The organism is Corynebacterium jeddahense, from assembly GCF_028609865.1.
Lineage (GTDB): Bacteria > Actinomycetota > Actinomycetes > Mycobacteriales > Mycobacteriaceae > Corynebacterium > Corynebacterium jeddahense.
Genome location: NZ_CP063194.1, coordinates 2,207,392 through 2,322,734, shown reverse-complemented (window position 1 = coordinate 2,322,734; position 115,343 = coordinate 2,207,392). Strand labels below are relative to the sequence as shown.

The window sequence follows — 115,343 nt, the reverse complement described above, 5'->3', positions numbered from 1 at the left end:
CACTTCTTCTCCCAGAGGTACTCGCGAATGACGTGGTCCTTGTCCAGACCTTTGCCCTCGAATTTAGTGATCACCTGCCGGTCCGTGAGCAACGGCGCGTCCGGCCACGGCCACCCCTTGTATTCCATCATCGGCTCGACGTCCACGAGCTCGTCGATCCACTCCGCGTAGCCGGCGTGGTCGGTGGCCACGTGGAGCACCCCGCCGGGCTTGAGGCGGGTAGCGATGAGGTTGAGCGTGCCGGACTGGATGATGCGGCGCTTGTGGTGGCGCGCCTTCGGCCACGGGTCGGGGAAGAAGATGCGTACGCCGTCGAGGGACTCCTCGCCGAACATGCGGGCCAGGACCTCGACGCCGTCGCCGCGCACCATGCGGACGTTGTCGATGCCGCCGCGCACCAACGCGCCGAGCAGCTTGGCAAGGCCCGGCTTGTAGAGCTCGACGGCGACGATGTTCGTGTCCGCCTCGAGCGGCGCCATCGCGGCGGTGGAGGTGCCGGTGCCGGAGCCGATCTCCACGATCGTGGGGTGTCCGGAGCGCCCGAACCAGGCGTCGATGTCGATCGGGTCGTCCGCGCCCTCGGCGAGCACGCGGCCGAGGCGCGGCCAGTGCTCGTTGAACAGGGCCTCCTGGTTGTCGGTGAGCGTGCCGCGACGGAAGGTCACCGAGCCGAGGCGCGGGTAGTCGAGGCCCGTGCCGAAGTCGGTCTGGAGGGGGCGCCCGGCCGGCAGTTCGCCGGTGCCCGGGCGGGAGTTTTCAGTATTATCCATCGTGTTCATTCTCCATAACCACAGGTCAAACGCAAGTTTCGCCGCGGCTTGGCGGCGGCGGCGTGTGTCACCCCCGGCGCGTCGAGAAGCATGTGCATCCCGGTTACGGAAAGGGGGTAGGCGTTTACCCCCGCTGGGCGCAAACGCCATGCTCGCGCGCGCTGGTTATATCCGGCCTACGAATGAACGGGCCCAACTTTTAGCCAGATGGGCGCCCGTTTCGATACGCTTGGAACACCGTATCGAGTAGTGGGCGCACGCACACTGGCTATAACCAGTCACCAAAGGAGAGCACATGACCGCGGCAGTTAAACGCCTGGAGGGGGATACCCCCACGGACAACGAGCAGCTCATCGCCTGGATCAACGAGGCGGTCGACCTGTTCGAGCCGGAGAAGGTGGTTTTCGCGGACGGCTCAGACGACGAATGGAACCGCCTCGCCGCCGAGCTGGTCGAGGCCGGCACCCTGATCAAGCTCAACGAGGAAAAGCGCCCAAATTCGTACCTCGCCCGCTCCAACCCCTCCGACGTGGCACGCGTGGAGTCGCGCACCTTCATTTCCACGGAGCACGAGGAAGACGCCGGCCCGACGAACAACTGGATGAAGCCGGCCGCCCTCAAAGAGGAGATGCTCGAGCACTTCAAGGGCTCCATGCGCGGGCGCACGATGTACGTCGTGCCGTTCTGCATGGGCCCGATCGGCGACCCGGACCCGAAGCTCGGCGTCCAGCTGACGGACTCGGCCTACGTCGTGCTCTCCATGCGCATCATGACCCGAATGGGCGCTCAGGCGCTGGAGAAGATCGAGGGCGAGAATTTCGTGCACTGCCTCCACTCCGTCGGTGCCCCGCTCGAGCCGGGCCAGGAAGACGTGGCGTGGCCGTGCAACGAGACGAAGTACATCTCCCAGTTCCCCGAGACCAAGGAGATCTGGTCCTACGGCTCCGGCTACGGCGGCAACGCCATCCTGGCCAAGAAGTGCTACGCGCTGCGCATCGCGTCCGTGATGGCGCGCGAGGAGGGCTGGATGGCTGAGCACATGCTCATCCTCAAGCTCACCTCCCCGGAGGGCAAGGCCTACCACATCGCCGCCGCCTTCCCGTCCGCCTGCGGCAAGACCAACCTGGCCATGCTCACCCCGACGCTCGACGGCTGGACGGCCGAGGTCGTCGGCGACGACATCGCCTGGATGAAACTGCGCGAGGACGGGCTGTACGCCGTCAACCCGGAAAACGGTTTCTTCGGCGTCGCGCCGGGTACCAACTACGCCTCCAACCCGATCGCCATGAAGAGCATGGAGCCGGGCAACATCCTGTTCACCAACGTCGCGCTCACCGACGACGGCGACGTCTGGTGGGAAGGCATGGACGGCGAGGCGCCCGCGCACCTCATCGACTGGCGCGGCGAGGACTGGACGCCTGAATCCTCCTCCAAGGCCGCCCACCCGAACTCCCGCTACTGCGTGGCCATCGAGCAGTGCCCGGCTGCCGCACCGGAGTTCAACGACTGGCAGGGCGTGAAGATTGACGCCATCCTCTTCGGCGGCCGCCGCCCGGACACCGTGCCGCTGGTTACCCAGGCGCACAACTGGGAGCACGGCACCATGATCGGCGCGATGCTCTCCTCCGGCCAGACCGCCGCCTCCGCGGAAGCCAAGGTTGGCTCTCTGCGCCACGACCCGATGGCCATGCTGCCGTTCATGGGCTACAACGTGGGCGACTACTTCCAGCACTGGCTTGACATGGGCCGCACCGGCGGGGATCGCATGCCGGCGATCTTCCTGGTCAACTGGTTCCGCCGCGGCGAGGACGGCCGCTTCCTGTGGCCGGGCTTCGGTGACAACTCGCGCGTGCTCAAGTGGATCGTCGACCGCCTCGAGGGCAAGGTGGATGCGGACGAGACCGTCGTCGGCCACACCGCCCGCGCCGAGGACTTGGACCTCACCGGCCTGGACACCCCGATCGAGGATGTGCGCGAGGCGCTCACCGCCGACCCGGAGCTGTGGAAGGAAGACGTCGCCGACGCGCGCCGGTACCTCGAGGGCCTCGGCTCCCGCGTGCCGGAGGAGATCTTCGACCAGCTGAAGCAGCTCGACGGGCGCATTCACGCCGCGCGTTAGGCCTGCCCCCACCTAGGAACCGGCTACCTAGAACCGGCTACCGGCCGTTTTTCGGCGGGGTAGCCGGTTCTAGGTAGCCGGTTTTGGGTTGTTCGCGGGGGCGGCCGCGGGGGCGGCCTTGCGCAGCACGAGCACCAGGTTCGACACCGCGAACTCCCGCAGCACCGGCACGCGCGTGACCCACCACGCCCACCGCGGGTGGTAGCGCGGGAACGCGGCGGCGAGCTGGCCGGTGCACTCCGCCCACGCGAGCCCCTCGCCCGCGGAGACGGCGAAGAGGGATTCGCCGAAGATGTTCTTCGGCTCGCGGCCGTGGGCTTTCGCGTATCGACGCCGCGCGTACTCCCCGCCCACGTAGTGCTGCCACAGCCCTGTCTCGTGCCCGCCGAACGGGCCGAGCCACACCGTGTAGCTCAGCACCACCAGCCCGCCGGGCTTGGCCACGCGCAGCATCTCCTCGCCCATGGCGCGCCAGTCGGGGATGTGCTCGGCGACGTTGGAGGAGTACACGACGTCGAAAGAGCCGCCCGCGAAGGGCAGGGCCGCGCCGTCGCCGCGCACCGCGCCGAAGCCCGAGAGCCCCGCGGCGGAGAGCTCCGTGACGTTGGGCTCGAGGCCGACGTAGAAGCAGTCCGCGAAGGCGTCGGCGAAGTAGCCGGGGCCGCCGCCGACGTCCAAGACGGACGCGCCGGCGAGGGGGTGGTTGGTGAGGTCGGCCGTGAGGGCGTCGAGAAGCAAGCGCGTATCGCGGGCGAGCGCCGAGTAGAACACGCGCGGGCGGAACTGCTCGTAGGGGAACGTGCGCAGCAGCCGGAGCGAGCGGCGAAGCGTGGCCATCCGGCGGGTACGGTGCATAGCGATGAAGATACTGCTCATGTGTTGGCGCGATTCCACCCACCCGCAAGGCGGCGGCTCGGAGCGCTACCTCGAGCGCGTGGGCGAGTACCTCGCCGCGCGGGGCCACGAGGTGATCTACCGCACGTCGATGCACACGGACGCGCCGCGCCGCTCGAGACGCGACGGGGTGCGCTACGAGCGCGTCGGCGGGAAGTTCAGCGTCTACCTCGCCGCGCCGCTGGCCATCTGGCGCCACCGGCCGGACGTGGTGGTGGACACGCAAAACGGCATCCCGTTCTTCGCGCGCCTGTGCACCCGCAGGCCGGTGGTGCTGCTCACGCACCACTGCCACAAGGAGCAGTGGCCTGTGGCGGGGCCGTTCATCGGGCGGCTGGGCTGGTTCCTCGAGTCGAAGGTTGCCCCGCGCGTGCACCGGGGCGCACCATACGTGACGGTCTCGGAGGCGTCGAAGCGCGACCTCGTGGCGCTCGGCGTGCGCGAGGGCGACATCGCGATCGTGGAAAACGGCGTGGACCCCGTGCCGGCCGAGACGCCCGTGCTTCCCGACGACGGTCGCACCCACCTGGTCACCCTCTCCCGCCTCGTGCCACACAAGCGCATCGAGGAGGCGATCGACGTGGTCGCGGGCATGGAGGGGGCGGTGCTCGACGTCGTCGGCTCCGGCTGGTGGGAGGACGAGCTGCGCGAGTACGCCGCGCCGCACGGGGCGAAGGTGGTGTTCCACGGCCACGTCTCCGAGGCGTACAAGCACGCGCTGCTCGAACGGGCCGCGCGCACCGGCGGCGTGCACCTGCTGCCCTCGCGGAAGGAGGGGTGGGGCATCGCCGTCATCGAGGCGGCGCAGCACGGCCTGCCCACGGTGGCGTACGCGAGCGCGGGCGGGGTGGCCGACTCCATTCGCGACGGCGAGACGGGGCGGCTAGTGCGGCCGGGCGAGGACTTCGCGGAGGCGGTCGCGGAGACCCTCGGGCGCGGTGCGGCGATGGCGCAGTCCGCGGGCAAGTGGGCCGCGCGGTTCTCGTGGGAGGCCACCGGCGCGAAGTTCGAGCGCGTTATTGCAGCTGCGTCGACCAGTTGAGCTGCTGGATCTTCGTGTCCAGCTCCCGGTAGGCCTTGGACGCGGAATCCGCCATGTCCCGCAGCGCCTTGACGTCCACGGTGGGCACGAAGCGCACCTCGGAGCGGGAGTAGCGGTGGCTGGTCACCGTCGCGGCGTCCGCCACCGCGGCGTAGAGCCGGCGCGAGCGCAGCAGGGCGTCGCGGCGCGCGATCGCGTCTGTGAGCGTTGCTCCCTCGAACGGCGTCTGCGCGTTTGTGTGGTTGATGCGGCGCACGAGCGTCTCGATCTCCTGGAGCAGCGCCGCGGCTTCCTCGAGCAGCGCCGCCGGGTCCTCGGCAGGGGCGTCGCCCTCCTGGACCACGGCGCCCTGCACCAGGCGTTCCTGCAGCTTGTTCAGCCGATCCTGCGCCTCCGCGCGCCGCGCCAGCGCCTCCGCGAGCAGCATGTGTGCCTCCTTTATCCGTTCTGTCCCCGTGCCCGACCCTCACGCGCGCGTTGCGTCTCGACGTCCACCTCCGGCCCCCAACGCCCCGGTAGTAATCGGTGCCCGGTGCGACCCTGTGGTGGGGGCCGTGCCCGTGTGCTCCGTGCCGGCCGCGTGCTCCGTGCGTGCGAGCGGATTCGAACCGCTCTTGCCCTGATGCGGCCGCAGGGCGCCATGCGTGTTGCCCTTTGCCCCGGGCAACGTGGGGTTGGCGTTCGCTGGGCGGGGTGACGTCGATACGCGTGCGCACGCTACCGACAGTTCTTGGCCGAACATAGCAAAGCGCCCAGCCCTGCGGAAGGGCTGGGCGCGCGGGACGGGCGTTACGCCGCGGTGGGGAACAGCTCGCCGTCGCGCAGGCGGTCACGCATCTCTGCCTCGACGAGGACGGGGATGAAGTCCTCGACCGTGGCGGAGCGCTTGTGGGCGCGCAGGACGGCGTCGAAGGCGTCGTTGATCTCGAGCGCGTCGAACTGGCCAGTGTACTCCGTGAGCAGGTCCTCGCGGATGTTTCGCAGGGCACGCTCGCGGATGATGCTGAAATCGATGTTGTTCGCCATTGTTCCTCCTTGCAGAAGCTGTATCTGCTCCTTCGGTCAGATCGTGGTTACGCGATTACGTAACCTGTTGTTCATGTGCTGTTCACTTTAGGAAGCGCCCGGAAGTGATGCAAGGGGGCCAACGGTGGGCGACCGCCATTAATGGGCGTACGCCCACTAATCCGCGTAACGATGCAGGTGAGGACGGTTTATTTTGAGGGTGTGACCTTGGACACATGCGAGGAGGGGGACGGCGCACCAGAGCGCGAAGAGCGCCACGCCAACCGGCGGCAGGCCCCGCGCCGGGGCACCCGCGTCCACGACGCTGCCATCAGCGCGGACGGCCAGCCCGATGCCGAGCCCGCGCAGCCGGCCCAGGCTGTCGGGCCCATCCAGTGCCACCTGCGCGGCGGACCAGCGCGCCGACGGCGGGTCCACCACCACGCCGTCAACGGCGAGCGCGCCGGACTCGACGACGTTCATGGCCTTCGGGGCGGGGTCGACGGCGACGCGGCCCGCGACGCGCGTAAGCGCCGGGCGGGACTCGAAGACGACGTCGCGGCCGCGGTCATCGACGGCCGGGATCTCAACCGCGGCGGCGGGCACGGGGGTGAGCGCGGCGAGCGCGACCGGCGCGTCCGGGACCTGGAGCAGCGCGAACGCGCAGGCGGCGAGCGCACGACGCCCGTCCAGCGCGCCCGCGGCCGCGACGTAGGCGGGGACGGCGAGGATGAGCCACTTCTGCCCGTCGCGGAGCAGCCCCGCGCCGGGGACGTGGGCGACGAGCGGGCCCGTCAGCCCCGCCCAGGAGGCGAGCGCGAGAGCGAACCCGGCCGCGGCGAGGGCGAGCCAGCGGCGGGGGACGTCGCGCCAGGCCAGGGCGAGCAGCGCGAGCAGCGCGACGCCGGCGAGGGCGAACCCCGCCGAGCGCGACGGGGGCACGGCCTCGCCGTTCCAGATCCCGCCGAGTCCGGCAAGTGCCCCGAGGGTGCCGGCGAGCGCCTCCGCGCGCGGGGCGAACACGCCCGCCGACGCCGCCGACGCGGTCCCGCCCGCGCCCGCAAACACGCCGGCGACGACCCACGGCAGGCAGGTGAGCGCGCTCACGGCGAGCCCAGCCCGCCCGCGAGCGGCGCACGCCGCGGCGAGCGCGCCGGTGGGGGTGAGCGAGGCGAGCCAGTGCGCGAGCGTCGCCGCCGGGCCCCGGCCCAGCGCCACGAGCGGCAGCAGCCACGCGGCGACGGCGAGGGACCACTGCCCCTGGAGAAGTCGCTCCACCACAAACGGGTTCCACACCGCCACCGTCATCGCCGCCGCCCGGCCGAACGTGCCGCGCCCGAGCAGGTAGCCCGCCCGCGCCGCGCAGGCCGCGGCGCCGACGACGGCGAAACGCAGGAACAACACGGGGTGGGGGAGGATGCCCAGCAGCGCGTCCTGCGGCACGTTGCGGGCGGGCAGGTCGCCCCAGCCGAGCGACGCCCGGGTGAGCGCCATCGCGTCGAAGACCATCATGTCGCGCAGCGCGAACGCCCCGCCGGGCACGAGAAACGGCCACGTCACGGCCACAACCAGCAGCGCGCCGTAGCCGGCCAGCCAGCGTGCGCTACCGCCGGCGCGCATAACTCACCAGGCCGACGATGAACGCGGCCGCCGCGGTGAAGCGGGTGAGCACCGCCATCACCTGCAGCCCGCGCAGCCACGCGACGTCGCGCCGGGCGGCGTCGACCGCGGCCGCCTTCGACTCCTCGGCGAGCACCCACTGCTCGGGCGGGCAGTCCCACACCTCGTCGACGATGCGCCCGGTGCGCCGCTCCGCGTCGACGGTGCGGGTGCAGCCGTCCGAGAGTGTGGCGGCGTACTTCGAGGTCTCCAGCCCCCGCACGGAGCCGGGGCCGACGTAATCCAGCGCGACGTCGCGGCCCGCGGCGGTGTCGAACAGCGGGTAGGAGCGCCGCTCCGGGCGGTACGGCAGGAACGGGCCGAGCCCGGCGCGCCCCTTCGCGGGGAAGGCGGTGGAGGGATCGATGGGGAAGTGGTCCACTTCCTCGCCGTCCACGGTCACCACGGCGTTGAGCTGCTTCGGGGCCTTGGTGAGGGTGACGGTGCGGGTGTGGGTCTGGGTCTGAGTCTGGGTGGTGGCGCGGTCGCCGGGCGAAGCGGCGTCGAAACGCATGGTGTAGTCGCCGGGCCGCAGCGTGCGCTGGTGCGCGATGACGGCCGGGGAGATGAGGTTGAGCGCGGCGCACACGACGATGACGCCGAGGCAGGCGGCGAGGCGGCGGCGCAGGTTCACCCGTGCCACCCTACCGGGCCTGCCGGGCGGTTAAACTTGCGCCATCGTGAACAGACCGCCCCTTCTGCCAGAGCTCGACGGCCTGCGCGCCGTCGCCGCGTACGGCATCGTGGCCACGCACGTCGCGTTCCAGACCGCGACGGGTTCGGCGGTACTCGAGCGCTTCGACTACTTCGTGGCGGTGTTCTTCGCGCTGTCGGCGTTCCTGCTCGCCCGCGGCGGGATGCGCCCGGGCTACGCGGCGCGGCGGGTGGCGCGGCTCGCGCCGGCGTACGTGGTGTGCGTCGCCGTCGTGCTGCTCGCGCTCCCGCCGCTCGCGGGGGTGTCGTGGGCGCAGGCGGCGGCGAACCTGCTGTTGCTGCAGCTTTACGTGCCGCATTCGCTTATCGACGGGCTCACGCAGATGTGGTCGCTGTGCGTCGAGGCCGCGTTCTACGTCGTCCTGCCCGCGTACCTGCGCCTCGGCGGGCGGGGCCGGCGCGTGGCGCTCGCCGCCGCGGTGGCGGCGGGGCTGGCGTGGCCGTGGGCCGTGGCGGGCATCGAGGACTCCGCGGTGCTCAACCTGCAGATCTGGCCGCCCTCGTACGCGCTGTGGTTCGCCGTCGGGCTTGCGCTCGCCGAGCTGGAGCGCGCCGGGGTGGCCTACCGGGGGCCGCGCTGGCCGTTCCCGCTCTCCGCGCTGCCCGTGGCGTGGTTCGCGGGCGTGATCGGCCCGCGTGGGCTCACCCACCCGTCACCTGCCGAGTTCAACGCGCGGGTCCTGCTGGGCGCGCTGTTCGCCGCGCTCGTCGTTGCGCCCTACGCGCTGGGGCCGCGGGAGCGCGGCACCGTGCTGTCCTCGGCCACGATGCGCACGCTGGGGCGCTGGTCCTACTCGGTGTTCCTCTGGCACATGGCGGTGCTGTACTTCGTCTTCCCGGTGCTCGGGGTGCCGGTCTTCGGCGGCCACTTCCTGCTCGTGTACGCGGCGACGGCGCTGGCGACGACGGCCGTGGCGTACGTCTCCTACGAGCTCGTGGAGGTGCCCGGCGCGCGGCTGGTGAGGCAGGCCACCGCGAAGCACCCGGCGGCGACGAGGAAGGTGGACGAGCCGGCGTAGTGCGCCGTGGGCCACGGGGCGCGGGCGAGGACGAGCCCGCACACGGCCATGGCGGCGGCCGCGACCCGGGAGGTGTCCAGCACTGTGAAGCGGCGCACCACCCACGCGAGCGCCACCGCAGCGAGGCCCGGGAGCGGGAAGGCGGCGACCGCGGCTGCGGCGGGCACCCAGCCGACGGCGTCGGGCGGCGCGTACGGCCCGTCCTCGCGCAGCCGGGTCAGCAACACGCACGCGGCGACGGCGAGCAGGCTGAACGCGCCGCCGAAGATGAGGGAGTAGCGGTACGCGTCCTCGCCCGCGAACGTCATGGCGAACTCGCCGCTGGCCCCGGCGGGGACGCGGAAGGCCTGGGCGCCAGCGTCGAGACGCACCGGCTCGAGCGGCGTGCCCCCGAGGGTGGCGCGCAGGCCCGAGTTGAACGCACGGGTGGTGAGCACGAGCGTGTCCCCGGTGCGCTCCGGCAGGGGCGCGCACGAGAGCATCACCGTCTCTGCCCGGGTGAACAGCTCGTGCGTGCCCGCGGGCAAGGTGACGCTGCCGACGCGGCGCTCGCCGTCGATGGTGGCGGGGGCGGAGAGCTGCCACGTCGCGTCCTCGGCGGTGGTGAAGCGGCGCTGGATGACGGTGTTGTCCGGGAAGTGGCGCTGGAAGAAGTAGCGGTCTGCGGTGCCCTCGACCTCGACGATGCGGCGCACGCCGACGTCGAGCTCGCGGATGCCGACGCGCCCCGTGAGTTCGAGGATGGTCGCGCCGCGGCGGCTGAGCTGCCGGGGTTGGTCCTTCACCAGGGAGACGCTGCGGCAGGCGCGCTGCCCGTCGCACAGTCGCACGGTGGTGTCCGCGGTGGCGGTGACGGAGATGGTCTCCTGCTGCGACACGAACTCGATCCACGGGTGCGCGTCCCCGGGGGCTGGCCACCAGGCGGTTTCCGCGAGACCGTCGAACGCGGCGGTGAGCGACTTCGACGGGTCGGGCCCGCCGAACGCGCCCGCGTCCGCGGCGGAAGAGGACGCGCGCGCCATACCGTCCTCGGCGACGCCGGTGCGCGTGCCGTCCGAGGGGTAGTCCTTCAGCCGGTTCGCCACCGTCGAGTCCTCCCACCCGCCGGCGAGGTACCCGCCCTGCCCGCGGATCGCGCCGTAGTTGCGCGCCGCGAGCGCCGGGGTATCGGTGACGATGTCGGGGTGCTCGCCGGTAAGACGCGCCGGGAAGTAGCCCAGCTCGCGCCACAGCAGCGGCAGCACCTCGCCGCCGCCGTCGACCGCCACCGGCGCGCGGTCGGTGACCATGACGTCGCGGTCTGGGTCGAGCAGGAAAATGTCGAGGTCCCCGAAGCTCGCGGCCGGCTCGCCGAGGTTCGGCGTCGGCGGCTGCCGCTCGAGGTCGCGACGCACCACCACCGCGCCCACCCCGATCGAGCGCAGCGCCTGCGTATCGACGAGCTCCGCCTGCCCATCGAGCCCCCGAATCGCCTCCGGGTCCACGAGCGGCACCGCGTCCCGAAACGCGAAGCGGCTGGCGGTGAGCGCCTGGATCGGCTCGTCGCGCGTCCACCCCCACGTCTGGCGGGCGAACTGCGCGGGCGGGACTACCAGGGTGCGGGTGCCTGCCGCGTGCTCGTCGAGCCACTGCCCGGCCGCGACCCAGTCCTGGGACACCTCCCGCCACGTGCCCTCCGGCAGCAGGCGCAGTGACCACGCGGGGGCGAGCGCCACCGCGGCGGCGAGCGCGACGGCCACGGCCCGCGGCCGGTCCACCCGAGACGCGAGGTGCGCCGCGCCGAGGGCGAGCGGGAGACGCACGAGCGGGTCGAACTTGTGCAGGTTGCGGAAGGGGGCCAGGGCCCCGTCGTACAGCGTGGTGCACATGTGGGCGGACCCGAGGACGACGAACCCGACGGCGAAGACGGTGATGAGCGGGCCGCGCCACGGCATGTCGCGGCGCGCCAGCCCCGCGAGCCCCGCTGCGGCGACGAGACAGGTGGCGATGATGAACGCGGGCTCGGCGACGAGGAGGTGGCCTGCGGCGCGCTCCGTGTCGACGAAGGGCGTCCAGCTCGTCGTGCCGCGCAGGATCTCCACGGGGTTGAGCCAGGCCGTGGTCACGTGCGCGGACTCGATGAACTCCGTAAACGGGGGTGAGTAGCGCCCGAGGACGATGAGCGGGCCGATCCACCACGCGGACACGGCAGCGGCGCCGAGCGCGAACCCCGCCGCCTGCTTCGGCGCGCGCCGGGCGAGCAGCAGGACGAACGCGGGCAGGCAGGCCGCCATCGTCGCCGCGGCGTTGACCGCGCCCATGCAGGCCACGGCGATAAGGGCGGGCGCGACGCGGGGTTTGCGCCCGGTGAGCGGGAGGAGCGTCCACGGCACGAGGGCGACGGGCCAGGCCTCCGACGAGATCGCCGTGAGGGTGGTGAGGATGCGCGGGCTCAGCGCGTAGCACGCCGCGCCGAGCACCTGGGGGAGGGTGCCGCGCACACCGACGCGCCGAGCGAGGGCGAGCGTGCCGGAGTACGCGAGGCACAGCAGCAGCGCCCACCACGCGCGCTGGATCAGCCAGTCGGGCACGCGTAGCAGGTGGCCGAGGAGGAAGAAGGGCCCGTGGGGGAAGAGGTAGCCGTAGGCCTGGTTTTGCACCTGACCCAGCGGGAACCCGTCGGTGTAGGCGTGCGTGGCGCGCGCGAGGAAGCGGGCCGGATCCGCGACGAGATCGAACTTCGTGTCCGCCGCCACCCGCCCGGGCGGCTGGGCGAGCACGAGCAGAACCAGCGCGAGCCAGCCCGCGAGGTGTGCGCGCATCCCCCGCACGGCGCCTACTTCCGGGAGCCGTACTCCGGCCCGCCGAGGACAGCGTTGTCCGCTGGGACCGCGTTGCTCTCCGGCACCGTCGACTGGCCCGAGGCGGCCGCGATGCCGAGCACGCCCACGACGCCCAAGACCGCGCCGACTGCCGCGCTGGCGAGCACCGGCGAGACCCGGGAGGTTCGCTCCGCCCGCGACGCCGAGGGATCCTGCGGCTGCTGGGGAAGGAAGACTCGGTGGGACATGTCGGCTGAGCCTACCAGCGCGGGTACAGTGGCGGTGGTTTTGTGGCAGGTGTCGGGTGCGAAGGGGCGAGACGATGAGGGCTCGGGTCGTCGCTGCGGCGCTCCTCGCGCCGGCGCTCGCCTGCGTCGCCGCCTTGGGCCTGGCCGGGTGCGGCGAGGAGGACGCGGTTGAGACGGCGGCACCGGACGAGTCTGCGCAGCCGGCGTTGTCGACGCAGGCGGCGCCGGAGGGCGTCGATACGCAACACGCCCCGACCCCTGCGCAGCTGCGGGTACCGGAGGATCTGCGCGCGCGGGTGGCCACCCTCATGGTGGTGGGGGTGGCCGATTACGACCAGGCGCGATTCGCGCTCGATCAGGGGGTCGGCGGGGTGATCATCCCGAGCTGGGCGGACCCGGCGCTGCTCACCGAGCCGGGGCGCAACATCAACGCCCTGCGCGAGGAGTACCAGCGCCCCTTCTCGGTGGCCATCGACTTCGAGGGCGGGCGCGTGCAGCGGCACACGCAGGTGTTCGGCGATTTCATGCCGCCGCGCGCGCTCGCCGGCACGCCGCCCGAGGTGATCCGCGGCACCGGCTGGGACATCGGGCGCTCGCTGCGGGCCTACGGGGTGAACGTGGACTACGCGCCGCTGCTCGACCTCGACGTCGCGGGCCTCGACATCGTCGGGGACCGCTCGTTTAACGGGAACCCGGACGAGGTCGCGCGCGTGGCGGGCCTGTTTTCGCAGGGGCTTATCGACGCTGGCGTCACCCCGACGTTCAAGCACTTCCCCGGCCACGGGCGCGCGTCCGGCGACACCCACCTGCAGCTCGCCGTCACCCCGCCGATCGACGACCTGCGCGGCAGCGACCTGCGCCCCTACGGCCCGCTCCTGGCCGCGTTCCCGCAGGCAAGTGTGATGATGGGCCACATGATCGTGCCCGGGCTCGGCCCCGAGGGGGTCCCCAGCTCGATGAACCCGGAGGCATACAGACTGCTGCGCACCGGCGACTACCCGGGCGGGGTGCCGTTCGACGGCGTCGTGGTCACCGACGACCTGTCCGGCATGCGCGGCATCCTCGACTACGCGCCGACGATGGACGCGGTGGCCCGCGCGATCGGCTCCGGCGCCGACCAAGCGCTGTGGTCCTCCGGCGCGGACCTGCCGCGGATCATCGACCACATCGTCTGGTGCGTGCAGAACGGCTACATCCCGGAGGCGCGCATCGACGAAGCCGCGACGCGCGTGCAGCAGCAACTCATCAGCGTCGGGCTGTGATCGTGTCGCCGCGCGGGCTACCCTTAATCGGGTGACTACCGTACAGCCAACCTCGCATAGTGTCGGCAGGAGCTCCGGCCGGGCCGGGAAGATCGCGCTCTGGACGCTTCTCGGCGTGCTCGTAGTGCTGCTCGCGCTGTACCTCGCGGATCTGGCCATGAACCGCGGCAACGTGCCCCGCGGCACCACCGTCGGCGGCGTCGCCATCGGCGGCATGGCACCCGAGGAGGCCGAGCGCAGCCTCGAACAGGAGCTTGGCGGGGTGGCCGCGAAGCCGGTGACCGTCCGCGCCGCCTCGCAGGAGGCGACGGTGGTGCCGGAACAAGCCGGGCTGGGCATCGATTGGCCCGCAACCGTCGCCGCCGCAGGCGTGCAGTCCGCCAACCCGGTTACGCGTCTGACCGGCCTGTTTCGCACACACGAGGTGGACGCGGTGACCGTGGTCGACGACGCCGCCCTGAACCCCCAGCTGGACAGGCTGGTCAAGGAGCTGCACGTCGAACCTGTCGACGGCGCCATCAACGTCGAGGCCGGCCAGGGCAAGGTCACCGACCCAAAGCTGGGCCAGGACGTCCCGCGCCCGATGCTTCGTGATGAGCTGACGACAAGCTGGCTCAACCCCCAGGGCGTGACGGTGCAGCCAGAGGAAGTCCAGCCGGCGGTGAATAACTCAGTGATCCAGGCGGCGATGTCCGGCCCGGTGAAGTCCGCGCTCGCCGGGCCGCTCACGCTGGGGGCAAGGACGCGGTCCAGGCGACGATCCCGCAGGACCGTCTCGGTGAGGTTGTGCAGTTCCCCAACGTGGAGGGCCGCATCGACCCGGTCGTGAACACTGACGCCGCCCGCACCATCTTCGGCGAGCAGCTCGCAGGCACGGAAACGGAGATGCAAAACGCCCGCGTCCTCGCAGGCGGCGGGGTCGAACCCTCCGTTGACGGTTCGGTGGTGGACTGGGACGTCACGCTCCGAGACTTCGACGCCAGGCTGCTTGCCGATCAACCCCGCGACTGGGAGGCCGCGTACAAGGCGGTGCCGGCCGACTTCACCACTGAGGCCGCGAATAACGCCACGTTCGACCAGGTCGTTGGCTCGTTCACCACCGGCGGGTATTCGGGTGCGTCCGGCACGAACATCGCGCTGGTCGCCTCCACTGTCAACGGGGCCATCGTGAACCCGGGCGAGACCTTCTCCCTAAACGGCTACACCGGCCCCCGCGGCACCGCCCAGGGCTACGTGAACTCCGGGATCATCTTGAACGGGCGCGCCGACAACGCCGTCGGCGGCGGCATTTCCCAGTTCGCCACCACCTTGTACAACGCCGCCTACTTCGCCGGCATGACCGACGTGGCGCACACCCCGCACTCCTACTACATCTCCCGCTACCCGGCCGGGCGCGAGGCCACCGTCTACGAAGGCGCGATTGACCTGCAGTTCCGCAACGACAGCCTGCACCCCGTGCGCATCGCCACCAGCGTCGGCGGGGGAGAAGTGACCGTCTCCCTCATGGGTGTGAAAACGGTGAACGTCGAATCCGTCAACGGCGGCCGCTGGGCCTACACCTCCCCGTCCCCGGTGTCGGTGTCCGGCGCCAGTTGCGTGCCCTCCGGTGGCGCGCAGGGCTTCACCACCTCCGACACCCGCTACATCTACGACCTCGCCGGCAACCTCCTCGACAGCGAAACCCAGACCACGGTCTACGACCCGCAGCCGATTGTGAATTGCGGGTAGCTCCGACCGTGTCGGCGCGGCCGATAAGGTACCCACCATGGACATGGATACCTGGGAGCCGGTACTCGGAGCCGGCCCGCTGCTGGGAATCGCGGCAGCGGCGATTGCGCTCATTTTGTTCCTGGTGATGCGGCTGAAGCTGCACGCGTTTGTGGCGCTGATCATCGCGTCGATCTTCACAGCGCTCGCCGCAGGCATCCCGATCGACGGCGTGATGCCGACGCTGATGAAGGGCTTCTCCTCCACACTGGGCAACATCGCGCTGCTCGTCGGCCTGGGCGCGATGATCGGCCGCCTCGTCGAAGCGTCCGGAGGAGCGCAGTCGCTTGCCGACGCCCTCGTGAAACGCTTCGGCGAAGACAAGGCTCCGTTCGCTCTCGGGTTGGCGTCGCTGATCATGGGCTTCCCCATCTTCTTCGACGCGGGCCTGATTGTGATGCTGCCCGTGATCTTCGCGGTGGCGCGGCGCCTCGACGGCCCGATCCTGGCCTACGGCATCCCGGCTGCGGGTGCGTTCTCGGTGATGCACGTGTTCGTGCCGCCGCACCCGGGCCCGGTCGCCGCCTCGGACTTCTACGGCGCGGACATGGGCCTGGTGCTGCTGTTCGGCCTGTTGGTGGCGCTGCCGACCTGGTACGTCTCCGGCTACCACTGGGGCAAGTACGTGGGCAAGAAGTACCCGAACCGCGTGGCCGACACCCTGCTGAGCGACCAGCAGCAGCTGACCCACAAGGCGGCGGGGCCGGGCACCGTGATCGCGGTGATGCTCATCCCGATGCTGCTCATCTTCGGCAACACGGGTGTCAACGCGTTGTCTACCTCGGGGCGCATCGATGGCGGCGCTACCTGGGCCCGCACCCTGACCTTCCTCGGCCAGACGCCGATCGCGCTGCTAGTGACGGTGCTGGTGGCCATGGTGGCGGTCGGCTTCAACCTGGGTGTGCCGCGCGAGGAGGTGCAGGCGCGCATGGAGTCGGCGCTCGGCCCGGTGTGCTCCGTCATCTTGATCACCGGCGCGGGCGGCATGTTCGGCGGGGTGCTGCGGACCTCCGGCATCGGCGACGCACTGGCGGATTCGATGTCGAACCTCGGCATCCCCGTCCTGCTCGCGGCCTGGCTGATCGCCGCGGCGCTGCGTATCGCCCAGGGCTCGGCAACCGTCGCGCTGACCACTGCGGCGGCGCTCATGGTGCCGGCGGTGGAGGCCGGCGCCTACTCCGGCGTCCAGCTGGCGCTGATCGTGCTGGCGACGGCGGCCGGTTCCGTGATCGCTTCCCACGTCAACGACTCCGGCTTCTGGCTCGTCGGCCGCCTCATGGGCCTCGACGTGGCCACCACGCTGAAGACGTGGACCGTGAACCAGACCCTCATTGCCGTGATCGGCCTGCTGCTGACGTCGGTGTTCTACGGAATCACTCTCGCGTTCTAGCGCGTTACACCAGCCAATCCACTTCCGGGGGTGTGTGCTCGCCCACGTCGCGCGTGAGTCCCCACAACGTCAGCTCCGCGTACAGCGGGTCCCGCGGCATGAGCATGTGCAGGGGCGCGTACCCGCCGTAGAAGCGCGCCGAATCCACGTTGGCCACGTCCGCGCCTCCCACAGATTCGAGCTCGGATGCAGAGTTCGGGGTGACCACCGTGTCCGCCGGCGAATACAGCGAGGTGTACACCACGCGCGGGTCGGTGTCCGGCACCTTTGCAAAGTCCCGAAGCCACGCCGACCCCACCAGCTGCTGCGCCGCACCCGGCGCCACCAAAGAAGTCAGCCGGGGCAGCCGGGACGCCACCTTGCCCAGGTCGCCGGCCCACCCGCGGAAATCGGTGCCGTGAAAGTTGCCGCCCATCGCCACCACGCGCCGGACCTTCCCGGCGCCGCCGCGGGCGATGAACAGCTTCGTCATCAGCGCACCCTGTGAGTGCGCCACGATGTCCACCTGCTTTGCGCCCGTCGCCTTAAGTACGCGCTCAACGTTGTTCGCGACGTCGCCCACGATGGCGTTTAAGTCCCCCACGCCGAAGAACCCGGGCGCGATCATGTCCCCGTAGTCGTATCCCCACACCCAGAACCCGTGGTCTTTCAGGTGCTGGGCGTTGTGGCGGAACGCCGCCGCCCGCGAATTGATTCCGTGGACGTACATCACCGGTGTTGCGTGCTTGGCGCCAAACGACGGGTCGTTGAACGGCAGACGCGGCCGGTTCTCGCGGCCCTGCAGCGCGCCGTAGCCTGCGGCCAGTCCCATGAGTGCGCGAGTGAGCTGCATGGAGGAAGAGTGTATCCAAGCTTGCGCTAGACAAAGCTGTCTACTACTGTGCCCGATGGATCAAGAAATTGACGGCTACGTCTCCCGGCGATCGTCGATTAGCAACCGCGCAAGATCGCGCACGGTGCTTCCGGGAGAAGATCCGCCGGCGCGGCAACCGCCCGCCGGAAGTGCGATTGCTCTGAGGAGAAACCCCCATGTCCCGGGTTGAAACAGCCCCGTCCATCGGCCACCGCGAGTGCGACTTGGTGGCGCGCGGCCACAAACCCCACTGGATCCCGGCGCTCAAGGCCGCGAACGGGCCGGAGGAGCTGTGGTTGGAGATCCTGTCCGTGCAGGTCGACGGCACGCAGCTTGTCATTGAGACCGCCCGCGGCACGTTCACCCGCTACAACCACGACCCCGCGGGCGCCGCCCAAGCCGTCGACTTCAACCGCGAGTGGGGCGTGCTGCGCGGTCCGGAGGTGACCGGCGAGGACGGTCATACCAGGCGAAGCGTCCACCTGGTGTCGATGTCGCCGATCGGCCCCTGCGAGGTGTCCGTTGCGTGAGCTTGCCGTCCAAGACTGGGTGCCCGCCACCAAGTACCGTCGCTTCGGCACCTGTCTCACCGTGAACATGTCCTTCTACCAGTTCACGTTCAGGCTGCGCACGAGCAGGGGAGTGGATGTGTTGTGGCGGCGCATGGGGCAGGTGTTCGAGATCTCGTCGGCGCTCAACGCGTTCCGCAGCTGCGGAAAGATCTACCCGCTGCCTCATCTGCGCAGCGCCTGCCGGTTCGTCGACCTGGAACAATGTACCCACTTCGCCCGCGGGCACCACCTACCGAAGCGCCGCCTCATGGCTCTTGAATCGTCGGAACCCATTCACTGGGAACCTATCGAGATCGTGGAACACACCGGCATCCGGCTGGTCTTTGTGGAAATCAACACCATGATCATGCGGGAGGTCTTCCACCACGATCCCCAGGCCCTGTCCCGCGCGGTGGCCTACGCGCCGAGGTACACCATGCTCGTGACCGGAGGGGCGCGCCCCAAGTACCTGTCGGCCACGGGTCTCCCCGGTATCCCGTGCACGACCCCCGCGTAAGCCCCATCTAGGAGAGCCGGCGACGAGAATCGAACTCGCACTCTCAGCTTGGGAAGCTGATGTTCTACCACTAAACTACGCCGGCACTGCCACACCTGAAATGCAGCAGAGGTAAGAGTAGCACCGCCCCCGCCCAGCCCAAAAAGCGCCCAACTACACTGGCCGGCGTGCTGCTTTCTGATCGTGATATCCGTGAGTCCGTCGATAAGCAAAGGCTCCTCATTGAGCCTTTCGACGCAGGGCTGATTCAACCGAGCTCGATCGACGTGCGCCTGGACAGCCTGTTCCGGGTGTTCAATAACCAGCGCTACACGCACATCGATCCGAAGCTGGAGCAGCCCGACCTGACCACGCTCGTCGAGGTGCCCGAGGGCGAGCCGTTCGTGCTGCACCCCGGCGAGTTTGTCCTGGGTGCGACGCTGGAGCGCTTCACGCTTCCCGACGACCTCGCCGGCCGCCTCGAAGGCAAATCCTCCCTCGGCCGCCTCGGTCTGCTCACGCACTCGACCGCCGGCTTCATCGACCCGGGCTTCACCGGCCACATCACGCTGGAGCTTTCCAACGTGGCCAACCTGCCGATCACGCTGTGGCCGGGCATGAAGGTCGGCCAGCTCGCGCTGTTCGCCATGACCTCGCCGGCCGAGATCCCCTACGGATCGTCCGCGCTCGGCTCCAAGTACCAGGGCCAGCGCGGGCCGACGCCGTCGAAGGCGTACCTCAACTTCCAGTAGGTGTTCGGCGTTTGAGTTTGGGGGGTGCGGCTGCGGTTATAGGAGCTGCTGCAGCTGCGGTGCGAGGCCCGCGGCGGAAACGAGCAGGCTGAGCACGGACAGTACGATCGCCACGATGGCCAGCGTGTTCTTCCCCTGAGGCGCGGCGGGCTCCTTCACGACGGTCGTCCGCTCCACCGTCGTCCTCTCAACCGTCGTTTTCTGCGGCGTAGCCTCTGGTTTGGCTTCGGGTTTTGCCTCGGGTTTTGCGCAGTCCCTCAGCGCTTGCACCTGGGCGTCGGCCATGGCGACCTCTGTCTTATCCAGCTCGGTGAGGGGAATGTAGCGCTGCTCGTCGTTGCTCCAAACCCCTTTTCTTCGCGCTTCTTCCCGAGCCTCTTCGATGATCGGCAGATAGGTTTCTGCCTCGAGTGAGGTCCAGGAAGTCTTGCTGTAGAAGCGCTCATAAAGGTCCTCCATCGGGTTCCCGGCACCATCCGGGATATCGATGAAACAAACCTCACCGCGTTTGCGCAGCTTAATATCTTCCGGGCCGAAACCAAGCTCTGAAAGTTTCGGTTTGGGCGCAGGCTTCGGCTCCTGCCGGCCGAACGTCTCCGACGTGCTCGTCGGGGTGGGCTCCGGTGATCCACTGAACGTCACTTCCTGGGCGGCGGCCGGAGCTGCGCCCACCAGGAGCGCAGTGGACACGAAGCCGGCAATAAACTTCTTCATCTGGGGTCTTTCTCGGGTCGGAAAACGATGACTAGAAGCAAGGTACCTCCTGACAGCGCCCGCTTGCCTCAAGATGCAGCTACCAAGATCGAGCTACCTGCACAAAAATCGGCGGGAAGCTCGATTTGTCTGACGGCCCACCTCCACCTCGGAGCAGCCTGCTTATCGACGACCTCCGGTCCCACCGCACCACCACCCACTAATGAAACTGGTTGCCAATAATGAAGGGGCATTGACCGGCGGAAATCCGTGGTCACTCGGCGAAACTCCTTGTTCGCAACCCAACCGTAAGTACCGTTGAGCTGTACTTATACCTGGCGAGAGGAGCGACCCATGTCCAACAACACCTGCGGCTGCGGCAACCACGACAAGCCGGTCAACCCCGCGAACGCTGAAGTGCGTGAGGAAATCAAGATCGTTCCGGCCGAAGGTTCCGTCGATAAGGTAGTTGCTCCGGCAAACGGCGAGGCCTGCGGCTGCGGCCATGAGGCGGGCCAGTGCTCGTGCGGCCACCAGACCTGCGACTGCCCTCCCGGCGAGTGCAAGTGCGAGGGCCACAACCACGGCCACGACCACGGCGAAGGCAGGCACGACGACGAGATCGGCCGCGACAACGTCAACGCTGACACCGACGGCGCCGTGACCACTGTCGAAACCGCAGAGACCCACCGCCCCGGCACCGACTGGAACGGCGGCAACCTGGGTGCGACCACGGGCGAAGCCACTGAGTCCGGCGCCGGTGAGGCTGAGAAGGGGAACTTGAATTAGACGGAAACGTCGATAAGCGAAGGGCCCTTACTTACCGCAGTTTGAGAAGCTCACGTCCTTCCGTCGTGAGCTGGTAGGCGAGGGGCCTCTTAGTTGCGGCGGCGAGAAGGCCTTCGCGTTCCAGCTCTTCCGCGACAGGACGGATCGTGTTCCAAGACCGCTTCATTGCGGCCACAGCCTCGTTCAGCGGGATGGGGCGGTGGGGGCCGAACAGATATGTCTGTCCTGCGAGGAAGAGCAGATCACGTTCGTATTCACCGCGTTTGAGGCTCGACAATGTGACATCCAAGTCCTCCAAGTGGGCGTGCTTTTGGTCAAGTGAGCTCTCCAAATCGTCTTGGGCGTTGACCAGCATTTCCAGCATGGCTTTGAGGAAGAAGGTGCCCTCTCCATAGTTCATCTGGGTCTCGGCATTGGTAAAGGCGGCGTAGTACTTCTTGCGCTGTAAGGAGAATTGGTGCGACAGTGACATCGAAGTCGGCGGAGAAAGAATCTCCAGCGCTTTGAAAGCTAGGAGGAACCTACCCATGCGGCCGTTTCCGTCGTAAAAGGGGTGGGTGTACTCAAACATGAAATGACCGATGAGGGCGTTCACCAGCAAGTGGGATTCGGTGCGCTGGGATGCGAGAAAGGTCTCGATCCTCTCCTCGATGTTGCGCTCACCGACGGGAGCCTGATGGATTTCCTTCATGCCGTCGTGGATGCCCACGGATCCCGCCCGAAAATGTTGGCCATCGGGAAGATCCTTTTCGTCGATCTCGCCGTCCAGGAGTTTGTCGTACTCGTTTCGCAGCTCCGCCGGTGACGACGGAAAATGCGGCCGGTCCGCAGTGCTGAGTAGGGATTGATAAAGCGCAGCCATCTCCCGGAAGCGTTTATGTGGGCCGGTCGAAGGGTTTTCCAAGGCCTCTGCAATTTCTTTCCGCGTCGAATGGACACCCTCGATTTGGTTCGTCGCCTGAATCTCTTCAATGAGGAGTCCCGTGAGATAGTGTCCGCCCGCTACGCCCGGAAGTGTTGTCCACTTATGAGCGATGCGTAGCTCCGTCTTCCAAACTCGCTCGAGGAGACCTTGAATCTCCTCGGTGAGCAGGACGAACAACGGGTAATTTCCGACGGAAAAGTCCCAATGTAAGGAGGACGGGGAGGTGAAGCGAGACTCGTACGTTTGATCCGCGACCCGCTTCCCGTCACGCGATTGGTGGAAAACCGTCTTGAGCGGTTTGTAGTCTCCAGCCATATCTCCCCCTCGGTTAATTGCAATACTGCAATTATAAGCGCCCCAGCGCCCCCCTATTTTGCAAAATCGGCGGTTTTTGCAATTAAGGTCTCGCAGCAGCGCCTCTTGATTGCAACATTGCAAATTCGCCCAGCTCATTTCCCGCGCTGCCGAACCGTCCATCCCCAGGCATAATGGCCTGTTATGCGGATGACTGTGATTGGTACTGGTTACCTGGGTGCGACGCACGCGGCGTGCATGGCGGAGCTCCGCCACGAGGTGCTGGGCGTGGACGTGGACGAGGCGAAGATCGAGGCCCTGCAAAACGGCCGGGTCCCGTTCTACGAGCCGGGCCTGCCCGAGGTGCTCGAGCGCAATATCGCTTCTCGACGGCTCCGTTTCACCACCAACTACGAAGAAGCCGCCCAGTTCGCCAACGTTCACTTCATCGGCGTGGGTACCCCGCAGCAGCGCGGCTCGTACGCGGCAGATACCCGGTACGTGGAGGCGGTGATCGATTCGCTGGTGCCGCACCTGGAGGGCGAGCACCTGATCCTGGGTAAGTCCACCGTCCCGGTGGGCACCGCGGCGGCGCTGCAGGAGCGCGCCGACAAGCTTGCACAGCCGGGCACCACCGTCGAGATCGCGTGGAACCCCGAGTTCCTCCGCGAGGGCTACGCGGTGAAAGACACCATTGAACCGGACCGCATCGTGCTGGGCGTACAGGCCGGTTCCAACGCCGAAGCGATCGCGCGGGAGGTGTACGCCACCCCGCTCGCGAACAACACCCCGTTCATCGTCACGGATCTGCAGACCGCGGAGCTGGTGAAAGTCTCCGCCAACGCCTTCCTGGCCACCAAGATCTCATTTATCAACGCCGTGTCCGAGGTCTGCGAGATCGTCGGCGCAGATGTCACCCAGCTTGCCGACGCCATCGGCCACGACGACCGCATCGGCCGCAAGTTCCTCGGCGCCGGTCTCGGGTTCGGTGGCGGGTGCCTGCCGAAGGACATCCGCGCGTTCATGGCGCGCGCCGGCGAGGTGGGCGCGGACCAGGCGCTGACGTTTTTGCGCGAGGTCGACGCGATCAACATGCGCCGCCGCCAGCGCGTGATCGATCTGAGCAGGGAGGTGCTGGGCTCGCTGATCGGCAAGCGGATCACGGTGCTGGGTGCGGCGTTCAAGCCGAATTCCGACGACGTGCGCGATTCGCCTGCCCTTGCCGTCGCGGGTCAGCTTTCGCTTGCCGGTGCCGCGGTGCGCGTCTACGACCCGCAAGGCATGGACAACGCCCGGAAGGTGTTCCCCACGCTGGATTACGCCGCCTCCCTCGAGGACGCGCTCACCGGAGCGGAGCTTGTCATCCTGGCCACCGAGTGGGACGAGTTCAAGCAGATGGACCCGGTTCACGCGGCGGAGCTCGTCGAGAAGCAAGTGCTCATCGACGGCCGCAACGTCCTCCCCGTCGAACAGTGGCAGCAGGCCGGGTGGGAGCTGCACGCTCTCGGCCGCAGCCTCGGGTAACCCCAGCCCGACTCGGGTGACCCGGAGCCCGCGAAGAATCCAGCGAAGCGGTTGTAGCGAATCGACCCCAACCGGCGATTCGCTACAACCGTTCCGCTGGAAACTCGGGCCGGGTCCGGCAACTCCGTGCCCTCGCTCGCAGACAGTGTGAATTACATTTTGCCGAGCGATCGCGTTTCAATCTGTCGAGCGATCGCGTTTCAATCTGTTGGGTCGGCGCTATAATCGCATGTCATGTACATTCCGCGGCTCGCAGATTCCCGGCTTGAAAACGCGTTGCAACGCAAAGGTGGCGTCTTAGTTCGCGGACCGAAAGGGTGCGGCAAAACGGAGACGTCGCGGCAGCAGGCGAACAGCGTGCTGAGTGTGGATACTGACCCGCGCGTGCCGTTTCTCATGGGAGCTGACCCGGGGAGTTTGCTCGAGGGAGATGTTCCGAGGCTGATTGACGAGTGGCAGATTCAACCTCACCTATGGGACCTCGCACGACACACGATCGACCGCAGGCAGGTAAAGGGGCAATTCATCTTCACCGGGTCGACGGCGCCGACAGAGGAGCTCACCCGACACTCGGGAGCTGGGCGTTTCGCACATGTAACCATGTCGACGCTGACGATGTTTGAGACGGGTGAGTCCTCTGGGGCGGTGTCGCTCGCTGCACTTGCGGAGGGTGAGACTCCGAACTATTTGGAGAGCGGCCTCAGCTTCGACGAACTTGTTGAGACAATGTGCCGTGGCGGGTGGCCCGACAACGTGGGTCTCACCGTTCAAGATGCTCTCCGCTCAAACCGCGAGTACCTCGAGCAGGTCGCACATGTGGATATCAGGACTCCCGATGGCGTTCAGCGCAGTCCGGAGCGGGTCAACCGGCTCCTGGCTTCACTCGCACGAAATGTTGGAACTGAAGCGGACATTCAAACTCTGGCCAAGGATGTGGGGGTTTCTCGGGACACGGTGGTTGATTATTTGGATGCGCTGTCGCGGATCTTCATTTCGGTGGATCAGCCGGCGTGGTCGACCCACCTCCGCTCCAAAGCCACTTTGCGAAAGTCCCCGAAGCGCCACTTCGTGGACCCCGCGCTGGCGGTCGCAGCGCTCGCCCGCCAGCCGCGAGACATTGCCGACGACCCCGAGTACGCGGGGCAGCTCTTCGAATCCTTCGTCGTACACGAGCTGCGCGCGTACAGTGACGAGCAGGTCTACCACGCCCGTCTGAACACAAACCTTGAGGTCGATGCGGTGGTGCAGCTAAACGGCCGGCCCCTTCTGGTCGAAGTGAAACTTGGACACTACCCGCACGTCGTGGACGAAGCGGCGTCGACGCTCACGCGCTTTGCCAGCCAGTTGGAGGTCGAACCAGTCCTGCTCGTGGTCACCGGGGGCGGGCCCGCCTACACCCGCGCGGACGGCATCGTCGTTGCGCCGGTGTCGCTTCTCGGGCCGTAAGCAGGGATTTTTGCTTATCGGCGCTCTCGCCACAGTTTCGCGGGAAGTTCACGGCAAACTGTGATGTTATGGAGGGGCGTGAAAACTGCGCCTGAGCGTAGTGTTCAGCCAATTATCCACCTTTTTCATAGATCGGAAAATTGCACATCATGTCTACTACCTCCTCGCGGGCTAACTGGGGCTCGCGTTCGCGTGCATCCGTCTCCACCCGTGCGATTGGCGCCGCAACCGTCGCCATCCTCGGCCTGACCACCGTGCAGGTGGCCGCCCCCGATTCGACCTTCCTGCCAACCGCCGATGCCGCGACGCGCACGGTTCAGGGCACCACCGTCACCTACGACGACCAAAACCCGGCCTCCGTGCCGTGGTCGACCACGGTGAAGCAGAACGTCACGCGCTACGGCACGTTGTACCTGAGCCTGGACGCCGTCGAAAAGGACGGCATCGCGAATACCGGCACCTACGACCAGTGGGGAAGCCCCGTTCCGCTGACCATCTGGGATCCCGCCAATCAGACGATCTACCGCAATGGGTTTACGTCTGCTGTGCGCCCAGATCCGTTCAGCAATTCCAACAAGATTACGACTCAGCTTGGCGAATGGACCTACATCTCCCAAAGCTCCATGTTCCAGGTGACCTGGAACCCCGCGCCGGGCTACATCGGCTACGCCCCTCCGCTGCCGATCCAGATCGACCCGTCGAAGCCCGGTGGCCAGCCCGCGCCGCAGTACGACTACGCCACCACCGGACTGCCGGGCAAGACCACCACCCCGCTCACGTCTACGGGTGCGCTCGGCACCGCTCAGACCGTGCAGGCCAGGACCGCGTTCCAAGGTGTCACCGACGGCATCATCTGGGACGGTTACCTGGCCACCTACGCGTTCCAGGTTGACAGGAACGACCCGATCGTGGCGCTGGCCAACCTCACCGACGACCAGTTTGCCACCGACGCAGACGGCAACTACGTCGGCTACGTCACCAACGAGCTGAACACCAGCGAGGGCCGGTACACGATTAACCCGGACTCCGGCGAGGTCACGTTCACCCCGAACAACGACTTCTTCAAAACTGGCGACCCGACCACCAAACAGGCCACCCCGATCCGCGTGATCGTGTCCAACATGACCACGAACACGGACGAGGGCAACGGCCGCGTCATGGCGTACGGCGTCACCCGCCCCGCGCACACGATCAAGGCGAACAACCAGTCCTACTCCGAGGTCAACACCACCTACACCCCGACGGTGACCAAGCCGTCGGTGCAGCTCAAGGACGTCGCAGCGCAGAACCAGGTCGGCCGCGCCGTGACGTTGCGCCCGAACTACGCGCAGGCTGACGGCGCACCGGCGATCAACACGGACACCGTTGAGCTGCTGAACCCGGACGGCACGACCGCCGGCAAAACCCTCACCGTGGAAAACGAGGGCACCTGGCAGGTCAACAGCAACGGCACCGTCACCTTCACCCCGCAGGTCGGCTTTATCGGTGACCCGACCCCGGTGCAGTACACGGCGAAGAACACCGTCGGCATCCAGGCGGACCCGGCCACGCTCACCGTCGACTACTTCGTGCCGGACGGTCGCCCGGCAACGACGTTCGGCACCCAGGGCGTGACGCAGAAGTCCACCGACAGGACCACTTCCGAGGGCGACCGCGGACTGACCGCCCAGCAGATGTTCCCGGGGTATCCCACCAACTGGTACAGCTCGTTCACCTACCAGCTTGTCGACCGGAACGGCAACGCAATCGCGCCGAACACCGCGCTCAAGTACGACAACGTTGGCACCTACACCATCGACGCCGCGTCCGGCGAGGTCACCTTCACCCCGGACCCGTTCTTCGTCGGCCCCGCACCGGAGGTCGGCGTGCGCATCGCCAACCTCACCACCGCGAACGGCCAGGAGCGCGGCGCGGACGGCTCCTACTTACCCGTGGTTACCGCCTCGAACGTGTACCTCCAGCCCGCGTTCGCCAACGGCAACGTCGGCGACACGCTCAAGGCCACACCGGACTACGCGATCGCCGGCCTGCCGAAGATCGACACCGAGAGCATTTCGCTTATCGACGACTCCGGCAACCGCGTCGGCACCACCCTCACCGTCGATGGCCAGGGCACCTGGACCGTCGATCTTGCGACCGGTGAGTTCTCCTTCACCCCGGTTGCGGGCTTCCTTGGCAACCCGGCGCCGGTGAAGTACACCGCGCGGAGTGTCGACGGTATCGCGGCCCGCGAGCCGTCCACCGTCACGGTTACCTACAACCCGCTGGTCACCCGTACCGCCACCACCATCGGCGGCCCGACCGACACCCAGAAATCCACCGACCTGAACTCCCCGGGCGACGCCGGCAAGACCACCGCGGAGCTCTTCCCGGGCCTGCCCGAGGCTTGGTTCAACGCGCCGGTGCAGTTCAAGCTCGTGGACGGCACCAACCTCGTCGACACCCTCCCCGTCGCAGGCGAGGGCATCTACACCATCGATCCCGCCACCGGCGTGGTCTCGTTCACCCCGGACGCCGGGTTCCTTGGCGGCCAGCCCTCGAAACAGGCGGGCGGGGTGAAGATTCAGGCCATCAACACCACTGCCAACGGTACGAAGGTCAACTCGACGCTCATTGCGCAGTACATCCCGACCGTCGAAGACCGCACGTACACGCTGCCGTCCGCCACCAACTCGGCGCCGCTCGGCGAGCCGGGTAAGGCGACGCCCGATTACGGCACCACCATCGACCCGACGAGCGTGCAGCTTCTCGACGCTGCCGGCAACCCCGTCGGCAAGACGCTGGACATCCCGGGACAAGGCACCTGGACCGTCGACCCAACGACGGGCGAATTCACCTTCACGCCGGTGCCGGGCTTCGTCGGCACGCCGGTGAGCGTGCTCTACACCGCCGCGGCCACCAACGGCGGCACGGTGACCGACACCGGTGGTGTGACCATCACCTACCCGGCGGCCATCACGGTCCCCGCCACCACCGTCGGCCCGCAGGGCACCGCCCAGAACAGCTTCGACAAGGACGCGAACGACACCGGCCGCACCCCTGCCGAGATGTTCCCGAACCTGCCCGGAGATTGGTACGGCAAGGCCAACAGCCCGGTGAAGTTCCAGCTCGTAGGTGCAACCGACAATGTTCTTACGGTCGACGGTGTGGGCACCTACACCATCGACCCGGTCAAGGGCACCGTGAAGTTCGAGCCGGAGAAGGGCTTCACAGGCCAGGCCCCGGCAGTGGAGATCCAGACCGTCGGCCTCAGGGACGCCAGCGGCCAGCCGACCGAGATGACCAGCACCTACCAGCCGTTCGTGGTGCCGGTGCGCGTTGAGATCCCGTCCGACTACGCCAAGGCCACCCGCATTGGCCAGCCGGTCACGATCACGCCCGAATACCTCGACAAGACTGTCGACACGAGCACGATCCGGATCATCGCGCCGCAAGGCAGCACGCTCTCCGATGACGGCAAGACGCTGGTTGTGCCAGGCGAGGGCACATGGACCGTCGATGAGCAAGGCAACTTCACCTTCACTCCGCAGGGACCTGACGGTGAGGGCGGCGCGTTTGTGGGCAGCCCGACCCCCATCGACTACACCGCCACCAACCTCGACGGAATCCCTGCACAGGTGCCCGGCCAGATCTCGGCGTTCTACCCCACGCCGGATCCGACGTCGGCTGTCACGACCAATCTGCAGGGCGTGACGCAGCACTCCGACGACAAGAACCGCCAAGACCAGGGTCTCACTGCGAAGGAGATGTTCCCGAACATCGCCCAGGCCACCTGGTGGGACCAGGCAGTCTTCGGGTTGTTTGCCCCGGACGGCACCCCGGCGGAGAACAACACCCTCACCGTCGCGGGCGAGGGCACGTACACCATCAACCCGACAACCGGCCAGGTCACGTTTACCCCGGACCCTGCATTCGTCGGCACGGCGCAGTCGGTGGGCATCGGGATCGTGAACGCGCAGGGCACGCCGACGGCGAAGTACACCGCCGTCGTTGAGCCGGTGGATGTGCACCTTTACGACGCCTCCGTGCTCGGCAACATCGGCAGCCCCCTGAAGGTCACGCCGAGGTACCTGGACACGGTCGATAAGTCCACGGTGGAGTTCGTCGGTGCCGACGGGAAACCCGCAGGCAAGGAACTCAAGGTCGACGGGCAGGGCACCTGGACCGTCGATAACAACGGCACGTTCACCTTCACCCCGGTAGACGGCTACTACGGCACTCCGACCCCGGTGAACTACACCGCGAAGAACACCAACGGTGTGCAGTCCACCGACACCGGCACGGTCTCCGGCGACTACCGCTCGCCGCGGACCTCCCCGTCGGTGACAACTGGCGACCTCAACCAGACCCAGACCTCGAAGACTGGCGCGGAAATGTTCCCGTCCTTCCCGAGCGCCTGGACCGTCACTTACTCGCTGGCGGGCGCGACGGAAAACAAGATTGAGACCGATGAGGGCACGTTCCAGATTGATCCATCGACGGGTGTGGTCACCTTCACCCCGGCGAAGGACTTCAGCGGCACGCCGGACCCGGTGACCGTGCAGGCCACCACCGCGACGGGTGCTACCAAGACCACCACCTACCAGGTGTCCGTGACGGGCAAGACGACGGCGACCACGACGGCAACCACCACGTCGAACGTGCTCACCACCGCGACGCAGACAGAAACTGCGGCACCCGTGACGGTGACGCGCGAGGTACCGACCACCATTGACGGCACCCCGACGACGGTGACTCAGACGCAGTCGGTTCCGACCACGATCACCTCGAACGTGCCCACCACCATCACGGTTGCGGATCTCGCGCTTTCGGACGCAGAGCGCATCGTCCGCACCCCGGGCCCGATTGCCGTGACGCCGAAGTACTCGGGCGAGGTGAACCGAGACACGGTGCGCATCCTCACCAACTCAGGCCAGGAAGTGACTACGCTCGTGGTGCCGGGCCAGGGCACCTGGACGGTGACCAACGGCACCTTCACGTTCACCCCGGAGGACGGTTTCACCGGTGACCCGGCCCCGATCAACTACACCGGCTACAACAGTGACGGTGTGAGGGCGCACGCCTCGGCGACGGTGACCGTGGGTTACAACCTGCCGACCACCGAAACCGCTACCGAAACGGCGACCGCCACCGCCACCGACGTCCTCACCGTGACCAACCCGGTCGAGACGACCACCGTCACACCGGACGCCGTCACGGTCACACAGGAACCGGTCACCGTCACCCCCGAGCCGTTGGTCACCACGGTCACGCAGGTCAACGAGCCGCAGCCGGTCACGGTCACCCCGGCACCGGTGACGGTCACGCACGACCCGATCACGACCGTCGTCACCATCCCGGGCGAGCCCAGCGCGATCACCAGCACGCTGACCATCAGCCCGGAGCCGAAGACGGTCACCCCGAACCCGGTCACCACGACCATCCCGGGCGGCACCGAAACTATCCCGGTTACGGTCACCCCGGCGCCTGTCACGGTGACGCTGCCCGCGGTCACGGTCACCCCGGACCCGGTGACGATCACCAACAACGCCACCGTCACGTCAACTGCGCAATCCGGCACGTCGGTCGAGTTCACGCCCGGCCGCGCGCGCATCGACACCATCCAGGGAACTGTGGTGCAGGTGGTGCTGCAGGACGGCAACGTCGATAAGCAATCGCGCAAGTTCCGCCCCATCGAGGGCACATTGCTTAGCGACGATTCCCGCACCCTCACCATCCCGAACCAGGGCACCTGGACGATCCACGAGGACGGCCACGTCACCTTCGTGCCAGAGCCGAACTTCGTCGGCGAGCTGACGGAGGTGCAAGTCGATTACACCCGCACGGACGGCGCCAAGGTGGACGGCCCGTACCTGATCTCGGGCAGCTACCGCCCGGCGCAGGCGGGGGCGACGGAGACGATCACCGAGCGCGCCACCGAGACGGTGCCGCAGTCCGCGGTCACCGAGACCGCTACTGTGACCCAGCCGGCCGCAACCGCAACAGTTACCCAGCCAGCACCCCCGACAACCTCGGCAACCGCGACCGATGCCACCGGCTCCTCCGGCAGCGAGGTCATTGACCGGTGCGTGGCCAACGCGGTGCGCTCGCCGATCCTGTGGCTGATTCCAATCGGACTGCTGGCGACAGTGGGCGGCGATCTGGTCAAGCCGTACATCGGCCAGTACCAGGCGCAGATCAACCAGATCAACGCGGAAATGAACCGCCGTTGGCAGGAGCAGACCCGCGACTGGGGTGTCGGCGGCCGCGGCGGGCAACGCAACGAGCAGTTCGAGGAACTGCGCCGACGGGCAAATGCCGTCAACGCTCAGTTCCAGCAAGTTGCCGGCCAGCCGGAGGTGCAGCAGTTGGGCAAGGTCGTCGGAGGCATTCTGGGCGTCGTTGCTCTTAGCGCCGTGTTGTACGACTGGTGCACCGCCGACCCGGGCAAAGCCGCGACGTCGATCGACTTCGAGAACGGCTCCAGCCTGCAGGACAAGAGCAGCGTGACCCGCTACGGGGAGGGCAGCTCGGCGTCGTAGAGAGGGCGCTTCGTCGTAGAGAGGGCGCTTCCCAGAACTGTGCCCGCCGGCCCCGGCGCCCACGCGCCGCCCGTGGATAGCTGCGGATGGTCTAGCGGCCGAGCCTGGCTGCTATACCATCCGCTACCTAACGACAACCAATGTCAATATCACCTGGGGGGAACGTGGCCCCGCGCTCTCGATGGTATAGCGGAGACGGATGGTCTACTAGACGATCTGGGGTAGCACGAAGACGAGCGCTCAACGCCCCCGCTCCGCAGGCCCCTAGTGCTGGTGGTAATCCACCAGGAAGTTGCCCAGGCGCTCGATCGCATTCTCCAGCTGCGACGCCCACGGCAGCGTGACCACGCGGAAGTGGTCCGGGGTGGGGTAGTTGAAGCCGGTGCCCTGGACCATGAGAATCTTCTCGCTCTTGAGCAGGTCGAGCATGAACTTCTCGTCGTCGTGGATGTTGTACATCTCGGTGTCGATCTTGGGGAAGCAGTACAGCGCGCCCTTCGGCTCCACGACGGACACGCCCGGAATCTCGCGGAGCTTGCGAACCGCCACGTCGCGCTGCTTGTGCAGGCGTCCGCCCTCGGCGGTGAGCTGGTAGATGGACTGCCGGCCGCCGAGCGCCACCTGGATCGCGTGCTGGCCGGGCACGTTGGCGCACAGGCGCGTGCCGCTGAGCAGGTCGAGGCCTTCGATGAAGCCCTCGGCACGGCGGCGCGGCCCGGTGATTACCATCCAGCCGGCGCGGTAACCGCACACCCGGTACGCCTTGGATAGCCCGTTGAAGGTGATGCACAGCAGGTCCGGGGCGATCTCGGCCATGGAGGTGTGCGTGGCGCCGTCGTAAAGGATGCGGTCGTAGATCTCGTCGGCGAGGATCATGAGCTCGTGCTCGCGGGCGACGTCCGCGATGCCCTCGAGTACCTCGCGCGAGTAGACGGCGCCGGTGGGGTTGTTGGGGTTGATCACCACGATCGCCTTGGTGCGGTCGGTGACTTTCTCGCGGATGTCGTCGAGCGACGGGTTCCAGCCGTCCTCCTCGTCGCACATGTAGTGGACGACCTTGCCGCCGGCGAGCGTGGACGCCGCGGTCCACAGGGGATAGTCGGGGGCGGGGATGAGGATTTCGTCGCCGTCGTTAAGCAAAGCTTGCGTGACCATGGAGATGAGCTCGCTGACGCCGTTGCCCAGGTAGACGTCGTCGATGTCGAACTCCGGGAAGCCCTCGATCATCTCGTAGCGGGTGACCACGGCGCGCCGGGCGGAAGTGATGCCCTTCGAGGTGGTGTAGCCCTGGGAGGTGGGCAGGTTGGCTATCATGTCGCGCATGATCACGTCCGGCGCCTCGAATCCGAAGATGGCGGGGTTGCCGGTGTTCAGCTTCAAAATGGTGTGGCCGTCGCGCTCCATCTTCTCCGCCGTCGCGGTCACCGGGCCGCGGATGTCGTAGAAGACGTTTTTCAGTTTGTCCGCCTGGTCGAAATGGCGGTGCTTCTGCAGTGGCTCACTCATGCCACCCCACTGTAGGCCGGTTTAGTGGTTGCGGAAACGGTTGACAGTGTTTTGTGCGGCGTTGAGGGCGTCGGAGGTCAGCTGGTTGAACTGATCCTGCCGCTGCGCGCGCATGAGCGCCTGCTGCTGCGCCTTCGCGGCCTCGATCTCGAGCTGGCGCGCCTTGAGCTCTTGGCGGCGGCGCGTCTCCAGCTGGCGCAGGCTCGGCGCGTACCAGGAGTCCGGCCCCACCTTCATCACGTACAGCAGGATGTACAGGGTCGGAATGAGCAGGAGGAAGATCGGGTGCAGCGCCGTCAGCCCCAGCGAGGCGAGCGTGCCCAGCCAGAAGATGCCGGCGCGCGTGCGCTTGCCCGCCCGGCGGGCCTCCATGATTTCGGCTTGGGAGTAGAAGACGGCGTCCGCGGGCGCTCGCTTCTCGACGCCACCTCCGGCCCCCACCGTCGGCAAGTCCGCGAACACGGGCTGGAGGTCGGCGTGCGTCTGCGCCTCGGCAACCGCGCGGCATCGCTCGTCGAACTCCGCCATCGTGAGCCGACCTTCGCCGAGCGCGCGGCCGAGCACGTCCATGGCGTCCATGCGCTCCTGGTCGCCGATTCGAAAATTGCCGTAGGGGGTACTCACGCGTCACATGGTAGCCCCGGCGGAGCTACTCGTCGCCGTCGGCGGCCTGGCCGTTGTGCTGGTGCTCCTCACCCTCCGTCTCGCGGGGGAGGTTGCCGTCGTTCCAGTGCTGCATGTCGTGGTGGTGGTCCGCCTCGTCGACGGTGTGCACGCCCTCGCCGACGGGCAGCGTCTCCATGTCGTTGTTCGGGTTGTCGGAGTTGTCGTTCTGCTGCTTCTCGTCGCCGGTCTTGCCGGTGTCGATGCTGGTGTACAGGCCTTCGTTTTCGGTAGTCATGCGCCCGATGGTACGCGGGTTTAGTCCTCGCTGAACTGGGATTGGTGGAGCTGCCAATACGCACCTTGCTTTGCGACGAGCTCCGCGTGCGACCCTTGCTCCACAATCTGCCCGTCCTGCATGACCAGGATGACGTCGGCGTCCCGGATCGTGGAGAGGCGGTGCGCGATGACAAACGAGGTGCGGTTGGAGCGCAGCGCGCTCATCGCCTCCTGCACGAGCACCTCGGTGCGGGTGTCCACCGAGGACGTCGCCTCGTCGAGGATGAGCAGCGCCGGCTGCGAGAGGAACGCGCGGGCGATGGTGATGAGCTGGCGCTCGCCGGCGGAGATCGAGCCGCCGTCCTGGTCCACCACGGTGTCGTAGCCGTCGGGCAGCGAGCGCACGAAGCGGTCCACGTAGGTGGCCTTCGCCGCCTCGATGACCTCCTCGTCGGTGGCGTCGAGGCGGCCGTAGCGGATGTTGTCCATGATCGTGCCCTTGAACAGCACCGCGTCCTGGAGCACCATGCCGATCTGGCCGCGCAGCTCCTCGCGGGAGAGGTCCCGGATGTCCACGCCGTCGAGCGAGATCGCGCCGGAGTCCACGTCGTAGAAGCGCAGGATGAGGTTCACCAGCGTGGTCTTGCCGGCGCCGGTGGGGCCGACGATGGCGGCGGTCTGGCCCCGCTCGACGCGCAGGTTGAGGTCGCGTATGAGCGGCTCGGCGGTGTAGGAGAAGGAGACGTCGCGGAACTCCACCAGGCCGTCCGCGCGCCCGCCGAGGTGGGCGGTGGCCTGGTCGGCGTGCTCGTCTTCAGCGTCGAGAAGCTCGAAGATGCGCTCCGCGGACGCGACGCCCGACTGCAGCATCTGCATCATGCCAGCGATCTCCCCGAGCGGCTGGTTGAACTGGCGCGAGTACTGGATGAACGCGGTGGCGTCGCCGAGCGTGAGCTTGCCCGAGGCCACCTTCACCCCGCCGAGCACCGCGATGAACACGTAGGAGAGGTAGGAGATGAACTGCATGATCGGCTGCATGGAGTTAGAGAGGAACTGCGCTTTCTGCGCGGCGGCGGCGAGCTCGGCGTTGCGCTCGTCGAACTGTGTGCGCAGCTGGTCGGTGCGCCCGAAGAGCACGGCGACGTCATGGCCGGAGAAGGACTCCTCGACGTGCCCGTTGAGGTCGCCGGTGGCCTTCCACTGGGTGACAAACTCCTTCTGGCTGCGCGTGCCCACCACGGCCATGACCAGGCCGGTCAGCGGGATGGCCAGCAGGGCGACGAGGGCGAGCTGCCAGGAGATGGCGAACATCATGATGATGATGCCGATGAGCGTGAGCGCCGCGTTGAACAGCGACGACAGCGACTGCTGCAGCGCCTGCTGCACGTTGTCCACGTCGTTGGTGGTGCGGCTCATCACGTCGCCGCGCTGGCGGGTGTCGAAGTAGCGCAGCGGCAGCCGGTTGATCTTCGCCTCCACCCGCTCGCGCAGGTCGAAGACCGCCCGGATGGACAGCTTGTTCAGGATGGCGCCCTGGGCCCACATGAGCACCGCGGACAGCACGTAGAGCGCGAGCACGGCGAGGATGAGCTCGCGCAGGTGGTCGAAGTCGACGCCGCTGCCCGGGTGCAGGTCCATCGCCTCGGCCATGTCCGCGAAGCGGTCCTGCCCGGCGGCGCGCATCCCCTCGATCGCCTGCTCCTTGCTCACCCCTGCCGGCACCTGCTTGGACACCACGCCGGAGAAGATGACGTCCATCGCCCGGCCCATGACGCGGGGCGCGTAGACGGAGAGGAACACCGACGCCGCGTTCATGATGAACACGAACGTCAGCGCCAGCTTGTACGGCGCGAGGAGGCCGAGCAGGCGCTTCGCGGACGGCCAGAAGTGCTTCGCCTTGCGCGGCGCGTTGTTGGAGTAGTTGTCGCCGGCCATCTTCTCCTCGTAGTCGGCCAGCTGCTCGTCCGTCAGTTCCTTGGTCTGGTCGCTCATGCGTCCACCTCCGCCTGGCTGTGTTCGATCTCGCGGTAGGTCTCCGAGGAGGCCATGAGTTCCTCGTGCGTGCCGCGCGCGACGATGCGCCCGGCCTCCATGACCAGGATCTGGTCCGCGTGCCGGATGCTGCTCACCTTCTGCGCCACCACGATCACCGTCTTGGTGCGCACCGTCTCGTGCATCGCGGCGTTGAGGTTCGCCTCCGTCGTGGCGTCCAGGGCGCTGAAGGAGTCGTCGAAGATGTAGACGTCCGGGTCGGCCACGAGCAGCCGGGCGATGCAGAGGCGTTGGCGCTGCCCGCCGGAGACGTTTGTGCCGCCCTGGGCGATCGGCATGTCCAGGTCCTGGACGAAGCCGGCCTGCGCGGTGCGCAGCGCGGCCCAGAGCTCCTCGTCCGTCGCGTCGGGTTTGCCCATGCGCAGGTTCGACGCCACCGTGCCGGAGAACAGCCACGGCTTCTGCGGCACCATGCCCACCGAGCGCACGAGCTGCTCGCGGGAGGTGTCGGTCACCGGATGGCCGTCGATACGCAACTGCCCCGAGGTGGGCGAGTAGAGCCGCGGGATGAGCCCGACGAGCGTGGTCTTGCCGGCGCCGGTGGAGCCGATGATCGCGGTCGTCGTGCCGGGGCGCGCCGTAAACGAGATGTGCTCGAGCACCGGCTGCTCGGCGCCGGGGTAGGTGTAGGAGACGTCGTCGAACTCGACGAGGCCCTCGCTTCTCGACGGACCTCCGGTACCCCGCCGCGCCCTCGGCTCGTACGCGAGCACCTCGTCGATGCGGTCCGCGCAGACGATCGCGCGCGGCAGCATCATGAGCATGAACACGCCCATCATCACCGTCATGAGGATCTGCAGCAGGTACTGCATGAACGCGGAGAGCGAGCCGACCTCCACGAGGCCGTCGTCGACGCGGTGGCCGCCGAACCAGAGCACGGCGGCGGTGGCGAGGTTCATGATGAGCATGATGACCGGGAACATGGTCACGAACACGCGGCCGATGTTGAGGCTGAGGCGGCTGAGTTCCTCGTTCGCGTCGTGGAAGCGGCGCTCCTCGTAGTCCTCGCGGCTGAACGCGCGCACGACGCGGATGCCGGCGATCTGCTCGCGCAGCAGGCCGTTGATGCCGTCCAGCTTCGCCTGCATTTTCTTGAACATCGGCATGAGCAGCGCGGCGATGATGGCCACCACGACCGTGAGCACGAGCACCGCCGTGACCACCAGCCAGGACAAGCCCGCGTCCTGGCGCAGCGCCATGACGATGCCGCCAATGGCCATGATCGGGGCGGCCACCATAAAGCTGAGGAAGAGCAGGAACGTCATCTGCACCTGCTGGACGTCGTTCGTGCCGCGAGTGATCAGGGAGGGGGTGTCGAAGGCAGCCATGTCTTCGCTGTCGAAGGACGAGACCTGCCCGTACACGGCGGTGCGGATGTCGCGGCCCGTGCCCATCGCGGCCTGCGAGGCGAACCACATCGCGCCGATGGCCGCGGCGACCTGCACGAGCGCGACGACGAGCATCTTCCCGCCGACGCGCCAGATGTAGCCGACATCCGCCTGGGCGACGCCGGTGTTGATGATGTCCGCGTTGAGGTCCGGCAAGTACAGCGTGGCCAGCGTGGTGATGAGCTGCAGCAGCACCACCACCGTGATCTGGCCCGCGTACCGCTTGCCATAGCGCGCGGTGAGGCGGATGAGATCCACGTATTACCCCTCTCGTGTTGGTCGGGGGCAAGTGTAGACCTCTGTCCGACACGCGCACGGTTCCTGCTCTGGCGCTATCCGGGGTAGTGCTCCGGCAGGCCGTCCTTGCCGTAGGACAGGCGGCGGTGCAGCCACTCGAAGGGGCCGGGCTTGCCCGCCTTGTCCAGCGCCCACGCGCCAGCCAGCGTGGCCAGCCAGACGAGCAGCGCCCAGCCGAGCTTGCCGGCGATGGTGGCGTCGCGGGTCGCCCACCAGAACGCGGGCTGCGTGGTCAGGATGAACAGGACCGTCTGCTCGAGGTAGCCGCTCATGGAGCGCTTGCCTAGCGCCACCAGCGGCTGGGCCAGGGTCTGGGCCGGCGGCGGAAGGGTGCCGGAGGCGTCGATACGCGACTGCAACGGCCGGCACGCGAGCGCGATGGCGGCGAGGATGCCGGGGCCGGTGAGCATGCCGGCGACCTCGTTCGCGGCGTTGAAGCCGACCGCCCAACCCGGGCCGAGCGCGCCGACTTCCGCACAGCCCCACGGGATGCCGACGGCCGCGATAACGACGGCTGCAAGAATCGCCCACCCGCGGAGCATCCGGGCGTTGCCGTCGACGTCGCCGAAGACGCCGCGGCGGCCCCAGACGAATCCGACCACGACGAGCGGGAAGAAGGCGAGCATCTCGATCACGCCCATTGCCGGGTACACCCAGAAGTTGGCCAGGCCCGCGGCTATGCGGTCGCTGAGGTCGAAGATGCGCGCGGGGCTGCCGTCTATCGGTTCTGCTGTCGACGAAAACGCGGCGAATACGCCAGGTGCCCGAAGCACCGCGTTCAGGGCGAACGCAGCACCTGCGAGGGCGTAGAGGGCCTTGTCGCTCCACCCGATGAACAAGCACAGGATAAGTGCGGCGATGCCGTAGGCCGTCATGATGTCGTTGGTAAAAAACAGCGTCTTATGCACCAGACCGAACAGGAACAGGAACCCGTAGCGGCGCGCGAGCACCCCGCGCCGGGCGCGCAGCGGGTAGCCGCGCCGTTCGAGGCTGACAAAGATCATGCCGATGCCAACTCCGAGGAGGGTGGCAAACATGGGTAGGCCGCGCACATGCACGAAGAGCGTCTCGAAGAAGACGAGCAGCTTCTCCCACGCGGTGCCGTCGCCGTTGTAGCCGCCGAGGCCCGCCGCGTGGTCGACACCCTCCGCCGGGTCCCAGTCGGTGACCATGTTGGCCATCGCGATGCCGACGAGGGCGAGCCCGCGCGCGAGGTCGGGGGCGACGAACCGCCTGCGGGCCGCGGTGCGCTCACCGGCATGTCTTGTGCTCTCTTTTTGGGTCACTTCACGGCCCTCCGCTGCACGGCGGCGTACGCGGCGGCGGCGAGGGCCGCGACCCATACGACGAGGGTGGCCACGCCGGCCGCGCCGTTCCCGGCCGCGCCGCCCGGCAGGAGCTTCTCCAGGGCTGCAGCCCACGGCTGGTTGACCGCGCCGAGGGCAGTTTCCACGATGAGCGACTCGACGACCCAGACGAAGAAGGACGCGGTGCCCGAACCGAGCAGTACGGCTGTCAGGGCCGCGAGGAGCGGGTACGCGACCCACAGCTCGGCCTGGTTGCGCACCATATCTGCGCTGTTGGCGCCTCCCAGAGCGACGCTGTCAACAAACACGTGCGCGCCGCCGAGCCCGATCGCCGAGGCGGCAAACGCCGTCAGCGTGCAGGCGAGAGCTGCGATTCCGACGCGACATGCGAGCTCCCAACCGCGGTGGTTCGACGCGAGGTATGCGTAGCCGATCGTGCCGCGCGAGTGCGCCCCGCCGGCGGGGAAGGCGGCCGCGGCGAACGCCACGGGGAGCATGAAGCTGGCCGGGATGAGCAGCATCGCGGGATCCGCCGCGCTCGTCCCGTTGGGGCCGAGGAGCATGGCCACGGCCATGGGTCCGAGGATGAGGGCGACCGCGACGAACGCGAGCAGGATGCGCGTCGCGGGGCGGGAGAAGATCTCCCGCAGCGTTGCTTTCAACGTGTGCATGTAAAACCTCCTACGTCCTATTTCGTCGATTCCAGGAACACTTCTTCGAGGCTGCGGCGCGACTCCTGCAGGGAGTAGACCGTTACCCCGGCGCGCTGGGCGGCCTCGCCGACGTCGCGCGCGGTGGCGCCTTCCACGAAAACGGCGTCGCCGACGACCTTGCCGCCGACGGCCTCGGCCAGCCGCGCCGGGTCGCTGCAGGTCGCCTCGACCCGGTTGGAGCCCAGGAAGTCCTCGAGCGGGCCCTCGCCGGCGAGGCGGCCGCGGTTGATGACGACGAGGCGGTCCGCGGTGAGCTGCATCTCGCTCATCAGGTGCGAGGAGACGACCACGGCGCGGCCCTCGGCGGCCATCTCGCGGATGCGCCCGCGCATCCAGGCCACCCCCTGCGGGTCGAGGCCGTTGACCGGCTCATCCAGGATGACGTTGGCCGGGTCCGCGATGAGCGCGCTGGCCACGCCGAGGCGCTGGCGCATGCCGAGGGAGTAGTGCTTCACCTTCCGCTTCGCCGCCTCCGCGAGCCCGAACGCCTCGAGGGACTCGTCGGCGCGGGACTCGGGCACGCCGGCGTAGTCGGCGACCATCTTGAGGTGGCCGCGCCCGGTCATGTGCGGGGCGATCCACTCCGGGTTGAGCAGCGCCCCGACGGCGCGTGCGGGCTGGTCGAGGGAGCGGAACGCGGAGCCGTCGATACGCGCCTCGCCCTCGTCTGGGGTTTCAAGCCCGACGATCATGCGCATGGTGGTGGACTTGCCGGAGCCGTTCGGGCCGAGGAAGCCCGTGACGGCGCCGTCCGGGGCGGTGAACGACAGCGCGTCCACCGCGGTGGAACTCGAATATCGCTTGGTCAGGTTTTCAACTTCGATCATGGTTCCGATGGTCGCGCGCTGCGCGGGTGAAATCGTCGGCCCGCGGGTGTAAATCGGCGCGTACACCCTGGGGTGTACGCGGCTAGTGGCCCAGCAACTCGCCGGTGCCCACCAGGCCGGCGCGGAACGCGAAGAGGACGGCGTGGACGCGGTCGCGGGACTCGGTCTTGAACAGGATGCGGTGCACGTGCGTCTTCACCGTCGCGGGCGAGAGCGTCTCGGCCTCGGCGATCTCCTCGTTGGAGTAGCCGAGCGCCACCAGGCGCAGGATCTCCACCTCACGCGGGGTGAGGTGCTCGAGCATCGCCTCGTTGCGCGTCGCCTCCCGCTGCTCGGGGGCCTGCGCCGCGCCGATGACGTGGCGCGTCACCTTCGGGGCGAGCACCGCGTCGCCGCCGTGGACGGTGCGCAGCGCGTCGAGCAGCTCGTCCGGGTCGGCGTCTTTGAGCAGGAACCCGGAGGCGCCGGCGTCGAGCGCGCCGAGGACGAGGTCGCGCTCGTCGAAGGTGGTCAGCATGATCACGCGGGTCTCCGGGTGCTCGGCGAGCAGCGCGCGGCAGGCCTCGATGCCGTCCGTGCGGGGCATCTGGATGTCCATGAGCACGATGTCCGCCGCCGGCTGCCCCGCCACATCCGCGCCGTCGCCCGCCTGCCAGATAACGTCCATATCGTCCTGGGAGTTAATGAGCATGGAGAAGCCGGCGCGCACGAGCGGCTGGTCATCCACAAGCGCCACGCGGATCATCGCGGCACCTCCGCGGTGAGGACGAACTCGCCGCCGTCGTTGGTCACGCTCACGCGCCCGCCGTGCGCCGCAACGCGCTCGCGGATGCCCACCAGCCCGAAGCCGTCGGGGCCGTGCTTGCTTTTCGACGCAGCGTTGACCGCCTCCACCCGCACCGACTTCGCGTCAGCGGAAAAGGTGATCGCGCCTTGTGGTGTGGACGCGTGGCGCAGCATGTTCGTGATGGCCTCCTGGCAGATGCGGTACAGGGTGAACTGGGTGAGCGCGGGCAGATCCTCCGGCAGCTCGTCGAAGCCGGTGACGGTGAGGTCGAGGCCGCGGTTGCGGGCGTCGTCGAACAGCGCCGCGAAGTCGCGCCGGCCTGGGGTTGCGCCGGTGGGGGCGCCGTCGTCGTCACGCAGCACGCTGAGCAGCCCGCGCATCTGCGTCAGCGCGGTGCGGGATTCCGCGCTGATGGTGGCGAGCGCTTCCTGGGCGACTTGCGGGTCCGCCTTCGACGCGTAGCGCGCGCCGTCGGCGAGCGCCGTGATCCCGGCGAGCGTGTGGGCGACGATGTCGTGCATCTCGCGGGCGATCTGCGTGCGCTCGCGGACGTGGGCGAACTCGATCTGCTGCTCCAGCTCGGAGATCTTCTCCCGCCGGTTGCGCAGCTGCGCGCCGAGGAGGAAGAAGAAGCCGAGGAACACCCACGACAGCACCACCGCGCGGGCCGCGACGGCGGCGGCGCGCCCCACCGACTGCCCGCCGGGCCAGTCCTCGGCGAACAGCCCGTGGGTGAACAGGGCGACCGTGGGGATCGCAAGCAGCCAGACCGTGAGCCAGGCGCGGTCGCGCCGGGGCACCCGCGAGGAGGTGACGACGGCACCGAAGGCGAGCGCGGGCTCCCAGTAGAGGGGGATGCTCAGGGCGTTGAGGCACAGCGCGAGGCTCGCGCACGCGGCGATTCCGGCGACGGCCGCGACCGGGCGTGCGCCGTACGCCAAACAGCACGCGCCGCACGCGACGATGAGCGCGGCGCCGGCGGCGGTGCCGGCCGCGCCGTAGGGGGACTGCACCGTGGCCCAGTCGAAAGCGAAGACCACGGCCAGGATTGCGACGAGGACGAGGACGGTCGCCCGCTGCCAGGTGAGGTTCACGCGTCCGCCCCGTTTTCCGCGAAGAAGCGCTGCATCGTGGCCAGCAGGTTCTGGTTCCACACCCCGTGGGCGCTCAGCGCCGAGGCGTGGTCGGCGTGGCGGCGGACCTGCTCCGTCAGCGCGACGCCGTGCTCGCGGGCCGCGGCGCGGAACGCGTCGTAACTCGCCGGGGGCACGAGCCGGTCGTGGTCGCTGCGCACGATCATCGTCGGTTGGGAGGCGTCGGTGACGTGGTTGGCGGAGGTGACAAAGTTTGCCCGCTCCGGCACATCGTCCGGCGTGCCGCCTAAGTACTTCACCGCCGTGTCCTTCGAGCCCTGCCCGGCGTACGGGTCGCCCGCCGAGTACACGTGGCGGATGTCCAGCGCGGGGGAGTCGACGTACACGGCGCGCGGCACGGCCGGGGTGCCCCCGCAGTCGGAGGGCAGGGTGCCGGCGGCGGCGTCGTAGGAGGCGTTGAGGACGAGCTGGCCGCCGGCCGATTCGCCGTACGCGAAGAGCCTGCCTGGGTCGCCGCCGTAGTCGCGGGCGTGGCTTCCCACCCAGGACAGCGCGCAGCCGACCTCGCGTGCGGCCGTGTCCCACGTCGGGTGCCCGGGGCGCGCGAGCGTGTAGTCGATCGAGGCGACGACGTACCCGGCATCCGCCATGGCCCGCATGTTGTAGGCCTGGGAGCGCCTGTTCATCTGGTTCCACCCGCCGCCGTGGACGTAGAGCAGCACCGGGTGGCTCCCGCCCGCGCCGGGTTCGTAGACGTCCACGTCGAGATCGTCGCCGTCGTGGGTGTCGTAGGCGACGGTGGCGTCGGGCCCGCGGTCGGTCTTCTCCAGCCCGTCCCAGCTCAGGGCGGCGGCGACATCAACGTCGGTGCCCATTTCGCGCGCGCCCGCAACCTGCGTGGCCAGCAGCGCACCACTTGCGACGGCCGCCAGCGCGGCCACCGCCGCCGGCACCACGTTGGCCTTGGACGCGAAGCTCAGCGCCGCCGAGACGGCGAGCACGGCGAGCGAGATCAGCAGCACCGGGCCGATGTACTCCGGGCTGATGAGCGACCCAGCGCCCCAGTACGGGATGCGCGGGGTGAATGGCGCGACCGCCAGCCACGCGGCGGCGAGCGCCAGCAGCGCGAGCGGGAGGGAGCAGATCCGGGCCAGCCATTGCATGCGGACCAGGATAGGTCCTGTCCCGTCGCCCGAACCGCGACCAGGCGCTCCCGCCCGTCATGTCGATTTTGCAACGAAAAATCGACACGTCGTGCGGACGTGTTTATTCTTTCGACATGACCGGAAATAGGGCGGCGTTCGATCCGGCGCTGCCGTACAACGACCTGCCGCCGCTGCCGCCACAGCAGGAGCTGGAGACAGCAAAGGTGCTCAAGGCGGTCATTGAGGCGCGTAGTGAGCTCGCCGCGTTAAACACCGCCTGCAGGCTGATCCCGAACCCGGAGATCATCACCTCCACGATCCCGTTGCGTGAGGCACAGGCGTCGACGGAGATCGAAAACATCGTGACCACGAACGACGAGCTGTTCCGCGCGCACTGGAGCGTCGCCCCCGAGCCGACGCCTGCCACAAAAGAAGCGCTGCGCTACCGCGACGCCCTTCGTAGGGGCGTGGAGCTGATTGCGGATCGCCCGGTGTCGGAGAAAGTCGCTACGGAAGTGTGCTCGATCCTGCAGGGCGGTCAAGCGACGCTCCGCTCCGCCCCAGGTACCTACATTGGCGACCCCGTGCAGGGCACTCGCGCCTACACCCCACCCGAGGGTCTGGACGTGCTTCAGCGGCACCTGTCTGCGTGGGAGCGCTACATCTACTCCGACCACGGCCTCGACCCGTTGGTGTTGATGACAGTGACGCATTACCAGTTCGAAGCGATCCACCCGTTCTACGACGGTAACGGCCGCACCGGACGCATTTTGAATATCCTGCTTCTCCTCCAAGAACAGGTCCTCGCGCTGCCGGTGCTTTACCTCTCCGGCACGATCGTCGACAACAAAGCCGAGTACTACCGCCTGCTCCTTGCTGTGACCGCTGGTGGTAAGTGGGAGGAATGGATTCTCTTTATGGTCAACGCGGTGACCGAGTCGGCGCGGAGCACCAGTTCGCTTATCGACGAGCTTCGCAGCCTCCAAGACGCGACCACATCTCGCGTCCGCGCCGCCGGGGTTTCTCCCGCAGCTGAGCTGGCGGAGTTGTTGTTTGTCCAGCCATACATCCGCATCACGGACGTCATCGACGCGGGTCTGGCGAAGCGTCAAACCGCCTCGATGTGGCTGTCTCAGTTGGCTGACGCCGGCATCCTGGAAGAACAGAAAGCAGGCCGGTCCAAGGTGTTCCTCAACACGGCGGCGCTCGAGGTGCTCACCCGCCGGTAACCCGGTATGCGTCGCCCGAACCGCGACCAGGCGCTCCCGCCCGTCGTGTCGATTTTGCAACGAAAAATCGACACGTCGCGCGGACGTGTCGATTCGGTGTACATGTGCGCGGCGCGCTACCCCTGGAACCGGGAGTGGCCGAGCATGTCCTCCCACTCCACGATCTTCTTGCGCTCGCGCGGGTGCTCGGTGTCGGCGGCGCCGAGGGCGCGCTCCGCCTCGTCGAGCTTGTACCAGCCCTCCCAGGTGGCGTAGTCCACGCCGCGCTCGCGCAGCAGGTCGAAGATCTCGTCCTCGCCGGTATGGGACGGGGCGGCCAGCAGGCCGGCGTCCGCGTCGGCGATGAGCATGTCCGTCGTCTCCTTGGCGTCGGACTTGGTGTTGCCGATCAGGCCGATCGGGCCGCGCTTGATCCAGCCTGTGACGTAGAGCTTGTCTTCGAAGCCGGTCTCGCCGGAGGCGTCGTGAAGCACGTGCCCGCCGTCGTTGGGGATGACGTGGCGGTTGAGGTCGAAGGGCACGCCCTCGATCGGCTCGGAGCGGTAGCCCACGGCGTGGTAGACCTGCTGGACCGGCCAGTCGGTGAACTTGCCGGTGCCGCGGATGCCGCCCTCGCCGTCGAGTTCCTGGCGCTCGGTGCGCAGCCCGGTGATTGCGCCCGAGTCGTCGGTGAGCACCTCCACGGGCTCCTCGAAGAAGTGGATGTAGATCTTGTGCGGCGCGTCGTCCGGCTCGCGCATGGCGTACTGCTCGAGCACCTGGCAGTTGAGGTCGATGGACTTGTCGGCGCGGCGAACCTCCTCGGAGAGCTCGTCGTAGTCGATGTCCTCGGGGTCGACGAGCACCTGGATGGTGTCCGACTCGTCGAGCTCGCGCAGCTCCTTCGGGGTGAACTTCGCCTGGGCGGGGCCGCGGCGGCCGAACATGTGCACGACCTCCGCCTGGTTGTTCTTCAGCGACTCGTAGACGTTGTCCGGGATCTCGGTGACGGTGAGCTCCTCGCCGGTCTTGGCCAGGATGCGGGAGACGTCGAGGGCGACGTTGCCCACGCCGATGACCGCGACCTCCTTCGCGCCGAGGTTCCAGTCGCGCTCAAAGCGGGGGTTGCCGTCGTAGAAGCCGACGAACTCGCCGGCGCCGATGGACTTGTCGCCGCCCGGGATGAGCAGCTCGCGGTCGCGCACGGCGCCGGTGGAGAGGACGACGGCGTCGTAGTAGTCCCGGAGGTCGTCGATAGTGATGTCCCGGCCGACGGTGACGTTGGCGATGAGGCGCAGCTTGTCCTTGTCCAGCACGTTGTGCAGGCTCTTCACGATGCCCTTGATGCGCGGGTGGTCGGGCGCCACGCCGTAGCGGATGAGGCCGAACGGGGCGGGCATCTGCTCGAAGAGGTCGACGTGGATGTCGTGCTCCTCGTTGCGGATGAGCATGTCGGAGGCGTAAATGCCGGCGGGGCCAGCGCCGACGACGGCGACGCGCAGACTCATAAGTCTCAGGTCCTTTCGCGGAAGGGTTCGTTGTCGCAGGACACTATAGCGCATAGACAGAGCGGTCTTAAACTTCCGGGCAATTTCATTCGCTCATGCCGAGTGTGCCCCAAAACCGGCGCTACGAGTTTTCATTCATGCCTCCAACCGGCACTTTCGGTGGATCGGTTGTGTTAGACCGAGCAGTACGGCACACTGGGCCAACAGCACGTCCGGCACTGCTGGATTTGAACCAAGCTGTCTATTCGAGGGAGAGGGAATGAGCGCACCCACGAAACCCCGCGCAAAGAAGCCGGAGGGGCAGTGGCGTATCGACGGCACGGCTCCGCTCAACCACGACGAGGAGATCAAGCAGGCCGCCCCGGTGCTCGAGGTGAAGCAGCGCGTCATCGACACCTACTCCAAGACCGGCTTCGACTCCATCGACCGCGAGGACCTCTACCCGCGGTTCAAGTGGCTCGGCCTGTACACCCAGCGCAAGCAGAACCTCGGCGGCGAGTTCACCGGCGAGGACAACAGCGTGCTCGAGGACAAGTACTTCATGATGCGCGTGCGCTTCGACGGCGGCATCTGCTCCACCGCGCAGGCCCGCGCCGTCGGCGAACTCTCCCGCGACTACGCCCGCTCCACCGTGGACCTCACCGACCGCCAGAACATCCAGCTGCACTGGGTGCGCATCGAAGACGTTCCCACGATCTGGGAGACGCTCGAACAGCACGGCCTGAACACCTGGGACGCCTGCGGCGACGTGCCGCGCGTCATCCTCGGCTCGCCCGTGGCCGGCATTGCCAAGGACGAGATCATCGACGCGACGCCGGCGATCCGGGAGATCCAGAAGATCGTCACCAACGAGGAGTTCCAGAACCTGCCCCGCAAGTTCAAGACGGCGATCTCCGGCAACGCCCGCCAGGACGTCGTCCACGAGATCAACGACCTCGCCTTCATCGGCGTCGAGCACCCCGAGCTCGGCCCGGGCTTCGAGTGCTACGTCGGCGGCGGCCTGTCCACCAACCCGATGCTCGCGCAGTCCCTCGGCGCATTCGTCACCCTCGAGCAGGTGCCCGAGGTGTGGGCCGGCGTCGTGCGCATCTTCCGCGACTACGGCTACCGCCGACTGCGCAACCGCGCGCGCCTGAAGTTCCTCGTCGCCGAGTGGGGCATTGAGAAGTTCCGCCGGGTCCTCGAAGAGGAGTACCTGGGCTATTCGCTTCCCGACGGCCCAAAGGCGCCCGACAACCTCGTCGACCGCGACCACATCGGCGTGCACGAGCAGAAAGACGGCAACGTCTACATCGGCGTCAAGCCCACGCTCGGCCACATGTCGGGCGAACAGCTCATCGCGCTCGCTGGCCTCGCCGAACGCTACGGCGTCACCGACCTGCGCTTCACCCCGTTCAAGGAGGTGCTCCTGCTCGGGGTGAAACCGGAGGACGTCGAAACGCTGCAAGCCGAGCTCGAGGAGATGGGGTTGTACTCGAACCCGAGCGAGTTCCGGCGCGGGCTGCTTTCGTGCACCGGCCTCGAGTACTGCAAGCTCGCGCACGTGACCACGAAGTCGCGCGCGATCGAGCTGGCGGACGAGCTGGAGGAGCGCTTCGGCGACCTCGACAGCCCGATCACCATCTCGCTCAACGGCTGCCCGAACGCCTGCGCGCGCCACCAGGTCTCCGACATCGGGCTCAAGGGCCAGATGGTGGACAACGGCGCCGGCGAGAAGGTCGAGGGCTTCCAGGTCCACCTCGGCGGCACGATCGGCGAGGGCGCGAACTTCGGGCGCAAGCTGCGCGGCCACAAGGTGCTCTCCACCGAGCTGACGGACTACGTCACCCGGGTGGTGCAGCACTACGTGGACCAGCGCGAAGACGGAGAGACGTTCCGCACCTGGGTCGCCCGCGCCGACGAGGAGGCCCTGCGATGAGCTTTCGCCGCGAGCCGAACCCCAACCGCAACTTCCCCTCGTACTGCCCGTACTGCGGCGGCGAGGAGCTGTGGCCGAACGAGGAGACGGACTTCGCCTGGAAGTGCGGGGAGTGCCTGCGCGTCTTCGAGGTGAAGTACCACGGCCAGGACGACCCGGCCACCCCGCACGCGGCGGCGCCGTCGACGGAGGAGGCGCTCCAGGCCTCGCTCGCGCGCCACGGTCACACCGCAGTTTTGAAGGAGGCGACCCGATGATCAACCTGCTTAACCAGCCGGGCGGCTACCGCGACCCGGAGGTCAGCCCCGAGGGGCCGAAGGAAACGGCGGCGCTGCCGGAGGGCGTCGCAACGCAAAATGCGCAGCTCGTGGAGGAGTGGGCGGACAAGCTTTACAGCGCCACCGCCGGCGAGATCCTCGACTGGGCCCACACCCACGCGCCGGGCAAGCTCGTGGTCACCCTGTCGATGGAGAACACCGTGCTCGCGGAGCTGGCCGAGCGGCACCTGCCCGACGCGGACTTCCTGTTTCTGGACACCGAGTACCACTTCCCGGAGACCCTCGAGGTGGCCGACGAGGTGGAGGCGCGCTACCCGACGCACCGGCTCGTGCGCGCGAAGGCGCAGCTCACGCGCGAGGAGCAAAACGAGGTGTACGGGCCGAACCTGTACCTGCGCGCGCCGAGCGCGTGCTGCCGCATGCGCAAGGTGGAGCCGCTCGCGGTGCACATGAGCCCGTACGCCGGGTGGGTGACGGGCCTGCGCCGCGCCGACGGACCGACCCGCGCCGAGGCGCCCGCGCTCAGCCTGGACAAGACGGGCCGGCTGAAGATCTCGCCGCTGGTGACGTGGTCGCTGGAGGGCACGGCCGAGTTCGAGCGCGCGGAAGACCTCATCATCCACCCCCTGACCCGCCAGGGCTACCCCTCCATCGGCTGCGCCACCTGCACGCTGCCGGTGGCCGAAGGAGAGGATCCGCGCGCCGGGCGCTGGGCGTTCGCGGCCAAGACCGAGTGCGGCCTGCACGAGTAAGAGGAGAAGGAACCATGACTGAAACAGTGACGCCGGAGCTTTCTCCGCACCTGAAGGACCTGGAAAACGAGTCAATCCACATCATCCGGGAGGTCGCCGGGCAGTTCGACAAGATCGGCCTGCTGTTCTCCGGCGGCAAGGACTCCTGCGTCGTGCTCGAGCTCGCGCGCCGCGCCTTCCACCCGGCGGCGATGCCGATCGAGCTGCTGCACGTGGACACCGGCCACAACTTCCCCGAGGTGATCGAGTTCCGCGACGAGGTCGTGGAGCGCCACGGACTGCGCCTGCGCGTCGCAAAGGTGCAGGACTGGATCGACCGCGGCGACCTGCAGGAGCGCCCCGACGGCACCCGCAACCCGCTGCAGACGGTCCCGCTCGTGGAGACCATCGCCGAGGTCGGCTACAACGCCGTGCTCGGCGGCGCCCGCCGCGACGAGGAGCGGGCGCGCGCGAAGGAGCGGGTCTTCTCCGTGCGCGACTCGTTCGGCGGCTGGGACCCGCGCCGCCAGCGCCCCGAGCTGTGGGACCTCTACAACGGCGCGACCCTGCCGGGGGAGAACGTGCGCGTGTTCCCCATCTCCAACTGGACCGAGGCGGACGTGTGGGAGTACATCGGCGCGCGCGGCATCGCGCTGCCGCCGATCTACTTCGCCCACGAGCGGGAGGTGTTCAACCGCGGTGGCATGTGGCTCACCGCCGGCGAGTGGGGCGGCCCGAAGGACGGCGAGCAGCTTGAGACCCGCCGCGTGCGCTACCGCACCGTCGGCGACATGTCCTGCACCGGCGCCGTCGATTCGGACGCGACCACGATCGACGAGGTGCTCGTCGAGATCGCCAACTCCACCCTCACCGAGCGTGGCGCCACGCGCGCCGACGACCGCCTCAGCGAATCCGCCATGGAAGACCGCAAGAAGGAAGGCTACTTCTGATGACCGCCCCCACCACCACGTCCGGCGCGCCCGCCGCGACCGCCTCCGACGCGCTCGCCGCGCGCGAGACCCTGCGCCTGTGCACCGCGGGCTCCGTCGACGACGGCAAGTCCACCTTCGTCGGCCGCCTCCTGCACGACACGAAGTCCGTGCTCGCGGACCAGCTCGCCGCCGTCGAGCGCACCTCCGCCGACCGCGGCTTCGAGGGCCTCGATTTGAGCCTGCTTGTCGACGGCCTCCGGGCCGAACGCGAGCAGGGCATCACCATCGACGTGGCCTACCGCTACTTCGCCACCGACAAGCGCACGTTCATCCTCGCCGACACGCCCGGCCACGTGCAGTACACCCGCAACACCGTCACCGGCATGTCCACCTCGCAGGTTGTCGTGCTCCTCGTCGACGCCCGCAACGGCGTCGTCGAGCAGACGGTGCGCCACCTCACCGTGGCCAAGCTCCTCGGCGTGCGCACCGTCATCCTCGCGGTGAACAAGATCGACCTCGTCGGCTACTCCGAGGAGACCTTCAACGAGATCAAGGCGGAGTTCGACGCCAAGGCCGCGGAGCTGGGCATCGAGGACCCGCACGTCGTGCCCATCTCGGCGCTCAAGGGCGACAACGTCGCCGAGCCGTCCGCCGAGACGCCCTGGTACGCCGGCCCGACCGTGCTCGAGCTCCTCGAGACCATCCCGGTCAACCACGGCCGCGCCGACGACCTCGACTTCCGCTTCAACATCCAGGTCGTGCTCCGCGAGCACGCCTCCGACTACCGCGCCTACGCCGGCCGCGTCAACGCCGGTGCCATTTCGGTCGGCGACGAGATCCTCGCCCCGCACGGGCGCACCACCAGCGTCGCCGGCATCGACACCTCCGACGGGCCGGTGGACAGCGCCCGCGCCGGGGATTCCATCGCGCTGCGCCTCGCCGACGAGATCGACCTCACCCGCGGCGACCTGCTCGCCGCGGGCACCCGGCCGGAGAACGTGCGCGAGTTCCACGCCACCGTCGTGGGACTGACGGAGAAGGTGCTGCGCGCCGGTCAGGCCGTGAAGCTGCGCTACGGCACCGCGTTCGTGCGCGCCCGCGTGGCCAGCGTCGACCGCGTACTTGACCTCGACGGCCCCGCCGGCGACAACACCGCCCCCGAGGCCGTCGCGCTCAACGAGATCGCGCACGTGACCATCCAAACCGCCGACGAGCTGCCGGTGGAGGACTACGCCGCCCGCGGCGCCGTGGGCAACTTCCTGCTCGTGGACCAGTCCTCCGGCAACACGCTCGCCGCGGGCCTCGTGGGAACGCGACTGCGGTAGCGGGGAGGACGACGATGACCGCGCTGATCACCCTCTCGCACGGCTCGCGCCACCCGCGCGCCGCCGAGGGTATCCGCGCGCTCACCGCCGCCGCGGCCGCCGAGCTCGGCGTCGAGGGCGTGGCCGCGCACCTCGAGTTCGACGCGCCCACCCTCGCCGAGGCCGCCGCCTCGGTGACCGCCGAGCGCGCCATCGTCGTGCCGCTGCTGTTCACCCGCGCCTTCCACGCGCGCGTGGACGTGCCGCGCCACCTCGCCGAGGCCCGCGAGCACCTCGACTGCACCCTCGCCGAGCCGCTCGGCACCGACCCCGACATCGCCGGGGTTCTCGAGGAGCGCCTGCGTATCGACGCACCTTCGGCCCCCCACGTCACCCTCTACCCCGTGGGCACCTCGGACGCCGACCAGGCCCGCAACTACGACCGCCTCGCCGCCGACCTCGCGCGCCGGACCGGCCGCGACGTCGACGTCGTGCCGGCGACGGGCGGGGGCCGGAGGTTCGTCGATACGCATGTGCTTCCCCTCTTTGTCACCTACGCAACCCTGCTCGACCGGATCCCGGCGCACCTGCCGCGGTCCGGACCCCTGACCACCGACCTCGCGGGTGTTGTCGCCGACCGATACCGCGCCGCTGCCGAGAAAGCTGCCTGACATGTACAAACTTGAAACGCTTATCCTCATCGCGGTGGCTGGCCTCGCCGCGCAACTCGTCGACGGCGGCCTGGGCATGGGCTTCGGCGTCACCTCGTCGACCATCCTCATCGGGCTCGCCGGGCTCACCCCCGCCGCCGCCTCCGCCGTCGTGCACACCGCTGAGCTGGGGACGACGCTCGCCTCCGGCGTGTCGCACACGCGCTTCGGCAACGTGGACTGGCGCACCGCCTTCGCCATCGGCATCCCCGGCGCGATCGGCGCGTTCCTCGGCTCGACGCTGCTCGTGCGCCTGTCCACGGAGGCGGCGCGGCCGATCATGTCGCTCATCCTCGCGCTCATCGGCCTGAACCTCATGTGGCGCTTCTCCCGCGGGCTCACGCAGCGCAAGGCGGCGCAGCGGCCGCACTCGACGGGGTTCCTCGCGGGGCTCGGGCTGTTCGGCGGCTTCGTCGACGCGACCGGCGGCGGGGGTTGGGGGCCCGTGACCACCTCGACGCTGCTTTCCGCCGGGCGCGCGGAGCCGCGGCGGATCGTGGGCACGGTGAACACCGCTGAGTTCCTGGTCACGCTCGCCGCGACCCTCGGCTTCGCCATCGGCATGTGGCACGACCTGGTGGCCAACCTCGCCGCGGTGGTGGCGCTGCTTGTCGGCGGGATGATCGCCGCGCCGCTGGCGGCGTGGCTGGTCACGCGCATGAACCCGATCGCGCTCGGCGGGGTGGTGGGCACCCTGATCGTGTTCTTGAACCTGCCCGTGGTGCTCAAGTTCCTCGGTGTGACGTCTGGCCTCGTGCTCGTCCGGGTGGCGGTGCTGGCGATCGGCGGAGCGCTGTCCTGGCGGGGCGTGCGCAAGGCCCGGGCGAACTCGCGGGCGGCGGCGGAGCGCGAGGGGGCGACTGGTTCGGTTGTGGAGCCGGCGCCGGCGGTGCGCGCGTAAAGTCGGAAACCATGTCTGACTTGCTCATCGTCGCAGCCATGAAGGAAGAGGCCGCGGACATCATGTCCGGCGGCGACCACGAGGTGCTCATCACCGGCATTGGCACCCTGCCCGCCGCGATCGCGCTGACCCGCCGCCTCGCCACCGGCGAGAAGCCGGAGCGCGTAATCAACGTCGGCACCGCCGGCGCGCTCACGGATCTCGAGCCGGGCGTCTACGAGGTCTCCGCCGCAGTGAAGCACGACTTCAAGGTCGGCGGCACCTCCGAGCTCACCGACTTCGTCTACCCGCGCTGGTTCTCCTTCGACCCCATCACGGACCTGCCGAAGGCGAAGCTCGCTACCGGCGACGCCTTCGTCAACCGCTCCGACCTGCGCGCCGAGCTCGCCCGCGAGTGCCAGCTCGTGGACATGGAGGGCTACGCGCTCGCCGCCGTGTGCTCCACGTTCGGGGTGCCGATCACGCTGCTCAAGCAGGTGTCGGACTCCGCCGACGAGTCCGCCTCCGAGGTCTGGGAGGCCGCCCTCGAGCGCGCCCGCGTCGAGCTCGAGGAAGCCCTGCGTGCGCACCTTCGCTGAGGACGCCGGCATCCGGCTCAAGGACGAGCCCGCCCCGCTGTTCCAGCTCCTCGTCCTGTGCATGCTGCAGGCGAAACCCATCCGCGCCACCGTCGCCGTCGACGCCGCCCGCGCCCTCTTCGACGCTGGCCTGACCACCCCCGAGAAGATGGCCGCCGCGCCGCGCTCGCAGCTCATCCGCCTCTTCGGCGCCGCGGGCTACGCGCGCTACGACGAGTCCTCGGCGACCCGCCTTCAGGCAATGTCGCACCTCCTTATCGACGACCACAGGTCAGACCTCCGCACCCTCCGCGACGGTGCCCCAGATTCCCTCGAGGTCTTCGACGGTGTCGGCCCCGCCTGCGCCACCATGTTCGCCCGGGAGGCGCAGGGCGTCTGGCCGGAACTCGCGCCCGTCTTTGACAAGAAGGCGCTCTCGGGCGCGGCAAAGCTCGGTCTGCCCGAGGATCCGGATCGCCTCGCCGAGCTCGCCGCCGACCCCGCCAACGACTACCCGTCCGACCTGCCCACCTTCGCCGCGTATCTGGTCAAGACCGCGCTGGGCATCGCCTAGGCCTAGGCCTGGGCCCGGGGCGGGGCCTGGGGTGGCAGGGCCTGGGCGGGCCGGCCCGCCCGCGCCCGCGCCGCCCCGCGGCCCGCCCGCGCCCCGCCCGCGCCCGCGCCGCCCCGCGCCCCGCCCGCGCGCCGTGCCCCGTCCTCACACCAGAACCGGCTACTAGGTTCCGGCTACCGGCGCGAAAACCGCGCGAAAGCCGGATCCAGGTAGCCGGTTTTGGGGAATGAGGGGGCTGGGGGCCGGGGTGTGGCGGACAGCGGGCCGGGGAGGTGGGCACGACAACGCCCCGCCCCGCCCCGCGTCCCGCACCCCGTCCCCACACCAGAACCGGCTACTAGGTTCCGGCTACCGGGGCGAAAACCGCGCGTAAGCCGGGTCCAGGTAGCCGGTTTTCGGGAATGAGGGGGGCTGAGGGGCAGGCAGAGGGGCGGGGCGTGGCGGACAGCGGGCCGGGCACGAAAACGCCCGCCGGGCACAACAACGCCCGCCGGCGCGGAACCGGCGGGCGGCGGGATAGGGCAGGGTGCCCGAGATCGCGAAGAGTGGCGGGCGCTACTTCGCGAACTCCTCGACAATCTTCGCGTTGAACGCGGGCAGGTCGTCCGGGGTGCGCGAGGAGATGAAGCCGGAGTCGACCACGACTTCCTCGTCGACCCAGTTGGCACCGGCGTTGACCAGGTCGGTCTTCACGTTGGCCACGGAGGTGAGCTTCACGCCCTTGACCAGGTCGGCCTCGGTGAGGATCCAGCCGCCGTGGCAGATCACGCCGATCGGCTTGCCGGCGTCCTTGAACGCCTTGACCAGGGCGACGGCGTCCTTGTCGGTGCGGATGGTGTCCGCGTTGGTGGTGCCGCCGGGGAGGATGAGGGCGTCGAACTCGTCGACGGAGGCGTCGGCGGTGGTCTCGTCGACGGAGACCTTCGCGCCCTTCTTGCCCTCGATCTCGCCGGTTTCGGTGGAGACGACCTTGGTCGCCGCGTCGGCGGACTCGACGGCCTCCTTCGGGGAGGTCAGCTCCGAATCCTCGAAGCCGTTGGTAGCGATGATCGCGATTGTCTTGCCGTTAAGGTCAGACACGGAAACGTCCTTTCGTCGATAAGCAATTGCGTCATCCACCGTACCTACTCTTGCTCCTCGAGGGCGCGGGCGCGGCCCGGCACCTCGGTGTCGGTGTGGGTCTCGATGGCCTCGTCGCCGGTGGGCACGCGTGTGGAACCGAGGCCCTCCTTCACCGGCACCTTGGTGTTTGGGCGCTCGCGCTTGGCCATCTTCATCATGTGGTCGCGCACGGCGAGGAAGGACTGCTTGGAGTCCATGGTCTGGGTTTGTTGTGTGGCTATTTGTATCTCGTCCGCGGTGATCTCGCCCGAGCGCAGCGAGACCATCTCCGCCCAGTAGCGCAGCCACACGGCGGCGACGGCGGCGACCGGCACGGCGAGGAAAGCGCCGACGATGCCGAAGAGCGTGCCGCCGACGGCGACGACGAGCAGCACGATGGCGGCGTGCAGGCCCATGGCCTGGGACTGCAGGATCGGGGAGAGGACGTTGCCCTCGAGCTGCTGCACCGCGATGATGAGGATGAGCACGAAGACCGCGTTCATGAACCCGTTGGACACGAGGGCGACGATCACGGCGAGGGCGCCGGCGGTCACGGCGCCGACGATCGGGATGAAGCCGGCGAAGAACGTGATCACGGCGAGCACCGGCCACAGCGGGACGCCAAGGAACACGAGGCCGAGGCCGATGAACACGGCGTCAACCATGGACACGATGGCCTGGGTGCGGATGAAGCCGGACAGCGTGTTCCAGGAGCGCATGCACACCTCGGTGAGGTGCCAGCCCGCGCGCACGCCGGTGTACTTGCGCACCCAGGGCAGGAAGCGGTCGCCGTCTTTGAGGAAGAAGAAGGTGAGCACGAGCGTCAGCGCGAGCGTCGTGCCTACCGACGCGATCACGCCGATGCCGGAAAACACGCCCGAGGCGATGTTGGAGGCTTGGCCCTTCGCAAACGCGGTGGCCTGGTCCATCGCCTGCTGGATCTTTTCCGGCTCGAGGAAGGTGAAGTCACGGTCCTTGAGCCAGTCGACGATCTGGTTGACGCCCTCCTCGGCCTGGTTGGCAAGGTCGCCGCTCTGTGACTTCACCGTCGGCGCCATGGCGGCGAAGATGCCGCCGATGAGGGCGAAGGCGCCGATAAGCACGATGAACACCGCGAGTGCGGCGGGCACCTTGTGCATGCGCATCCAGCGCACCGGCGGCCACAGCACGGTGGAGACGATGAGCGCGAGCAGGATGGGCAGCAGGCCCATCCAGACCCACTTGAGCAGGTAGAGCAGGATCGCGGTCGCGGCGACGATGATGATGAAGCGCAGCGCCCACGCTGCGGCGGTGCGGCCGTCGGCGGCGATGATGTCGCCGCGGTCGATGGGCTCCCTCGAGAGCTCCTGGGCCGCGTCGGCGGGGGTGGGCAGCATGTGGACGTCGTCAACGGCGGTGTCCAGCGCGCCCACGTAGTCAGTGTTATTACGTTCGGTCACTCGGACATTGTGCCAGAGATGCTGCGCGTTGCATATGTGTGAGCTGCGAGGGAGGGCCGAATGGCCGTCGATACGAAAAATGTTCTAGACCACAACACGTGTGCGGTGTAGCGTAGGCCACATTCGCAACCCGAAAACGAGAAAGGCCCTGAACATGACCGTCTACCCGAACCCCGGCACCGAAGGCTCGAAGGTCAACTACCGCAAGCGCTACGACAACTACATCGGCGGCGACTGGGTCGCGCCGGTGGACGGCGAGTACTTCGACAACATCACCCCGGTCACCGGCGAGGTGTTCTGCCAGGTCGCGCGCGGCAAGGAAGCCGACATCAACCTCGCCATCGACGCCGCCGAGAAGGCCGCCCCCGCTTGGGGTAAGACCTCCCCGCAGGAGCGCGCGAACGTGCTGCTCAAGATCGCGGACCGCATGGAGGAACACCTCGAGGAGATCGCCGTCGCCGAGACCTGGGAGAACGGCAAGGCCGTGCGCGAGACGCTCGCCGCCGACATCCCGCTGGCCATCGACCACTTCCGCTACTACGCGGGCGCCATCCGCGCGCAGGAGGGCCGCCTCAGCCAGATCGACGAGGACATGGTGGCCTACCACTTCCACGAGCCGCTCGGCGTCGTCGGCCAGATCATCCCGTGGAACTTCCCGCTGCTCATGGCCGCCTGGAAGCTCGCGCCGGCCCTCGCCGCGGGCAACGCCATCGTGCTCAAGCCAGCGGAGCAGACCCCGGCGTCGATCCTCTACCTCGTCGACCTTGTTGGCGACCTCATCCCGGCCGGCGTGCTCAACATCGTCAACGGCATGGGCGACGAGGCGGGCGCGGCGCTGAGCGGCTCCGACCGCATCCAGAAGATCGCGTTCACCGGCTCGACCGAGGTGGGCAAGATCATCAACAAGGCCGCCGCCGACAAGATCATCCCGGTCACCCTCGAGCTGGGCGGTAAGTCCCCGGCCCTGTTCTTCGAGGACATCCTGGACAAGGACGACGACTTCAAGAAGAAGGCCATCGAGGGCTTCGCCATGTTCGCGCTCAACCAGGGCGAGGTGTGCACCTGCCCGTCGCGCGCGCTCGTCCACGAGTCCATCGCCGACGAGTTCCTCGAGCTCGGCGTGCAGCGCGTGAAGAACATCAAGACCGGCAACCCGTTGGACACCGAGACGATGATGGGCGCCCAGGCCTCCGCCGAGCAGATGAACAAGATCCAGTCCTACCTCGAGCTCGGCCCCCAGGAGGGCGCGGAGGTGCTCACCGGCGGCCACGTGAACACAATCGAGGGCCTGGAAAACGGCATGTACATCGAGCCGACCGTGTTCAAGGGCACCAACGACATGCGCATCTTCCAGGAGGAGATCTTCGGCCCGGTCATGTCCGTCACCACCTTCAAGGACTTCGACGAGGCCATCAAGATCGCCAACGACACCATCTACGGCCTCGGCGCCGGCGTGTGGGCGCGCTCCGGCACGACGGCCTACAAGGCGGGCCGCGCCATCCAGGCCGGCCGCGTGTGGGTGAACCAGTATCACACCTACCCGGCCCACGCCGCGTTCGGCGGCTACAAGCAGTCCGGCATCGGCCGCGAGACCCACCTCATGATGCTCGACCACTACCAGCAGACGAAGAACCTCCTCGTCTCCTACTCCGAGCAGGAGACCGGCCTGTTCTAGGGGCTTCTTGCTTGACGACGACACCTCCGGCGGCACCTCGCCCCGGAGGTGTTTTGCGTGCCTGGTGTGCGTGTTGTAAGGGTCTGAGCTGCGCAAACGAAAAAAGTTGCGCGGGGTGGGAACAACTTTGACGGGGCGCCCGTTGTTACCCATGAGTGCGACAGACTCAAGTTCTGCACCGCCGGTGGTACAGTGGCGGACGTGAAGTTGAGTCGCAGCACATCAACTTATTGATAAACCACATCTCAACAGGAGGAGTAACTCTTATGGCACGCGCAGTTGGTATTGACCTCGGCACCACGAACTCGGTCGTCTCCGTCCTCGAGGGCGGAGAGCCGGTTGTTATCGCAAACTCTGAGGGCTCCCGCACGACCCCGTCCGTCGTCGCGTTCGCGAAGAACGGCGAGGTGCTCGTCGGCCAGTCCGCGAAGAACCAGGCGGTGACCAACGTCGACCGCACGATCCGCTCCGTCAAGCGCCACATGGGCGAGGACTGGACCGTGGATATCGACGGCAAGAAGTACACCCCGCAGGAGATCTCGGCGCGCACGCTGCAGAAGCTGAAGCGCGACGCTGAGGCCTACCTCGGCGAGGAGGTTACCGAGGCCGTCATTACCGTCCCGGCGTACTTTGAGGACGCACAGCGCCAGGCCACCAAGGAGGCCGGCCAGATCGCGGGCCTGAACGTCCTGCGCATCGTCAACGAGCCGACCGCGGCGGCGCTCGCGTACGGCTTGGACAAGGGCGAGAAGGAGCAGACCATCCTCGTCTTCGACCTCGGCGGCGGCACCTTCGACGTGTCCCTGCTGGAGATCGGCGACGGCGTCGTCGAGGTGCTCGCCACCGCCGGCGACAACGAGCTCGGCGGCGATGACTGGGATAACCGCATCGTCGAGTGGCTCATCGACAAGTTCAAGTCGCAGAACGGCGTGGACCTGTCCAAGGATAAGATGGCCATGCAGCGTCTGCGCGAGGCCGCCGAGAAGGCGAAGATTGAGCTGTCCTCCGCGCAGCAGGCCTCCATCAACCTGCCGTACATCACGGTGGACTCCGAGAAGAACCCGCTCTTCCTCGACGAGACACTGACCCGCACCGAGTTCCAGAAGATCACCTCCGACCTGCTCGACCGCACGAAGAGCCCGTTTAACCAGGTGATCAAGGACGCTGGCATCTCCGTCGGCGACATCGACCACGTGGTTCTCGTCGGTGGCTCCACCCGTATGCCGGCCGTCTCCGACCTGGTTCGCGAGCTCACCGGCAAGGAGCCGAACAAGTCCGTGAACCCGGACGAGGTCGTGGCCCTCGGCGCCGCCCTCCAGGCGGGCGTCCTGCGTGGCGACGTCAAGGACGTGCTGCTTCTCGACGTCACTCCGCTCTCCCTCGGCATCGAGACCAAGGGCGGCGTGATGACGAAGCTGATCGAGCGCAACACGACCATCCCGACGAAGCGCTCCGAGACCTTCACCACGGCTGAGGACAACCAGCCGTCCGTGCAGATCCAGGTCTTCCAGGGCGAGCGCGAGATCGCGTCCGCGAACAAGCTGCTCGGCTCCTTCGAGCTTGCAGGCATCGCCCCGGCCCCGCGTGGCGTCCCGCAGATCGAGGTCACGTTCGACATCGACGCCAACGGCATCGTCTCCGTGTCCGCGAAGGACAAGGCCACCGGCAAGGAGAACACGATCAAGATCCAGGAGGGCTCCGGCCTCTCCGACGAAGAGATCGAGCGCATGATCAAGGACGCCGAGCAGCACGCCGACGAGGACAAGAAGCGCCGCGAGGAGCAGGAGACCCGCAACAATGCGGAGACCATGGCCTACCAGACGCGCAAGTTCATGGACGAGAACGGCGAGAAGCTGCCGGAGGACGTCAAGACCCGCGTGACCGAGGCCGCAGACGCCGTGGACGAGGCACTCAAGGGCGAGGACCTCGACGCCATCAAGTCCGCCGTTGAGAAGCTCACCACCGAGTCCCAGGCGATGGGCACCGCGCTCTACGAGGCGCAGGCCAACGAGGGTGCAACCCAGGCCGACGCACCGGCTGACGACAACGTCGTCGACGCCGAGGTGGTCGAGGACGACGCCACCGACGACAACGACACCAAGTAACCCGACCCAGCGAGAAGGAGGCGACGTCTGATGACGAACCCGTACAACGAGCAGATGCCCGACAACCCGGGTGCCCCGGAGGTGACGGACGAGCAGTACGTCTCGCCGGACGCAGCTGAAAGCTTGGCCGACGAGGCCGCCGAGTCCGAGGCGCTCTCCGCGGACGAGGATCCCCTCCTAGCCGTCTCCGACGCCGAACTCGAGGACGCCGCCGAGCTGGCGGACCGCGAGGTCGACCCGGACGCCGACGGCGACGGCACGGTGAGCGACATCGAGCTCCAGCTCGCTGAGCGCACCGAGTCCCTGCAGCGCGTAAGCGCGGAGTACGCGAACTACCGCCGCCGCACCGAGCGCGAGCGCAGCCAGGCAACGGACAACGCGAAGGCGAAGTTCGCCACCCAGTTGCTCCCGCTCCTCGACGACCTTGACCTCGCCGAGCAGCACGGTGACCTCGCCGAGGGCCCGCTCAAGGGCTTCGCGGACAAGTTCCGCGCGGTGATGGACAGCCAGGGCGTGAAGTCCTTCGGCGTGGAGGGCGAACCCTTCAACCCGGAGATCCACGAGGCCGTGCAGGATCTGTCCACCGGCGACGACAAGGTCATCGGCACCGCGCTGCGCAAGGGCTACACGATCGGGGACCGCCTGGTGCGCAACGCCATGGTGATCATCGCCGACCCGGCCGCGGGCGGGGCCGGCAAGGCCGCCGACGAGGCCGAGCAGTAACGCTCACCCAGCAAGGCCGGGGCATGAGGAAGCGCGAAAGCGGCCTCGCCCCGGCTTTTTCTTTAGATTAGATAGCGAACAAACTTTAGCGAGACAGACTCAAATCTTTCACAAGGAAGGAGGGTGCGAGATGGCAATGCAACAGGAATGGGCCGACAAGGACTACTACGGCGACTTGGGCGTGAGCTCGTCCGCAAGCGCCGCGGATATTAAGAAGGCCTACCGCAAGCTCGCACGAGAGAACCACCCGGACTCCCACCCGGGGGACAAGCAGGCGGAGGAGAAATTCAAGCGGGTCGCCGAGGCGTACGACGTCCTCGGTGACGAGGAGAAGCGCAAGGAATACGACCAGCTGAAGTCGATGATCAGCTCGGGCGGCTTCAGCCGCTTCGGGCGGGGAGGAGGCTCGGGATTCCCCGGCGGGTTTCGCAGCACGGATGCGGAATTCGACCTCTCCGACCTCTTCGGCGCAGCCGGTGGGGAAGCTGGAGACGGCGGCCTTGGTGATCTCTTCGGTGGCATCTTTGGCCGCAGCGGCGGTGCTGGCAGGAACGCTCGGCAGTCGCGGGGGGCCGACGTCGAAACCGAAATAACCCTCGATTTCCGCGAGGCCGCCAAGGGCACGACCATCCCGGTCGAGCTCACCGGCGACGCGCCGTGCACCACGTGCCACGGCTCCGGGTCGAAGTCCGGCAAGACCCACACCTGCGAGGTCTGCTCCGGCACCGGGTACATCCGCGAGAACTCCGGCGCGTTCGGCATGGCCCGGCCGTGTACGAACTGCGGCGGCACCGGCGAGGTCATCGAGGACCCCTGCCCGACCTGCGGCGGCACCGGCACCGTCCGGCGTACCCGCTCGATCACGGTGCGCATCCCCGCCGGCGTTGTCGACGGCCAGAAGGTGCGCCTCGCCGGCCAGGGCGAGGCCGGCCCGAACGGCACGCCCGCTGGCGACCTCTTCGTCACAGTGCACGTGCGTAGCGACGCCGTCTTCAACCGCACCGGCGACGACCTCGAAGTCACCGTCCCGGTCACCTTCGCCGAAGCAGCCCTCGGGTCCACGATCACCGTGCCCACCTTGGACAACCCGGTGAAGGTCAAGGTCCCGGCCGGCACCCCGAACGGCCGCACCCTGCGCGTGAAGGGCCGCGGCGTGCCCAAGCGCTCCGGTGCTGCAGGCGACCTGTTGGTCACCATCGAGGTGAAGGTGCCTTCCAATCTCGACCCGTCGGCAACCTCCGCGCTGCGCGCCTACGCCCAGGCGGAAAAGGATGCGGGCTTCGACCCGCGCGCCGGCTGGGCTGGACTTTAGGTAAGGAGGTGGTTTAGATGGCCGAAGACAAGGATTACAACGAGTACTTCGTCATCTCCGCCGCCGCCGAGCTCACCGGCATGCACGCGCAGACCCTGCGCACCTACGACCGGCTGGGCCTGGTCACCCCGATGCGCACCAAGGGCGGCGGGCGCCGGTACTCGCGCCGCGACATCACCATGCTGCGGCGCATCCAGTACCTCTCCCAGGAGGAGGGCGTCAACCTCGCGGGCATCAAGACGATCATCGAGATGACCCAGCAAATCGAGCAGCTCCAGGACGAGCTGGAAACCCAACGCGGCCACAACGAGGAGCTGCGCCAGAAGCTGCAATCCGGTTCGCGCCGCGGCGGTGAGCTCGTCCACGTGCCGCGCTCAACCGCTGTGGTGGCCTGGGAGCCCGCCGCTTCTCGACGCCGCCGCCCTGGTGCTTAACCGGGCGGCCCCTTCCTCCGAACTCGCCCACAAACCCGGCTAAGTAGACCCGGCTATCTCTGATTTTCAGAGACATAGTCGGGTCTACTTAGCCGGGTTTGTCGGTTGGCATGGGTGAGCAGTCGGGGCGCGAGGGCTGCGGGTGGATATGGGCCTCAGCGCAATTGCGACAGATCTGTCAGTGATGCGCCAAACACCCATATCCACCCCCAGCTCTGGCGCTGCGGCCCCGGTCGCTGCAACTCCAAACAAGCAAAACCCCCGCCGACTCCCAGAAAGGAGAGGCAGCGGGGGCGAGGCCGAGCCGGTTTAGCGGCGAACCGTGGTGCGCACCGCGGTCTCGTCGCGGTTGAGCACGGAGCGGGCACCGGCTGCGCCTGCGAGGGCGGAGATCAGTGCGCCGATCAGCAGACCGGCGAAGGTCCACCAAGTGCCGGCAGCGGCATCGTCGGAGTACTCGTTGTACGCGTCGCGTGCCTGGTTGGCGGCATCGTTGGCGGCGTCGGTCGCGCGGTCGCGAGCCTGGTCAACGTCGTTCTGGGAGATATTGTCCTGCGCGGCGTTGGAGGCGTCCTCGGCATCTTGGCGGGTGACGTTCGCTGCATTGCCTGCGGTCTCAGCGGCGGTGCCAGCAACGTTGCCGATGACGGAACCCAGGCCGCCGATCACGGAAGCGCCGAGCCAGCCGGCGAGGACCAGGGAGGCGATCAGGGAAGTCGCCCAGGTGCCCAGGCCGTGGAACAGGCCAGCGCGGACGCCAAGGGCGCCGGAGACGTAGCCAGCGGCGGCGAAGGCCACGGCCAGGGAGATGAGGGCGAAGATGCCGGTCGCCATGCCGGAGGAGCCCTGCAGGCCCATGGCGGCAGCACCGACGCCGAGCAGGATCATAATGGCCAGGAAGGTCACCACACCTGCGATGATCGCGCCCCAGGACACGTTGCCGTTGGACACGTCGGTGGAGTCGGTGCCGATCCAGGCCTCCTGGCCGATGTGCTGGTCGTCCTCAACATCGGTGCGCACGGCGGTGGAAGAGGTGGCCGGCGCAGCGGTGCGGCGAGTGGTGGTCTTGCGAACCTGGCGGTTCTGCCCGTTTTGCGGGGAAGTCATAAAAGTTTAGACCCTTTCTTCAAGTCTTTCGCCAACTTTTGGCAACCCGCGCAACGATACCTAATAGGTACGATCATTAGGTTTCGGTTGTATAACGATCTACGAATGAATGGGTAACCAACGAAAACCGCCCCGCAACCACAACGGCAGCGGGGCGGCAAAAACCAACGGACCTATCCGAACTCGATGGCTGCGGCACCGCCGAGGTGGCGCAGGTTGGACTTCGCCAGGTTGAACAGGCGACCGACGCCGCCCTCAAGGAACGCGGTGCGCACGCCGGACTTGGTGAAGCCCTTCATCATGTCCCAGGTGATTCCCGGCGGCAGCGACAGCGCCTCGGGATCGGTGACGATGTCGACGAGTACCGGGCCGTCGAACGCGAGGGCCTCCTTGAGCACCGGCTCGAGGTCGTCCGGATCCTCGATGCGGAAGGACTTGATGCCCACGCCCTTGGCAATCTCGGCGTAGTTGGCCTGCTCGTGGTCGGTGCCGAAGTACGGCATGCCGGCCACCATCATCTCCAGCTTGACCATGCCGAGCGAGGAGTTGTTGAAGCAGATGACCTTCACCGGCAGCTGGTGCAGCTTGATGGTGAGCAGCTCACCCATGAGCATGCCCAGGCCACCATCGCCGGACCAGGAAATGACCTGGCGGTCCGGGAACGCGGCCTGCACGCCGATGGCCATCGGCAGGGCGTTGGCCATGGTGCCGTGCAAGAAGGAGGCGGCCTCGTCGCGCTTGCCGTTCGGGGTGAGGTAGCGCGAGGACCACACGTTGCACATTCCGGTGTCGACGGTGAAGTACGCGTCGTCGTCGGCAAGCTTGTCCAGCACGGACGCGGCGAGCTCGGGGTGGATCGGCTTCTTCGCCTCGGATGCCTTGTGGGTGTAGTGGTTCACCACGTGCTCGAGCAGCTCGTAGTGGCGCTTGAGCATCTTGTCCAGGAACTTGCGGTCCTTCTTCTCCTCGATGTGGGGGAGGATGTTCTCGATGACGCTCTTCACGTCGCCCACGACCGGGTATTCGACGGTGGTGCGGCGGCCGATGTGGGCGCCGTTGATGTCGATCTGCGCGACGTTCTCATCCGGTAACCAGTCGGTGTACGGGAAGTCGGTGCCCACCATGATGAACAGGTCGGACTCCTCCATCGCGTCCACGCAGGCGCCGTAGCCCAAAAGGCCGGACATGCCCACGTCAAACGGATTGTCGTACTCGAAGTACATCTTGCCGCGGAAGGAGTGGCCGATGGGGGACTTGATCTTCTCGGCCAGCGCGAACACCTCCTCGCGGGCGTCGCGGGCGCCGTAGCCGCAGAATAGGGTGATCTTGTCGGCCTTATTAATGGCCTCGACCAGGCGCGCCGCCTCCTGCGGGTCCGGGTAGACGCGCTTGTTTGCGCCGGTGGCGTAGACGCTGTCGGAGGTGTGCGGGCCGTCCGCGGTGTCCTCGGCGAACACGTCGCCCGGCACCACCATCACGGAGACACCGCTGCCGGCGAGGGTGTTCTGCAGCGCGTTGTGCAGCACGCGCATGCCCTGGTCGGCGTTGTGCACGACCTCGCAGTAGGAGGAGCACTCCTGGAACAGTAGCTCCGGGTGGGTCTCCTGGAAGAAGGAGGAGCCGATCTCCACGGTCGGGATGTGGGAGGCGATGGCGAGCACCTTCGCGCCGTTGCGGTGGGACTCGAACAGGCCCTGGACGAAGTGGGTGTTGCCCGGGCCGCAGGAGGCGCCGCAGACTGCGAGCTCGTCGGCGGCCAGCGAGTCGGCGCCGGCGGCGAAGGCGGCAGCCTCCTCGTTGCGGACGTGGACCCATTCGATGTCGGACTGCCGGACGGCGTCGGAAAGCGGGTTAAGCGAATCGCCGACGAGGCCGTAAATGCGCTTGACGCCAAGGTCCTCGAGCCGCTTCACTACTTGCTGAGCGAAATTGGTCATTGTCTAAAAGCTCCTCATTGGTGGTTTCATAAGGCGTCCGCCATGGTAGCTACATTCCGCCCGGCGGGTTGGCACTCTGTTGCAAGGCAGACACGAAGGCGGGATCTGTGAAGTAGTCGCAGTGGCCGCCGCGCACCCCGGTCACGCGCTCGCCGCCCCACCCGACGTAGGAGGGCGAGGAGCCGAGTGCGGCGGACGGGCCGGAGCGCAGCAGCAGGATCGGGTCGGTAGGGGAATCCACGACGTACACGCTGGCATCGGGGCTGGCGAGGGTGAGCTCGGACACGTGTTCGCCGTCGACGCCGGCGCTGCCAAGGAGCCAGAGGTCGTCCGCGATGAGGCCGTGCTCGTGCGCCGCCTTCGTTGCCACGAGGGTGCCGTAGCTGTGGGAAACGACGGTCTTTTGCGCGTCCGGGTACCGCTCGTCCAGCGCTGCCTGGAACATCGACAGGTCGTCGGCACCGCCGTCGGCCCAGGTGGGCGAGAGCGCCTCGACGAGCAGCGGCGGCGGGGAGTACCCCTGCCAGACCACGACGGCGGCGCCGGTCTGCTGGGCAAGACGGTTCGCCTTCGCCAGTTCGCCCTCGAGCTTCTCCGGGGTGCCGGTGGTCGCGCCGGCGACGAGGGTGATCACGCGCGTGGGGTTTTCGGTGTCGCCGACGATGACGGTGGTGCTGGCCGGCCCGGCCTCGAGGATCGTGCCGCCGGCCCGCTCGACGACCTCACGGGTGGCCGCCGGCGCGGTGCCCACGTAGCGCGCGTGGAGCTCGGAGCCGTCCGCGTCCGGGTGGGCGAAGAGCGGGTCGTAGTCCTGCTGGCGGTCCCCGGTGCCCATGAGCGAGCGGGAGAGCTGCAGGTCCAGCATCATGGACATCGCGTTGAGCCAGAGCACGGTGCGGTTGTGCGCGTGCTTCGCGGCGAACGCGGCTGCCTCGTCGAGCTCGCGCTGGATGCGCGCCGCCGCCTCGAGCGCGAAGCCCGCGGCCTCGAGGCGGGCGGCGCTCGCCTCCAGCGCCACGGCGTAGCCGGTGAGCCGCGCGGCGGAGGCGTCGGAGGCGGGGCCGCGGAACCCGGTAGCGGCGAGCGCGGCGCGGGAGGCCGGCGCGTGGGCGGCGCGCTCGGCGGCGGATCGGGCGGCGGCGTGGGCGGCCGCGGCCGCCGCCACCAGTTCGTTGGTGTCGAGTGCGGGGCGGTACGTCATCGCGCGAGCCCCCGTCCGAGGTCGCCGTCCAGCTGCTCGACCCGGTCCGCGAAGGCGGCAACCGCCTCGAGGTGGGAGGACATGCGGGACGTGGTGGCGTCGATGCGCGAATGCTCGGTGCGCTGCAACGATGCGAGCGCGGCTGCCGAGCGCGACGAGCGGAGGTGGGCGGACGGGAGGGTCGGGAATGCGCGCAGGCAGCTACGCGCGGCGGGTGCGGTTGTGGTGGTGAGTTCTAGGTATGTCATGCAGCAAACCAACCACGAACGAAATGAGCGATTCAAGCCCATAGGCCAAAACTGTGGATAACCCGCCCGCTGCGGACCTAAAGTTATCCACATGAAGATCGCGCTCTTGCAAATCGAGTCCGGCGCCGACAAGATGGAAAATTTGGCCATGGTCGCCCCGCTCATCCGCGACGCCGCGGCGCAGGGGGCCACGCTCGTCGTCCTCCCCGAGGGCGCGAGCCAGGCGTTCGGGCAGGGCAGGCTGGATACGCAGGCTGAACAGCTCGCCGGGCCGTTCGCTACCGGCCTGCGCGACCTCGCGGACGAGCTGGGGATCACCGTTGTCGCCGGGATGTTCCGCCCCGCGGACACGAACGACGTGGGCGACAAGCGGCTCAACCGGGTGTACAACACGGCGCTCATCACCGGCGGCGGGGTGCACAAGGGCTACGACAAGATCCACACCTACGACGCCTTCGACTACCGCGAGTCCGACACCGTCCGCCCCGGCGAAGAGCTGGTCACCTTCGTGCACGAGGGGGTCACCGTGGGCGTGGCCACCTGCTTCGACATCCGTTTCCCGGAGCAGTTCCAGGAGCTTGCCGCCCGCGGCGCGCAGGTGGTCGTCGTGCCTACGAGCTGGGCAGACGGGCCAGGAAAGGTGGAGCAGTGGCGCATCCTCACCGCCGCGCGAGCGCTCGACGCGGGGGTGTTCATTGCGGCGGCGGGCCAGGCGCGCCCCGACTTCGAGGCGAAGGCCGGGCAGCCCTCAGGCCCGACGGGCGCCGGCCACTCCGCGGTGGTGGGCCCGACCGGGAAGCGCCTGGCGGAAGCGGGCTACGGGCCGGAAACACTCGTCGTGGAGATCGACACGGAGGAGACCGCCGCGGCGCGCCAGCAGCTCCCGCTCGCCGCGATGCGCGCGAACAGCACGATGCGCTAGAACCACTCCGGGGCGGCGTCGTGGGCAATAACCTGCACGTCGCGCGCGCCCGCCACCTCGAGCGACGAGGCTAGGCTCGACGCGCGCTCCGCGTCGGCGCAGACGATCACCTCGCGCTGCCACCACATGCCGGCCCCGGCGACCACCTGCTCGAGCGGGGCGCCCACGCGCGACTCCACAATCCACGTCACGTCGAGCCAGCCCTGCGTTGCGGCCAGCGCGTCGAGCGCCGCCGTGTCGTACAGCCCCTCGTCATCGCCGGCGCCCACGACAAGGTGCACCGCGGGGGGCTCCGGCTCATCGAGGTAGTGGAAGACCAGGGCCTTCGCCGCCGCGAACCCCCCTTCCGCAGCGATGACGAGCAGTTGCGTTGCGACGACGTCCCGAAACCCACCCCGCGGCGCCCCCAACGTCAGCCACTCGCCGGGCGCCACCGCGAGATCGCCCGGGATGTGGAACTCCAACTGGCCGAGCGGGTTGGACGGTATCGCGGGAATCAAGCCGGTCCACTCGCCGGGGCGCGCGGACGACATCACCGGCAACACCTGGCCGGGGGAGTAGATGACCGGCGTGCCGGCCTCGACGCGCACGACCTGGACGCCCCCGCGGTCCTCCACGCTGGTCACCCGGGCCGCGGTGGCGGCGGGCACGCCGGCGTGGTCGGCCAGCGAAGCCGCCTCGCGCATGATTTCGGCGGCCTCGGCGAGACTGGACAGATCCGACAGGTCGGACAGGTCGGCGTCGTGCTCGGTGGCGGAGCCGAAGGCGTCGATAAGCAACTGCACTGTGGCGGGGTACTCCTCGGCCGGGAATCCGGTGCGGCGCAGGTCGAGCGCCAACGCGCGCAGGTTGTCGCGGAGCTCCCCGGGGGAGCGCTCGAGCACGGCCGCGGCGGCGCGCAGCAGTATCTCCGGCATGCGCTCGCCGGGCGGCAGCATGCGCTCCGCCTGCGGGTACGCCTCGAGGAACCGGGCGTGCCACGCTTCGCTGACCTGCGGGCTCCGGCTGCGCAATGTCTGTGCTAACTCGGGGAATGGCATGGAAACAGGGTACTGCCGAAGCTGTGAAAGCAATGTCAGTGCGGTGGGATATGGTTGCTTCCGACACAACTGGAAAGAAAGGTGACGGGATGGACTTCACGCCCTACACGCTGCTCACGGACCTCGGGTGGATCGCGGTGCTGCTGATCATCGGCAACATTCTGCGCAACCGGCTGCGCTTGCTCCAGGCGCTCCTGCTGCCCGCGCCGATCACGGCCGGCCTGCTCGGGCTCCTCCTCGGAGACGAGGTGCTCGGCGTGATCCACTGGTCCGACCAGGTGGGTACGTACACCATGCTGCTCATCGCCGTCGTCTTCGCGTCGATGGCGTACTCGATGGAGCTCGGCGGCTCCGTGGCCACCGGCGCGCGCAACATGTGGGGCTATTCCACCGCGATGTTCATGGGGCAGTGGGGCCTGTTTGTGCTGCTCGGCATCTACTTCTTCGCGCCCGTCTTCGGCACCGAGCCGTGGTTCGGCATCATGCTGCCCGTCGGCTTCGTCGGCGGCTTCGGCACCGCCGCCGCGGTCGGCTCGGCGCTCGAGGAGATCGGCGTCGACGGCGCGTCATCGCTCGGCTTCACCTCCGCGACCGTGGGCACGATCGTGGCCATCGTCGGCGGCGTGATCATGGCGAACTGGGGCATCCGCAACGGCAAGGCCTCGCAGCTCGCGGGCGACCTGCCGCAGGACCTGCGCACCGGCTACATCCAGAACGAGGACGAGCGCCCCTCCATCGGCAAGGCCACCACAAACCCGTCCTCGATCGAGCCGCTCGCGCTGCACGGCGGCTTCATCGTGTTCACGGTGCTCGTCGCGTACATGATCAACAGCGCGATTAAGGGGCAGTGGCCGAACGTGTCCATCCCGCTGTTCGCGATGTCGTTCGTCGTGGGCCTGCTCGGCCGCTTCCTGCTCAAGCTCGCCGGCCGCCCGAACTACCTCGACGGCGCGACGATCAACTCCATCTCCGGCGCGGCTACCGACTTCATGATCGCGTTCGGCATCGCCTCCATCGTCCCCGCCGCGCTCGCGGGGTACTGGCAGGCGCTCGTGGTCATGTTCGTCCTGGGCACGATCTTCTGCGTGGTGTGGATGTTCTGGGCCGGCCCGCTCTTCTTCGGCAAAAACTGGCTCGAGCGCGGCCTCTTCGGCTGGGGCTGGGCTACCGCCGCCGTGGCCACCGGCATCGCGCTGCTCAAGATGGTGGACCCGAAGCTCAAGTCCGGCACACTCAACGAGTACGGCGTGGCCTACGTCGGCTTCGCGCCGTTCGAGATCGGCATGACCATCCTCGCGCCTATCGCGGTCATTGCGGGCTTCACCACCGGCTTCGGCTGGATCGCGTTCGCGATCGCGGTCGCCGTCGTCGTGCTCGCGTTCGCGAGGAAGTGGGTGCCGGTGCGCGAGCCGTCGTAAAGCATCGTGCTTATCGACGCCCTTCGGCCCTTTCCCACACCCCATAGACCGCGCTCATCTTCTTGATGCGCCTGGTAACTTCGCGTTCCTGCTCCCGCGCCTCGGCCACGACCGCCTCGGGCAGCACGGCGCGCATGCTTTCGAGCAGTTCGAGTGTCTCCTCCCAGAGCGGATCGTTCCTGTCGAGGGCGGCGAGCAATGTCGAGAGTGCGAGGAGGACGGTGCGGGCCTCCGGATCGTCGAAACGCAATGGCGCGATGGTGTTGCCCTGGCCGAGCCAGTAGCTCCCGTACGAGCCCCGGCTGCTCTTGACCTCGTACCCCGCGGCCCTGAGCTGGCTGATGTGCCTGCGCACGGAGCGCCTGTCGATGCCCAGCGCGGTCGCGATTTCGTGCCCCTGCAGCCGCTCGCCCACTGGAGCAGCTCGATGATGTGCATGCCGCAGAGCGCGGTCGGCGTTGTTGCTTCCACAATGTCCTCCCCCGTTGAGTGTGGGGTGGTGCTGCGAGAGATTGAGGTCAACATTGTCCTCATTCCCTCTGCATACCCCCGCCCGGCATCCTAGCCGGTCGACCGCGGGCTCGGCTTGAGTGGAACAGACTCAGCTTCGCGTGCGTTACACCGAGTGCGAAAGCACAATAGAACTGAACGCACACGAAAGGACAACGAACTTGGCTAACAAGTACACGCAGAAGACGCAGGAGGCGCTGCAGCAGGCGCAAATGCGCGCGTCCGCAGCCGGCAACCCGGACATGCGGCCGGCGCACGTGCTCGAGGCGCTGCTCAAGCAGGAAGACGGCATCGCCGTCCCGGTGCTCAAGGCGACGGGAGTCGACCCGGACACGGTCGCGCGTGAGGCGGGCGAGCTCATTAGCGGATACCCCAGCGCGCAGGGCCAGAACATGGCCAACCCCGGCATCAACCGGGACCTGCAGACGGCGCTGAGCGCGGCGCAGGACCTCGCCGAGGAGCTCGGCGACGAGTACGTTTCGGCGGAGGTGCTGCTCGCCGGCATCGCGAAGGGTAACGACGACGCCGCGCAGCTGCTGACCAAGCGCGGCGCCACGTACGACGCGCTCAAGGAGGCCTTCCCCTCCGTGCGCGGCGGCAAGAAAGTGACCTCCGAGAACCCGGAGGATCAGTTCCAGGCGCTGGCGAAGTACTCCACCGACCTCACCGCCCGCGCACGCGAGGGCAAGATCGACCCGGTCATCGGCCGCGATGCGGAGATCCGCCGCGTGGTGCAGGTGCTCAGCCGCCGCACGAAGAACAACCCGGTGCTCATCGGCGAGCCGGGCGTCGGTAAGACTGCGATCGTGGAGGGCCTGGCCCGCCGCATCGTTGCCGGCGACGTGCCGGAGAGCCTGAAGGGCAAGACGCTCATCTCGCTCGACCTGGGCTCTATGGTCGCGGGCGCGAAGTTCCGCGGCGAGTTCGAGGAGCGCCTCAAGGCGGTGCTCGACGAGATCAAGGAATCCGACGGGCAGATCATCACCTTCATCGACGAGCTGCACACCATCGTCGGCGCCGGCGCGTCCGGCGATTCCGCGATGGACGCCGGCAACATGATCAAGCCGCTGCTCGCCCGCGGCGAGCTGCGCCTGGTCGGCGCGACCACGCTGGACGAGTACCGCCAGTACATCGAGAAGGACGCCGCACTGGAGCGCCGCTTCCAGCAGGTCTACGTGGGTGAGCCGACGGTGGAAGACACGATCGGCATCCTGCGCGGCCTGAAGGAGCGCTACGAGGTGCACCACGGCGTGCGTATCCAGGACTCCGCGCTCGTCGCGGCGGCCGAGCTGTCGAACCGCTACATCACCAACCGATTCCTGCCGGACAAGGCGATCGATCTTGTCGACGAAGCCGGTTCCCGCCTGCGCATGCAGATCGACTCCTCGCCGCAGGAGATCGACGAGCTCGAGCGCATCGTGCGCCGCCTCGAGATCGAGGAGATCGCGCTGCAGAAGGAATCCGACGAGGCCTCGAAGCAGCGCCTCGAGCACCTGCACGAGGAGCTCGCCGACCAACGCGAGCGCCTCGGCGAGATGAAGGCGCGCTGGGAGAACGAGAAGGCGGAGGTGAACAAGGTCCAGTCCGCGAAGGAGGAACTGGAGAAACTCCGCAACGAGTCCGAGATCGCCGAACGCGAGGGCGACTACGCCAAGGTCTCCGAGCTGCGCTACGGCCGCATCCCGGAGCTCGAGGCCGAGGTTGCCAAGGCCGAGTCCGAGGCCAGCAACAAGACGATGCTGGAAGAGGAGGTCACCCCGGACATCATCGCTGACGTCGTGTCCTCTTGGACCGGCATCCCGGCCGGCAAGATGATGCAGGGCGAGACCGAGAAGCTGCTGAACATGGAGAGCGTGCTCGGCGAGCGCGTCGTCGGCCAGAAGGAAGCCGTGGTCGCGGTCTCCGATGCGGTGCGCCGCTCCCGCGCGGGCGTCGCGGACCCGAACCGCCCGATCGGCTCCTTCCTCTTCCTCGGCCCCACCGGCGTGGGTAAGACGGAGCTGGCGAAGGCGCTCTCGGAGTTCCTTTTCGACGACGAGTCCGCCATGATCCGCATCGACATGTCCGAGTACGGGGAGAAGCACTCCGTCGCCCGCCTCGTCGGTGCCCCTCCCGGGTACGTCGGCTACGACGCCGGCGGCCAGCTCACCGAGGCAGTCCGCCGCCGCCCGTACAGCCTGGTTCTGTTCGACGAGGTTGAGAAGGCACACCCGGATGTCTTCGACGTCCTCCTCCAGGTGCTCGATGAGGGCCGGCTTACCGACGGCCAAGGGCGCACCGTCGACTTCCGCAACACGGTGGTCATCCTCACCTCCAACCTGGGCGCCGGCGGCAACCGCGACCAGATCATGGAGGCGGTGAAGCACCACTTCAAGCCGGAGTTCATCAACCGCCTCGACGACGTGGTGGTCTTCGACCCGCTGACCAGCGAGCAGCTCGTCGGCATCGTGGACATCCAGCTCGAGGGGCTGGCGGAGCGCCTCGCCGCGCGCCGCCTCACCCTCGACGTGTCGGACGCCGCCAAGGCCTGGCTCGCCGAGCGCGGCTACGACCCGGCCTACGGCGCCCGCCCGCTTCGCCGCCTCATCCAGCAGGCAATCGGCGACCGGCTTGCGAAGAAGCTGCTCGCGGGCGAGATCCGCGACGGCGACACTGTCCACGTGGACGTCGCCGAGGGCGGCGAGGAACTCGAGGTCACCGCGGCGTAGCTCGGCTGGCTGAGTTGGCTGGTTGAGTCGGCTTGCCGGGCAGGGGCGATTCCCTGCCCGGCTTTTCCTTTGCCCAGCCTTTCATTGCCCGGTGCCCGTCCTCCCGAGGATGCTTACCCCACGAAGATGCTTACTTTTGGATGCTTACTCCTCGAGTACAGCGCCGCTCGGCAGACCATGGCACTCGAGGAGTAGTCATCCTCGGGTAAGCATCTAGCCCTGGCCAAGGCCGGAAACCACCGCCCGAAGCCATACCGAACCTCGAAAGCCTGGAACGAAAAGTGATCTCAACCTCTTCAAGTCAACAAATGTGAGGCGTACCATAACCGGTGTTCCATCCAATCCTAGAAAGGAGTGCCCCATGACCACCCCAACCACAATGCGTGCGGCCGTCGCCGAACAGTTCGGCCAGACCGTCAACGTCAAAGAGATCGACCTGCCGAAGCCCGGCCCGTTCCAGGCACTGGTGAAGTTGCACGCGTCCGGTATCTGCCACACCGACCTCCATGCCGTGGAGGGGGACTGGCCGGTGAAGCCGGAGCCGCCGTTTGTGCCCGGCCACGAGGGTGTCGGCGAAATCATCGAGCTCGGACCCGGTGAACACTCCGTCAAGGTGGGGGACATGGTAGGCAACGCCTGGCTCTGGTCCGCATGCGGTGAGTGCGAGTTCTGCCGCACTGGCCGAGAAACCTACTGCAAACAGGCGGAATACGGCGGATACACGGTGAATGGGTCGTTCGGCGAATACATGCTGGTGGACACCCGCTACGCGCCGCGCATTCCGGAAGGGGCAGACCCCGTTGAGGTGGCGCCGATTCTGTGCGCCGGCGTGACTGTGTACAAGGGCCTGAAAGAAGCGCAGACGAAGCCGGGACAGTTTATGGCCATCTCTGGCATCGGTGGACTTGGTCACCTTGCTGTGCAGTACGCGGTGGCGATGGGCATGCGCGTTATCGCCGTGGACGTCGCCGATGACAAGCTGGAATTGGCGAAAGAGCTCGGCGCCGAGTTCACCGTCAACGCCAAAGAAACCGACCCAGGCGAGGCAGTGCAGGACTACACCGACGGCGGCGCGCACGGCGTGCTGGTCACCGCCGTCCACCCGGACGCGTTTGGCCAGGCCATCGCGATGTGCCGCTCGAATGGCACGATTGTGTTCAATGGCCTGCCGCCGGGGGAGTTCCCGGCACCCATCTTTGACATCGTGCTGCGCGGCATCAACATCCGCGGCTCGCTGGTGGGTACGCGCCAGGATATGTCGGAGGCGCTGGACTTCTACGCCCGCGGCAAGGTGAAGCCGCACGTCACCGCTTGCGAGCTGGACGACGTTAACGAGGTATTTGAAAACATGCGCAACGGCAAGATCGCGGGCCGCATGTCCATCAAGTATTAACCGCGGCCGTGTAGCGGGCATTGCCGGGCAGGGGAAATTCCTGTCCGGCTTTTCCTTTGCCCGGTGCCCGACCTCCCCAGGATGCTTACCCAGGATGCTTATCCCACGAAGATGCATCCTCGGGTAAGTATCTAGCCCCGCCGAACACCCACCCCACCGCGCCAGCAGCGAAACGTCTAAACTCCCCCGCATGCAGCCGACGACCACGATTCTCACCCGCGTTGCTGTCCCCGGCGTCGAAAGTGAGCAGCTGGAGGCGCACCAGATCGGGGAGCGTCATTTTGTGGTGGCGAGCGTTCCGTTCGTCGATACGACGCTCGCGCTGGGCGACATCGTCGAGTGCGTCCTGGTCGGCGGCGCGTACCACGTGGACAGCGTCGTCGTGCGAGGCGGCGCGTCGACGATCAGGGTTCTGCCTGAAGAGGACGCGGACGACATCGCCGCGACGCTGCTCGCGTTCGGGTGCCGGGTGGAGCTCGGACCGGGCGGGATGCTCGCGGCGAGCATCGGCGCGGACTGCCCGCGGGAGGGCATCACCGAGTGGCTCGGCGGCCTCGAGGCGCAGGGCGCGATCCAGCTCGCCCCCGGGTACATGGCCTAAACACCCGTTACACTTGCGGCCATGAGCGTCTTTGTCTCCGCCGCGGAACTCAACGAGCGAATTCAGACCGGACAAAAGCAAACCATCCTCGCGTGCCTGTGGGAGCCGAAAGCGGGCAAGGCGTGGTCGAAATTCCAATCCGAGCACATCCCCACCGCACTCTTCTGCGACCCATCGGCGCAGCTCGCGAGCATGCCGGGGCGTGAGGTGGGGCGTAACCCGCTGCCGTCGCTGGAGACTGTCGCCAAGGCGGCCGCGGGCTGGGGCATCGAGCGGGGCCGCCCGGTCTACCTCTACGACGGCGGCAACGGCCTGTTCGCCGCTCGCGCGTGGTGGGTGCTGCGTTGGGCGGGCGTTGAGGACGTGCACATCCTCGACGGTGGCTTCGCCAACTGGGACACCACTGGCTATCCCACGGTCGCGGGGCCGGGCGGCGTTGCCGTCCCGCGCGCGATCGAGCTCAGCGAGGGCCACCTGCCCACCGCCACCATCGACGAGGTGAGGGGCTTCGAGGGCATGCTTATCGACGCCAGAGGCGCCCGCCGCTTCGAAGGCCGCCGCGAGATCCTCGACCTGCGCGCCGGGCACATCCCGGGCGCGCTCAACGTGCCGGTCGCCGACCTCTACGACGAGGAGACGAACACCGTGAAAAGCGCCGACGCCGTGCGCGACCGGCTCGCGCAGGCTGGCGTCACGCAGAACACCGATCCGGCGTCCGTGATCGTCTATTCCGGCTCTGGCAACCACTCTGCGCTGCTCCTCGCCGCGCTGGAGAACGCGGGTCTGCCGCTGCTCACGCACTACGTCGGCGGCTGGTCGCAGTGGAGCGCAGACCGGAACAACCCGATCGCGACCCACGTCTAAGCACCGCCGAGTCCAGGCCCGAGCGGCCGATGCAGCGCGGTAACATCCTTCTCGATGGTCACGTTGCTTTTCCTCCTCGCGCTCGCCTCGCTGGCGGGCGCGGTCGCGCTGCTTGCGTCGGAAAGAACGAGCAGCGGCGCGAAGGCCCGCCGCGCGTGGGCCCGCGAGCACGGGTTCGGCTTCACCAGGTCCGACGAGCTGCTTTCTGCCGAGTGGAAGCGGGGGGCCGCCTCCGCGGGCGCGGTAGCCCGCAGCGTCGCCTCGGGCACGGCGTACGGGCACGATGCCTACGTCGCCGACCTGGGCGAAGCCACCGTCGTCGCCATGGGCACCGGGGCGGAGAGCGACGTCGTGGTGGACTTCCGGCGCGCCGGGTTCCGGCCGGACGCGGCCGGTGAGGCGTCGGAGGATCTCGTCGCGGTTGGGGAGGAGCAGGGCCTCGCGTGTTTTACGACGCACCCAGGGCCGGCGCTGCGCTTCGTCGATACGCGAGTGCGTACGGCCCTCGACCAGCTGCCCGCCGCGGTGCGCGCGGTGTGGTTCGAGGGTGCGTGGGCGATCGCCGAGCTCGCGCCCGGGGCCGAGGCGGCCGACCTCGACGCGACCCTGGCCCCGCTCGCGCTGCTCGCGGACGCGGCGCGCACCCTGCCGCCGCGCGACGCACCCCCCCTCGAGCTGCCGTACCTGCGCGGCCCCGCCCCCGCGCGGGAGGAGACCGTCGAACAGCCGGCGCCCGAGGAGCCGGAGCTCGTCGCGCGCCCCGAGGAACCCATCGAGCTGCCCACCCGCTCCACCGGCGGCGCGCGCGGCGAGGTGGAGGAGCGCGCCCTCGGCACCGACGACGTCGAGCCGATCGGCGGCGAGGAGCACCGGACGGATCTCACCCGGGTGCGGCGCACGCAAAAGCCATCATCGATTTTTGAGGAGGAACTATGAACACCAAGAAGGATCGTCTCGCCGAGCTGGTCAAGGAGCTCGCGGTGGTGCACGGCCGGGTCACGCTCTCGTCCGGCAAGGAGGCCGACTACTACGTTGACCTGCGCCGCGCGACGCTGCACCACGAGGCCAGCCCGCTGATCGGCCAGCTGCTCCGCGAGCTCACCGCGGACCTCGACTTCGACGCGGTCGGCGGCCTCACCCTCGGCGCGGACCCGGTGGCCACCGCGATCATGCACGCCGACGGCCGCCCGATCGACGCATTCGTCGTGCGCAAGGAGGCGAAGAAGCACGGCATGCAGCGCCGCATCGAGGGCCCGTCGATCGAGGGCAAGCGCGTGCTCGTGGTGGAGGACACGACCACGACCGGCAACTCCCCGCTCACCGCCGTCGAGGCGTGCCGCGCGGAGGGCGCCGAGGTGGTCGCGGTGGCCACCGTTGTCGACCGCGCGACGGGCGCCGAGCAGGCCCTCCACGACGCCGGCCTGGAGTACCGCTACCTCCTCGGCCTCGAGGATCTCGGGCTTGCGTAACGACGCCACCTCCGGCGAGCCCAGCCCCACCCCGAGCGACCGCGGCCCCACCGAGTGGAACGAGGGCCGCCACGGCGTCGGCCCGTGGGAGGGCCCGTGGCCGGACGACTCCCGCTACGACCCGGCCTTCCTCGCCGGGGGCGACACCCGCAACGTGGTGGACGCGTACCGCTACTGGTCCCTCGACGCCGTGGTCGCGGACCTCGACCGGCGCCGCCACCCGTTCCACGTGGCCATCGAGAGCTTCGAGAACGACATGAACATCGGCACCGTCGTGCGCACCGCCAACGCGTTTTTGGCCAAGGAGGTGCACATCGTCGGCCGGAAGCGGTGGAACCGGCGCGGCGCGATGGTCACTGACCGCTACCAGCACATCCGCCACCACGAGACGGTCGCGGACCTGCTCGCGTGGGCGGACGGGGAGGGCATCCCGGTCGTGGCCATCGACAACACGCCGGGCTGCGTGCCGCTGGAGACGGCCGAGCTGCCGCGCGAGTGCGTCCTCCTCTTCGGCCAGGAGGGCCCCGGCGTGACGCGGGCGGCGCAGGACGCCGCGGTGATGACGTGTTCAATCGCCCAGTTCGGCTCGACGCGCTCGCTCAACGCAGGCGTGGCGGCGGGCATCGCGATGCACGCCTGGATCCGCCAACACGCGGACCTGTCGGGGGCATGGTAGAGGCAATGAGGTCAATATTGTCCTCATTGCCTCGCACACCCACCCCCAACCGAACCGGTGAAACGAAACCAATACCTCTGGCAATATAGAAACGAATTGCTGACCAAGAGGAGAATCCCCTGTGACGGAAACGTGGGCGCACCGCGCCGACCTGGCTGAATCAGCCGTCACCGAGCGCCACGCCAAGAAGCTGTGGGGCATGCCGAAAACGAACCTCGCGGTGGTCACGTGGCCGCCGGGGCTGAAGGACCACCTGTTCTGGCACTGGCACTACTGGTGGCAGGCGCAGTACCTCGACTGCCAGGTGGACGCCGCGCTGCGCCGCGGGACGAAGACCCGGCGCCGGCGCATCGCGGACACGCTGCGCGGGATCCAGCGCCGCAACCGGGGCAAGCTCACCGCGAACCTGCACTACGACGACAAAGCCTGGCTCACCCTCGCGTGGAACCGCGCGACGCAGCTCGACGGGATCAAGCGCACCCGGGCGCTCGGCGAGCTCGAGTTCGACCTGCTCGCCGGCATCGACCCGGTGACCGGCGTGCTGCCCTGGCGCAAGGGCGAGACGTTCTACAACGTCCCCTCGAACGCGCCGGCCGCGATCATCTTCGCCACCACCGGCCGCCTGGACAAGGCCCGCGAGATCGTGGACTGGATCTTCGACAACCTCGTGCGCGAGGACGGCCTGCTCGACGACGGCATCCGCATGCGCATGAGCGGGCCCGAGGTGGTGGACAAGGTCTACACCTACAACCAGGGCACCGTCCTCGGCGCGAGCCTGGAGATCGCGCTCGCCCTGCGCGAGGACGTCGGCCTCGATCACGACGAGCCGATCGACTCCTTCGAGTACTCCGAGCGCGCGGACGCGTCCATGTTCTACATCACCCACATCCGGGCGATTGTCCAGTCGGTTGCGCTCGACCTGGCCACCCCGCAGGGCGTGCTCGTCAGCCCGCCGCAGGAGTCCGGCGAGGGCGACGGCGGCCTGTTCAAGGGCATCCTCGCGCGCTACCTCGCCGAGGTCGCGCTGCGCCTGCCCGCGGACTCGAAGGAGAACATCGCCACGAAGAAGATCGCGGCGCGCCTGGTCATGCAGTCCGCCGAGTCGCTCTGGTCCCACCGCCTCGAGGTGGACGGCCTGCCCGTGTTCGCGGCCGAGTGGACGCAGGATGCGAAGCTCCCGCACAATTACGGCCTTGGGCCTTCGTCGATAAGCGAAGCGGTGGGGCTCTTGCGTATCGACGAGCGCGACCTCTCGGTCCAGCTCTCCGGCTGGATGCTGCTCGAGGCGGCGGCGAAGGTCGCTGCGATGGAGGCGTAAAACGGGCATACTTGAGGTGTAACTGAACCCGCTAGCAGGAGGAATCCTATGCCTATCGCAACCCCCGAGGTCTACAACCAGATGCTGGACACCGCGAAGAAGGGCGGCTTCGCGTTCCCGGCGATCAACTGCACGTCGTCCGAGACGATCAACGCCGCCATCAAGGGTTTCGCCGAGGCGGAGTCGGACGGGATCATCCAGTTCTCCACCGGCGGCGCGGAGTTCGGGTCCGGCCTGGGCGTGAAGAACAAGGTCGCGGGCGCTCAGGCCCTCGCCGCGTTCGCGCATGAGATCGCGCAGCACTACGACGTGAACATCGCGCTGCACACCGACCACTGCCAGAAGGAGGTGCTCGACGAGTACGTCCGCCCGCTCATCGCCATCTCGCAGGAGCGCGTTGACCGCGGCGAGCTGCCGCTGTTCCAGTCCCACATGTGGGACGGCTCCGCGATCCCGATCGACGAGAACCTCGAGATCGCCCAGGAGCTGCTGGCCAAGGCGCACGCCGCGAACATCATCCTCGAGGTTGAGATCGGTGTCGTCGGCGGCGAGGAGGACGGCGTGCACGCGAAGCACGGCGCGAACCTCTACACCTCGCCGGAGGACTTCGAGAAGACCATCGACGCCCTCGGCACCGGTGAGAACGGCCGCTACCTGCTCGCCGCGACGTTCGGCAACGTCCACGGCGTGTACAAGCCGGGCAACGTCGAGCTGCGCCCGTCGGTGCTCGACGAGGGCCAGAAGGTTGCCGCGAAGAAGCTCGGCCTCGAGGACGGCGCCAAGCCGTTCGACTTCGTCTTCCACGGCGGCTCCGGCTCCGAGAAGGAGAAGATCGAGGAGGCCCTCGGTTACGGCGTGGTGAAGATGAACGTCGACACCGACACCCAGTACGCCTTCACCCGCCCGATCGCCGCCCACATGTTCGAGAACTACGACGGCGTGCTCAAGATCGACGGCGAGGTGGGCAACAAGAAGGCCTATGACCCGCGCTCCTACCTGAAGAAGGCTGAGCAGGGCATGTCCGAGCGCGTCATCGAGACGTGCCAGGACCTCCGCTCCGTGGGCAAGTCCGTCTCCAAGTAGCAGTTTGCGTATCGACGCCACCTCCGGCCAGCCCCGCTGACCGGAGGTTCGGCGTTTTTGGCTCAGGTGCCTGCCGGGCTGCTTTTGCCACGAGCCGACGCCCTACACTGTCTAACCATGGCGAAACAGAGGATGGGCACGCGCGAGCGGCTCGAGCTGGTAGACAAATCGCTGCAGGCGCGGCTGAAGCGGGTGCGCAAGCGCTTTCTCCCGATCATGCAGACCGGGCTCGCGTCGGGCCTCGCCTACTACCTCGCCCACGACGTCGCCGGGCACCCACGCCCGTTCTTCGCACCGATCACCGTGGTCATCATCGTCGGGATGACGGGCGGGGACCGCGTCTCCAAGTCCGTCGACATGGCGCTCGGGTGCATCCTCGGCGTGCTCGTGGGCGACCTCATCTTCTACCGCCTCGGCGCCGGCGGCTGGCAGATCGCCGTCATCGTCGCCGGGTCGCTGCTCATCGCGTCGTTCTTCTCCAGCTCAGTGCTCATCAACAACCAGGCCGCCATCGGTGCGATCCTCATCGCCACCATCATGCCGCCGGGCGCCGAGGTTACCGGCATCGACCGCACCGTCGACGCGTTCATCGGCTGCGTGGTCGCCCTCGCCACAATCGCGCTCATCCCACAGGCGCCGATGGCGTCGGCGCGGGCGGAGGTGTCGAAGGTGATGGGCATTATGAGTTCAGTGCTTGACGACGTCGCCAAAGGCCTCCGACACGGCGACGCCGAGATCATCGACGAAGCCCTCGAGATCATCCGCGGCTCCCAGACCGGCATCGACGACCTAGCCTCCGCCGTGAAATCGGGCGAGGAGGCGAGCCGGGTCTCGCCGTTCCTCTGGGGCACGCGCCGCTACATCAACTCGCTGGCCCGCGTGATCCCGCCGGTGGACAATGCGGTGCGCACCTCCCGGGTCCTGGCGCGGCGCGCCCGGGTGCTCGTCGAGGACAATGATGCGTGCAGCCCGCAGCAGGTGGAGATCCTGGACACGCTCGCGCACGTGTGCCTGGAGATCTCGGAGGTGTACGACGTGAACTCGCGAGTCGCCCAGGCGAACGTGATCCCGGAGTGCGTCAATCAGCTGCGCGGCGCGGCGCAGAACGCCGGTATGTCGGCGCTGCCGGAGGACGCGGTGCTTTCGGCCTACGCGGTCCTGGCGCAGACACGCTCCCTCATCGTGGACCTGCTCATGGTGTGCGGCATGTCCCGCGAATCGGCGGTGGCGGCGCTGGCGCCAACGTCGTCAACGCCGCGCTTCGAGCCGGAGTCTTTCGACCTCGACTGACGCGCGACCTCCACTGACGCGGCGCGGCAAAAACCCCGGCGGGAAAATCCCGGCCGGGGTGTTGCAATTGCTAGCAGGTGCTAGCGGTGTGCTTAGCGCAGGTTGTCGCGGTCAGCGTCGCGGACGTCGCCGTCGCGCAGGTCGCCCTCAACAACGCCGTCGGTCTCGAAGCGCTCCTTGCGGACCTCCTCGGAAACACGCTCGGTGTCGCGGACGGTGTCCTTCTCGAGGGAGATCTTCTCAACCGGGACGGACTCCTTGGAGACGTTCACGCGATCCTCGTGCAGGGTGACGGAAGCCTCCTGCTCGCCGATGGTGCCGTCGTAGTTAGCGCGGTCAGCGTCGGTGATCGGCTCGCGGACAACGCGGACCTCTTCACGCTCAACCGGAACCTCGACGGTCTCGGTCTCGTTGACAACGTACTTGCGCAGGCGGACCTGGCCGGACTCAACGCGGTCCTTGGAGACGTTGAGCTGCTCCTCGGAGCGGATGATCTCGCCGTTCTCGTCGCGGCGGTCGCCCTCGACGGAGTCGCGACGGTCAGTGTCGACGCCCTCGCCGGCAGCGTAGCCAGCGCCAGCGCCCGCACCAGCGGCAGCGCCCTGAGCGAAGCGGTTGTCGGTCTCGTAGGTGGTCACGTCCTCGGTGCCCTCGAGGCCGTAGTGGCGGTAGAAGGCCTCCTGGTCCTCGGTGGTGAGGTGGCCGTTCTCGTCGAGATCCGGAGCGTCCTCGATGCGGTCCTTAGCGAATGCGAGGTGCAGCTCGCCATCGCGCAGGGAGTGGCCGCGCAGCGGAACGATGGAGTCGCCGCCACCGAAGAGGCCGTGGTTGACGGAAACGAAGTCCGGCTGGCCGGTGGTGTCGTTGACGTAGACGTCCTTGACGCCACCAACCTTGTCGCCGTTCACGTCGTAAGCGGTAGCGTTTGCGAGGTCCTCGATGCGGTTAAAGTCAGCCATGATTCTCCTTAAAGATTCAGGTTGTGAGATTTGTCTGGTTCCGCATGCTGTCGAGCGGGATTCGCTCGGTCGTTGCGGGAACAAAACCGAATGTAGTTAGCCACGCCACACCCCGTCTGAACGAGTGTCCAAAACAACCCTAGCAAACGTATGTTTGGAAGCGAAACGCTGCGCTTTCCGGTAGCGCGCCGCTTAGCCCACTGACGTGCGGTAAAGCAAACCGGCTCAGCGTAAACCGACGAAAACTACAGCACGTTCGAACGCCGGGGAGGTAACGAAACGCTAACTAAACGCCACAATATCCCCAGTGTGATATAAATCACATTGTCAATTTTAAGCGCCGCGGACGCTCTGAATGTCGCGCAAATGGCGGTAGAAGGTCACGCGGTTGACGGTGCGGGGCCGGAGGTGGGCGTCGATACGCACGGCGATGTCCTCGCCCCCCGACTGCAGCGCGCGACCCGAAAGGACGCGGGAGGCGTCCGTGCGCGCGACCGGGACGCGGCGCAGCAGGCGGCGCGAGGGCACGAACGGCGTGGTCACGGGCGTGGCGGCGAGGCCCGGCGCGTCGACAGTGGGCACGAGGCGGGCGCCGAAGTCGCCGTCGCCGGGGACGAGGACCGCCGAGTCGACGACGACCTCGCCGACAAACGGTCGCTCGCCCCCGCCGCGCATGAGCTCGGCGGATCCGGCGACCACCTCGCCGAAGTCGGTGCGGATGCACGGCGCGGGCCGCACCGCCCCCTCGACGGCGAGCTCGACCGGCCCGGCGCCCCACAGCACAGCGGCGGGCGATTGCGTATCGACGGGCACGTACCCGACCTCGACCCACATCGCGTCGGCGCGCATGAGGCGGGTGAGCACCAGCCCGAGCGAGCGATCCGTGCCGGAAACGACGACGCGGAGGCGTTCCGCGGGCTCCTGGGGCGCGAAGGCAGGCTCGCCGAGATGGGCGACGTTGGGGCTGCGCTGGATTTCGTCGAGCGAGGGGGTGGGGTCGACGGGGAGGAGCTCCCGGGCGGCGTCGGTGAGGAAGGTGAGGTCGGACCGCGAGGGGGCGTCGCTAAGCAGATGCTCCTCGGCCCCCGGAATGGTGGTCTCGGCGCCGCACGCGCAGTGGATGAGCCGCATGGGCCTCACGCTACAATATGGCCGTTAATGCGCCGTATATAAGGAGTGTGCGATGTCAGCCATCATCATCGTCGGGGCCCAGTGGGGCGACGAGGGCAAAGGCAAGGCGACCGACATCCTCGGCGGCAAGGTGGATTACGTGGTCAAGCCGAACGGTGGCAACAACGCGGGGCACACCGTCGTGGTCGGCGGCGAGAAGTACGAGCTGAAGCTCCTGCCCGCCGGCGTACTCAGCGAGAACGCCACCCCGATCCTGGGCAACGGCGTGGTGGTCAACCTCGAGGCGCTCTTCGACGAGATCGACGGGCTCGAGGCCCGTGGCGCGCACGCCTCCCGGCTGAAGGTCAGCGCCAACGCGCACCTCGTCGCCCCGTACCACCAGCAGCTCGACCGGGTGCAGGAGCGCTTCCTGGGCAAGCGCGCCATCGGCACGACAGGCCGCGGCATCGGCCCGACGTACGCGGACAAGGTGGCGCGTGTGGGCCTGCGCGTCCAGGACGTCTTCGACGAGTCCATCCTGCGCCAGAAGATCGAGTCCGCCCTCGATGTGAAGAACCAGATGCTGGTGAAGATGTACAACCGCCGCGCCATCAGCGTCGAGGAGACCATGGACTACTTCGGGCGCTACTCCGAGCGGCTCGCGCCCATGGTTATCGACGCGGAGCGCGTGCTCAACGACGCGCTGGACGAGGGAAAGCACGTGCTCATGGAGGGCGGCCAGGCCACGATGCTCGACGTCGACCACGGCACCTACCCGTTTGTCACCTCCTCGAACCCCACCGCCGGCGGCGCGTGCGTGGGCTCCGGCATTGGCCCGACGCGCATTACGGCGTCGCTGGGCATTATCAAGGCGTACACCACCCGCGTGGGCGCCGGCCCGTTCCCGACGGAGCTCTTTGACAAGTGGGGCGAGTTCCTCCAGGTCACCGGTGGCGAGGTCGGCGTGAACACCGGCCGCAAACGCCGCACCGGCTGGTACGACAGCGTGATCGCGCGCTACGCCTCGCGCGTCAACGGCTTCACGGACCTCTTCCTGACCAAGCTCGACGTGCTCACCGGCATCGGGGAGATCCCGATCTGCGTTGCCTACGACGTCGACGGCACGCGCTTCGACGAGATGCCGCTCACCCAGACCGACTTCCACCACGCCACACCGATCTACGAGACGATGCCGGCGTGGGACGAGGACATCACCTCGTGCACGACCTTCGACGAGCTGCCGCAGAAGGCCCAGGACTACGTGCTGCGCCTCGAGGAGCTCTCCGGCGCGCCGATCAGCTACATCGGCGTCGGCCCGGGCCGCGATCAGACGATCGTGCGCCACGACGTCATGGAGCGGTAGGGGCTTTTCGCTTATCGACGAAAGCGTCTACCCCCGAACCGGGGTAGAAGATAGCTTCTCTGTAAGACGGCGTGTCCAACCGCGAGGAGATCATCCGCGGCCTGGATCCGACCAACGCTGACACCGACGGCGACGGCATCAACGACGGCGATGAGATCAACCGCGGCCTGAACCCGAAGGTGAAGGACGCTCCGGCGGGCACGATCCGCGTCCAGGGCGCGTTCAACGGCACGGTGGGCACGGCGATCGACGCCATCGAGGTCACCGCCGACAACGCCACCGTGGCGCTTGCGGACGGCGCAAAGCTGCCCGACGGCCTGACCTTCAAGGACGGCAAGATCACCGGCACCCCGACCAAGGCTGGCGAGTTCAAGGTGACCTTCACCTCCACCAGCGAGGAGGGCAAGGTGCTGGACACCCGCGAGGTGACCTTCAAGATCGCCGACAAGGCCGCCGGCACCACCACCGCCACGGCAACCCAGACGGTGGAGCCGAAGTGCATCGCCGCCTCGGTGAACCTGGGCATCCCGCTGATCGCGCTGATCCCGATCGGCCTGGCCACCCAGATGGCCATCCCGGGCCTGACCCCGGTGGTGGAGCAGGTCTCCGTCCAGATCGAGCAGGCGAACGCGCAGCTCCAGCGCCAGCTGGGCATCTCCAACCCGTCCACCGCCGTCCAGGTGGCGGAGATCGATGCGCAGCTGCGCAAGTTCGGTCTTGACGTCGCCACCGTCGGTGCGGGCCTGGCCTTGATCGCGGCTGGCATCCGCGCCGACACGATCATCTTCGAGGCCTGCGGCCCGGATGACATGAAGAGCTCGGTTGAGGACCCGCGCCTGGAGGGCTCGTCCGGCAACACCTACCGCTCCTCGGAGCGCTCGGGCAAGCTGACCACTTCCAAGGCAGCCCCGACCACGACCCCGGCCGGGAAGTAGGACGCCACTGACGGTCCCGTAATCTGACCGCACGCGCGAGGCCGCAGCCCGCTCTATCGCAGGAGTGGGCGGCGGCCTTTTTGAGGCTTTTTGCTTATCGACGTCCTCCCGGTTCCTAGCCTCCTCCTAAAAGGCGACGCTTAGCCTTCGATGAAGAATTGGCGAACCGTAGTGAAAAACGGTGAGCCCGCGAAGGCCGCGATCTCGTCCGCGAACAGTTCCGCGCGATCCGTGGGCGTCAGCGCCTCAATCGAATCGAGGTAGTCAAACACCATCGCTCTCGCTTGGCGCGCTAGTCCTGCACGCGCTTGAACAAGGTCTGGGTCATTGAGGTTAAGCGCTTGAATAGTAGTGAGAGCTCGAGTTTGGGAACCCGGATCGAGTCCTTGGCGCGGTTGTACTTCCCCGGACGAGAAGAATTGGAGAAAGTTGTCGGGGTCATCAACGTCCGGGTGAATAACTAGGTCGGGCGAGTATGCAACTCCACGTGACGAATCTTTGAAGTGCCCGCAATGGGCATTCGAGTCGCAGCTGAGGAAAAGGTTGCCCCAAACGAACTCAAGAGCCGGGTCGGAAGCGCGAGCTGTGAGATGCTCGATGTGGCCTCTGGCGGGTTGGACCTTCGATTCGCAGTAGTTGCAAAACAAGCTCTTGCCCCGCATGGACATCGCTTCGAGCGGGCGTCGGATCAACTTTTTCTCGGTGCGTGTGACACCGGACCAGGTTGCGCCACGCCGGGTTAACTCTTCGAGCACCGCGGGTGCACCGGGGCGTTGGAGTTTTCTCATCGTGATTTTTGTTCCTGCCCTGCTCGCCGCAGTTTCAGATCTTGAAATCGGATGAGGCGGTCGGCGTCTCTGAGTACCTGGTGGCCGTCACCATAGGTATTTTCTAGCGACGTGCGAAGGTCAAGCGCCTGGGCTGACCGGGACAAGCCTTGCTCGATCAGGTTGGTGTACTCGTTTAGCATGTCTTTCTCATCTACCGGGGGCTTCGGGTTGACACGCATGACTTGGGAAAGGGCGACTTCGCTCGACAAGCCCACGATCTCTTCGCGGGGCTCCTCTGCCTGCCAGTGTCCATCGGCATCTTGATAGATTGTGCGGATGTTCTGGTGCGAAACGGAACTGAGGACTTGTGGGCTGTGGGTGCTCACAATGAACTGTATGGCGGGAAAAGCCCGCGTAAGCCCACCCAATACGCGTTGCTGCCATTCGGGATGGAGGTGGAGGTCCACCTCATCGACAAGGACCACGCCTGGAGTTTGTTGAGGGGCACTGGCTCCGAGGCTGGGATTGAGCTGGCAAGCTCGGCGCGCAAGATCAGCTGCAAGCGTGGTCATCGCGCGAATACCGTCACTGAGCATGTTTACGGGCAATTTGCCGTGGTCAGCGTGTCGCAAGACGAGTGCATCTGCGCCAAAGTCGTAGTGAAAGTCGGACCAGCCTTCGTCTTGCAACATGTAGGAGACAGTTTCTGAAACGCCGCGGAGCCTCGAAGAATCGACTGGTACGCCTTCGAATCGCTGCTGTTGTTGCAGATCTACTAGCTCGGCCTTTTTCACCCACTCGGTGAGCTGGTTAAAGCTGGACATGGCAGACAGGCAATCGGTGTACCCCGCGGTCCGGCTCTTGCTCTCCGCTTTCAATGAACTACGGTTGTGGTGCACCCACAAACGCTTTGAGCTGTAGTAGCAAACTGCCGGAAGAACCACTGGTTGGTATTCCCGAACCGCGTCCTGCAGCGTCTTGCCGTAGTCCGCGAAATTGCGAGAACCGCCGGTTGTAGTTGAACGCTTGGCACCGCGAAGTTCGCGGGTTGACCGCAGGACGGGGTTGTTGAATACCGCGTCAATGACAACTGGAAATGCTTGCTCGTTGTCGCCTTCGCGTTCCACTCCAGTGAAGCGGGCGTCGCTGGGTTTGATGTTCTCGCCGCGACTTTCATCGAACGCGCCAACAAACGGACCGAGTGCAAGTGCGGTGGCTTCGAGCACTGTCGTTTTTCCTTTGCCGTTGCGCGCAGCTATTACGGTCAGTTTTGGATCGAAATCGACTTCGAGATGGTCAAACCGCCGGAAATTCGCCATCCGTAAGGATCTGATCTGCATGGTGACCTCCTCAGAATCGTAGAGCTATGCAAAGTGTAATTCGTTCTGACAGATGCGGCGTGTCATCCGGAGTGCTGCGTGCGTGGGCGGGGGTCACCCCAAGGTGGGGTATTGCGGGGACATGTGTAGAAAAGAGATTTTGAGGGATTCTCTCAGGGGCCCCGATATGCCTGGCGGGTCGAGTATGTCGTTGTGGGGTCACGTGTCAACAAAAGGCACCGAAACGGAACAATTGGCAAACAGGTGACGCTTGGGTGCTGTGGTCACCCGCTGAAGTTTGAAAAGCGCTATTCCTTAGCCAATTTCAATCTTTCGGCTTTGTCGGCAAAAAGCGTTGAAGTGCACTGTGAGCCGGCGTAATCTCCAGTTGATCAAACGTCGCAGACGTATGTCTATGATATGTTTGCTGAAAGCCTTGACGCTGTTCACCCCACTCCTTTCGAAGGGAATTGCCTTGAAGAAGACGGCAAGGACGTTGACGTGCGTATCGACGACCAGGGCAAGGTCCGCGTCATCCCGGGCGAGGACGTCGACGGCCCGATCACCGTGACCATCACCGATCCTGACGTGCCGAACGGCAAGGTCGAGGTCGAGGTGCCGGTGAACGGCCACGAGAAGAACCGCGATGACAACCGCGTCACGGTCGATCGCAACGGCGTCCATCCGGTCAACCCGACCGAGGATGAGCAGCCGACCGGCATCGTGGTGAAGAACCCGACCGAGGGCACCAAGGCCACCGCGGTGGACGAGGACGGCAAGGAAGTCAAGGCTTCCATCGATGGCGACGGAAACGTCGTCGTCACGCCGGGTACTGATGTCGATGGCCCGATCACCGTGACCATCGAGGATCCGTCGCTGCCGAACGGCAAGGTCGAGGTCGAGGTGCCGGTGACCGGCCACGAGAAGAACCGCGACGACAACGGCTCCCACACCTCCAGCGTCACCACGCCGGACGTTCCGGCCGATGGCCAGGGGCACACGGTCGGCCGCATCGACAACCCGAAGAAGGACGGCGGCTACACCGGTACCGTTGTCGGCCCGAACGGCAAGGAGATCCCGGGCTCGAAGGTGGAGATCGACAACGAGGGCAACATCACGGTGACCGTGCCGAAGGGCACGAAGCCGGGTGAGGCTCGAGTGGTGATCAAGGACGGCAACGGCAAGACTGTCCGCGACGAGAACGGCGACGACCTGCGCATCAACGTCATCGCTCCGGAATACGGCGCAGACGCCACGCAGGTGAAGCCGGGTGCGAAGGGCACGACGAAGGACCCGTTCGCTGACCAGACGGTGAACGCCCCGATCGAGAAGACCGGCGTGACCCCGTCGAAGGGCGCGGACAACTGGGCCTTCACGATCGACGACAAGGGCGCGATCACCGGCCAGGCTCCGTCCGAGACGCAGCTGCAGGACTCCTTCAAGCAGAAGTTCCCGAACGGCACCACGTCCTGGGACGACTTCAAGAAGCAGTTCGAAGGCATCGCCGAGCCGACCGCGACGGGCTCCATCACGCTCTCCGGCGTGAAGGACCCGCTCACGGGCGACGCGAAATTCGAGCTGGTGGGCAAGGACGGCAAGTCCATCCTGGACCCGACCGGCGACTTTGACGGCGACGGTGTGTCCAACATCGACGAGATCAAGGGCGGCTCCGACCCGTTCAACAAGGCATCCACGCCGAAGGGCGAGGACAAGCCGACGAGCGAGCCGAAGCCGACGGAGACGCCGAAGCCGGGTCTGACCGACGATGAGCGCAACCGCTGCATCGCTACCTCGGTCGGCTTCGGGCTGCCGCTGCTGCTGCTCATCCCGATCGGCCTGGCAACCCAGACGGCCATCCCGGGCCTGACCCCGATCGTGGAGCAGTACTCCGAGCAGATCCGCCTGGCAAACGCCCGGATCCAGCAGCAGATGGGCATCTTCAACGAGGACCTCGCGCTCCAGGTTGAAGCTGTGAACTCCCAGCTGCGCCAGTTCGGCCTCGACGTGGCAACCGTCGGTGCAGGCCTCGCGCTGATCGCCGCCGGTATCCTCTCCGGCACGATCATCTACGACAACTGCACCCCCGGTGGTGGTAGCTCCGCGAAGAACCTCGAGCTCAAGGGTTCGTCCGGCAAGACCTACACCAAGGTCGAATCGACCACGGTGACCAAGCCGACGAAGTAAGGCTCGGGCCCGGAGGCTTCGCCTCACCTGCAGAGCCGCGCTCGCGCCCCCGCTTCCTTTCCGGGAAGCGGGGGCGTTTTGGGTGCGGAGTTACCACCGTTCCAGCCCGCGCCCGCTCCTGTGGGATAATTGGCGACCATGACAGTTCCGCATCCCGCTGAGCCGCGTCGCGCGCTGATCCTGGGCACCTCCCCGATGGCGAAGGAGCTGGAGCAGGCGTACCGCCGCCTCGGGTTCGACACCCGCACCGGCGGCGCGCGGGCGGTGGACGAGTTCCGCCCCGACATTATCGTCACCACCGGCGGCGCGAGCGACACCATCGAGGACGTCGAGGCGGCGGCGGCGCGGGTGGGGGCGACGGTGGCGCCGTCTGTAGACGCATGCCGTCACACCGCGGACCGCATGGCGGTGCGCACCCAAGCCAGCGAGAAGCTGGGGCTTCCCACGCTGGATTACCAGTTCGCCCGCACCCCGCAGGAAATGCAGGACGCCATTGAGCGCATCGGGTACCCGTGCGTGGTCAAGTCGCCCACGTCCAACGACGGCGAGGGGTTCAGCTTCGTACGCAGCGACGCGAACCTCGCGGATGCGTGGCGCAACGCCGATAGGGGAGTGGGCCAGGGTGCGGTGGTGGAGCGCTACATCGACTTCGACTTTGAGGTGACCATCCTCGCGGCGCGCTCCATCGATCCGCAGACGGGACAGCTGGCCACGTGGTTCTGCGAGCCGATCGGCACCCGCCACCGCGACGGCAAACTCGTCGAGGCGTGGCAGCCCGCGCCGCTGCCGGAGGGGGCGATGGACAACGCGCGCTCGATCGCCGCGCGCATCACTGGCGCGCTCGCGTGCTGCGGCATCTTTTCGGTGGAGATGTTCGTCTCCGGCGACGACGTCTACTTCTCGCAGGTCACCCCGCGCCCGAGCCGCGACGGCCTGGTCACGTTTGTCACGCAGCGCATCAACCAGTTCGACCTGCAAGCTCGCGCGACGCAGCGCCTGCCCATCGATTCGACGCTCGTTAGCCCCGGCGCCGCCCGGTTCGTGCCGGGCGTGCGCCCGTCGATGCGCGAGCTCGCCGCCGCGATGGCGGTGGAGGAGACGACGGTGCGGGTGCTTGGCGACGGCGCCCTGGTCCTCGCCACGGCGGACTCCGCCGCGGAGGCCAGGCAGCGCACGGACCAAGCCGTGCGAGCGATGCGCGACGTCGCCAGGGAGAAATAGGTCACATCTTTCTTCCCCTCGGGGCCCGGGCCACGCCGGTAGACTGGTGCATGTTTGCCCACGACGAAAGGTGAAGCCATGTCCCAACACCAGTCCCTGCTCGTAACCGCTGCGAACCGCACCCTTGACGGGCTCGACCTGGACCAGCTCGCCGGCAGGCTCGAGCTCTCCCCGGTCCGCGTCGAGGGCGATACGGTCGCCGAGATCTACAATTCCGGCGCCGTCCCGGCCGAGGGCGCGCTCGTCATCGGCACCGGCGACTACAACTTCGACGCGGAGCTCGCCGCCGCGCTCGGCGTGCCCGTGCTGCTCGTCGCCGGCGACGCGAAGGCGGCCAAGCTCGCGCAGCGCCGGATTGAGGCGTTGGGGGCCGTGGTGGCGTCGATAAGCGAAGGCGACCTCGACGGCATCGAGGTGGGGGAGGCGAACGCCGCGCAGGTGATGGGCCCGGTGGTCTTCGAGCACCGACTCCTCGAGCAGGCGACGGCGAACCGCAAGCACATCGTGCTGCCCGAGGGCGACGACGACCGCATCCTCCAGGCCGCGGACCAGCTGCTCAAGCAGGCGGTGGCCGAGCTGACCATCCTCGGCGACGTGGACGCGATGCAGGCGCGCGCCGCCGAGCTCGGCCTCGACCTGTCCCAGGCGCACCTGGTCAACCACCTCGAGTCGGAGCTGGCGGAGGAGTTCGCCAACGACTTCGCGGAGCTGCGCAAGAAGAAGGGCGTCACCGTCGAGGAGGCGCGCGAGACGATGAAGGACGTCTCCTACTTCGGCACCATGATGGTGCACAAGGGCCTCGCCGACGGCATGGTCTCCGGCGCCGCGCATACGACGGCGCACACGATCAAGCCGTCCTTCCAGATCATCAAGACCGCGCCGGGCGCGTCCGTCGTGTCCTCGATCTTCCTCATGGTTATGCAGGACCGCCTGTGGGCGTTCGGTGACTGCGCGGTGAACCCGAACCCGACCGCGGAGCAGATCGGCGAGATTGCCGCGGTGTCCGCGAAGACGGCCGCGCAGTTCGGCATCGACCCGAAGGTGGCCATCCTGTCCTACTCCACCGGCACCTCCGGCTCGGGCCCGGACGTGGACCGCGCCGTCGCCGCCGTGGAGGCCGCGAAGCAGGCGGACCCGGAGCTTGTTGTCGACGGCCCGCTGCAGTTCGACGCCGCGTGCGACCCGGGCGTGGGCAAGAAGAAGGCGCCGGATTCCCCGGTTGCGGGCCAGGCCAACGTGTTCATCTTCCCCGACCTCGAGGCCGGCAACGCGGGTTACAAGATCGCCCAGCGCACCGGCGGCGCGCTTGCCGTCGGCCCGGTGCTGCAGGGCCTGAACAAGCCGGTCAACGACCTCTCCCGCGGCGCGACCGTGCCGGACATCGTGAACACCGTCGCCATCACGGCGATCCAGGCGGGGGCGAAGTAAATGTCTTACGTCCTCGTCATCAACTCGGGCTCGTCCTCTATCAAGTTCCAGATTGTCGACCCCACTGCGGGTGCCTCGGAGGCCCCGTTCGTCTCCGGCCTGGTGGAGCAGATCGGCGAGCCGCAGGGCCGCATCACCGTGAAGTACGCCGGCGATAAGTTCGTCGTGCAGAAGGCGGTGCCCACCCACGCCGTGGGGCTGCAGGAGACATTCAAGCTTCTCGACGCCAAAGGCATCGGCCCCACCCAACTCGACATCGTCGCGGCGGGCCACCGCGTGGTCCACGGCGGCATGGTGTTCTCGGAGCCGGAGCTCATCGTCGACCCCGTCGTGGAGATGATCCGGGATCTCATTCCGCTCGCGCCGCTGCACAACCCCGCGAACATCGACGGCATTGAGGTCGCCCGCGCGCTGCTGCCGAACATTCCGCACGTTGCCGTCTTCGACACCGGCTTCTTCCGCGACCTGCCCCCGGCGGCCGCCCTTTACGCGATCAACGCGGACGTGGCTGAGCAGAACCTCATCCGCCGCTACGGCTTCCACGGCACCTCGCACGAGTTCGTGTCCTCCCAGGTTCCGGCGCTCATCGGCCGCGACCCGCTGCACACCCGCCAGATCGTGCTGCACCTGGGCAACGGCGCGTCCGCCTCCGCGGTGGCGAACGGCCACCCGATTGACACCTCGATGGGCCTGACACCGCTCGCCGGCCTGGTCATGGGCACGCGCTCCGGCGACATCGACCCCGGCATCATCTTCCACCTCGTGCGCCAGGGCGGGATGACTATCGACGAGATCGATAACCTGCTCAACCGCCAGTCCGGCGTGAAGGGCCTGTCGGGCGTGAACGACTTCCGCGAGCTGCGCGCGATGATCGAGGACGAGAACGAGAACGCCTGGCTGGCGTACAACGTCTACATCAACCAGCTGCGCCGGTTCATCGGCTCCTACATGATCGAACTCGGCCGCGTCGACGCGATTACATTCACCGCCGGCGTCGGCGAGAACGATAAGGACGTCCGCATGGATGCGCTGGATAACCTCAAGATGTACGGCATCGAGGTCGACCCGGAGCGCAACGCGCAGCCGAACGACGGCCCGCGCATCATCTCCACCGACGAGTCGAAGGTGAAGGTGCTGGTCGTGCCCACCAACGAGGAGCTGGCGATCGCGCAGAAGGCCGCCGCGGTGGCCGCGCGGGTGGCGTAGCTGCCTGGTTGAAGGGGTGGGGCCGGAGGGGTCGTCGATACGCGACGGCCCCTCTTTCCAAGTTTTACAGACATTAGGTTGCCTGATGCGGTAAGCACGCTATACATTTACGAATGGCAAGAACCGTATTGCGGACTGTAATTTGGGCTTGCAATTTCTAAGTTGGACATAAAAGGGGTCTCCCAATGGCAGGACAGCACCGCAAGGCAACCACTCCGCGGCGGGGAACGTCGCTGGCGGCGTGCGCGCTGGGACTGTCGCTCGTGGCCGGCGTGGTGCAGCCCGTGGCCATGCCGCACCTCGCGGGGGAGGCACAGGCGTCCGACGCGTCGGCCTCGCTGGTGAATTACGGCGGCACCACGACGGTGCGTTTCGGCCAAACGTCAACGCTCAAGCCGAACGTGAACAGGCTGACGGTGCACAAGCCCACGCACTTTGAGATCGCCGGCCAGGTGCCGTCCGGCTGGGGCGTCAAGCTTGTCGACGCTTCCACAGGCGAGCTCTCCGTCACCCCGGACCTTGCGGAGGCCGAGAACCTCTCCGACACGTTCACGATCCCCGTGCTCACGACCTGGGCTGACGGATCGCGGAAGGTGCTCAACGCGACCGTGGCGCTCGCCCCCGAACCGGCGATCGACCCGGTGGAATACCAGACCTTCTGGGCGGGCAAGGAGATCCACCCGGTGCATATCCGCGCGGTGAAGGTGCCCAGCGGGTCCAAGCTGGGCATCCAGAGCGGCCTGCCCGACGGCCTGACCGTCGACGACTCCCGCGCCCTGAACCGCTACCAGCACGTCTACCTCAAGGGCGCGCCCTCGACGCCGGGAGTGTACACCGTCACCGCCGCGGTGAGCGGCACACCCACGACGAAGACATTCACCATTACGGTGAAGGACCCGAAGGACCTCCCGGCGCCGACCTCCGCGGAGCTCGCCCCCGCGCCGCAGGACTCGGTCGAGGCGGGCCAGCCGCTGAACATCCCGGTGGACACGTCGAACGCGTCCTCCGTCGAGGTCTCTGGCCTGCCGGATGGCATGACCTACGACTCCGAGAACAGCGTGATCACCGGCACCCCGACGAAGCCGGGCAGCTACGAGGCGACCGTGGACATCATCACCAAGGATGACCAGGTACTGCAGGACAAGGTGCCGATCGTGGTGAAGGAGCCAACCCCGACGACGTCGGAGCAACCGACGACCGAGCCGTCTACCTCAGAGCAGCCGACGCCGACGACTGAGCCGTCGACCTCTGAGCCGTCGACCTCTGAGCCGTCGACCTCTGAGCCGTCCGCGTCGGAGCAGCCTACCTCGACGACCACGAAGCCGTCGACCACCGAGCCGACCTCGACGACGAAGCCGAGCGCCTCCGTCGAGCCGACGACGACCACGAAGCCGTCGACCTCTGAGCCGACTTCGACGACGAAGCCGAGCACCTCCGTCGAGCCGACGACGACCACGAAGCCGTCGACCACCGAGCCGTCCACGTCGGAGCAGCCTACCTCGACGACCAAGCCGACGACGACCACGGAGCCGACCACGTCGAACCAGCCGACGACGACCACGAAGCCGACCACGTCGAACCAGCCAACGACGACCACGAAGCCGACCACGTCGAACCAGCCAACGACGACCACGAAGCCGACCACGTCGAACCAGCCAACGACGACCACGGAGCCGACGACCGAGCCGTCCACGTCCGAGCAGCCGACCTCGATGACCAAGCCGACGACGACCACGAAGCCGTCGACCACCGAGCCGACTTCGACGACGAAGCCGAGCACCTCCGTCGAGCCGACGACGACCACGAAGCCGTCGACCTCTGAGCCGTCCACGTCCGAGCAGCCGACCTCGACGACCAAGCCGACGACGACCACGAAGCCGACCACGTCGAACCAGACGACGACGACCACGAAGCCGACGACCGAGCCGTCTACTTCGGAGCAGCCGACGCCGACGACGATCACGAAGCCGTCGACCACCGAGCCGACCTCGACGACGAAGCCGACGACGACCACGAAGCCGACGACCGAGCCGTCCACGTCCGAGCAGCCGACCTCGACGACCAAGCCGACGACGACCACGAAGCCGTCGACCACCGAGCCGACCTCGACGACCAAGCCGACGACGACCACGAAGCCGTCGGTCTCCGACCAGCCGACGACGTCGGAGCAGCCGACGCCGACGACCACCACCAAACCGTCGACCACCGGTCAGCTCACGACGAAGCCCTCCGCGTCGAACCAGCCGTCGATCTCCGACCAGCCGACGCCGACCACCGAGCCGACGACGACCACGAAGCCGTCGACCTCTAACCAGCCGTCGACCTCCGGGCAGCCGTCGACCACGGAGCCGACCGCTCCGGCGCCGACCGGCGAGTACACCTGGGCTCCGGTCACCGTCCGCGCGGGCGATCGCAAATACGCGCAGCCGCTGACTAAGCCCGAGGGTGAGGGCGCGGTGCGCGTCGTAGGCGACGCCCCTGACTGGATCACCGTCAGCCCGGAGGGCGAGGTTGAGGCCCGCCCGCTGCGCAATACCGCGCTGGGGACGTACACCGTCGATGTTGTGACGCGAAGCGGCCAGCGCAAGACGATCACGGTCGAGGTCGCGGCGCCGGGGGCTGACAACGCCCGCATCACCCCGAGCTACCGCCCGGCCTACGTTCGCGCGGGCGAATCGAACTCCGGGCAGCGCCCCGTCGGCGACATTGAGAGCGCCGGCAGCGTGCTCGAGGACCAGCCGCTGCCGAAGGGCACGACCTATAGCACCGCGTACTCGGGTGCGACGGTGGATGCGGCGACGGGCGTCGTCACGCTGCAGGCCCCGCTCGATGCGCCCGCTGGCACCCCGATCAACGTCCCGGTGCGCATCACCTTCCCGGACGGCACGACTACTGACGTTGTCGCGCCGTTCGACGTCGACGCCGCCGAGTTCCAGAAGTTCTACACCCCGGCCTACGCCGAGGGCATGGGCGCTCGCCCGGGCCAGACCGTCTACGTCCCGCAGGTGGCTAAGGAGCTGCCGGTGTACACCGAGTACAGCCTCACCGACCCGGACGCGGACTACAAGGGCTGGGACGTGAGCGTGAACCTGGAGACGGGCGAGCTGCGCGCGACCGCGCCGGAGGGCAACGCGGCGGATATCGACGTTTCCGTTACCGTGACGTTCTCCGACGGCACGCGGAAGCAGATTTCCGCCCACGTCGCGGCCCACAACGGCGCCACCCTGGCGGACCAGACGGCGGCCAGCTCCCGCTACACCTCGCCGGTGTACCAAGAGGACGGCAGCATCCTCGTCTTCCCGGTGGGCTCGCTGCCCGAGGGCGCGCGGTTCCAGCTCGACGGCCTCACGGCCCTGCCGGTGACGGTGGACCCGGAGACCGGCGCGATCCGCATCTCCGTGCCGGTTGACGCCCCGGCGGGCGCCGGCTTCGACGTGCCGCTCAAGCTCGTGCTGCCGGACGGCTCCGTGCAGGAGATCACCGTCCCGGTGCAGACGAAGTCTGACGCGACGGACCACGCGGTGTCCTGGCGCCCCGCCGTGGTCACGGAGGGCACGACCGCCACGGTGCTGCCCACCGACTTCCCGGTGGGCACGACGTTCGCGCTCGCCGCGTCCTTCGACACCCCCGGCTGGCAGGCGTCCGTCGACCCGGCCACCGGCGCGGTCACCGTCGCCCGCCCGGGCGGCGAGGATGACCCGTTCGCGGCGATGATCCCGGTCGTGGTCACCTTCCCGGACGGCTCGCAGCGCACTGTGGAGATCCCCGCGACCGTCGTGCGCGGCGCGGCGGCGGCCACCCCGGTCGACTACCCGACCACCGATCTGCGTGCCGGCGCGTCGACGGTGCTCAAGCCGAGCGTGAGCGGAGCGACGTTCTCCCTGCTCAAGCCGATGCTGGGCGTTCGCACCGAGATCGACCCGGGCACCGGCGCGCTCACCCTTGTGGTGCTCGACAGCGCGCTGCCGGGCGTGCGCGACATCCCGGTCGTGGTCACGTTCCCGGATGGCTCGCAGACCATCACGTCCGCGCGCCTCAACGTGCTCACCGCCGGCGGCGCCCGCACGCTGGCACAGGGCACGAAGCTTGACGACGTCTCCGCCGCCGTCCGCACCGGCACCACCACGCGCGTGGACCTGCCGACGCCGGAGCACGCCGTGGAGCAGCCGTTCTCCCTCGGCGCGTTCGACGCCAAGGGCTGGACGGTCGAGCTCGACGCGAAGGGCAACGCCCTCGTCGTCACCGCGCCGGAGGACGCGGCCGGCGAAACCATCACCGTCCCGGTCACCGTGACGTACGACGACGGGTCGCAGGGCTCGTTCGGGGTGCGGGTCGAGGCCGAAGGGGCGTCGATACGCAAGAGCTCCGAGGGGACCTCGAGCCTCGGGTCCTCGCGGCCGGATCTACTGCCGATCCTGCTCGGCCTGTTCGCCCTCTTGGGCGCGGGGGCCAAGGTTTTGTACGATAACCGAGAGTTTTTCCAAACCTTCCTGGTTTGGTGGAAGTAAGGACACAGCATGCGAGTAGGTAAACGCGTCATCGCGGCGGCCGTCGCCGCCAGCCTCGGCGCAGGCATCGTCCTGCCGGTGCAGGCGGGCGCCGTGATCGAGCAGTCGAGGAGCTTCTCGGTCGATGTGTCGACCGGCATCGTCGAGGGCTTCCAGAGCGCCGAGGTGAACAAGGGGCGTGTGTCCTGGCTCAACTACAACAGCCCGTCGTACGGCACGATGCCGAACGCGTTCTACATCGACGGCTACGCCAACGGCACGAAGGTGGAGTTCGCCGGCGACGCGACCGCGGTGCAGACGCGCACCGAGGGCGACACCGACATCGTGACCCTCACCCACACCGACCGGAACCAGGGCGTGCAGCTCGTGCGCACGTTCCGCGTGAACGGGAAGAGCGTCACTGTCGACGTGGAGCTGAACAACGTCTCCGGCCAGGCAAAGGACCTCGCGCTCAACCTGACCAACGGCATGATGTCCTACGACTACGACCTCGCGGCGAAGCGCTCCGGCGCCGGCTACAACGTGATGGTGGGCGGGCGCTACAACCTCAACGCGCAGTTCCCGGGCGCGGCGTCCGTGGGCGCCGGCGACAGCGTGAACAACGCCGTGGCCGGCAAGAACAACGACGCGCGCTACCAGGCGGGCGTGTGGAACGCGACGGTGGCCAACGGCGGCTCGCTCAAGGGCCAGATGGTTCTGTCCGGCGACGCGAACGAGAACCTCAAGGACTCCGACGGCGACGGCTTCCCCGACGAGTGGGAGCGCAACGGCTTCACCGCCGCGGACGGCACCCAGTTCCCGCTCAACCGCTGGGGCGCCGACCCGAACAAGAAGGACCTGTTCCTCCAGCTCAACTGGATGAAGTCCGAGTGGGAGACGAAGCACTGCTCCGAGAAGCGCCAGTACGCGCCGACGGAGGAGGACTTCGGCAGGTTCCTGGACTGCGCCAACGCTAACGTGAACGTGTACCGCCCGTCGCGCCAGACGCTCAACGACCTGGTCGACCTGTTTGACAAGCGCGGCTACAACCTGCACATCGACGCCGGCGAGTACTACAACAACATCCCGGGTCTCGAGCCGCACGGCGGCCCGACCGTGGACTACACGCCGTACTACTTCAACGGCGAGGTGCCCGGCACCCACCTGCTGCGCGACCGCAAGGAGCTGCTTGGTGACCGCCAGAGCGTCTTCCGCGTCGGCATCATCGGCGACACCCAGGAGCGCGGCAACCTGTCCTCCGGCAACGGCCTGCTCTCCAACGGCGCGTTCTACGTGGCGGACAACTACCTGATGACGTCGCAGGAGCAGCTGCGCAACACCATCCTCCACGAGTTCGGCCACAACCTCGGCCTCACGCACTCCGGCGCGAAGGCGGTGAACCCGCCGGACAGCTCGTACGTGCCGAAGTACAAGTCGGTGATGAACTACCTCTACCAGTTCAGCCACTTCGACTACTCCGACTCGACGTCGACGAACTACGACAACACGCCGATCCCGCAGGCCTGCACGAACGGCACGTCGAGGTGCTACAACGGCAGCTACGCCATCAAACCGGACTGGTCCAACCTCGACCTGGTCAACGGCGAGATCGGCCGCACCAACGGCACCACCGGCGTGGACGAGGTGGACACCCCGGGCCACAAGTACCCGACGGTGCGCGACCTGGAGATCATGGCCGCCGAGGAGAATAACGGCAAGGCCGGCTTCCGCGTGGACACGGACAAGCAGAACATCATCATCGCGAACCGCTCGGACTCGAAGGTCAACGTCCAGATCTCCAACCTGGGCATCGACCTGCACAAGTTCACGCTCCAGGTGAACTACCCGGGCGGGCAGTTCCGCAAGGAGTACCCGGTGGAGTCCGCGCTGTCGGACTACTCGAAGCTGCCGGTTGAGGTGCCGATCTCGAACACGGCGGGCTACACCGGCTCGTCCATGCCGGTGCAGTTCCGCATCTACAACGAGGACGGCAAGCTCGTCTCCAACGAGACGATCGACTTCTCGGTGCTCAACTACACCACGTCCGACATGGACACGCTGGTGAAGAACCTGGAAAAGACCGACTCCCCGCTGCTCAAGGACGCGCAGAACACGGTGGGCAAGAAGGACGCGGCGGCCCCGACGCTGTCCAAGCCGGCGCCGATCGCCACGGCGGGCAACACCACGGTCCAGCCGGGCAACCGCAACCCGGGCGTGACCGAGTTCGACCCGGTGCCGCAGGAGCGAACGACCCCGGCCCCGCAGCCGCAGCCGTCGGCGGCCACCACGGCGAAGCCGCTGAACCAGCAGCAGGGGCAGACCGCGGGCGGCAACGGCGGCAACGGCGCTAGCCCGGGCCTCATTGTGGGCATTATCATCGCCCTGCTGGCCGTGCTCGGCCTCGGCGGTGTGGCCGCGATGGGCGGCGGGTTCTAAAGCGGGTTCTAAAACGGGTTCGACCCGCTAGAACCAAGTGGCCGGGCGGACCTTGTTCGCCATGTCCACCAGCGCGTAGCGATGCTGCGGGTACGGCGCCACCCTAGCCTGCGCCCGCAGCGTGAGCGCGAGGCCGCGGCGCAGCCCGCGCACGGTGAACGGGTACTCGAACAGCGTGGCCGTCGATGACGCGGGGTGCTCGCGCAGGTAGATCAGCCCCGCCTCGATAACGGCCACCTTGATCTGCAAGAAGCGCGGCTCCGTCGACGGGATGCGCTCGAGGCGCCGCGCGGCGAGCCGGATCTGTTCTTCGGTGGGGGCGGCGTGCGCCTCCGACTCCGGCGCAACGAGGCAGAGGATCGCCGTAAGCTGCGCCATGCGGTAGTGCCGCGACGCGCTGGGCACCTTGTCCAGCGCCTTGATGGCCAGAGCCACCTGGTCTTCGCGCATGAGCATGCGGGCGAGCCCGAACGCGGAGGACACCGTCGTCGGGTTGGTCAGCCACACGAGCGCGTAGAGGCGGATCGCGTGGAAGCGCAGCGCCACCGGCTCGACGGTCTGCATCGACCACTCCGCGTCAATGACCCCCTGGGCAGCGAGCTCCTCGAACACAACGTTGGGCACCTCGTGGAGGTGCTGGTCCAGGCTGGCGGCGGCGCGGGCGAGGTCGGCGTCGAGAAGCTTCTGCTCCTGGGTGCCCAGCTCCTGGAGGAGCAGGTCGCTCACCGCGGCGAGGGCGAGCTTCGGCGCCGCCTCGCCGGGCAGGAGGCGCAGCACCTCGGCGAAGGAGCGCTTCGCGGCGCGGAAGTCGCCGAGCAGCGTCTCCACCACGCCGGAGTACCACCAGTGCCGCCACGTGCCGCCAAAGCGCTCCTCGAGGCTCACCAGCCACGCCCGCGCCTGCCTGGTGAGCCCGAGGTCGAGCATCGTGCGCACGACGCCGAACGGGATCTCCGTGGACTCCTCGTACTGCGGGGTGGTCATCGCCTGGCGCAGCGTCTCCAGGGTCTCGCGCGGCTCCGCGTACGAGGAACCCTGGAGCATCGCGGCGCCGATGTCGTCGCGGTTGATCAGCGGCGACGGCAGGGCGGCCACCACCTCCTGCGGGGTGATGTCCACGGTGCGCGAGATGCCGTCGATGAGCTGATCGGTGCGGAAGACGAGGTGCTTGGTGCCGAACGTGGTACGCTGCGGCGAGAACAACGAGTGCTGGGCGGGGAAGGTGCGCCCGTCGCGCGCCGCCACCACCTCGCGCAGCACGCCGAGCAGCTGGCCCTCGAGCTCCACCATCGACTCGAAGCGGCGCGCCGGGTCCGGGTCGCAGCACCGGCTGATGAGCCGGTACAGCGAGGTGTAGCGCCGAAACAGCGGCTCCTCGGTGGGGGTGGGGACGCCGGGGTCGTACACCCCGTCGGTCTGCGGGAGATCCACGACGAGCGAGGCGAGCGTGCGCCCGACCGTGTACACATCACTGCGTATCGACGGACCTTCGGTAGCCACCTCCGGCGCCTGGAACCCCTTCGTCCCGTAGATGAACCCGTACGCCCCGATGCCCGAGACCGCGCCCATGTCGATGAGCTTGACCTGGTCCTCCGTGACAATGATGTTGTCCGGTTTGAGGTCGTTGTACACCACCCCGCGCGAGTGCAGGTAGTCCAGCGCGGGCAGCACCTCGAGGATGTACGCGATGGCCACATCCGGTTCGAGGACGCGGTGCTCTGCCGCGTTACGACGCGCGCGCAGCGACGGCCCGCCCACGTACTCCATCACGGTGAACCCGCCCGGCACGCGCGGGTCGTCGATGAAGTTAAAGATCTTCACGATGCCGGGGTGCGTGATGTCCGCGAGGAACTCGCGCTCCGCCTCGGCAGCGGCCGCCTCATCCGCGTTGTCCGTGGAATGCAGCCCCTTGAGCACGACCACGCGCCCGGCCACGTAGTGGTCCAGCGCGAGGTAGATCCAGCCCATGCCGCCGTGCGCGATGACGCCCATGATCTCGTACTGCCCGGCCACGATGTCGCCCGCGGACAGCGCCGGCGGCGCGATGCCCTTGCGCGCCACCGCGGGCCGTGGGTCCACGAGGGCCGCCTTCGGCTCGGTGGGCTCCACCCACGGCAGCTCCACCATGCCGTCGGCGACGAAGCGGCTCGCGCGCCGGGTGCCGCGGCGCTCGCGGAAGGTGTCCAGCGCCAGCCTGCGCGAGCGTTGCGACGTATCCTCCCGGCCCGACCCCTTGCGCAACTTGTCCAGGTCCTTGAGCAGCCCCGCCATCTCGCCCATCGAGGAGTACTCGCCGAGCGAGTCGCCGGCGTCGTCTTCGTCGTCCGCGAACGGGTCGAAGGCGACCGCCTCGGTGCCCGGCTCGGCGTCGTCCGCGTCGTCTTCGTCGTCCGTGTCGTCGTCCGTGTCGTCGTCCGCGAACGGGTCGAACGGCACCGCCTCAGTGTCGCGCGCCTCAGTGTCGCGCGCCTCAGTGTCGCGCGGGTTGGTCGTGTTCGGGTCCGACATCACTCATCCGTCCTGTAGCGCAGCGCGGGCGGCGACGCGTCCACCACGGACCCGCCCAGCCAGGTGGCGTAGAGCTGCCGCAGGGAGCCGTCGTTACGCATCCGCTCGATCGTGGAATTGACCTGCCGCACAATGTCGTCCCCGCCCTTCGGTAGGCCGACGCCGTAGTACTGCGTGGACAGGCTGCCCGGCAGGATGTCGGTGTACGGGTCCTGCGCGGCAATGCCGGCGAGGATCGCGTCGTCCGCCATGATGGCGTCCGCCTGGAACTGCTGCGTGGACATGAGGCAGTCCGACCACGAGCGGGTGCGCAGCAGCGAGGAATTCGGGGCGAACGTGCGGGCCATCTGCGCGAGGTTCGTGCCGTCGACGATGCACACCGTCTTACCGTCCAAGTCGTTGAGGCTCTCGATGCCGCGGTCCTTCGGGGCGAGCACGCGCACCCGGGTTTCGAGGTACGGGGTGGAGAACTCGATTTGCTGGGCGCGCTCCGGGGTGATGGACATCGTGCGGATGACCACGTCCACGTCCCCGCGGTTGAGCGCGTCCGCGCGTGCCGCCGAGTCGACGAAGCGCAGGTCGAGCGTCCCGCGCCCGCTCTCCGTGCCGAAGATGTCGTCCGCGATGGCCTGCGCCAGGTCCACCTCGAGCCCGCGCAGGTGGCCGGAGGCCGTGTCGCGGTAGGACAGGAGGTAGAGCGACTGGTCGATGCCGACGATGAGGCGCCCGCGCTTGCGGATGCGGTCCACGTTCGGCGTGGGCGCCCCGGCCGGCGCGAGGCGCGGGTTGAGCGAGCCCTCCCAGTCCAGCTTTTCCGGCATGTACGGGGTCGCGGGCGGGCCGGAGGGCTCGTCGAGCAGCGCGCCGGGCGGCAGGGGCAGCGGGTCGCGGGTGGGGGAGGGCGTCGTGATCGTCGCCTCCACCCGCTCCGGCGCGCCGCCGTCAGCGCACCCGGCGAGCAGCGACGCGGCGATAAGCGACGCGGCGGTTGCAGTCGCGGGCCGCCTCACAGGTACTCACCCAGCCTCGGCCGGATCCCCGCCCAGATGCACAGCACGGCGAGGATGGACAACACCGCCACCACGAGGGAGACGAGGCGGGTGGCGTTGAGGGAATCGTCGATGTAGGCCCGGGTCGCTTCCCGGGACTCGGAGATGAGCTGGGACAGCGCGGAGTCGAGCGCCCTGAACGGGGCCTCGCCGGCGCCGCCGCGCGGGTCGAGCAGGGCCGCAGCGCGGTCGTAGCTGCCGGTGTCCAGCGCCTCGACGAGCTGGGCGTGCTCGCTCGACCAGGCGCCGAGGTGGGCGCGTGCGCCGTCGACAAGCGAACTGCTCGCGCCGACGCGCTCGGCGTCCTCGATGGCGGTGGTGACCGTCGCCGAGACCTCGTCGAACTCGCGAGAGGACGGGGTGGCGGACTGGCGCCGCAGCAGCGCGAACGTCTCGTCGGTGCGGGTCTCCAGCGCCTCGATGCGCGCGGCGGTGAGCTCCTCCCACGGCTGCGCGGCGCGCTCGTAACCGACCGACCCGGAGCGCCACGACTGGTAGTTGGACACGCCCACCCACGCGAGCGCCACCACGACGGCAAGCGTGGCCGCGAGGAAGCCCCGGTTGAGGCGGCGGCGGAACACGCGCCACAGCCACCACTGCGCCACAACCAGCGCACACAGCGCCGCGGCGAGGCCGGCCAGCGACGCCCACTGGGGCTGGGAGAGGCGGCGCATCTCCTCGGCGACGTCCGCCCGTGTGAGCTCGTTGATCTCGCTCGCGGCGACGAGCATCCGGGTGCGCATGATCGCGCTCGCCTCCGACATGTACGCCACGCCCACCGGGTTGCCCATGCGCTGGTTCACCTTCGCGCGCTCGTTGAGCCCCGCGTAGACCGGCAGGTCGCGCTGGATGTCCAAGACAAGCTCCTCGATCCGCTCGCTGCTCGCGGAATGCGCCTGCACGGCACCCTTGTAGATCTCCGCCGCCGAGCTCGCCGCCTGCTCAACGGAGGCGGTGTAGGCCTGCACGTCCTCTTGCGACAGCGGGCCGGGCTGCACGAACGCTCCCGCCGCGATCGTGTCCGCGCGCATGAGGGAGGCGGACAGGAGGTGCGCCGACGCGCTCATCGGCTCGGTGGCCTCGCGCACCGTGTCCAGGGCGTGGTTGCGGTTGTACATCGACTGGCTCAGGGACAGCCCGGCGGCGAGCAGCATCACCGTGAGCACGACCATCACCGCGATGATCTGGCCCGGGGTGGTGTGGATGAAGACGCTGCGGCTGCTCGCGCGCACCGGGCGGCGGCCGTGGAGCACGCCGTGCAGGGAGCGGCGCGGGGGCGACTCGAGCTCGTCGAGCCAGGAGTCTTCGCTCGACTCAGGGCTCGTCTCCAGCTGCGTCACCATTCCGCAATGATAACCGTTTCCACCTACAGTGGGGGCCATGCTTGGCGACGGAAACGGCTGGGTCGTAGCACCCGACGGCACGAAACTCTGGGGCCTGCACGGCGCCGCCGGATTGTTCCTCCTCGCGGGCGAGGGCGCGGACGCGCGCCTGCTGCTTCAGCACCGCGCGACGTGGACCGCCCAGGGCGGCATGTGGGGCATCCCAGGCGGCGCGATCGACTCCCACGAGTCCCCGGCGGAGGCCGCCGTGCGCGAGTCCGTCGAGGAGTGCGCGATCGACCCCGCGCTCGTCGCCGTGGAGCGCGAACTCGTGACCACGGAGCTGCCGAACTGGCGCTACACCACCGTCATCGCCCGCACCACCACCGGCGCGCCGCTGCCCGTCACCGCAAACGAGGAGTCCGAGGAGCTGCGCTGGGTGCCCCTCGCCGACGTCGCCTCCTTCACCCTCCACCCAGGGTTCGCGGAGTCCCTGCCCAGGCTCATGGGGCATACTGAAACGCATGATTGAAGTGCAAGGCCTGACCAAGCGCTACGGCGCGGTCCAAGCCGTCGATGACCTTACGTTCAGCGTCAAACCCGGGGTGGTCACCGGCTTCCTCGGCCCGAACGGCGCCGGCAAATCCACGACCATGCGCATGATCCTCGGCTTGGACAAGCCCAGTTCGGGCACTGCGCTTATCGACGGCTCCGCCTACCGCGACCTCCCCAACCCCGCGCGCAAGGTCGGCGCACTTCTCGACGCCAAGGGGGTCCACCCCAACCGCTCCGCCCGCTCCACCCTGCTCTGGCAGGCGCAGGCGGCCGGCATCCCGAGCTCCCGCGTCGACGAAGTCCTCGCCCTCGTCGGCCTCACCGACGTGGCGGGCAAGCGCGTCGGCGGCTTCTCCCTCGGCATGGGCCAGCGCCTCGGCATCGCGGCGGCGCTGCTCGGGGACCCCGAGTACCTCATCCTCGACGAGCCGGTCAACGGCCTCGACCCCGCCGGCATCCGCTGGGTGCGCGGCCTGCTGCAGTCCCTGGCCGCAGAGGGGCGCACCGTGCTCGTGTCCTCCCACCTGCTCGCGGAGATGGCGCAGACCGCCGAGAACCTCATCATCATCGGGCGCGGCCGCCTCGTCGCCGACACCTCCGTCGCCGAGTTCATCCGGTCGAACTCGGCTGTGACAGTGGTGGCGCGAGCCGTCGATACGCAAGCGCTCGAGGCCGCCCTCGCCGGGCTGGCGTACCGACGCGTCGTGGACGCGGACGGGCGCGAGGCGCTCGAGATCCCGGACCGCTCCACCGACGAGATTGGCGCGCTGGCCCACGCCACCGGCGTCCAGCTCGCCGAGCTTAGCGAGCGGCGCGCCTCCCTTGAGGAGGCCTACATGAATTCCACCCAGGGCCACGCCCAGTACGTCTCCGAGGGGGTCTCCAATGCTTAACCTGCTTCGTGCCGAATGGACCAAACTGCGCTCCACCTCCTCCTTCTGGTGGAACAGCGGCCTCATCCTCGCCTTTTCCGCCGTCTTCGGCGCGCTTATGGGCTACGGCGCGCGCATGGCCGGCAAGCCGTTCGGGCCGCTCACCATCGCGGCGTCGGTGGTGATGATTGACATGATCATTGTCATCGTGCAGTCCGCCATGACGGTGACCACCGAGTACCGCTTCGGCATCCCCGCCACCAACTTCCGCATCGCGCCGAAGCGGTGGCAGGTCGCCGTGGCGAAGCTGCTGCTCGGCGCCGCGCTCGCCGCGCTGGTGACGGCGCTGGGGCTGGTTGTCGCGTTCGTGTGCTACGACCTCGCCGCACCCGTGGCGTCCAACTGGCTCTCGACGTCGGCGGCCCACCGCGCGCTCTGGGCAATGCCGCTGGGCATGGCGCTGGTCACGCTGTTTACCCAGGGCGTGGGCTGGCTCGCGCGCAACACGGCCGGCACGATCGTCATCATGATTGTGATGATGCTGCTCGTGGAGACGCTCGCCGCCCTCATCCCGCGCATCGGCGCCGACGTGGTGAAGTACCTGCCGTTCGGGAACCTGCTCTCCTTCATGAACAACCAGGAGGGGTCCTGGTCGATCGGGGTGTCGCTGCTCGTGTTCACGGTGTGGGCCGTGGCGGCGTGGGTCGCGGGCGTGGTGGCGCTGGAGGCGCGCGACGCGTAGGCGGGCGCGCGGGCGCGGGCGGGGGTGCGCGGGCGCTTCCGCCGCCCCCCGCCCCCCGCGTCCCGCGTTTCTCGCCAAAACCGGCTACCTAGAACCGGCTTGGGGGCGCAAAACCGCCTGTAAGCCGGGTCCAGGTAGCCGGTTTTGCGTGGAATGGGGGGTGGGCGCCGTCGTTGGCCCGCGGGGACATCGGCCCGCTGATATATTGAGGGCGTCATCGGGGGATGGCAGAAATTGGGGGGAAATATGGATCGGGCACGTTTGGCGGGGATGTTGGTGGCGCAGGGCGTCGTCGATAAGCAACCTTGCGTACAGCTCTCTGCGACGAAGTTCATTCCTGAGTCGGCGTGGGCGGACTTGAAGTCGCACGAGCGGGAGTTTCTGCGCTGCTACTGTGCGGGAGCGTCTGCGCACAAGGCGGTGCTGGTGGGGCGGTCGGCCGGCCGGGCGACGAACATGTGGGTGATTCCGCACGACGACGAGATTGTCGAGCTCGCCCAGCGCGACGGCAACCCGCCACCGAAGCTGCAGTGGCCGGAGGGCGTCGTGTACCGGCACATGACCGTGCCAGAGCGCGACGTTGTGGTCTACGAGCCGCTGGACACTGCCGGTGGGGGCGCCAAGCTGCGGATCACGAAGGCGGCCCGAACCGCGGTCGACATCGCTAGGCTGCATGGGGTGCCCGACGCGGTAGCCGCGATGGATGGGGGATTTCGTGGCCAATCGCCCGTCGGTGAGGAGATGTGGCGCGAGGAATTGTCTGCCACCATCGCGGGGCTGCGCGGGAAGAAAGGGATCGGGGCGGCGAAGGAAGCGCTGGAGCTGTGCTCGCCTCTCTCGGAATCGGCGTTCGAATCGTACTTCCGCGCCCTCCTGGCACTCAGGGGTATTCAGGTGCAGGAACAGATGTGGATCGGCAGGAAGTACCGTGTCGACTTTCTCTGGGGCAAGCTCATCATCGAGATCGACGGCTACGTCAAGTTCGAGGACAAGCCCCATGCGGAGGTGCTCAGCCAGATGAGACGGGAGAACTGGCTGAAGGAGCAGGGGTACGAGATCATCCGCCTCTTTCCCTTTGAGATCCTGCGCGACGCCGAAGGCTGCATTCGCCGCGTGCTGGCGAAGAAGGCCATTGCGGATGCCCGCGGCCCGGTGCGGGTTCCGGCGACGCGGCACCGTCCGTAGCGTTCCACGCGCGGGTAGGCGTTCCACGCGGGTAGGCCGCTCCACGCGGGTAGAACCGGCTACCTGCAACCGGCTTACCGGCGGTTTTCGGCGTGGTAGCCGGGTCCAGGTAGCCGGTTTTGGCCGCCGAAGGGAGCGCACCCCGCCACGCCCGCCCCTACTGCAGCGCCGACGTCAGCTTCATCACGTTGTCGATGTAGCGCCGATACCACGGCCGCCGCGCCCACCGCTCGAGCGTGAGCTCCCGCGACACGGCCAGGTAGTTCGCGCCCAGCCGCTCGAGCGACCCGAGCAGGGACCCCGACGCCACGAACAGCGAGGACTCGTAGTTGAGGGAGAATGAGCGGATGTCCATGTTCGACGACCCGACGACGCCGACGGCGCCGGGCGTGCCGGGGTCGGAAAGGACGAACTTCGTGTGCAGCACGTACGGCGCCGGAAACTCCCAGATGTGCACCCCGGCCTTGAGCAGCTGCTCGTAGTACGCCGACTGCGCGTGCTGCACCATGAACTGGTCGGCCTTCTCGCCCACGAGCAGGTCCACGTGCACGCCCCGGTAGCACGCGGACGTGATCGCCTCGAGCAGCGACTCCTCCGGCACGAAGTACGGCGAGCACAGCGTGAGCTGCTTCTTCGCGTGGTGGATCATGGAGACGAACATGCGCAGGTTCGGCTCGGTGAGGTAGCCCGGCCCGGAAGGCACGAGTTGGAGGACATCGCGATTGCGTATCGACGTCGTGTCCGCCGGACCCGCCCCAGACACAGAACCAGCCCCAGCCCCGGCGACCGCGCGAGCGGACCCCGCCACGTCGAGGGCCTCGCCGGACTCGGTGTACCAGTCCACCGCGAACATGTACTCCACGGAGGAGACGATGGGCCCCTCGAGTTCGACGAACACGTCGACCCACTGGCGGCCGGCGCGCCGGTGGCCGGGCATGAGGTAGCCGCGGTCGATGAGGTTGAGGGAGCCGGCGAACGCCACCTTCGAGTCGATGATGATGACTTTGCGGTGATTGCGCAGGTCGGGGCGTCGCCACCGGCCGTGGAGCGGGTCGAGGGGCAGCATCATGTGCCAGTCCACGCCGATGGCGGTGAGGCGTTTCTGCAGTGTGCGGAAGCCGGGGTACTTGCGCGAGCCGATGTGGTCGAGGAGCAGGCGTACGTGGACCCCGCGGGCGATGGCTCGCTCGAGGGCCTCGAAGACGATGTTCGTGGTGTCGTCCCAGGCCACCGCGTAGATTTCGATGGAGATGGTGGCGCTGGCGTCGTCGATAAGCGAGGCGATCCGCTCCATTGCCTTCTGGTAGTCGGACCACAGCGCGCGGACGTCGCCGTAGACGGCGGGGTAGCCGGTGAGCTCGCGGTTGAGGCGCACGAGCGAGGCGGTTTCGGGCGGCAGGGACGCGGGCGCGTCGGAAGGTGGCAGCTCGACGGCGTCGAGGGCGCGGCGGGCCTCGACCTGGATGCGGTGGCGGCGCCGCGAGACCAGCGTGGAGCCCATGAGCAGGTAGAGCGGCAGGCCGATGACCGGCACGAAGAGGATGAGCAGCAGCCACGCGTTTGCCGAGGACGGCTTGCGCCCGCCGGGGACCACCCCGATCATGACGACCTTGATCACGGTGTCCACGACCATCGTCGCGAACTGCCACCAGGCGAGATGGATCATCGGACCTCGTCGTAGGCCAGCCCGCGCGTGTCGTAGTCCGCGACGAGCGGCGCGTGGTCGGAGGCGCCCTTGCCCTTGCGCTCCTCGACGTCGACGAACGCGCGCTGCACCTTATCGCGCAGTGGCGCCGTGGCGAGCTGGAAGTCGATGCGCATGCCCTCGTTCTTCTGGAAGCGCATGGACTTGTAGTCCCAGAACGTGTACGGCTCGTCGTGCTCGATTTCTGTGAGGCCGGCCTCGAGGAGCATCTGGAACGCGGCGCGCTCCGGCTCCGTGACGTGGGTCTTGCCCTCGAACCAGGCGATGTCCCACACGTCCTCGTCGCGCGGGGCGACGTTGAAGTCGCCCATGTAGCACTGGAGCTCGCCGGGCCTCACCTGGTCCGCGAGCGACCAGAGAAACTGCAGCTTGTAGTCGTAGTGCGGGTCCCCGATCTCGCGGCCGTTGGGCACGTAGAGGCTCCACACCTCGACGCCGCCGCACACCGCGCCGACCGCGCGCGCCTCCTTTTCGGGGTCGCCTTCCTTGGCGAATGCGGGCTGGCCCTCGAAGCTGTCGCGCACGTCGTCGAGGCCCACGCGCGAGGCGATGGCCACGCCGTTCCACTGGCTCGTGCCCACGTGCGCGACCTCGTAGCCGGCGGCTTCGAAGGTGGCGTACGGGAACTTCGCGTCCGGGGTCTTCGTCTCCTGCATCGCCAACACGTCGACGTCCTGGCGCTCGAGGAACGCGGCGATGCGCTCGGCGCGGGTGCGCACGGAGTTGACGTTCCAGGTGGCGATTCGCATGCGGCCTAGCCTAGCCGGTTCAGGGTCGCCGCCCGCCGCCGATGGTGCTCGGCCGCGCCCGCGGGCACGTCGCCGACAAGGGCGGCGCCGACCGCGTCGCCCGACGTCCACGCGACCTGCTCCGGGCCGAGGGTCCACGCGTCGTCGATGAGCTTGAGCGCGGGTTTGCCGATCCGCTCGGGCACGGTCAGCCGCACCGGGAGCCCGCGTTCGGTGTAGAAGGTTCGGATGGCGTCGAGAGGCACCGGCTCGAAGCCCGCGGACGGGCCGAGGGGGACGGCGGAGTTCGCCTCCTCGCCCGCGCCGGTGCGCATGAGCCAGCCGCCGGCCCACGCGGTCTCGCGCACATCGAGCGCGTCGGCGAGGCGCCGCTCCACGTCGCGGATCTCGGAGTTGCGCACGGTGCGCGGGGAGAGCTTCTTGATGATGTGCACGTCGGCGACCTCGATCGCCTCCTTCGACGACGGGAACCCGCCGACCTCTTGCGGCCGCACGACCAGCGGGTCGAGTCCGATCACGTGTCCGACGATGTCGCTCGCGTGCTCCCCGCGCCGCTGCCGCACGACGACGCGGTCACCCACGCGCACCGCGTCGGAGCGGAAGATACGGGACACGCTTATCGACGCGTCCCGCGCCCCAGCCGCATCACCACCGCGCCGAGCAACAGTGCCAGCACGCCCGCGGCGATGATGCCACGCATCGGGGTGCCGGTCTCGGCGAGGTCGTCGTCGCGCTCGTCGTCGTCATCGTCGACGGTGCTCGTGGTGCTCGACTTCGTGGTCGTGCTCGACGACGTGGTGGACGAGGTGGTGGACGTGGACGAGGAGGTGCTCGACGTGGTCACCGCCGACGTGGTGCGGTGCTCCATCACCGACGGGGTGGTGGAGGTGGTGGTCGTGCTCGTCGAGGTGGAGGAGGACGTGGTCTCCGAGCTGGTGCTCGTGCTGGTGCTCGTGCTCGTGCTCGTGCTCGTGCTCGTGCTGGTGACGCTCGTGGTCGACGTGACGGTCTCGTCCTCGGCAAGCACGCGGGTCTTGCCGCTGTTATCGCTGTCTTGCATCGTGCGCACGTCGAGCGCGAGCGGCTCCGTGGAGGTGGTGGCCGTGGTCGCCGGGGCGGCGGCGGTGGCCTTCGCCGAGGCGGCCGCGCGGTCCACGCCCGGGATGCCGAAGACGATCGGGGTGTCGCCCTGCTCGGAGCGCTCGAACGCGTCGAACGCCGTCGTGCCGAGGATCCCGCCCAGGCCCGCGATCGGGGCGGGCACGACCACGGCCGGGTCATCCGGCAGCAGGGTTGCGCGCAGCTCGCGCACGCCGGCACGCTCGCGCTCAACCTTGGCGTCGGCCTTGTCGAGCTCGGCCTTCTCCTCGCGGGTCAGCCCGTCCGCGGCGGAGGCCTCGCGCAGCGCGTCGAGCTCGTCGGCGGCGGCGATGAGGTCCTTTCGCCACGCCGTGAGCGCCGCGCGGACCTCGTCATCCGACTCAGCGCGGTTGATGGCGTCGATGGCGTCGGCGTGCGTCTCGTTGACGTCGATAAGCACCTGCTCGACGGACGTCGCGGGGGCGGGCGCGGCGGTGAGGGTCGCGGCGACGATGGCGGCGGGGATGCGCATAAGTTCCTCCGAGGTTACGGACAGTTACGCACAAGCATAGCGCCTTAGTCGTCGTGGCCGAACGGGTCCGCGTCCGTGCCCGGCAGCCAGGTGTGGCCCGGCTCGCGCCAGCCTTCGTCGCGGATGACGCGCTTGGCCTCCTTCTTCCAGCGGCCGGTGAGCACGTCGGTGTAGAGGTAGCCGTCGAGGTGGCCCGTCTCGTGCTGGAGGCAGCGGGCGAAGAAGCCGGTGCCCTCGACTTCGATCTCGTTGCCGTGTTCGTCGAGGCCCGTCACCTTCGCCCAGTCCGCGCGGCCCGTCGGCCAGCTGTAGCCCGGGACGGAGAGGCAGCCTTCGTCGTCCTCGCCGTCGTCGCGCGGCATCGTCTTCGGGATCTCCGAGGTCTCCAGCACTGGGTTGATCACCGTGCCGCGGCGCATCTGGTCGCCGTCGGGGCAGTGGTAGACGAAGAGGCGCAGCGGCACGCCGATCTGGTTCGCGGCGAGGCCGACGCCGTGGGCGGCGTCCATGGTCTCGTGCATGTCGGCGATGAGCTCGGCCAGCTCCTCGACGGGCTGCGTCACCGGCTTCGTCGGCTCGTGTAGCACCGGATCGCCGTGGATAACGATGGGTCGGATGGTCATGCCAATATATTAGGCATGCCGTCCGACACGCTTTCCGAGGCCGACCTCGCCGTGCTCCGCTTCGCCGCCCACGCGCCCCGGTCCATCGGCGCGCGCGAGGACCGCATCCGCTCCGAGCTGGGCATGCAGCCGATCCGTTACTACCAGCGCCTCAACGCGCTGCTCGACTCGCCCGCCGCGCTCGCCGCCGAGCCGCAGCTCGTGCGCAGGCTGCAGCGGCTTCGCGACGACCCCAGGGCCCCCAAGCTCTAGTCGAGGTTTACGGTGTGTTGCGCC

The 115,343-nt window shown here is 68.0% G+C and carries 95 protein-coding genes, 1 tRNA gene, 1 pseudogene and 1 riboswitch (1 of these 98 running past the window's edge); of the genes and pseudogenes, 53 read left to right on the top strand and 44 right to left on the bottom strand.

The window, feature by feature from the left end; translation table 11 throughout:
* Positions 1-770 carry the 5' portion of a tRNA (guanosine(46)-N7)-methyltransferase TrmB gene (gene trmB, locus CJEDD_RS11190; RefSeq protein WP_081764504.1) on the bottom strand. The gene continues 1 nt to the left of window position 1, outside the view, so the window shows 770 of its 771 coding nt (coding positions 1-770); it begins with the start codon at positions 768-770; the stop codon is cut by the window's left edge — 2 of its three bases fall inside, at positions 1-2.
* A gap of 295 nt (positions 771-1,065) precedes the next feature.
* Here trmB and CJEDD_RS11185 point away from each other — a divergent pair, with 295 nt between their 5' ends.
* Entirely contained in the window at positions 1,066-2,889 is a 1,824-nt protein-coding gene (locus CJEDD_RS11185) for a phosphoenolpyruvate carboxykinase (GTP) (RefSeq protein WP_042406271.1), read from the top strand.
* 69 nt (positions 2,890-2,958) lie between these two features.
* On the opposite strand, the gene CJEDD_RS11180 is transcribed toward CJEDD_RS11185, so the two are convergent.
* Positions 2,959-3,744 carry a class I SAM-dependent methyltransferase gene (locus CJEDD_RS11180; protein WP_074432501.1) on the bottom strand — a complete coding sequence of 262 codons (786 nt, stop codon included), beginning with the start codon at positions 3,742-3,744 and terminating at the stop codon, positions 2,959-2,961.
* A gap of 4 nt (positions 3,745-3,748) precedes the next feature.
* On the opposite strand from CJEDD_RS11180, the gene CJEDD_RS11175 reads away from it, so the two are divergent.
* A complete protein-coding gene (locus CJEDD_RS11175; RefSeq protein WP_042406267.1) occupies positions 3,749-4,825 on the top strand; it encodes a glycosyltransferase family 4 protein in 1,077 nt (358 codons plus the stop codon).
* On the opposite strand, the gene CJEDD_RS11170 is transcribed toward CJEDD_RS11175, so the two are convergent.
* From CJEDD_RS11170 to CJEDD_RS11155, 4 genes are all read right to left on the bottom strand, one after another.
* Positions 4,800-5,252 carry a DIP1984 family protein gene (locus CJEDD_RS11170; protein WP_042406264.1) on the bottom strand — a complete coding sequence of 151 codons (453 nt, stop codon included), beginning with the start codon at positions 5,250-5,252 and terminating at the stop codon, positions 4,800-4,802. The two genes, CJEDD_RS11175 and CJEDD_RS11170, sit on opposite strands and share 26 nt — an antisense overlap.
* Positions 5,253-5,614: 362 nt before the next feature.
* Entirely contained in the window at positions 5,615-5,851 is a 237-nt protein-coding gene (locus tag CJEDD_RS11165; protein ID WP_042406259.1) for a three-helix bundle dimerization domain-containing protein, read from the bottom strand.
* Positions 5,852-6,007: 156 nt separating this feature from the next.
* Positions 6,008-7,450: an MmpA family trehalose lipid delivery protein gene (locus CJEDD_RS11160; protein ID WP_042406257.1), complete on the bottom strand. Its 1,443-nt coding sequence runs from the start codon at positions 7,448-7,450 to the stop codon at positions 6,008-6,010.
* A complete protein-coding gene (locus CJEDD_RS11155) occupies positions 7,434-8,123 on the bottom strand; it encodes a porin PorA family protein (RefSeq protein WP_042406255.1) in 690 nt (229 codons plus the stop codon). Before CJEDD_RS11155 ends, CJEDD_RS11160 begins: the two co-directional genes overlap by 17 nt.
* Positions 8,124-8,169: 46 nt before the next feature.
* Here CJEDD_RS11155 and CJEDD_RS11150 point away from each other — a divergent pair, with 46 nt between their 5' ends.
* Positions 8,170-9,222 carry an acyltransferase family protein gene (locus tag CJEDD_RS11150; RefSeq protein WP_232297691.1) on the top strand — a complete coding sequence of 351 codons (1,053 nt, stop codon included), beginning with the start codon at positions 8,170-8,172 and terminating at the stop codon, positions 9,220-9,222.
* On the opposite strand, the gene CJEDD_RS11145 is transcribed toward CJEDD_RS11150, so the two are convergent.
* Both CJEDD_RS11145 and CJEDD_RS11140 read right to left on the bottom strand, forming a co-directional pair.
* Complete coding sequence (locus tag CJEDD_RS11145; protein WP_042406252.1) at positions 9,129-12,023, bottom strand: alpha-(1->3)-arabinofuranosyltransferase domain-containing protein; 2,895 nt, start codon at positions 12,021-12,023, stop codon at positions 9,129-9,131. The two genes, CJEDD_RS11150 and CJEDD_RS11145, sit on opposite strands and share 94 nt — an antisense overlap.
* A 14-nt stretch (positions 12,024-12,037) precedes the next feature.
* A complete protein-coding gene (locus tag CJEDD_RS11140; protein WP_081764503.1) occupies positions 12,038-12,271 on the bottom strand; it encodes a DUF2613 domain-containing protein in 234 nt (77 codons plus the stop codon).
* Between the two features lie 74 nt (positions 12,272-12,345).
* On the opposite strand from CJEDD_RS11140, the gene CJEDD_RS11135 reads away from it, so the two are divergent.
* From CJEDD_RS11135 to CJEDD_RS11125, 3 genes and pseudogenes are all read left to right on the top strand, one after another.
* Positions 12,346-13,533, top strand: a complete 1,188-nt coding sequence (locus CJEDD_RS11135; RefSeq protein ID WP_273657526.1) for a glycoside hydrolase family 3 N-terminal domain-containing protein — start codon at positions 12,346-12,348, stop codon at positions 13,531-13,533.
* A gap of 157 nt (positions 13,534-13,690) precedes the next feature.
* A pseudogene (locus CJEDD_RS12390) lies at positions 13,691-15,261 on the top strand (VanW family protein).
* Between the two features lie 43 nt (positions 15,262-15,304).
* Positions 15,305-16,690, top strand: coding sequence for a GntP family permease (locus tag CJEDD_RS11125; protein WP_042408439.1), 1,386 nt, complete (start codon positions 15,305-15,307; stop codon positions 16,688-16,690).
* 4 nt (positions 16,691-16,694) lie between these two features.
* Here the strand turns inward: CJEDD_RS11125 and CJEDD_RS11120 are convergent, their stop codons facing one another.
* The gene (locus CJEDD_RS11120; protein ID WP_081764562.1) at positions 16,695-17,522 is read right to left on the bottom strand and encodes an esterase/lipase family protein; all 828 of its coding nucleotides are present in this window, start codon (positions 17,520-17,522) and stop codon (positions 16,695-16,697) included.
* Between the two features lie 58 nt (positions 17,523-17,580).
* A riboswitch (SAM riboswitch) is annotated at positions 17,581-17,701 on the top strand.
* An 18-nt stretch (positions 17,702-17,719) separates the two neighbouring features.
* On the opposite strand from CJEDD_RS11120, the gene CJEDD_RS11115 reads away from it, so the two are divergent.
* Together CJEDD_RS11115 and CJEDD_RS11110 are read left to right on the top strand one after the other, a co-directional pair.
* Positions 17,720-18,073, top strand: coding sequence for a hypothetical protein (locus tag CJEDD_RS11115; RefSeq protein ID WP_042408431.1), 354 nt, complete (start codon positions 17,720-17,722; stop codon positions 18,071-18,073).
* Positions 18,066-18,611, top strand: a complete 546-nt coding sequence (locus tag CJEDD_RS11110; protein WP_042408428.1) for a hypothetical protein — start codon at positions 18,066-18,068, stop codon at positions 18,609-18,611. Before CJEDD_RS11115 ends, CJEDD_RS11110 begins: the two co-directional genes overlap by 8 nt.
* A gap of 14 nt (positions 18,612-18,625) precedes the next feature.
* Here the strand turns inward: CJEDD_RS11110 and CJEDD_RS11105 are convergent.
* Positions 18,626-18,696, bottom strand: a tRNA-Gly gene (locus tag CJEDD_RS11105).
* An 82-nt stretch (positions 18,697-18,778) separates the two neighbouring features.
* On the opposite strand from CJEDD_RS11105, the gene dcd reads away from it, so the two are divergent.
* Positions 18,779-19,342 carry a dCTP deaminase gene (gene dcd / locus CJEDD_RS11100; protein ID WP_042408425.1) on the top strand — a complete coding sequence of 188 codons (564 nt, stop codon included), beginning with the start codon at positions 18,779-18,781 and terminating at the stop codon, positions 19,340-19,342.
* Between the two features lie 36 nt (positions 19,343-19,378).
* Here dcd and CJEDD_RS11095 read toward each other — a convergent pair whose 3' ends face one another.
* Positions 19,379-20,056: a hypothetical protein gene (locus CJEDD_RS11095; RefSeq protein ID WP_042408423.1), complete on the bottom strand. Its 678-nt coding sequence runs from the start codon at positions 20,054-20,056 to the stop codon at positions 19,379-19,381.
* 333 nt (positions 20,057-20,389) lie between these two features.
* Between CJEDD_RS11095 and CJEDD_RS11090 the strand changes: the two genes are divergently transcribed.
* Positions 20,390-20,824, top strand: coding sequence for a hypothetical protein (locus CJEDD_RS11090; protein ID WP_042408420.1), 435 nt, complete (start codon positions 20,390-20,392; stop codon positions 20,822-20,824).
* A 31-nt stretch (positions 20,825-20,855) separates the two neighbouring features.
* On the opposite strand, the gene CJEDD_RS11085 is transcribed toward CJEDD_RS11090, so the two are convergent.
* Positions 20,856-22,064 carry a Fic family protein gene (locus CJEDD_RS11085; protein ID WP_042408417.1) on the bottom strand — a complete coding sequence of 403 codons (1,209 nt, stop codon included), beginning with the start codon at positions 22,062-22,064 and terminating at the stop codon, positions 20,856-20,858.
* A 189-nt stretch (positions 22,065-22,253) separates the two neighbouring features.
* Between CJEDD_RS11085 and CJEDD_RS11080 the strand changes: the two genes are divergently transcribed.
* The 3 genes from CJEDD_RS11080 to CJEDD_RS11070 all read left to right on the top strand — a co-directional run bounded on the left by CJEDD_RS11080 (position 22,254) and on the right by CJEDD_RS11070 (position 31,534).
* The gene (locus CJEDD_RS11080) at positions 22,254-23,567 is read left to right on the top strand and encodes a UDP-glucose dehydrogenase family protein (protein WP_042408412.1); all 1,314 of its coding nucleotides are present in this window, start codon (positions 22,254-22,256) and stop codon (positions 23,565-23,567) included.
* 234 nt (positions 23,568-23,801) lie between these two features.
* Positions 23,802-25,013: an ATP-binding protein gene (locus CJEDD_RS11075; protein ID WP_042408409.1), complete on the top strand. Its 1,212-nt coding sequence runs from the start codon at positions 23,802-23,804 to the stop codon at positions 25,011-25,013.
* Between the two features lie 149 nt (positions 25,014-25,162).
* A complete protein-coding gene (locus CJEDD_RS11070; protein WP_273657525.1) occupies positions 25,163-31,534 on the top strand; it encodes a hypothetical protein in 6,372 nt (2,123 codons plus the stop codon).
* A gap of 264 nt (positions 31,535-31,798) precedes the next feature.
* On the opposite strand, the gene CJEDD_RS11065 is transcribed toward CJEDD_RS11070, so the two are convergent.
* The 11 genes from CJEDD_RS11065 to CJEDD_RS11015 form a co-directional block, all read right to left on the bottom strand.
* Positions 31,799-33,040: a pyridoxal phosphate-dependent aminotransferase gene (locus tag CJEDD_RS11065; RefSeq protein WP_042407334.1), complete on the bottom strand. Its 1,242-nt coding sequence runs from the start codon at positions 33,038-33,040 to the stop codon at positions 31,799-31,801.
* Positions 33,041-33,061: 21 nt separating this feature from the next.
* Positions 33,062-33,664, bottom strand: a complete 603-nt coding sequence (locus tag CJEDD_RS11060) for a DUF1707 SHOCT-like domain-containing protein (RefSeq protein WP_052333791.1) — start codon at positions 33,662-33,664, stop codon at positions 33,062-33,064.
* Positions 33,665-33,689: 25 nt separating this feature from the next.
* Positions 33,690-33,941, bottom strand: a complete 252-nt coding sequence (locus tag CJEDD_RS11055; protein ID WP_042407340.1) for a hypothetical protein — start codon at positions 33,939-33,941, stop codon at positions 33,690-33,692.
* A 20-nt stretch (positions 33,942-33,961) separates the two neighbouring features.
* A complete protein-coding gene (locus CJEDD_RS11050; RefSeq protein WP_042407345.1) occupies positions 33,962-35,914 on the bottom strand; it encodes an ABC transporter ATP-binding protein in 1,953 nt (650 codons plus the stop codon).
* Positions 35,911-37,620 (bottom strand): ABC transporter ATP-binding protein, encoded by a 1,710-nt coding sequence (locus tag CJEDD_RS11045; RefSeq protein ID WP_042407347.1) that lies wholly within the window; start codon positions 37,618-37,620, stop codon positions 35,911-35,913. Before CJEDD_RS11045 ends, CJEDD_RS11050 begins: the two co-directional genes overlap by 4 nt.
* Before the next feature lie 74 nt (positions 37,621-37,694).
* The gene (locus CJEDD_RS11040) at positions 37,695-38,945 is read right to left on the bottom strand and encodes a DUF418 domain-containing protein (protein ID WP_157034470.1); all 1,251 of its coding nucleotides are present in this window, start codon (positions 38,943-38,945) and stop codon (positions 37,695-37,697) included.
* The gene (locus tag CJEDD_RS11035; protein WP_042407351.1) at positions 38,942-39,637 is read right to left on the bottom strand and encodes a hypothetical protein; all 696 of its coding nucleotides are present in this window, start codon (positions 39,635-39,637) and stop codon (positions 38,942-38,944) included. Before CJEDD_RS11035 ends, CJEDD_RS11040 begins: the two co-directional genes overlap by 4 nt.
* Before the next feature lie 17 nt (positions 39,638-39,654).
* Entirely contained in the window at positions 39,655-40,506 is an 852-nt protein-coding gene (locus CJEDD_RS11030) for an ATP-binding cassette domain-containing protein (protein ID WP_042407355.1), read from the bottom strand.
* Between the two features lie 82 nt (positions 40,507-40,588).
* Positions 40,589-41,251 carry a response regulator gene (locus tag CJEDD_RS11025; RefSeq protein WP_042407358.1) on the bottom strand — a complete coding sequence of 221 codons (663 nt, stop codon included), beginning with the start codon at positions 41,249-41,251 and terminating at the stop codon, positions 40,589-40,591.
* On the bottom strand, positions 41,248-42,387 hold the full coding sequence (locus CJEDD_RS11020) for a sensor histidine kinase (protein ID WP_052333792.1): 1,140 nt from the start codon (positions 42,385-42,387) through the stop codon (positions 41,248-41,250). Before CJEDD_RS11020 ends, CJEDD_RS11025 begins: the two co-directional genes overlap by 4 nt.
* Complete coding sequence (locus CJEDD_RS11015) at positions 42,384-43,550, bottom strand: alpha/beta hydrolase (RefSeq protein WP_042407360.1); 1,167 nt, start codon at positions 43,548-43,550, stop codon at positions 42,384-42,386. Before CJEDD_RS11015 ends, CJEDD_RS11020 begins: the two co-directional genes overlap by 4 nt.
* Before the next feature lie 59 nt (positions 43,551-43,609).
* Here CJEDD_RS11015 and CJEDD_RS11010 point away from each other — a divergent pair, with 59 nt between their 5' ends.
* The gene (locus CJEDD_RS11010; protein WP_042407362.1) at positions 43,610-44,761 is read left to right on the top strand and encodes a Fic family protein; all 1,152 of its coding nucleotides are present in this window, start codon (positions 43,610-43,612) and stop codon (positions 44,759-44,761) included.
* Positions 44,762-44,877: 116 nt separating this feature from the next.
* On the opposite strand, the gene CJEDD_RS11005 is transcribed toward CJEDD_RS11010, so the two are convergent.
* Positions 44,878-46,248 (bottom strand): FAD-dependent oxidoreductase, encoded by a 1,371-nt coding sequence (locus CJEDD_RS11005; protein WP_273657524.1) that lies wholly within the window; start codon positions 46,246-46,248, stop codon positions 44,878-44,880.
* Positions 46,249-46,507: 259 nt separating this feature from the next.
* Between CJEDD_RS11005 and CJEDD_RS11000 the strand changes: the two genes are divergently transcribed.
* Genes CJEDD_RS11000 through CJEDD_RS10960 form a run of 9 tightly spaced genes read left to right on the top strand, consistent with a single transcriptional unit; the run spans position 46,508 to position 54,153 of the window.
* Positions 46,508-48,166: a nitrite/sulfite reductase gene (locus CJEDD_RS11000; RefSeq protein ID WP_042409270.1), complete on the top strand. Its 1,659-nt coding sequence runs from the start codon at positions 46,508-46,510 to the stop codon at positions 48,164-48,166.
* A complete protein-coding gene (locus CJEDD_RS10995; RefSeq protein ID WP_042409272.1) occupies positions 48,163-48,423 on the top strand; it encodes a hypothetical protein in 261 nt (86 codons plus the stop codon). Before CJEDD_RS11000 ends, CJEDD_RS10995 begins: the two co-directional genes overlap by 4 nt.
* Positions 48,420-49,196, top strand: coding sequence for a phosphoadenylyl-sulfate reductase (locus CJEDD_RS10990; RefSeq protein ID WP_042409274.1), 777 nt, complete (start codon positions 48,420-48,422; stop codon positions 49,194-49,196). Before CJEDD_RS10995 ends, CJEDD_RS10990 begins: the two co-directional genes overlap by 4 nt.
* 14 nt (positions 49,197-49,210) lie before the next feature.
* Positions 49,211-50,125 (top strand): sulfate adenylyltransferase subunit CysD, encoded by a 915-nt coding sequence (gene cysD / locus CJEDD_RS10985; protein ID WP_042409277.1) that lies wholly within the window; start codon positions 49,211-49,213, stop codon positions 50,123-50,125.
* Positions 50,125-51,432 (top strand): sulfate adenylyltransferase subunit 1, encoded by a 1,308-nt coding sequence (locus CJEDD_RS10980; RefSeq protein WP_042409280.1) that lies wholly within the window; start codon positions 50,125-50,127, stop codon positions 51,430-51,432. Before cysD ends, CJEDD_RS10980 begins: the two co-directional genes overlap by 1 nt.
* A 14-nt stretch (positions 51,433-51,446) precedes the next feature.
* Positions 51,447-52,082 (top strand): sirohydrochlorin chelatase, encoded by a 636-nt coding sequence (locus CJEDD_RS10975; protein ID WP_042409282.1) that lies wholly within the window; start codon positions 51,447-51,449, stop codon positions 52,080-52,082.
* A 1-nt stretch (position 52,083) separates the two neighbouring features.
* On the top strand, positions 52,084-53,022 hold the full coding sequence (locus CJEDD_RS10970; RefSeq protein WP_042409285.1) for a sulfite exporter TauE/SafE family protein: 939 nt from the start codon (positions 52,084-52,086) through the stop codon (positions 53,020-53,022).
* A gap of 11 nt (positions 53,023-53,033) precedes the next feature.
* Complete coding sequence (locus tag CJEDD_RS10965) at positions 53,034-53,600, top strand: nucleosidase (RefSeq protein WP_042409287.1); 567 nt, start codon at positions 53,034-53,036, stop codon at positions 53,598-53,600.
* Complete coding sequence (locus tag CJEDD_RS10960) at positions 53,584-54,153, top strand: HhH-GDP family DNA glycosylase (RefSeq protein ID WP_042409289.1); 570 nt, start codon at positions 53,584-53,586, stop codon at positions 54,151-54,153. Before CJEDD_RS10965 ends, CJEDD_RS10960 begins: the two co-directional genes overlap by 17 nt.
* Positions 54,154-54,708: 555 nt before the next feature.
* Here the strand turns inward: CJEDD_RS10960 and CJEDD_RS10955 are convergent.
* Together CJEDD_RS10955 and CJEDD_RS10950 are read right to left on the bottom strand one after the other, a co-directional pair.
* Positions 54,709-55,233, bottom strand: a complete 525-nt coding sequence (locus CJEDD_RS10955) for a type 1 glutamine amidotransferase domain-containing protein (RefSeq protein ID WP_042408495.1) — start codon at positions 55,231-55,233, stop codon at positions 54,709-54,711.
* A gap of 44 nt (positions 55,234-55,277) precedes the next feature.
* Positions 55,278-56,693, bottom strand: coding sequence for an AI-2E family transporter (locus tag CJEDD_RS10950; protein ID WP_415857857.1), 1,416 nt, complete (start codon positions 56,691-56,693; stop codon positions 55,278-55,280).
* Between the two features lie 154 nt (positions 56,694-56,847).
* Between CJEDD_RS10950 and exaC the strand changes: the two genes are divergently transcribed.
* From exaC to CJEDD_RS10925, 5 genes are all read left to right on the top strand, one after another.
* Positions 56,848-58,368, top strand: coding sequence for an acetaldehyde dehydrogenase ExaC (gene exaC / locus CJEDD_RS10945; protein ID WP_042408500.1), 1,521 nt, complete (start codon positions 56,848-56,850; stop codon positions 58,366-58,368).
* A gap of 266 nt (positions 58,369-58,634) precedes the next feature.
* Positions 58,635-60,473, top strand: coding sequence for a molecular chaperone DnaK (gene dnaK / locus CJEDD_RS10940; RefSeq protein WP_042408503.1), 1,839 nt, complete (start codon positions 58,635-58,637; stop codon positions 60,471-60,473).
* A gap of 30 nt (positions 60,474-60,503) precedes the next feature.
* Positions 60,504-61,196 (top strand): nucleotide exchange factor GrpE, encoded by a 693-nt coding sequence (gene grpE / locus CJEDD_RS10935; RefSeq protein ID WP_042408506.1) that lies wholly within the window; start codon positions 60,504-60,506, stop codon positions 61,194-61,196.
* 130 nt (positions 61,197-61,326) lie between these two features.
* On the top strand, positions 61,327-62,508 hold the full coding sequence (gene dnaJ / locus CJEDD_RS10930; RefSeq protein WP_042408510.1) for a molecular chaperone DnaJ: 1,182 nt from the start codon (positions 61,327-61,329) through the stop codon (positions 62,506-62,508).
* A gap of 17 nt (positions 62,509-62,525) precedes the next feature.
* Complete coding sequence (locus CJEDD_RS10925) at positions 62,526-62,942, top strand: heat shock protein transcriptional repressor HspR (protein WP_042408513.1); 417 nt, start codon at positions 62,526-62,528, stop codon at positions 62,940-62,942.
* A 309-nt stretch (positions 62,943-63,251) separates the two neighbouring features.
* Here CJEDD_RS10925 and CJEDD_RS10920 read toward each other — a convergent pair whose 3' ends face one another.
* The 4 genes from CJEDD_RS10920 to CJEDD_RS10905 all read right to left on the bottom strand — a co-directional run bounded on the left by CJEDD_RS10920 (position 63,252) and on the right by CJEDD_RS10905 (position 67,435).
* Positions 63,252-64,049 carry a hypothetical protein gene (locus CJEDD_RS10920; protein ID WP_042408515.1) on the bottom strand — a complete coding sequence of 266 codons (798 nt, stop codon included), beginning with the start codon at positions 64,047-64,049 and terminating at the stop codon, positions 63,252-63,254.
* A 173-nt stretch (positions 64,050-64,222) separates the two neighbouring features.
* Positions 64,223-65,986 carry a pyruvate dehydrogenase gene (locus tag CJEDD_RS10915; RefSeq protein WP_042408517.1) on the bottom strand — a complete coding sequence of 588 codons (1,764 nt, stop codon included), beginning with the start codon at positions 65,984-65,986 and terminating at the stop codon, positions 64,223-64,225.
* 49 nt (positions 65,987-66,035) lie between these two features.
* Positions 66,036-67,187, bottom strand: a complete 1,152-nt coding sequence (locus CJEDD_RS10910; protein WP_273657523.1) for an alpha/beta hydrolase — start codon at positions 67,185-67,187, stop codon at positions 66,036-66,038.
* Positions 67,184-67,435: a hypothetical protein gene (locus CJEDD_RS10905; protein WP_042405484.1), complete on the bottom strand. Its 252-nt coding sequence runs from the start codon at positions 67,433-67,435 to the stop codon at positions 67,184-67,186. Before CJEDD_RS10905 ends, CJEDD_RS10910 begins: the two co-directional genes overlap by 4 nt.
* A gap of 91 nt (positions 67,436-67,526) precedes the next feature.
* On the opposite strand from CJEDD_RS10905, the gene CJEDD_RS10900 reads away from it, so the two are divergent.
* A complete protein-coding gene (locus CJEDD_RS10900) occupies positions 67,527-68,357 on the top strand; it encodes a carbon-nitrogen hydrolase family protein (RefSeq protein ID WP_042405487.1) in 831 nt (276 codons plus the stop codon).
* Here CJEDD_RS10900 and CJEDD_RS10895 read toward each other — a convergent pair.
* The gene (locus CJEDD_RS10895) at positions 68,354-69,397 is read right to left on the bottom strand and encodes a hypothetical protein (RefSeq protein WP_157034403.1); all 1,044 of its coding nucleotides are present in this window, start codon (positions 69,395-69,397) and stop codon (positions 68,354-68,356) included. The genes CJEDD_RS10900 and CJEDD_RS10895 overlap by 4 nt on opposite strands.
* 89 nt (positions 69,398-69,486) lie before the next feature.
* Here CJEDD_RS10895 and CJEDD_RS10890 point away from each other — a divergent pair, with 89 nt between their 5' ends.
* On the top strand, positions 69,487-70,815 hold the full coding sequence (locus CJEDD_RS10890; protein WP_042405491.1) for a sodium/glutamate symporter: 1,329 nt from the start codon (positions 69,487-69,489) through the stop codon (positions 70,813-70,815).
* A gap of 10 nt (positions 70,816-70,825) precedes the next feature.
* Here CJEDD_RS10890 and CJEDD_RS10885 read toward each other — a convergent pair whose 3' ends face one another.
* Positions 70,826-71,230: an HTH domain-containing protein gene (locus CJEDD_RS10885; protein WP_042405494.1), complete on the bottom strand. Its 405-nt coding sequence runs from the start codon at positions 71,228-71,230 to the stop codon at positions 70,826-70,828.
* Positions 71,231-71,537: 307 nt separating this feature from the next.
* Here CJEDD_RS10885 and clpB point away from each other — a divergent pair, with 307 nt between their 5' ends.
* The 10 genes from clpB to CJEDD_RS10835 all read left to right on the top strand — a co-directional run bounded on the left by clpB (position 71,538) and on the right by CJEDD_RS10835 (position 82,727).
* Positions 71,538-74,033: an ATP-dependent chaperone ClpB gene (gene clpB / locus CJEDD_RS10880; protein WP_042405531.1), complete on the top strand. Its 2,496-nt coding sequence runs from the start codon at positions 71,538-71,540 to the stop codon at positions 74,031-74,033.
* A gap of 361 nt (positions 74,034-74,394) precedes the next feature.
* Positions 74,395-75,426, top strand: a complete 1,032-nt coding sequence (adhP, locus tag CJEDD_RS10875; RefSeq protein WP_042405496.1) for an alcohol dehydrogenase AdhP — start codon at positions 74,395-74,397, stop codon at positions 75,424-75,426.
* Between the two features lie 190 nt (positions 75,427-75,616).
* The gene (locus CJEDD_RS10870) at positions 75,617-76,027 is read left to right on the top strand and encodes a DUF4265 domain-containing protein (protein ID WP_042405499.1); all 411 of its coding nucleotides are present in this window, start codon (positions 75,617-75,619) and stop codon (positions 76,025-76,027) included.
* Positions 76,028-76,048: 21 nt separating this feature from the next.
* The gene (locus CJEDD_RS10865; RefSeq protein WP_042405501.1) at positions 76,049-76,891 is read left to right on the top strand and encodes a sulfurtransferase; all 843 of its coding nucleotides are present in this window, start codon (positions 76,049-76,051) and stop codon (positions 76,889-76,891) included.
* Between the two features lie 54 nt (positions 76,892-76,945).
* A complete protein-coding gene (locus CJEDD_RS10860; RefSeq protein ID WP_052333720.1) occupies positions 76,946-77,827 on the top strand; it encodes a type III secretion system chaperone family protein in 882 nt (293 codons plus the stop codon).
* A complete protein-coding gene (pyrE, locus tag CJEDD_RS10855) occupies positions 77,824-78,360 on the top strand; it encodes an orotate phosphoribosyltransferase (RefSeq protein WP_042405503.1) in 537 nt (178 codons plus the stop codon). The genes CJEDD_RS10860 and pyrE overlap by 4 nt, the downstream gene beginning before the upstream one ends.
* Positions 78,344-79,036, top strand: coding sequence for a TrmH family RNA methyltransferase (locus tag CJEDD_RS10850; RefSeq protein ID WP_074432480.1), 693 nt, complete (start codon positions 78,344-78,346; stop codon positions 79,034-79,036). The genes pyrE and CJEDD_RS10850 overlap by 17 nt, the downstream gene beginning before the upstream one ends.
* A gap of 121 nt (positions 79,037-79,157) precedes the next feature.
* Positions 79,158-80,354, top strand: coding sequence for a glycoside hydrolase family 76 protein (locus tag CJEDD_RS10845; RefSeq protein ID WP_042405506.1), 1,197 nt, complete (start codon positions 79,158-79,160; stop codon positions 80,352-80,354).
* Positions 80,355-80,402: 48 nt separating this feature from the next.
* On the top strand, positions 80,403-81,437 hold the full coding sequence (gene fbaA / locus CJEDD_RS10840; RefSeq protein ID WP_042405508.1) for a class II fructose-bisphosphate aldolase: 1,035 nt from the start codon (positions 80,403-80,405) through the stop codon (positions 81,435-81,437).
* Positions 81,438-81,554: 117 nt separating this feature from the next.
* Entirely contained in the window at positions 81,555-82,727 is a 1,173-nt protein-coding gene (locus CJEDD_RS10835) for an FUSC family protein (RefSeq protein ID WP_042405510.1), read from the top strand.
* A 92-nt stretch (positions 82,728-82,819) separates the two neighbouring features.
* Here CJEDD_RS10835 and CJEDD_RS10830 read toward each other — a convergent pair whose 3' ends face one another.
* Entirely contained in the window at positions 82,820-83,686 is an 867-nt protein-coding gene (locus CJEDD_RS10830) for a PRC and DUF2382 domain-containing protein (RefSeq protein ID WP_042405512.1), read from the bottom strand.
* A gap of 333 nt (positions 83,687-84,019) precedes the next feature.
* On the bottom strand, positions 84,020-84,817 hold the full coding sequence (locus tag CJEDD_RS10825; protein WP_042405514.1) for a hypothetical protein: 798 nt from the start codon (positions 84,815-84,817) through the stop codon (positions 84,020-84,022).
* A 52-nt stretch (positions 84,818-84,869) separates the two neighbouring features.
* Here CJEDD_RS10825 and CJEDD_RS10820 point away from each other — a divergent pair, with 52 nt between their 5' ends.
* Positions 84,870-86,159: an adenylosuccinate synthase gene (locus tag CJEDD_RS10820; RefSeq protein WP_042405516.1), complete on the top strand. Its 1,290-nt coding sequence runs from the start codon at positions 84,870-84,872 to the stop codon at positions 86,157-86,159.
* A gap of 71 nt (positions 86,160-86,230) precedes the next feature.
* Positions 86,231-87,094 (top strand): putative Ig domain-containing protein, encoded by an 864-nt coding sequence (locus CJEDD_RS10815; protein WP_042405517.1) that lies wholly within the window; start codon positions 86,231-86,233, stop codon positions 87,092-87,094.
* Positions 87,095-87,234: 140 nt separating this feature from the next.
* On the opposite strand, the gene CJEDD_RS10810 is transcribed toward CJEDD_RS10815, so the two are convergent.
* The gene (locus CJEDD_RS10810; RefSeq protein ID WP_074432479.1) at positions 87,235-87,882 is read right to left on the bottom strand and encodes a retron system putative HNH endonuclease; all 648 of its coding nucleotides are present in this window, start codon (positions 87,880-87,882) and stop codon (positions 87,235-87,237) included.
* Positions 87,879-89,204 carry an AAA family ATPase gene (locus tag CJEDD_RS10805; protein ID WP_042405519.1) on the bottom strand — a complete coding sequence of 442 codons (1,326 nt, stop codon included), beginning with the start codon at positions 89,202-89,204 and terminating at the stop codon, positions 87,879-87,881. The genes CJEDD_RS10810 and CJEDD_RS10805 overlap by 4 nt, the downstream gene beginning before the upstream one ends.
* Before the next feature lie 480 nt (positions 89,205-89,684).
* Between CJEDD_RS10805 and CJEDD_RS10800 the strand changes: the two genes are divergently transcribed.
* The 6 genes from CJEDD_RS10800 to CJEDD_RS10775 all read left to right on the top strand — a co-directional run bounded on the left by CJEDD_RS10800 (position 89,685) and on the right by CJEDD_RS10775 (position 102,145).
* A complete protein-coding gene (locus tag CJEDD_RS10800; protein WP_042405521.1) occupies positions 89,685-91,367 on the top strand; it encodes a hypothetical protein in 1,683 nt (560 codons plus the stop codon).
* A gap of 138 nt (positions 91,368-91,505) precedes the next feature.
* A complete protein-coding gene (locus CJEDD_RS10795) occupies positions 91,506-92,588 on the top strand; it encodes an ATP-grasp domain-containing protein (protein ID WP_042405523.1) in 1,083 nt (360 codons plus the stop codon).
* Between the two features lie 78 nt (positions 92,589-92,666).
* Complete coding sequence (pta, locus tag CJEDD_RS10790) at positions 92,667-94,016, top strand: phosphate acetyltransferase (protein WP_042405525.1); 1,350 nt, start codon at positions 92,667-92,669, stop codon at positions 94,014-94,016.
* Complete coding sequence (locus CJEDD_RS10785) at positions 94,017-95,222, top strand: acetate kinase (protein WP_042405527.1); 1,206 nt, start codon at positions 94,017-94,019, stop codon at positions 95,220-95,222.
* Positions 95,223-95,407: 185 nt separating this feature from the next.
* Positions 95,408-99,730 carry a Rib/alpha-like domain-containing protein gene (locus tag CJEDD_RS10780; RefSeq protein WP_273657522.1) on the top strand — a complete coding sequence of 1,441 codons (4,323 nt, stop codon included), beginning with the start codon at positions 95,408-95,410 and terminating at the stop codon, positions 99,728-99,730.
* Positions 99,731-99,739: 9 nt separating this feature from the next.
* Complete coding sequence (locus CJEDD_RS10775; protein ID WP_042409093.1) at positions 99,740-102,145, top strand: hypothetical protein; 2,406 nt, start codon at positions 99,740-99,742, stop codon at positions 102,143-102,145.
* Between the two features lie 27 nt (positions 102,146-102,172).
* Here the strand turns inward: CJEDD_RS10775 and CJEDD_RS10770 are convergent, their stop codons facing one another.
* From CJEDD_RS10770 to CJEDD_RS10760, 3 genes are read right to left on the bottom strand one after another with little or no spacing between them, the layout of a single operon-like run.
* A complete protein-coding gene (locus CJEDD_RS10770) occupies positions 102,173-104,653 on the bottom strand; it encodes a serine/threonine protein kinase (RefSeq protein ID WP_042409095.1) in 2,481 nt (826 codons plus the stop codon).
* Positions 104,653-105,663: a glutamate ABC transporter substrate-binding protein gene (locus CJEDD_RS10765; protein WP_273657521.1), complete on the bottom strand. Its 1,011-nt coding sequence runs from the start codon at positions 105,661-105,663 to the stop codon at positions 104,653-104,655. The genes CJEDD_RS10770 and CJEDD_RS10765 overlap by 1 nt, the downstream gene beginning before the upstream one ends.
* Positions 105,660-107,045 carry a hypothetical protein gene (locus tag CJEDD_RS10760; RefSeq protein WP_052333887.1) on the bottom strand — a complete coding sequence of 462 codons (1,386 nt, stop codon included), beginning with the start codon at positions 107,043-107,045 and terminating at the stop codon, positions 105,660-105,662. Before CJEDD_RS10760 ends, CJEDD_RS10765 begins: the two co-directional genes overlap by 4 nt.
* A 37-nt stretch (positions 107,046-107,082) precedes the next feature.
* Between CJEDD_RS10760 and CJEDD_RS10755 the strand changes: the two genes are divergently transcribed.
* From CJEDD_RS10755 to CJEDD_RS10740, 4 genes are all read left to right on the top strand, one after another.
* Positions 107,083-107,556, top strand: coding sequence for an NUDIX domain-containing protein (locus CJEDD_RS10755; protein WP_042410356.1), 474 nt, complete (start codon positions 107,083-107,085; stop codon positions 107,554-107,556).
* Positions 107,549-108,472, top strand: a complete 924-nt coding sequence (locus tag CJEDD_RS10750; RefSeq protein ID WP_273657520.1) for an ABC transporter ATP-binding protein — start codon at positions 107,549-107,551, stop codon at positions 108,470-108,472. The genes CJEDD_RS10755 and CJEDD_RS10750 overlap by 8 nt, the downstream gene beginning before the upstream one ends.
* Entirely contained in the window at positions 108,465-109,193 is a 729-nt protein-coding gene (locus tag CJEDD_RS10745; RefSeq protein WP_042409108.1) for an ABC transporter permease, read from the top strand. The genes CJEDD_RS10750 and CJEDD_RS10745 overlap by 8 nt, the downstream gene beginning before the upstream one ends.
* A gap of 276 nt (positions 109,194-109,469) precedes the next feature.
* Positions 109,470-110,378, top strand: coding sequence for an endonuclease domain-containing protein (locus CJEDD_RS10740; RefSeq protein WP_198133015.1), 909 nt, complete (start codon positions 109,470-109,472; stop codon positions 110,376-110,378).
* A 157-nt stretch (positions 110,379-110,535) separates the two neighbouring features.
* Here CJEDD_RS10740 and CJEDD_RS10735 read toward each other — a convergent pair whose 3' ends face one another.
* Genes CJEDD_RS10735 through CJEDD_RS10715 form a run of 5 tightly spaced genes read right to left on the bottom strand, consistent with a single transcriptional unit; the run spans position 110,536 to position 115,067 of the window.
* A complete protein-coding gene (locus tag CJEDD_RS10735; protein WP_042409113.1) occupies positions 110,536-112,044 on the bottom strand; it encodes a phospholipase D-like domain-containing protein in 1,509 nt (502 codons plus the stop codon).
* On the bottom strand, positions 112,041-112,832 hold the full coding sequence (locus tag CJEDD_RS10730) for an exodeoxyribonuclease III (RefSeq protein WP_042409116.1): 792 nt from the start codon (positions 112,830-112,832) through the stop codon (positions 112,041-112,043). The genes CJEDD_RS10735 and CJEDD_RS10730 overlap by 4 nt, the downstream gene beginning before the upstream one ends.
* A 5-nt stretch (positions 112,833-112,837) precedes the next feature.
* Positions 112,838-113,446, bottom strand: coding sequence for a GNAT family N-acetyltransferase, cg3035/Rv0428c family (locus CJEDD_RS10725; protein WP_052333849.1), 609 nt, complete (start codon positions 113,444-113,446; stop codon positions 112,838-112,840).
* 2 nt (positions 113,447-113,448) lie between these two features.
* Positions 113,449-114,444 (bottom strand): hypothetical protein, encoded by a 996-nt coding sequence (locus CJEDD_RS10720; RefSeq protein ID WP_042409119.1) that lies wholly within the window; start codon positions 114,442-114,444, stop codon positions 113,449-113,451.
* A gap of 44 nt (positions 114,445-114,488) precedes the next feature.
* Positions 114,489-115,067, bottom strand: a complete 579-nt coding sequence (locus CJEDD_RS10715) for a peptide deformylase (RefSeq protein ID WP_042409122.1) — start codon at positions 115,065-115,067, stop codon at positions 114,489-114,491.
* Positions 115,068-115,082: 15 nt separating this feature from the next.
* On the opposite strand from CJEDD_RS10715, the gene CJEDD_RS10710 reads away from it, so the two are divergent.
* Positions 115,083-115,319 (top strand): DUF3263 domain-containing protein, encoded by a 237-nt coding sequence (locus CJEDD_RS10710; RefSeq protein WP_042409125.1) that lies wholly within the window; start codon positions 115,083-115,085, stop codon positions 115,317-115,319.
* The last annotated feature ends 24 nt before the right edge of the window (positions 115,320-115,343 follow it).

Excerpts from the sequence above, each read along its gene's own strand:
- clpB (WP_042405531.1), top strand. The coding sequence starts at position 71,538 with ATGCGCGCGTCCGCAGCCGGCAACCCGGACATGCGGCCGGCGCACGTG.
- cysD (WP_042409277.1), top strand. The coding sequence starts at position 49,211 with ATGACTGAAACAGTGACGCCGGAGCTTTCTCCGCACCTGAAGGACCTG.
- adhP (WP_042405496.1), top strand. The coding sequence starts at position 74,395 with ATGACCACCCCAACCACAATGCGTGCGGCCGTCGCCGAACAGTTCGGC.
- CJEDD_RS10810 (WP_074432479.1), bottom strand. The coding sequence starts at position 87,882 with ATGAGAAAACTCCAACGCCCCGGTGCACCCGCGGTGCTCGAAGAGTTA.
- CJEDD_RS11090 (WP_042408420.1), top strand. The coding sequence starts at position 20,390 with ATGTCCAACAACACCTGCGGCTGCGGCAACCACGACAAGCCGGTCAAC.
- CJEDD_RS10970 (WP_042409285.1), top strand. The coding sequence starts at position 52,084 with ATGTACAAACTTGAAACGCTTATCCTCATCGCGGTGGCTGGCCTCGCC.
- CJEDD_RS10905 (WP_042405484.1), bottom strand. The coding sequence starts at position 67,435 with ATGACATACCTAGAACTCACCACCACAACCGCACCCGCCGCGCGTAGC.
- CJEDD_RS11125 (WP_042408439.1), top strand. The coding sequence starts at position 15,305 with ATGGATACCTGGGAGCCGGTACTCGGAGCCGGCCCGCTGCTGGGAATC.
- CJEDD_RS11120 (WP_081764562.1), bottom strand. The coding sequence starts at position 17,522 with ATGCAGCTCACTCGCGCACTCATGGGACTGGCCGCAGGCTACGGCGCG.
- fbaA (WP_042405508.1), top strand. The coding sequence starts at position 80,403 with ATGCCTATCGCAACCCCCGAGGTCTACAACCAGATGCTGGACACCGCG.
- CJEDD_RS10820 (WP_042405516.1), top strand. The coding sequence starts at position 84,870 with ATGTCAGCCATCATCATCGTCGGGGCCCAGTGGGGCGACGAGGGCAAA.
- CJEDD_RS10755 (WP_042410356.1), top strand. The coding sequence starts at position 107,083 with ATGCTTGGCGACGGAAACGGCTGGGTCGTAGCACCCGACGGCACGAAA.
- CJEDD_RS10860 (WP_052333720.1), top strand. The coding sequence starts at position 76,946 with ATGGTCACGTTGCTTTTCCTCCTCGCGCTCGCCTCGCTGGCGGGCGCG.
- CJEDD_RS11030 (WP_042407355.1), bottom strand. The coding sequence starts at position 40,506 with ATGATCGAAGTTGAAAACCTGACCAAGCGATATTCGAGTTCCACCGCG.
- CJEDD_RS10890 (WP_042405491.1), top strand. The coding sequence starts at position 69,487 with ATGGACTTCACGCCCTACACGCTGCTCACGGACCTCGGGTGGATCGCG.
- CJEDD_RS11075 (WP_042408409.1), top strand. The coding sequence starts at position 23,802 with ATGTACATTCCGCGGCTCGCAGATTCCCGGCTTGAAAACGCGTTGCAA.
- CJEDD_RS11115 (WP_042408431.1), top strand. The coding sequence starts at position 17,720 with ATGTCCCGGGTTGAAACAGCCCCGTCCATCGGCCACCGCGAGTGCGAC.
- CJEDD_RS10715 (WP_042409122.1), bottom strand. The coding sequence starts at position 115,067 with ATGACCATCCGACCCATCGTTATCCACGGCGATCCGGTGCTACACGAG.
- CJEDD_RS10775 (WP_042409093.1), top strand. The coding sequence starts at position 99,740 with ATGCGAGTAGGTAAACGCGTCATCGCGGCGGCCGTCGCCGCCAGCCTC.
- CJEDD_RS10710 (WP_042409125.1), top strand. The coding sequence starts at position 115,083 with ATGCCGTCCGACACGCTTTCCGAGGCCGACCTCGCCGTGCTCCGCTTC.
- CJEDD_RS11005 (WP_273657524.1), bottom strand. The coding sequence starts at position 46,248 with ATGAGTCTGCGCGTCGCCGTCGTCGGCGCTGGCCCCGCCGGCATTTAC.
- CJEDD_RS10745 (WP_042409108.1), top strand. The coding sequence starts at position 108,465 with ATGCTTAACCTGCTTCGTGCCGAATGGACCAAACTGCGCTCCACCTCC.
- CJEDD_RS11025 (WP_042407358.1), bottom strand. The coding sequence starts at position 41,251 with ATGATCCGCGTGGCGCTTGTGGATGACCAGCCGCTCGTGCGCGCCGGC.
- CJEDD_RS10780 (WP_273657522.1), top strand. The coding sequence starts at position 95,408 with ATGGCAGGACAGCACCGCAAGGCAACCACTCCGCGGCGGGGAACGTCG.
- CJEDD_RS10835 (WP_042405510.1), top strand. The coding sequence starts at position 81,555 with ATGGCGAAACAGAGGATGGGCACGCGCGAGCGGCTCGAGCTGGTAGAC.
- CJEDD_RS11175 (WP_042406267.1), top strand. The coding sequence starts at position 3,749 with ATGAAGATACTGCTCATGTGTTGGCGCGATTCCACCCACCCGCAAGGC.
- CJEDD_RS10915 (WP_042408517.1), bottom strand. The coding sequence starts at position 65,986 with ATGACCAATTTCGCTCAGCAAGTAGTGAAGCGGCTCGAGGACCTTGGC.
- grpE (WP_042408506.1), top strand. The coding sequence starts at position 60,504 with ATGACGAACCCGTACAACGAGCAGATGCCCGACAACCCGGGTGCCCCG.
- CJEDD_RS10870 (WP_042405499.1), top strand. The coding sequence starts at position 75,617 with ATGCAGCCGACGACCACGATTCTCACCCGCGTTGCTGTCCCCGGCGTC.
- CJEDD_RS10770 (WP_042409095.1), bottom strand. The coding sequence starts at position 104,653 with ATGTCGGACCCGAACACGACCAACCCGCGCGACACTGAGGCGCGCGAC.
- CJEDD_RS10995 (WP_042409272.1), top strand. The coding sequence starts at position 48,163 with ATGAGCTTTCGCCGCGAGCCGAACCCCAACCGCAACTTCCCCTCGTAC.
- CJEDD_RS11145 (WP_042406252.1), bottom strand. The coding sequence starts at position 12,023 with ATGCGCGCACACCTCGCGGGCTGGCTCGCGCTGGTTCTGCTCGTGCTC.
- CJEDD_RS10730 (WP_042409116.1), bottom strand. The coding sequence starts at position 112,832 with ATGCGAATCGCCACCTGGAACGTCAACTCCGTGCGCACCCGCGCCGAG.
- exaC (WP_042408500.1), top strand. The coding sequence starts at position 56,848 with ATGACCGTCTACCCGAACCCCGGCACCGAAGGCTCGAAGGTCAACTAC.
- CJEDD_RS10990 (WP_042409274.1), top strand. The coding sequence starts at position 48,420 with ATGATCAACCTGCTTAACCAGCCGGGCGGCTACCGCGACCCGGAGGTC.
- CJEDD_RS11035 (WP_042407351.1), bottom strand. The coding sequence starts at position 39,637 with ATGCACACGTTGAAAGCAACGCTGCGGGAGATCTTCTCCCGCCCCGCG.
- CJEDD_RS10830 (WP_042405512.1), bottom strand. The coding sequence starts at position 83,686 with ATGGCTGACTTTAACCGCATCGAGGACCTCGCAAACGCTACCGCTTAC.
- CJEDD_RS11010 (WP_042407362.1), top strand. The coding sequence starts at position 43,610 with ATGTCGATTTTGCAACGAAAAATCGACACGTCGTGCGGACGTGTTTAT.
- CJEDD_RS10920 (WP_042408515.1), bottom strand. The coding sequence starts at position 64,049 with ATGACTTCCCCGCAAAACGGGCAGAACCGCCAGGTTCGCAAGACCACC.
- CJEDD_RS10785 (WP_042405527.1), top strand. The coding sequence starts at position 94,017 with ATGTCTTACGTCCTCGTCATCAACTCGGGCTCGTCCTCTATCAAGTTC.
- CJEDD_RS11165 (WP_042406259.1), bottom strand. The coding sequence starts at position 5,851 with ATGGCGAACAACATCGATTTCAGCATCATCCGCGAGCGTGCCCTGCGA.
- CJEDD_RS10750 (WP_273657520.1), top strand. The coding sequence starts at position 107,549 with ATGATTGAAGTGCAAGGCCTGACCAAGCGCTACGGCGCGGTCCAAGCC.
- pta (WP_042405525.1), top strand. The coding sequence starts at position 92,667 with ATGTCCCAACACCAGTCCCTGCTCGTAACCGCTGCGAACCGCACCCTT.
- CJEDD_RS10825 (WP_042405514.1), bottom strand. The coding sequence starts at position 84,817 with ATGCGGCTCATCCACTGCGCGTGCGGCGCCGAGACCACCATTCCGGGG.
- CJEDD_RS11095 (WP_042408423.1), bottom strand. The coding sequence starts at position 20,056 with ATGAAGAAGTTTATTGCCGGCTTCGTGTCCACTGCGCTCCTGGTGGGC.
- CJEDD_RS10895 (WP_157034403.1), bottom strand. The coding sequence starts at position 69,397 with ATGCCATTCCCCGAGTTAGCACAGACATTGCGCAGCCGGAGCCCGCAG.
- CJEDD_RS10980 (WP_042409280.1), top strand. The coding sequence starts at position 50,125 with ATGACCGCCCCCACCACCACGTCCGGCGCGCCCGCCGCGACCGCCTCC.
- dnaJ (WP_042408510.1), top strand. The coding sequence starts at position 61,327 with ATGGCAATGCAACAGGAATGGGCCGACAAGGACTACTACGGCGACTTG.
- CJEDD_RS10965 (WP_042409287.1), top strand. The coding sequence starts at position 53,034 with ATGTCTGACTTGCTCATCGTCGCAGCCATGAAGGAAGAGGCCGCGGAC.
- CJEDD_RS11140 (WP_081764503.1), bottom strand. The coding sequence starts at position 12,271 with ATGTCCCACCGAGTCTTCCTTCCCCAGCAGCCGCAGGATCCCTCGGCG.
- CJEDD_RS10910 (WP_273657523.1), bottom strand. The coding sequence starts at position 67,187 with ATGACGTACCGCCCCGCACTCGACACCAACGAACTGGTGGCGGCGGCC.
- CJEDD_RS11160 (WP_042406257.1), bottom strand. The coding sequence starts at position 7,450 with ATGCGCGCCGGCGGTAGCGCACGCTGGCTGGCCGGCTACGGCGCGCTG.
- CJEDD_RS10865 (WP_042405501.1), top strand. The coding sequence starts at position 76,049 with ATGAGCGTCTTTGTCTCCGCCGCGGAACTCAACGAGCGAATTCAGACC.
- CJEDD_RS10760 (WP_052333887.1), bottom strand. The coding sequence starts at position 107,045 with ATGGTGACGCAGCTGGAGACGAGCCCTGAGTCGAGCGAAGACTCCTGG.
- CJEDD_RS11085 (WP_042408417.1), bottom strand. The coding sequence starts at position 22,064 with ATGGCTGGAGACTACAAACCGCTCAAGACGGTTTTCCACCAATCGCGT.
- CJEDD_RS10735 (WP_042409113.1), bottom strand. The coding sequence starts at position 112,044 with ATGATCCATCTCGCCTGGTGGCAGTTCGCGACGATGGTCGTGGACACC.
- pyrE (WP_042405503.1), top strand. The coding sequence starts at position 77,824 with ATGAACACCAAGAAGGATCGTCTCGCCGAGCTGGTCAAGGAGCTCGCG.
- CJEDD_RS11170 (WP_042406264.1), bottom strand. The coding sequence starts at position 5,252 with ATGCTGCTCGCGGAGGCGCTGGCGCGGCGCGCGGAGGCGCAGGATCGG.
- CJEDD_RS11000 (WP_042409270.1), top strand. The coding sequence starts at position 46,508 with ATGAGCGCACCCACGAAACCCCGCGCAAAGAAGCCGGAGGGGCAGTGG.
- CJEDD_RS10805 (WP_042405519.1), bottom strand. The coding sequence starts at position 89,204 with ATGCAGATCAGATCCTTACGGATGGCGAATTTCCGGCGGTTTGACCAT.
- dnaK (WP_042408503.1), top strand. The coding sequence starts at position 58,635 with ATGGCACGCGCAGTTGGTATTGACCTCGGCACCACGAACTCGGTCGTC.
- CJEDD_RS11080 (WP_042408412.1), top strand. The coding sequence starts at position 22,254 with ATGACTGTGATTGGTACTGGTTACCTGGGTGCGACGCACGCGGCGTGC.
- CJEDD_RS11055 (WP_042407340.1), bottom strand. The coding sequence starts at position 33,941 with ATGACTACCGAAAACGAAGGCCTGTACACCAGCATCGACACCGGCAAG.
- CJEDD_RS11180 (WP_074432501.1), bottom strand. The coding sequence starts at position 3,744 with ATGCACCGTACCCGCCGGATGGCCACGCTTCGCCGCTCGCTCCGGCTG.
- CJEDD_RS11135 (WP_273657526.1), top strand. The coding sequence starts at position 12,346 with ATGAGGGCTCGGGTCGTCGCTGCGGCGCTCCTCGCGCCGGCGCTCGCC.
- CJEDD_RS10720 (WP_042409119.1), bottom strand. The coding sequence starts at position 114,444 with ATGCGCATCCCCGCCGCCATCGTCGCCGCGACCCTCACCGCCGCGCCC.
- CJEDD_RS10795 (WP_042405523.1), top strand. The coding sequence starts at position 91,506 with ATGACAGTTCCGCATCCCGCTGAGCCGCGTCGCGCGCTGATCCTGGGC.
- CJEDD_RS11065 (WP_042407334.1), bottom strand. The coding sequence starts at position 33,040 with ATGAGTGAGCCACTGCAGAAGCACCGCCATTTCGACCAGGCGGACAAA.
- CJEDD_RS11015 (WP_042407360.1), bottom strand. The coding sequence starts at position 43,550 with ATGCAATGGCTGGCCCGGATCTGCTCCCTCCCGCTCGCGCTGCTGGCG.
- CJEDD_RS11050 (WP_042407345.1), bottom strand. The coding sequence starts at position 35,914 with ATGAGCGACCAGACCAAGGAACTGACGGACGAGCAGCTGGCCGACTAC.
- CJEDD_RS11185 (WP_042406271.1), top strand. The coding sequence starts at position 1,066 with ATGACCGCGGCAGTTAAACGCCTGGAGGGGGATACCCCCACGGACAAC.
- CJEDD_RS10975 (WP_042409282.1), top strand. The coding sequence starts at position 51,447 with ATGACCGCGCTGATCACCCTCTCGCACGGCTCGCGCCACCCGCGCGCC.
- CJEDD_RS10900 (WP_042405487.1), top strand. The coding sequence starts at position 67,527 with ATGAAGATCGCGCTCTTGCAAATCGAGTCCGGCGCCGACAAGATGGAA.
- CJEDD_RS10925 (WP_042408513.1), top strand. The coding sequence starts at position 62,526 with ATGGCCGAAGACAAGGATTACAACGAGTACTTCGTCATCTCCGCCGCC.
- CJEDD_RS11070 (WP_273657525.1), top strand. The coding sequence starts at position 25,163 with ATGTCTACTACCTCCTCGCGGGCTAACTGGGGCTCGCGTTCGCGTGCA.